Origin of the sequence: Kitasatospora sp. NPDC058048 (assembly GCF_042885555.1) — a bacterium.
Classification (GTDB): Bacteria; Actinomycetota; Actinomycetes; order Streptomycetales; family Streptomycetaceae; genus Kitasatospora; species Kitasatospora lactacystinica.
Window position 1 is genome coordinate 397,217 of record NZ_JBHVRT010000001.1, and the last position, 115,343, is coordinate 512,559.

Consider the following 115,343-nt stretch of genomic DNA (forward strand, 5'->3'; position numbering starts at 1 on the left):
CGGCCCAGTGGGCGGGGTCCGCACCGGGGACGTCGACCCAGTGGCCCGCCCCGGCCTCCTCCTGGGGCGCCACCTCGGCGGCACCGGCCAGCAGGCCCCCCTCCGGCCGCTCCACCGGGCCGTCCACCGGCCTCGCCCGGTACGACAGCCACCACGGCCTCAGCCGCAGTGGCCCGGCGGCGTCGGCCACGGCCCGCAGCAGTGCGGCCGGCGTGTCCAGACAGGCCCAGCGGGCCCGGGCCAGGCTGTCCCGGCCGACCGGGCCGCCGATCCCCAGCGGCAGCGCGTGCACCCAGTCGATGCCGTCCTCGCCCGCACCCGAACCCGCACCCGAAGCAGTGCTTGAACCCGCACCCGAACCCGTGCCCGAACCCGTTCCCGTACCCGCCAGTGCGTCGAGAAGCCGGCCGAGCGAGGCGGGGTCGGCCGGGTCGACCTCGTAGTCGCCGTCGCCCCGCCGGGCGAACGCCTCGGCGGTCCGGACCCGCACCACCCGGGCGTAGCCGGCCTCGAAGGCGCGGACCGCCTCCGGGGGTGCCGGTCCGTCCGTGAGCAGCACCAGCAGCCGGGAGGTGCGCGAGCCGATCGCCGAGCCCGCTCGGCGCAGCCGCGCCCAGTGCGGCTGGTGCAGCCAGGCGTCCTCCGGAAGGCGCCGCGGAACGTCGGCGGCGGCCGGGCCGGCCGGGTCCGGGGCCGCCGGGACCGGGGCCGCCGTGGCGCGGGGGAAATCGAACTCCGCCAGCTCGAAGGCCGGCGGCGGGAAGTCCCACGGTGCCTGCGCGGGGCCGGCGGGCCAGTCGATCCGCTCGCCGGACAGCCAGGCCGCGGCCGTCGCCTCGGCGGTGAGGCCTTCGCTCGGAACCGGTGCCCTAGTACCGGCCTCCCCCGCTCCCGCTCCCGCGTCCGTGATCCGGCCCGCGCCGCGCAGCCAGGCCACGGCGGCCGAGGCGTCGGGGCAGACCGCTGCCAGGCGTCGGCGGCGTGCGGGACGGCCCGCCTGGAGGTGGCGCAGCACCTGCGGATAGGCGGAGGGCCGGGCCTCCAGGTAGTCGGCGATCCGGGCGGCGTCGGCGCGCAGGCCCGCTTCGCTGCTGCTGGAGAGCAGCAGGCAGGGAGGCGCGGGGGTGCCCGGTGCCGCGTCGCCCACCGTCGGGCCCGCTGTGCCGGTCGTCCCGGGGGCCGGCCGGTCGGCCTCCAGGACCGCGTGGGCGTTGGTGCCGCCGATCCCGAAGCTGCTCACCGCCGCGATCCTGTCCCGGTCCGCGGGCCAGGGCCGGGCCTCGGTGGGGACGTAGAACGGCGTGGGGTCGGCGCCGAGCTGCGGATTGAGGGCGTGGAAGCCGACGTTGGGCGGGATCACGCCGTGGTGGACCGCGAGTGCGGCCCGTACCAGCCCGACCACGCCGGCCGCCGCGCCCAGGTGTCCTATCTGGCTCTTGACCGAGGTCAGCGCGCAGTGGCCGGACCGGTCCAGGTCGAAGGCCTGGCGCAGGGCGCCGACCTCGACCGGGTCGCCGAGCCGGGTGGCGGTGCCGTGGGCCTCGACATAGCCGAGGTCGGCGGCGCCGCGGCCGCTGCGGCGCAGGGCCGCGCGGATCACCTCGCGTTGCCCGGCGAGCGAGGGGGCGCTGTAGCTCAGCTTGTCGGAGCCGTCGTTGTTCAACGCCGTACCGGTGATCAGGGCGTAGACGGTGTCGCCGTCGCGTCGGGCCAGCCGGAGCGGCTTGAGCACCACCGTGCCGACGCCGCTCGCGCCGATGGTGCCGCTCGCGTCGTCGCTGAAGGGCCGGCAGCGACCGTCCACGGAGAAGATGTGCTGCGGCCGGTAGCGGTATCCGCCGGTCAGGGTCGGGTCGACCAGGACTCCGCCCGCCAGCATCACCTCGGCGTCGCCCTGGCGCAGCATCCCGGCGGCGACGTGGACGGCCACCAGCGAACTGGCGCAGGCCGCCTGGGTGGTGAAGGCGGGCCCCGTCAGCCCCAGGTGGTAGGCCGCCTTGGTGGCGAGGAAGTCCTTGTCGTGGTGCAGGGCCAACTGGAAGCCGTCGGGCAGGCGTTCGGGGTCGGCCTCGCGGAGCATGGACTGGAAGTAGGTGCTCTCACCGGCTCCGGCGACCAGGCCGACGCGCGCACCCGACGGGTCGGCGATCCCGGCATGTGCCAGGGCCTCGACACAGCTCATCAGCAGGTGCCGTTGCTGGGGGTCCATCAGCCGGGCCTCCTGCCGGCCGATGCCGAAGTGGTCCGGGTCGAAGTCCAGGGGGCCGTCCAACTGGCTGCGCGCGCCGACCAGGCCGTCGGCGGCGTCGAAGTGCTCGATGCCGGTGCCGCCCGTGGTGACCATCCGCCAGAACGCGGCGAGATCGGACGCGCCCGGAAGCCGTACCGCCATGCCGACGACCGCGATCGGCTCGTCCAGGGCGATCGGGCCGGCGGCGGCGATCCGCCCGGCGGCTTCGGCCGGTGCCCCGGCAGCGGTGGCGGCACGTGGGGATCCGCCGTCCGCGGCCGTTGCCGACCGGTCCAGGAAGTCGGCCAGCGCCCGTACGGTGACGTGCTCGAACAGATCGGCGACGGTGAAGCGCAGGCCCGCTTCGGTGGTGCAGCGCAGCTGGAAGCGCATCAGGCCCAGGCTGGAGGCCCCGGCGTCGAAGAAGGTCTGCCCCGGGTCGATCGCCAGGCCGGTGACGGCCTCGAACGCCTCGGTCAGCAGGGCCTCGCGCGCCGACAGACCGGCGGCGCGGCCCGTCGGACGGCGCAGGTCCCGCCCGGCGGAGCGCAGCGCGCCCCGACGGTCCAGCTTGCCGCTGGGGGTCCTGGGCAGCTCCCTCACCACCCGGAAGCGGGCGATCCGGACGTGACCGGGCAGCATCGGCGCCAGGTGCGCGGTGAGCTCCTCGACCGTGGGCGCCTCCCCGCGGCATTGCAGGCAGGCCACCAGTTCCTCGCCGTCGCGGACCACCACGGCGTTGACGACGGCCGGGTGCCGCAGCAGGGCCGCCTCGACCTGTCCCGGCTCCAGCCGGTGTCCGCTCAGCTTGATCTGGTCGTCGTCCCGGCCCAGGAAGTGCAGCCGGCCCTGCCGGTCGAAGCGGGCCCGGTCGCCGCTGCGGTAGCACAGGCCGAGGCCGGGCAGCTCGACGAAGCGCGCGTCGTTGAGCGCCGGGTCTCCCAGGTAGCAGCGCGCCGCCATGGTGCCGCCGATCAGCAGGGTGCCGGCGCGGCCGGGGGGAACGGGCTCGTCGGCCTCGTCGACCACCGTGAGCAGCGCGTTGGCCACCGGTCGGCCGATGGCGGGACGCTCCGGCCACAGGGCCGGATCGCCGTCCAGGCAGTGGCTGCTCACCACGTGCGTCTCGGTCGGGCCGTAGTGGTTGAACAGCCGGGCGCCCGGCAGGCCCGCGAACCAGCGGCGGATCGCCTCGGTGCACACCAGCTGCTCGCCGGCGGTGACCACCTCCCGCAGCCGCGAGGGGTAGCGGCCCAGGTGAACGCCGTGCTCGGCGAGGAGCTGGAGTGCCACGTAGGGCATGAAGACGCGCTCCGCACCGGCCGTCTCCAGCTGCTCCAGCAGCGCGGGGGCGTCCTGCCGCCAGCCGGGCCGGACCAGGTGCAGGCAGCCGCCGGCGCACAGCGTCCCGAAGACCTCCTGGAAGGACACGTCGAAGGAGAGCATGGAGAACTGCTGGGTGGCCGCCGGGGCCGCCAGTCCTCCCGACTCCGCCTGCCACTGCAGCAGGTTGCACAGGGTGCGGTCGGACACCTGCACGCCCTTGGGGACACCGGTGGAGCCCGAGGTGAACAGGGTGTAGAGCGGTCGGGCCCCGCGGTGCGCCGGGCCGGCGGGTACGGCGGGTACGGCGGGTGCGGCGGGTGCGGCGGGTGCGGTGTCGGGCGCGGCGGGTACGGCAGGCCCGGCGGGTGACAGCACCACCGGGTGGCGCGCGACGCGGCCCGGGTCGACCGCGTCGAACTCCGGGTCACCGCCCGGGGGCAGCAGCACGCACAGCGGCGCCACCTGGTCCAGCACCTGGCGGCGCAGGGCCGGTGGATAGGACGGGTCGAGCGGCACGATGGTCACGTTGAGCCTGGCCAGCGCCAGCAGCGCCACCACGTGCTCGACCGACGGCCCCAGGTGCAGTGCGACGCAGCACGGACGGTCGTCCCCGTCCGGCAGCGGGTGGTCGGCCCGCAGTTCGGCGGCGAGCGCCGCCGCGTGGGCGTCCAGTTCGGCGTAGCTCACCGGTCGGCCGTCGGACATCAGGGCCGGTGCGTCGGGTGTGCGGGCGACCTGCCGGGCGAAGCCCTCGGCCACCGTCGTCCAGGCCGGAACCGCCGGGGCGCCACGACCGGGTTGCGGCAGTCCGCGGCGGTAGGGTGCCGCCAGCTCGGCCGGGGTCGCCGTCCCGCCGTCGGCGAGCAGGTCCAGACCCCGCCGGAACAGGCCCGCCATCGCCGCCGCCTCGGCGGCGTCGAAGCGGTCGTCGGCGTACTCCCACAGGCAGTCGAGACCGCCCTCGTGCTCGACCACGGACAGCGTCATCGGGCACTTGGCCTCGGCCGGGGCCCACCACAGCGGGCGGGCGGCGCAGCCGGGCAGGGCCAGCGCACCGAAGTCGGTGTTCTCCAGGACGAACAGGTAGTCGAACGGGGAGTCGCCCCCGGCCGGCGCCCGGTCGGCCAGGACGTCGGCCAGCGCCACGTCCTGGCGGTCCAGCACCCGGCGGGCTTCGGCGCCCTGGCGCAGCAGTTGGCCGCGCAGCTCCTCGCGGGGTGCGACGGCCTGCGGCAGCAGCACGGTGTTGGCGAACATGCCGACGCTGCCCTCGAACTCCTGGACCGGCCGGTTGGCCACCGGTGCGGCGATCCGCGGCCTGGTCGCGCCGGTCACCCCGTACAGGCTCCAGGCGAAGACGCCGAGCAGCAACTCGAAGCGGGTCATGCCCAGTTCGGCGCAGATCCGGTCCACGGCGGCGCGCCGCACGACGTCCAGCGAGGTGTGCAGCAGGCCGGCCCGGGAGAAGGGCGGAGCTCCGGCCGGGTCACCGGGGTCGTGGTCCACCGCCTCCTCCGACCGGGCGTAGTGGGCCCGCAGTTCGGCGCGCTGGGCCAGGTAGGCGGGGCCGGCGAACCAGTCGGCCTGCCAGGCGGCGTAGTCCAGCGGGGTGGGCACCGGGGCGGTGTCCGTCCGCCGCGGGGCCTCGGCGGCGCCGCCGAGGGCGTGCCGGTAGCCGGACGACAGGTCGTTCAGCAGGACGTTGAGCGACCAGCCGTCGACCGCGATGTGGTGCAGGTGGAGCAGCAGCACCCCTCCCCCGTCCTGCGGCAGCCAGCAGGCGCGCAGCATCCGGGGGCGGGCCAGGTCGAACGGCACGGCGAAGAAACGTTCCGCCACGGCGCGCGCACCGTCCTCGCCGCCGATGCCGACCACCCCCGGGCCGGGTTCGGCCCGCAGTCCGGGTTCGGTCCACGAGTCGGGTTCGGTCCACGGGTCGTACGGGTCCCCGACCAGCTGGCGCAGGCCCTCGGGCGCGGCCTCGAAGGCGGTGCGCAGGGCCGCGTGGAGCCGCACCAGTTCCCGCAGCGAGCCGCGCAACGCGTCGGAGTCGACCGGGCCGTCCAGGCGGAAGGCCAGTTCCACCGCGTAGGCCCGGGAGCTCGGCGCCCGCTGCTGCAGCAGCCACAGGCGCTGCTGCTCGCTGGTGGCGGACGCCGAGCGTGCCCGGGTGGGCGCGGGCGGCACCGGGTACGGCGAGTCGGCGGCTCCGGCCTCCGCCACCGCCACCGCCACCGCCCGGGCGATCCCCGCCACGTCCCCGGTCAGCACGCAGGCCTGGGGCAGTTCGCAGCCCCAGCGCCGGCGCACCTCGAAGCGCAGCCGCAGCGCCTTGAGCGAGTCGCCGCCGGAGGCGATCCAGCGGTCGTCCAGCCGCAGGTCCGGCACCCCGAGCACCTCGGCCGCCAGGGCCAGCACCTCGCGCTGCCGCGCGGTGACGACCGCGCCGCCCGGCCGGTCGCCCTCCGGGCCGCGCCAGGGCCGGTCGTTCCGGCGCAGCAGGGCGGCCCGGTCGACCTTGCCGTTGGCGTTCAGCGGGAGCGCGTCCACCCGGTGGATGTGATGGGGCCTCATGTATCCCGGCAGCCCGGCCGCCAGATGGCGGTCGAACTCCTCGAACGGGACCTCCTCCCCGAGCACGACGTACGCCAGCAGCTCGTTCGGGCCGTCCTCCCCGAGCCTGCGGGTGCACACGTACGCCTGCCGCACCGCCGGATGCGTGACGATCTGCCGCTCCAGCTCGCCGGGCTCGATCCGGAAGCCGCGGACCTTCACCTGGCGGTCGGCGCGCCCGACGTACTCGATCAGGCCGTCGGCGTCGGCGCGCACGAGGTCGCCGGTGCGGTAGTACGTGGTGCGGCCGTCGTCGTACCAGGGCAGCCGGACGAACCGGCGCTCCGTCTCCTCGGGCAGCTCGCGGTAGCCGGCCGCGAGACCGGCGCCGGACAGATGGAGTTCGGCCACCTCCCCGGGCGCCGCGAGCCGGTCGCCGTCCGGGGCCACCAGCACGGCCCCCGTCCCCGGCAGCACCCGTCCGATCGGCACCAGGTCCCCGTCGAAGTCGCGCGGGATCGGGTGGCACAGCGCGAAGGTGGTGGTCTCGGTGGGGCCGTAGACGTTGTGCAGCCAGGTGGGGGCCGCCGCGTTGTGCCGGTACCAGCGGCGGATCAGCCGGGCGTTGAGCTGCTCGCCGCCGACCAGCAGCTGTCCGACCCCGGCGAAGCAGGACGGCTCCGTGTCCACCACCGCGTTGAACAGCGCCACCGTGACGAAGGCCGTGTCGATGCGCTCCCGCAACAGGGCGGCGGCCAGCCGGTGCGGCGTCTGGACGGCCTCGTCACCGAGGACGACGCAGCAGCCGCCGGTCAGCAGCGGCACCCAGACCTCGAAACTCAAGGCGTCGAACGCCGGATTGGACAGGCAGGAGTAGCGGGCTCCCCGCTCGATGCGGATGTACCCCGGGCTCGCCAGCCGCAGGATGCCGGCGTCCCGCACCTCGACGCCCTTGGGGCGGCCGGTCGTGCCCGAGGTGTAGAAGAGGAAGGAGACCGGCGCCCCGGTGAAGACCGCCTCCCGGTCGCCCGGTCCGGCCGCCAGCAGCGCCGCCGCCGCCAGCGGGCGCACCCGGCCCGGCAGGTCGTCGGGTGCCGTCCCGCCGTGGACCACGGCCACGCTGGACGAGTCCGTCAGGATGTGGCGTCGGCGTTCCGCCGGGCTCTGCGCGTCCAGCGGGACGACCAGGGCACCGAGCCGAAGGACGCCCAGCATGACGCAGACCAGCTGCCAGGAGCGCGGCAGGCAGACCGCCACCGCCTCACCGGGGCGGACGCCGGCACGGCGCAGCCCGTGGGCCACCGCCGCGGCGGCGGCCTCCAGGCCCGTGTAGTCCAGCCGGACGTCGCCGTCGACCAGCGCGACGGCCCGGGGGGTGCGCAGGGCCTGCTCGTGCACCGCCAGGGCGAGGCCGGTGGCCGTGGGCGTGACGGGGGCTGCGCCCGCGGCGCTCTCGGCGGGCATCAGGCCTCCCCGGCGGACGCGGCGGACACGGCGGACGGCTGTCCGGGTACGGGCGCAGCCGGGGCGGGCGGCGGCGGGAGCGCCGGGTGGCGGTCCAGTTCGGCCGCGATCAGCTCGGCGATCCGGGGCACCGCCGCACTCTCCAGCAGGTCCCAGTGCCCGCCGGCGACCGGCTCGACCAGCAGGCCGCCGCCGGCCCGCCGCTGCCAGAACGCGCGTACGGCACGCGCCAGTTGCTCCTCCTGCTCCCGGTCCGCGTTCCCGGCGGCCGACGCGTCCCCGGCGGCCTCGACCAGCACCAGCCGGGCCGGTGAGGGCGGCGTCCGGTAGTCGCGGGCGGTCATCCGGTTGTGGTTGTAGATGCGGAAGTACCGGTCGATCTGCTCGTCCTCGATCCCCGGGTACATCCCGTTGAACCTGATGAGCTTGTCGCGGAACTCGGCCATCGGCACGGGCTCGATCGAGGCGAGCTGCTCCGTGTCCTCGGTTCCATGGGTGTCGAGCAGCACCACGCTGAACCGGGTGTGCCCGGCCCGGGCCAGTCGGCGCCCCATCTCGTGGGCGACCAGGCCGCCGTAGGAGAGCCCGCACAGCACCAGCGCCTCGTCCGGACGGGGGTCCACCAGCGCCAGGTACTGCTCCGCCATGGCCTCGACCGTGGGCAGCGGCGTCTCCCCGGGGTTGATCCCGGGCGACTGCACCCCGAGGACGCCGACCCGGTCGGGCAGCGCCGCGGCCAGCGGCAAGTAGCAGAACGCGGTACCGCCGGCCGGGTGGACGCAGACCACCCGCTGTCGTCCGTCCCCCCGCCGGAACTCGACCAGGTTGCCGTCCGGTGCGCCCGACGCCCCCGCCCGGAGCCGTTCGGCCAGGGCCTCGATGGTCGGGTTCTGCACGAGGTCGCGGATCGGCAGGGTCTCGCCGAACTCCTCACGGACGGCCAGGGCGACCTTGATGGCGGATATGGAAGTGCCGCCCAGATCGAAGAAGTTGTCGGATATCCCGATGCCGGGGTGGAGCAGCACCCGCCGCCAGATGGTGTGCAGCGTCATCTCCACGTGGTCCCGCGGGCTCGCCGTGTTGACCCGGGCACGGGTCGCGGAGCGGGCCGCGTCCAGCAGCGCGGCGCGGTCCGGCTTGCCGCTGCGGTTGAGCGGCAGCCGCGGCAGTTCCACGAAGAGCGCGGGGATCATGTAGTCCGGCAGCCGCCGCGCCAGGGCGGCACGCCACTCGTGCGGTCGGCGCGGCTCGGCGTCGCCCCGGCCCAGGCCCGCCACCAGGCGCAGCTCGCCCGCGGCGTCGCGGTCGGCCAGCACCGCCGCCTCCCGCACACCGGGGAGGGCCAGCAGTGCGGCCTCGATCTCCCCCGGCTCGATCCGGAAGCCGCGCAGTTTGACCTGGTCGTCGCCGCGGCCGAGGTACTGGGCGTTGCCGTCCGGAAGCCAGCGGGCGAGGTCCCCGGTGCGGTACAGGCGTTCACCGGGCAGGAAGGGGTCGTCGACGAAGCGCTCGGCGGTCAGGTCCGGGCGGTGCAGGTAGCCCCGGGCCAGGCTCGCCCCGCCGAGGAAGACCTCGCCGGTCACCCCGGTCGGCACCGGCCGGAGCCGCCGGTCGAGCAGGTAGAGGCGGGTGTTGTCGAGGGGGCGGCCGATCGGGCACGGCCGGTCCAGCGGCCGCGGGTCGGTGTAGGCGGTGCTGTACAGGGTGGCCTCGGTGGGCCCGTAGCCGTAGCAGACGCGCAGGCCGGGCAGCGCCTGCTGAAGGCGGTGCAGCGCCTTCTCCGGGAGGGACTCCACCCCGGTCAGCAGTTGACGGAGCACCAGCCCGTCCAGGCGCGCCTCGGGGTCCTCGTCGATCCACGTGACGTAGGACGGCGGCAGGAAGGCCTGCACGACGCGGTGCTCGCGCATCCAACCCAGCAGTTCCTCCGGGTCGCCGCGCAGCTCGTCGGGGACCAGGTGCAGCACGGCGCCGGTGGTGAGCGGCATCAGCAACTCGTGCACCGAGGCGTCGAATCCGATGCTCGACCAGGCGGAGGCCGCCTCGCCGGGGGTGGCCCCGAAGCGCGCCAGCCAGGTGTCGAAGAGGTTGAGGACGCTGCCGTGGGTCACCGCCACGCCCTTGGGGCGGCCGGTGGAGCCGGAGGTGTAGATGACATAGGCGAGCTGCGACGGCCCGGCGGTGATCCCCGGCGCGTCGTCGCGCTCCGCCTCGGCCTCGACCGCCCGCACCGGCTGCCAGTCCCCGGGCGGCACGTCGGCGTCGCTGAGCACCAGGGCCGGCGCCGCGTCCTCGACCATCGCGGCCAGCCGCTCGACCGGCTGGCCCGGGTCCAGCGGCAGGTAGGCGGCGCCCGCCTTGAGGATGCCGAGGACGCCCACCACCAGCTCGGTCGAGCGCCCGGAGTGCAGGCCGACCACCTGGTCCGGGCCGATGCCGCGGGCGATCAGCGCGTGCGCCAGCCGGTTGGCGCGGCGGTCGAGCGCGGCGTAGTCGAGTCGCTCCCCCTCCCGGACCAGAGCCGGACCGGTGGGGCGGGTCCGGACCTGGGCCTGGAAGCGCTCGACCAACCCGGCCGGGGCGGCAGCGGCGGGCGTCGCCGGCCCGTGGTCACGGTCGTCCCGGTGGGTGCCGTCGCCTGGGTGGTCCCGGTGGGTGCCCTCGCCTCGGTCGTCCCGGTGGGCGGCGCGGTCGGCGCCGCTCCACTCCGACAGCACCCGGCGGCGCTCCTCCTCGTCCATCAGCTCCAGCTCGTCCACGCCCAGGTCGGGCCGGTCGACCAACTGGGCCAGCACGCGGAGCAGATAGCCCGCGTAGCGCTCGGCCGTCGGGTGGTCGAACAGCGCGACGGCGTAGTCCAGATGGCCGACCACCCGGCCGTCGTCCTCCTCCGCCAGCGACAGGGCCAGGTCGAACTTGGCCCCGGCGTACGGGATGCCGAGCGGCTCGACCTCGATCCCGGGCAGGTCCAGCAGGCCCTTCCGGGAGGGCTGCCAGGCGACCATGGTCTGGAACAGCGGGGTGTGGGCGGTGCTGCGCGGCGGGTTGATCAGCTCCACGACCCGCTCGAACGGCAGGTCCTGGTGCTTCAGGGCGGCCCGCAGCGACCCGCGCACCTGTTTCAGCACGGCCGACCCGGTCGGCGAGTCCGCCAGATCGACCCGCACGGCCAGGGAGTTGACGAAGAATCCGATCAGGTCGGAGAAGGTGCCGCGGCGGCGGTTCGCCGTCGGGACGCCGACGACGATGTCGCTCTGGCCGGTCAGCCGCGACAGCACCACGGACCAGCCGGCCAGCACGGCCGTGAACAGGGTTCCGCCCTGCCGGCGCGCGAGCGACGTGAGGGCGGTGCCGAGTTCCCCGTCGATGGAGAGCGGCACCCGGCCGCCGCGGTGGTCCTGCTCCGGCGGTCGGGGGCGGTCGGTGGGCAGTTCGAGCAGGGCCGGGGCGCCGGCGAGGGCTTCCCTCCAGTGGGCGGCCTGCACCGCCGGTTCGTCCCCGGACGCCCACTCCCGCTGCCAACGGGTGTAGTCGGCGTACTGCAGGGCCAGCGGCGGCAGCGGGGAGTGCGCGGCGCCGGCACGGAAGGCCGTGTACAGCGTGCCGAGTTCGCGCAGCATCACGGTCATCGACCAGCCGTCGAAGACCGCGTGGTGCAGGGTCAGCAGCAGCACGTGGTGCCGCTCGGCCAGGACGATCAGGCGCCCGCGCGCCAGCGGGCCGCGGCTCAGGTCGAAGGGCGTGTCGTACTCCGCGCGCTGCAGGGCGGTGACGCGCGCCCCGGCGTCCGGGAGCCCGGTCAGGTCGTCCACCGCGAGGGTGTAGCCGGAGTCGGGGGGACCGATCAGCTGGTGGAGACCGTCTCCGCCGGCGACCAGCCGGGTGCGCAGCACCTCGTGACGGGAGACCAGTTCGTCGAGCGCGCGGGCGAGCACCGCCCGGTCGAGGGTTCCGCGCAGGGTGAAGGCCAGGGTCTCGTTGTACGCGGCGTTGGCGCCGTCCAGCTGGGACAGCGCCCAGAGCCGCTGCTGTCCCGGCGCGGGCTCCGGGAGCCGGACCCCGGCCGCCGCCGGGGTGTCGGCCCCGCGCGCGGGACGCGTGTCCGCCTGGTCGGTGGTGGTGCCGTGGGGCTCGTACGTCTCCGACAAGGCCAGACCTTTCCTGGGGGAGGGTCGTTGCGGGGGTCGACGGCGCGGTGGCGGTGCGTGGGGGGAGCGGCCGGTGACCCCGGTGGTGCGGATCGGATCGCCTGGACCGGGGCCCCGATCGGATCGCTCGAATCGCTCGGATCGCTTCGAACGCGCGCGGAACCCCGGGGTGACGGACGGTCGGCATCCGTTGGAGCCCGGGCGGTCCAGGGCGGCACACAAGGGTGCCCGTGAAGCCGGCGATGACGACGTGCAGTGGATCAACGCCTCTGGACGCATAGTTAAGATGACTAATTCGGCCGGGGCAAGAGCCTGGATCTTCTTCCCCCGTCCGTCCACGCGCCCGCCGCCACCGGAGCACACCGGTCCGTCACCGGAGCACACCGCCCGTCCATCGCGTTGCCCGGCCGTCGCGTTGACCGACCGTCGCGTTGCCCGGCCGTCGCGTTGCCCGCACGAGCCGCGATCAAGGATGATGCTCCGCCGTGACGTACCTCATCCTCGGCGTGCTGGGCATGATCGCCCTCGCCATCGTCCTCAGGTTCCGCAGGAACAGGGCCCGGAGCTGGGCGCTGACCGAGTTCGACGCGCCCACGTACGGCATGGCCCCCCGCGACCGGCTCGACCCGGGCCGAGCCGGGCCGCCACCGCCCCCGCACCTCCGGCAGGAGTCCCTGGCGATCGCCGAGGCGGCCTGGGCCGGGGACTGGAGGCCCGCCGCCGCGTACGTCGAGGCCGCCGGGCAGGACTGGGACGAGCGCTGGTACCGGCTCGACCTGCTGGACTCCATCGCCGACCGGAACGACGGCTGGCTGAAGACCTGGCGCGCGGCCGAGCCGGGCAACTGCGACGCGGCCACCCTGGAGGCCGGCCGGATGGTGCAGGCGGCCTGGACGGTCCGCGGCTCCCGGGACACCCACAAGGTGCCCGAGGAGGCCATGCTGACCTTCCGGGCCATGCTGCCCGCCGCCGTCGAGGCCGCGAAGCGGGCCGCCCTCCTGGCCCCCGCCGACCCGGGCCCCTGGGTCGTCATGGTGACCGCCGCCCGCGGCGCGCAGTACCCGCCCAAGCAGTTCGAGGAGCTGTGGCGCGGCCTGGTCGAGCGGGCGCCGTTCCACTACGAGGGCCACTGGCAGGCCATGCAGTACTGGTGCGCCAAGTGGTCCGGCTCGGACAAGAGGATGCTGGCCTTCGCCAAGCGGGCGCTCAGGAAGGCCCCGGCCGGCAACCCGCTGCCCGGCCTCTACCTGCAGGCGCTGTACGAGCTGGAGCTGCGCGGCGCCCTCGGCACCACGCTGGCCGGCGAACTGGGCAGGGACCCGGTGCGCAAGGTCGCGGCCGCGCTGGCCCGGGTCCGCCCGGACCACCACCGGCTGCCGCACCTGCGGCACCTGCTCGCCCACTACGCGGGCATCGCCGGGCTCCACCGCATCGCCGTGGAGCAGTTCCGGGCGATCGGACCGTGGTGCGGCAGCCCGCCGTGGACCCGCACGGACGACCCGGCGCTCGCCTTCGACCTCGCCCGCGGCGCCGCCGTACGGCTGTCGGGCGCGAAGCCGACGCCGGCCCTGCTGCGACCGAAGGCCGGGCTGCCGGACAGCGCATAGGAATCCGGGAGGACCTGGCGGTCGAGCCACGACCGTCCAGCGAGCACCCACGGAAGAGGCCGCCCCGCCGAACGACGGGGCGGCCTCTTCCGTGGGTGCGATGACGGCCCGATGGTGCGACCGGGCGAACGAATGCGGCGGCTTCTTCGGTTCACCGTCCCGGGCGGGGAATTCGTGAAAGGAAAGTTCCCTGGTCACAAGGGGTGCGGGACGGCCCGATCCGTGGAGTGTGCACGTCATTTCAAGGGCTTGTCCCCTTATTGGGCCGAGGGCCGTACGAGGAATTCGCCCCTTGCTCACGTGACTCGCGCAAGTCCCTTCCGTTCCCGGATCGAATCTGACAGCATCGTCCGCTATCCGGTGACCGAATGCCGGTGATCACTGCGCCGGTCGGGCCCGTGGGGTGCCCGTCCGCAGCCGACGTCCCCGGACCGGATCGACCGGCGGGCCGGGATGCGACCGGGGCGCAACCGGGGAGGAACGTGATGCACGGCTTCGTTGTGCGCAGGCTGCGCCACGTGGAGGAGAAGTGACCGCCCGGGCCGGCACCCCCGTGCCCACCCGCGACTCCGCCCACCGTCCACCGCGCTGGGTCCGCACCAGGCTGCGGGCGAACCCGCTGTCGGCGCTGCTCATGGCGGCCCTCGCGTTCGTCACCGTCTTCCTCGCGGCGGCCCTCCCCCGCATCGCGGACCGGGGCGCGGACACGGCACTCCAGGACTTCGTCAGCGGGAAGGGCCCCAACCAGACCAGCCTGCAGACCACTTCCAGGACCCGGGACGACGACAGCGCAGTCGAACTCGACCGGGTGCAGCGGCAACTGGTCGAACAGGTCGGCCGGCGGCTGACGCCGTCCCGAGCGGGGCAGGCCTACGGTGCCCGCGCCCTGGGCGACCACTCCATGGCCAATCCGGGGTACGCCCACATCTCGGACAAGGAGCCCTACCCGGCCCTCAGCCTGCTCCACCTGCACGACCTGGCCGCCCGGGCCACCCTCACCGACGGCACCTGGCCGACCCCCGGCGCCGTCGGCGGTCCGCTGCCGATCGTGGTCAGCGAGAGGGCCGCCGCGACCATCGGCATCAAGCTCGGTGACGTCATCGACAACGGCGTCGAGAGCTCCGGCGCCAGGCGGACCACCGTGGTGGTCGGCCTCTACCGGGTCAACGACCCCCAGGACCCGTTCTGGGACGACCTCGGCTGCCCGGCCCGCGCCTGCCTGAACACCAAGCCCGACCACGAGCACTGGACGACCAGCGGGTTCGTCGACGGCGGCAGCCTGCCCGCGCTGGTCCGCTGGGGTTCGACCGCCGAGAACTTCTGGCGGCTGCCCGTCGACCCCGCCTCGCTGCACGCCGACCGGATCGACCGCACCCGCGACGTCATCCGCTCCTTCCTGACCGGGAGCGACGCCACCGCCCTCCTCGACGCGACCGGACGCGCCGACCTGCAGACCGTCTCCGGCCTGCCCGACGTCCTCACCCGGGCGGACGAGCGCTACCGGGCCTCGCTGCCGCTCAGCGCGATCGGCCCGGCCGGCGTCGCGGGCGTCGCCGCCGTGGTGCTGTTCCTGGCCGCCGCGCTCACTACGGACCGGCGCGCCGCCGAGATCCGGCTGCTCCGGGCCCGCGGCGGTTCCCTCGCCGGGGTGCTGCGACGGCTGATCGGCGAGGGAGCGGTCACCGTCCTGCCCGCCGCCGTGCTCGCCACGACCCTCGCCCTGGTGCTGCTGCCCACCCCCCGGTGGGACCGCGCGGTGGCGGCCGCCCTGGTCGCGACCCTGATCGCGCTGCTGGCCTTTCCGGTCCGCGCGGCCCTGCTGTGGTCCCGTCGACGGCCGGCCGGCGGCCGCCGCCGACTGGTCGGCGAACTCGCCGTCCTGGCGGTCACCGCCGCGGCCGTGGCGGAGGTCCGGCGCCGGGGTGTCGGCCACCCCGGGGCCGGGGTGGACCCGCTGCTGGTCGCCGCGCCGCTCCTGCTCGCCGTCACCGGCGGACTGGTCCTGGCCAGGATCGAGCCGGTGGTGGTCGGCCGGCTGGCCGCCCTCGCCGGCCGGGGCCGCGGCCCGATCGGCTTCCTCGGCCTCGCCCGGGCCGCCCGCGACGGCTCGGGCCGCCGCAAGCCCTCCGTACTGCCGCTGCTCGCCCTGCTGATCGCCGTCACCACGACCGGCTTCGGCGCCACCGTGCTCGACACCGTCGACCACGTGCGGACCCGCGCCGCGCGCATCACCACGGGCGGGGACATCGGCGTCTCCCTCCCGGACTACGCCACCCTGACCGAGCCGTTCACCGGGGCCGCCGCCGCCCTGCCGGGCGTCCGGGCCTCGACCGCGGCCTGGATCGAGCCCAGAGCCCGCTTCTTCGCCACCGACCGGGACTACACCGAGGCCAACCTGGTGGTGGTGACCGACCCGGCGGCGTACGCCGAGATCGCCCGGGCCCTCGGGGCCGGCGGGTTCGATCCGGCGAAGCTGACCGGGACGTCCGGCGGCGGCCGGGACACCCCGGTGCCCGCCCTGGTCAGCCGCGACCTGGCCGAACGCCTGGCCGCAGGGCCGTCCCGGGTGCGCACGCCCAACGGCAACGACCTGCACCTCACCGTCGCCGGTGTCGTCGGCGCCACCCCCGCACTGCCGGACCCGGGCAAACCGTTCGTCGTCGTTCCCGCCGGCCCCGCCTGGGAACGGCTGCCGGACACCAGGCGGGTCAACACGTGGTTCGCCGTCGGCGACATCGACCCCGACCGGGTCAGGACAGTCCTGCGGGACAACAGCGGGGCCCGGCCGGTCGGCCTGGCCAAGCTGATCGCGGACGACGCCGCCGCCGTCGGCAAGGACACCCACGGCCTGCCCTCGGGATACACCGTGCACAGCAGCCGGGAGACCGCCGCCGCGCTCGGTGACGACCCGCTGCAGCACGCCGCCGGGCGGCTGTTCCGGTACGCGGCCGCCGCCGGAGCCGGATTCGCCCTGCTCGCCGTCCTGCTGACGCTCTTCCGGGCCGCACCCGACCGCACCGCCGTGCTCGCCCGGCTGCGCACCATGGGCATGCGGCCCCGGCAGGGGCTGGCACTGATCATGACCGAGGCGCTGCCGCAGACCCTGGCCGCGGCCGTCGGCGGCGGCCTGGTCGCACTGGCGGCGGTCGCCCTGCTGGGCGGCGCCTTCGACATCTCGACGCTGGTCGGCGCCAAGGTCGGGGACGTCGTCGTCCCCGTGCTGATGCCGGTGCTGCTGCCCACCGCGGGCCTGGCCCTGCTGGTCGGGCTCGGGGTGGTGGTGGAGACGCTGGTCGCCGGCCGGCGCCGGATCGCCACCGAACTGCGGGCGGGTGAGCAGTCGTGACACCGGGAGCGGCCGGGACCCCCGGTCTGCGCCCCGGGCGGCCCGGCTCCGGGGGCCGGGCCGCCGGACGCGGGGGTGCCGGACGCGGGGGTGCCGGACGCGGGGGTGCCGGACGCGGGGGTGCCGCGGTCAGTACTCGTTCTTGACGACGAAGTACGAGCCGCGGATGACACCGGCGAGCTTCGACTTCTGCCGGGCGAACTTGAACCGGGAGGCGAGCTCCTCCGGGATCTCCATCCCCTCCGAGAGCTTGAACCCGACCGCCCGCTTCTTGGCGTCGTCGACGGTGTACATCACGTTGACCGACAGCCCGCTCTCGTAGAAGACATAGGCCATGCGGATGTCCTCGACCTGGAAGGCCGTGGCCTCCAGCGGACGGGACGCGATGACGATGTCCCGTTCCTCCTTCAGGATCCGGTGCACCCAGTCGACGGCCTCCTGGGCGTCGCCGGCCGGCTCCACCGTGAAGACGTGGTCGTACTTGTTCCTGAAATAGCGGGCCTCGTTCGCCCGCAGACCGGCCAGCGCCTCCGCGACGGGTGACGACTCCAGGCCGACGGTCGAGACGGTGCCGAAATCCACGGTGTAGGTCATGGCGGGTTCTTCCTCATCGGCGTCGGTGGACGGCGGACGCCCCGGCACCCGCGCCGGAACGAGTACCTGCCTCGTCCCGCGTCCCACGTCCCGCTCCGAGCGCTGGTCGCCGTGGACCGGGATGCCGTCGGCTCCCGCCAGTATGCGGGCCGGGTGGGGCCGGCTCCAGGTCATGAAGATGGTGTCGCGCTCGGTGAAACCGCTCTCCGACCTGCCGGGACGGTGCGGCCGAGGTGCCGGAGGCCGCGGCGGACGTCCGTCGCACCGTGCCCGGCGCCGTCCTCGTCCCGTCGGCGTCACGGGTCACCAGGTGACAGGCAGTGCGTGGAGACCGTAGACCTCGTTGTTGACGCGGTAGGGCACGTCCTCGGCGGGGCACGCGAGCGCGAGGCCGGGCAGTCGCCGCAGGAGCGCGGGCACGGCGATCCGCAGTTCGGCGCGGGCCAGTGGTGCGCCGAGGCAGTGGTGCGCGCCGTGCCCGAAGGCCAGGTGCGACACGGGTTTGCGCGCGATGTCGAAGAGGTCCATCCCGGCGCCGAGCGCCGGGTCGCGGTTGGCCACCGGCAGTTGACAGACGACCTGGTCACCGGCCTTGATCGGCACGCCGCCGACCTCGGTGTCGCACCGCGCGGTCCGGGCCAGCGCGGTGCTGGACACGGACAGGTACCGCAGCAGTTCCTCGACGGCGGTGTCGATCACCGGCTCGCCCTCGGCGGCGTCGCGCAACCGGTCGGCCTGCTCCGGGTGCGACAGCAGGGCGAGCACGCCCAGGCCGATCGTGTTGGACACCGTGACGTGGCCCGCGAGCAACAACAGCTCGCAGACGCCGACCAGTTCGGAGTCCGACACCGCGCCGCCGTGCTCCCGGACGAGCATGCCGATCATCCCGTCGTCCGGGCTGCGCCGCTTCTCCGCCACCAGGGAGGCCATGTACGCGCGCGACTCCCGGCCGGCCGCGAGCCGTTCCTCGATGGGGAGCCCGAGATCCAGCGTGGTCCGGGACCAGTGGTGGAACTGCCCCTGGTCGGGGTCGGGAACGCCGAGCATCGCGCAGATCACCCCGAGCGGCAGCGGCAGGGCGAAGTCGGCCATCAGGTCCGCCGCGGGACCCCGCGACTCCATGGCGTCGATCAGCTCGCCGGCCAGGGCGCGGATCATCGGCTCCAGTGAGCGGATCCGCGTCCCGGTGAACTCCGGCGTCAGGACGTGGCGCAGCCGCGTGTGCTCCGGCGGGTCCATGTTGAGGAGCTCGTTCGGCAGGACCGGAGCGCGTTGCGGGTCGTACATCGCGAACGTCTCCTGGTCGGCCAGCACGCGCCGGACGTCGGCGTGCCGGGTGACGAGCCAGTACTCACCGACCCGGTGCAGCCAGAAGTCCTGGACGCGCCGAACCCGGTCCCCGCGCTGGGCCTCACCCAGTACCGGGCCCGGGCCGAGCCCGTCGCGACGGTAGAAGATCGAGATCGGCGGCACTTCCCGCTGCTCACCCATGGAACCTCCCGTGATCACCCGGCACCCACGTGCCGACACCGCTTGCCGACACCCACGTGCCGATTCCGACTTCCCGATACCCGGGCGCTCGTGCCGCTGCGCGCTTCGGCCGCGGTCCTGTGCGGCGCGCGGGGGCGCGGAGACCTCGAACCCACCCCCTCTCCCGAGCCGGAGCCGCCCCCTGTCCCGTCCCCTGTCCCGCCCCCTGCGTCTGCCCCCTCCCCGGCCGTTCCGCGGGGTGCGTCATTTTCCGGGAACCCCTTGACAGGTATAGACCACTCCGCTTGAGTCTGGGTCAGCCCCGCACCGGCCGGCACCCCGGTCGGCCCGTCCCCCACAACGCGCCTCGCGGGGCCCGGCTCCCCTGCCCCTACGTCCCTACCTCCACGACCGTGCGGCCCCACACCGCACAAGGGGTGATCAAGTGTCCACGAAACGCCTGCTCGCACTGCTCTCCGCCGTCGCCACGGCGCTGGCGGTGGTCCTGCTGCTGCCCGCGGCCAACGCCAGCGCCGCCGTCTGCGCCACGCCCTGGAACTCCTCGGCCGTCTACACCGGCGGCGCCGCCGTCTCCTACAACGGCCACAACTGGCTCGCCAAGTGGTGGACCCAGAACGAGCCGCCCAGCACTGGAGGCTCCGGCGTCTGGTCCGACCAGGGCGGCTGCGGCACCGGCCCGACGACGACCCCGACCGCCACGCCGACGGCCACGCCCACGTCCACCGGCACGCCGAACCCGAGCGGATTCCCGGTCAGCCAGGCCCAGTTCGACCAGATGTTCCCGAACCGGAACCCCTTCTACACCTACCAGGGCCTGATCGACGCCCTCGCCGCCTACCCCGCCTTCGCGGCCACCGGCACCGACACCGTCCGCAAGCAGGAGGCCGCGGCCTTCCTCGCCAACGTCAACCACGAGACCGGCGCGCTGGTCTACGTGGTCGAGCAGAACACCGCCAACTACCCCCACTACTGCGACATCTCACAGCCGTACGGCTGCCCGGCCGGGCAGGCCGCCTACTACGGGCGCGGCCCCATCCAGCTGAGCTGGAACTTCAACTACAAGGCCGCCGGCGACGCCCTCGGCATCGACCTGCTGCGCAACCCCAACCTGGTGCAGACCGACCCGGCCGTCGCCTGGAAGACCGCGCTCTGGTACTGGAACACCCAGAACGGGCCGGGCACCATGACCCCCCACAACGCGATCGTCAACGGCTACGGCTTCGGCGAGACCATCCGCAGCATCAACGGCTCACTGGAATGCAACGGCGGCAACCCCGCACAGGTACAGAGCCGGATCAACGCCTACCAGCGCTTCACCCAACTGCTCGGCACCGTACCGGGCAACAACCTGAGCTGCTGAGCACCCGGCCCGACCGTCGTGGGCGCACTGGCGCCCGGAGCCAAGGAGGATGAAGGAGCAGGCGCGGCTCGGTGCCCCCGAGCCGCGGCCCCTCAAGCGCCCGCGCGAGGGGCCTCAACGGCCCACCCGACATACGACGCCGGTCCTACTCGTAGCGCGCGATGAGCGCGGCGGTGTCCTCGGCGTCCAACGCGACCCCGAACTCCTCGTCCAGCAGCCCGGGCAGTTCCCTCGCCGGTATCCGGCGTCTCTCCGCCGTGCGGTCCGGTACGAGCCGGACGAGTTCCGTGTTGTCCAGGGCGAGCCGCTGATCGGCCCCCGGCCTCTGCACCAGCAGCTTGTCGTGGAAGGGCGAGAGGGAGTGGGTGGAGGTGTAGTGGCTGGTCACGGTGAGGTCGACCGGGAAGCGCGGCTCGGTCCCGATCGCGTAGAGGTCGAACCAGCCGTCGCGCCGCAGTCGCCGCAGCACCAGCGGTCCGGCCGCGCCGGGGGTCGGGCCCGCCTCCCGGACCAGCCCGTACGTCCAGCCGGCCTGCCGGGCGATCTCGCCGTCGCGAAGCCGCAGCGGCTCCAGGATTCCCTCAGCTCCGAAGCCGACGTCGGTGAACCAATCCTCGCCGCCGAGTTCCACCCGCAGTGACATGTGGGTGGCCGGACGGACCCGCTCCTCGCCGAGGCGGACGCGTGAGGCCGTCGCGGTGAAGGTGAAGCCGAGCGCGTCCAGCGCGGCGGCGTACAGGAGCGTCTGCTCGCAGCAGGTGCCCCCGCGTCGCCGCCGGACCATCTTGGCCTGCAGGGACTCCAGATCGAGCCGGACAGGTCGGCCCAGGACGACCTCCAGGTTCTCGAAGGCGAGCGTGGCGATGTGGGCGGCATGCAGCCCACGCAGCACCTTCAGCGTCGGCTCGTGCTCCCCGTCGTACCCGATTCGTTTCAGATAGGCGTCGAGGTCCAACCGGTCGCCGCCCCACACGGAGCCGATCGACCTGCCCATGCGATCCTCCTCGAACGAGCCGCACCCTCCGACGCGGTGCCTCGATCCACGGAAGCCAGGACCGCACGACGGACCGCGCAGCCCAACGACCCCTCACGCTCACCGGCCTTTTCCGGGGGGCACTGCCGCAGCAAGGCAGGCCATGCGCCGCCAGCGGCCACGACTGGCCGGGACACTCGGCCGCCTGCCGGCCCGCCCCAGGGACGGTCCGTCCCGGGGAGACCTCCACCGGCACCGCCCACATGTCACCCATTCGATCGTAGCCACCCTTTCGGGTGCCCCGCAGCTCTGCACAGGCACTCCGGCCGACCCGGCTGTGCCAGAGTGCGGACATGGCCCGGCGAGCCGACGAGCCTGCATGCCGACAGACTCGCGGCCGTCGATCGGTCCCCGCTGGAAGCCGTCCTCGCCTCACCCAGGGAGCAGGAACCATGCCGGAGCTGTTCGACGCCATGCGGCCGCTGCCCGCCACCTCCGCCCGCTATCGCCGGCAGGGCTGGTGGCGCGACGAGACCTTCCTGGACGATCTGCGCGACGCCGCCGAGCAGGTACCCGACCAGCGCGTGATCATCAACTGGCGCTCGGAGGAGGGCCGGGCCGTCACCCTGAGCTACGCCGAGCTCGCCAGCCGGGTGGAGCGGTTCGCCGCCACGCTGTACGAGCTGGGCGTACGGCACGGCGAGGTGGTGGCCTTCCAGCTGCCGGACCAGTGGGAGACGGCCGTGCTCACGCTCGCCTGCTGGCGGGTCGGCGCGGTGACCATGCCGATCTCCTTGTGGTTCGGCCGGCGCGAGGTGGACCGGATGCTGGCCTCGACCGGAGCCGTCCTGCTGGTCACGACCGACCGCAAACCCGGCCCGGAGCACGTCCAGGCCCTCGCCCGACTCGCCGACGGTCTGCCGGCTCTGCGCCACCACGCGGTCATCGGCGACACCTCCGCCACCGGCGCGCTCGACTTCGGCGCGCTCCTGTGCGCCGCCGCCCGAAGCGCACCGCAGGGCACCGTCCTCGGACCCGACGAGGCCGCGACGGTGCTGTTCACCTCCGGTACCAGCGGCAGCGCCACGGCCGTCGTCCACAGCCTGAACACCCTGTACGCGGGGGTCCGCCGGCCGTTGCCGATCCCACCCCTGCTGCCGGGGCAGCCCTTCCCGGTGCTCACCCCACTCAGTCACGGCGTCGGCCTGCGCAACGGCGTGCTGCGGCCGCTCGTCCACCGCGGCAGCGCCCTGTACTGCGACGACTGGGACCCCGGCCGCTGGCTCGACCTGTGCAGCACCTACCGCGCCGGCGGCCTGTTCGCCCCGCCGGCCATGCTGGACTCCCTCGCCACCGAACAGGTCCGCCACCCGCGGGACCTTCCCGCCTGGGAGGCGGTGGCCACGATGGCCGCGAGCCCCTCGCGCGAGCTGGTCGACCTCATCCGCAACACCCTGAGCGGGCACGTCGTCAACTCCCTGGGCTCGACCGAGACCGCCGGGATCACCGCCACCAGCCCCACCGACCCGCCCGATCGGGCCGCCAACGGCATCGGCCGCCCGATGCCCGGCGTCGAACTGCGGATGGCACCCGCCACCGGACCGGACCAGGCATCGCCGCTCGACCTGCGCAGTCCGTCCACCTGCCTGGGCACCTTCGACCGCGACACCGGACGCCTGCTGTGGCGCGCCGCCGACACCGACGGCTGGTACGCCACCGGCGACCTGGTGCGCCCGGACCGCGAGGGCGGCCTGCGCTACGCGGGCCGGGCCTCCGACCGGATCTCCGGCACCACCCAGCTGATGATCCCCGTTCTGGACGTCGAGGCGGAGCTGCGCGCGCACCCGGCGATCGCCGACGTCGCCCTGGTCGGCTACCCCGCCGAGCACGGCGACCTGCCCTGCGCCGTCGTCATCGCCGCCGACGAACGCGCCCCCGAGCTGGCCGAACTGCACACCTGGCTGGCCGAACGCGGCATGACCGACTGGTACTGGCCCACCCGCGTCGAGACCGTGCCGCGCCTCCCCCGCAACGAGCTCGGCAAGGTCCGCAAGAACCTCCTCCGGGAGTGGCTGGCCGGCGCCCGGCCGCTGCCCGACACCGACGACGACCCGACCGCCCTCGCTCCCGACCGCCCACCCACCGAAACCTGACGCCGTCAGGTCACCGGACGGAGCCCCACCATCGCCATGAACGGCCGGCTCAGCGAGCGGCGCCCATGTGCCTTAAGCGCCGAGGCGGGGAGCGTTGGTTGCCGTGCGCGGGGACACCGCCGACCCGGCCGTAGTAGATCCCGCACGTCCACGCCGTCGGCCGGCCTGCCGCCGGGCGCCGGTCCGGACCTGCCCTCGGACCGGACCGCCCACCGCGTGCTACTCCTCGCTAGGCCGCCCGGCCCGCCGGGTGGAAGCTGATGCGTTCACGGACGACGGGGAAGCCGGCCTTGGCAAAGTTCGCGGCCATGGGGAAGTTGGCCTGGTCCGTCGCTCCGGTGACGAACTCCGCGCCCTGCTCGACGAGGAGGTGGGTGCACTCCGCGAGGAGGTCGTAGGCGTAGCCGCGACCCCGCTGTTCCGGGACGACTCCGATGAAGCCGATGGTCGGGCCGGAGGGGTTGTGGGCCGGGATGTGGATGCCTGCCAGGTCTCCCTCCGGCGTGTGTGCGAGCTGCCACCACTCCCGCGGGGAGGGGCACCAGTGGAAGAAGTCGAGTTCCTCCTGGGCGGCTTGGTCGAGGCCGCCCTCCGCTGTGGCCCTGAGCGCGTGGGCGTCCAGGGTGGCGGAGTGGATACGGCGCAACGCGTCGAGGAACACGGTGTCGTCGGGTTCGGCGCTGAAGCGCAGGCGTCCGGGCCGCTCGGGCAGACCTCGCTCCGGGGTCCAGCGGTACAGGAAGCGTTCCACCAGGAGTTCGTACCCTGCGGCTCGTGCGGCGGCGAAACGCGTCTCGGCGCCGGCGCGCAGGTCGGTCCTCTCCCGCCAGCCGCCGGGCAGGTTGATCTCGAGTTCGACCTGCCAGGGAGCGGAGCGCAGGAGTTCGGCCCCGGCCTCCTCCTTGCCCTCGGCCACGTCGAACCAGTTGATGTTGACGGGCTCCGGGTCGTCGGGGCCGCCCCACCACGCGCCGCGTGCGACAACCTCGCCGTCGCGCAGGGCGACGCGCTTCCAGTCGGAGCGGAACCGGGTGCGCCGATGGCCTTCACGGGCACCCAGGGGGTCGGGGAGTGCGTCGAAAAGATGAGCGTCGCTCGCGGAGAGCGCGCGGATGACCGGATCGGTCATGGATTCCTCCGGGATACAGGCTGCTTGGAGCGCTCCCGGTCAGAACTCACGAACCACGCCGGGACAGCGGAAGAGGGAGCGCTGGAGAGGTGTGAACCGCACGGCACTCGCCTCCTTCCGGTCGTCTCGGGGCGTGGAGCCACACAGTACGTGATCTTCCGTGAGGCCGTCCAAGGATTTCCGCGCCCCTGGAAGGAGGGGCGGCAACCAGCCATCGTGCCCGCCCGGTTCGGTCCCCTGCTCCTGTTCCTGCTCGTCCTCGCGCTGGGCCCGGTCGCCGACAACATGCCCACCGCGCACGGCTCCGGCCTCGCCCTGCAAGCCGCAGGCGTCCGCATCCGCCCGTGGGGCGGTTCACCTGGACATCCTCACCGCCACCGCGACCGTGCGCCGATGATCACGAACTGCGGTTGCCGAGAATGCAGTTGACCTTCAAGCCGTCGCCCCACGCACACACAGTGAGATATGTGCAATGTTACATTGCAACAACACTCCGTTCGTCTCGGCGAAACCCATGCGGGATGCCCATGCAGAAGGAGAGCCCCTCTTGTCCCACGTCGCCCTGGCGGATGTCCCGTGCGGTGAGTCCGACGAGCCCCTTGTCGCAGGCCAGAGCTGCAGCAAGGACGGGGGTAGCGGTGGCCTGGTCGCCGATCCGCTCCTGTCGCACGGTCAGCCGGCGGTGGCCGAGCAGCCAGGAGACGGTGCGTACGGCCTTCCCCCCGTGGCAGTCACCCCGCTCGCCGCTGTCGAGTCCGGGCCGGACCGCCAGATCACCATGACCAAAATCGTTGCCAATTTACTGTGACTGGTTGTCTATGATGGTAACTTCATGACCAAAAAGCCGGGAATTTTAGAAGACCGAGGGTTCAGGGGGCTCTTCGCCGCTACGGCAGTGAGTGCCGCCAGCGTCAGTGTGGCGAGGATCGCCATCCCGCTGGTCGCAGTCCTTGCGCTGGATGCCGGAGAGTTCGAAGTGGGGCTCGTCTCCACCTTCCTCACTCTCCCGTTCCTGCTGGTCGGCCTGCCGGCCGGCGTGTGGGTGGACCGGCTTCGGCGTCACAGAATCCTTGTCCTGTGCCAGCTTGCGCGTTCTCTCATTCTTCTTTCCATTCCTCTGTGCTGGTGGGTCGACCTCCTTTCGATCTGGCAGCTCTACGCCACCGTTCTCCTGTTCGGCGTGTGCAACGTATTCTTTGACGTCGCGTACCAGAGTTATCTCCCCAGCCTTGTGGGTCGGGACAGGGTACTGGAGGGAAATGCGAAGCTCACCGGCGTCCAGCAGGTCTTTGCCGTGGGTGGCCCTTCACTGGGCGGCCAGGCCGTGGCACTGCTCACGGCTCCGGTCTCCTTCGTGGTGACCAGCGTCGGCCTTCTGATCTCCTCGGCTTGCATCGCGCGGATTCGCGCCGACGAGGCGGAGCCGGTCCGTCGACCGGAATCCCGCATGCTCCAGGAGATCGGGGCGGGGCTCCGTCTGGTGCGCGGAAGCTCTCGGCTCCTCGCGATCGCCGGGTCCTCCGCCTGGCTGAACCTGACGTGGTATGCCGCTTACACGGTGATGATGCTCTTCCTGGCGAGGACGCTCGATCTGTCGCCCGCCTTGATCGGAATCTTCCTGAGCGTGTCCGGAGCGGGTGGGCTCCTCGGATCCTTCCTGGCGAGGCGGATTTCCGAGAAGGCCGGCCCCGGTCCTGCCATGTGGTTGATCCTGCTCCTCGGCTCCCCTTTTGCGCTCGTCCTTCCCTTTGTCGGATCCGGCTGGACGCTCTGGATCGCGGCCTGCGCCGACGGTGTCACGGCGTTTATGATCGTCGTCTACAATGTCACTCAGGTCAGCTGCACACAGACCCTGACCCCCAATGAATATCTCGGGCGAGTAAATGCCACGATGCGATTCCTGACCTGGAGCTTCATGCCCGTCGGCTCCATGCTGGGCGGCGCCGCGGCTGGGTGGCTCGGGGTACGCCAGGGGATTTTCGTGTGTGCCGCCGCGGGCTGTTTCGCCTTTATTCCGATTCTCCTTTCGCCGCTGCGTACCATGCGGAAGTTCCCGTCGTCGCCCAACGGTGACGATGAGGCTCCTGAAGGAGTTGCGGCGGCGGCCGCCAAGCGCTGAGCTTGGCGGCCCGGGAAGGACGACGGGTCAGACCGGGATCTGGTGGACGTACAGCAGGTGCCGGCAGATGTCGGAGAGGGTCCGGTCGTCGAGTGCCGCGTCGCAGACGACGGCGGTGGCCAGCAGGCCCTTGAAGATCTCCAGGCCCTGGTCGCGCCTGCCGAGTTCCGGTGCGTCCCAGGCGAGCGGGCGCAGGGAGTCGAACCTGCGCAGCTCGTAGGGGTGGCCGTTGACGAAGCTCTGGAGCAGTCGCCTGGGGCCGCCGGTGGAGCGGACGGCGTAGACGGCCCACTCCGTGTCGGATTCGGCGCTGAGCACCTGGAGGCGTTCGCCCAGGATCCATCCGGAGCCGTAGGTGTGGAGTGAGTCGATCAGGGCGGGTCCGGTGTCGAACACGGGAAGTCGCCTGCCGACCAGGAAGACTGTCGCGGCGCCCGTGGTGCCCCGCATGGTGGGGAAGGTGTACCAGCCGCCGGTGAAGCGCAGCGCGGGAAGGCTGTTGATCGCCGATGCCTCGTAGACGGCGGGGTTGCCCACGGCCGTGCCGTCGTTGTGCGCGGGGCTCAGGTCGAGCAGCTGCACCACGGGCGTTCCGTCCCCGAGGGCGCGGTTCGGGTCGGCCTTCACGGATGAGACGTCGGCGCGGTAGTAGCCGATCAGGCCGTCGAGCCGCAGGACGGGATCGTCGGCGCCGGCCGCGAGCAGGGGCGGCGCGGACCGGGCGGGCGGCACGGTGTCCGTACCGATCCTGGCCGAGGCGCCCGGGGTGGCCGTGTTGACGACCAGCGGCGGGTAGGGCTTCGGCACTCCTTCGAAGAGCCCGCGCCACACCGGCCCGTCGACCGCCACCACCGCCTGCATGCCGGGGGCCAGATAGGTGTTGAACGAGCGCTCGATCTTGCACCAGCCGGCGCCACGGGAGGAGTCGCCGAGCCCCGCACCGCGGTCGCTGCTGTCCAGCCGGACCGCGGCCGTGCGGGGGCCGCCCTTGACGCCCACGCAGTCCCTGATGACCAGTTGCGTCCCCCCGACGTTGTCCTGGAGGCTGGCCCACACATAGCTGTCGCTGGGGCCCGCGTGCTCGAAGTCAAAGCTCCAGTTGTCGAGTTGGGCGGCCCCGCACTCGAAGAGCCGCACGGCCGATACGGAGTCGTCCACACCGGTGACGAACACGTTGCGGTAGGAGGGGTTCGATCGCAACGCCTTGAACGCGGACCGCCCGAAATAGGCGAGCTTGAGCCGGTCGCCCCGGCCCATCTGGAACCAGGAGTAGATCGCGCAGTCGGTCTGGTGGCCGAATTCGCTGTCCGTGACGTCCACCGGGTAGCTGGCGTCGAGATGGTACGCACTCAGGCCCTGCGCACCGAAGTAGACCTTCATGTCGGCGAGCGAGAACATGACCACCGATCCGAGCCCGATGGCCTGGCCGTAGTCGGAGCCCGCCTGGCCGCCGACCGCCAGGGCGGTGACCGCCATCTTCTCCGCCCTGTTGCGCTCGAACGTCTGCCTGGGCCCGATCGGCATGAACAGCCCGTACCCGGTCAGCCCGTTCGCCACGTATCGCGCGTGGAGATCGGGGACACCGTCGGCGCTCCTGTGGACTGCCTCGTCCATGGGCAGCACGCAGAAAACGCCCGCCTCGTCGGTCAGGAACGTCAGGTCGGTCACGGGGCCGTGCTCGTCCTGCTGCGCCGTGCCGGCGCCGAGGTCCTGGTAGCGCGTCACGTCGGAGAGCCGGAGCGCGCCGAACGTGAGCGGAACCGGGGTGTCCTTGTCGCCCGGGATGCGGTAGGTGCCGCCGCCCCATCCGCTGGACAGCAGGCCCAACTGGCCCATGTTGAACGGTGCGTACCAGTTGGGTGCGAAGGCGACCTCCCGCTCCCCCCAACCGTCGTTGATCATGGCCAGATCGGGCTCGACCTGGGCCAGGTCCGTCCAGGCCGTCACGGTGGACGCGTCGAGATCGATCTGCAGCGAGCAGCGCAGGACGGGCTTCTCGTCGTCGAAGGGCACCCGGATCTCCCGGATCAGTCCGTCCGCCGTCCGGAAGACGAACAGCACCCGCGGCGGCACGATCCCCGGGGACACCTCCGTCTGGGCGTAGAACGGCGACGGGCGGTTGTACGCGTCGGCCAGGCCGAAGAGCGGCCGCCCCACCCAGGGCATCGCGTCGTTGCGCACCACGAAGTCGAGGGTCAGCTTTCTGACGTCGGACCAGAACGCGCCAAGCCTCGGCCCGAACTGGAACGGCGAGCACGCGAAGGTGACCGTCGCGTCGCTGAACGGCTGCCCCTCGACGCCGGTGGGGACCCTCGTACGGAAGCCCCACCGCTGCCCCGCGCTCGGAGCGGCATGGGTGTCGAGCAGCCCGAAGAGATCCGCCCAGTGCCCGTCGCTGACCGGCTGCCCCAGCACCTTGCGGTCCACGCCGAAGACCAGCGGGGGTGTGTACGCCACCCCCTGGAGCACGGTGGCCTCGGGCCCCTCGCCGACGAACCGCACATTGTGCCGGTCGACCATCACCGAACGGGAGAACAGGTAGGGAAGCTTGCTGCCCGGCACCAGCACGGTGCCGCCTGTCAGGAAATCCAGTGAGTCGACAGCCTTCTGGAAGGCTTCCGTGCAGTCCTCGCCCGGCACGGCGCCGAAGTCGAGGACGACGTTCACGATGGCGCTCATGACACGAGCGTAACGACCCTGCTTTGCCGGAAGTTGGCAATCAATGGGACTCCCCAATAGTCATACCAGCGGACGTTTTTGGAGCCCGCCCCCTCCGATGACCGTTTCACGAAAGACCGGCACGGCGAACGGCTGCCGGGCTGCCGCCCGATGCCGTCGGCATCGCCGAGGGGCGGTGACCAGCGCGCGGGTGGTCGTGCGGTGCGCCCCGTGGAGCGTTTCGACGCGCTGAAGGCCGCTCTCCGTCACGCGAAATTCACCGACCGGGGGTCTACTCGCATAGACAACGGTGGGGCATCCTGGAGCGATGCCGGCGCTCGAAGCCCGTCGTCCCCGTTGCCCGGGAGCCGCGGGCGGTGGCGCCGGACGGATCGGCCGGCCCTCGCGCCGGAGCACCGCCGCGCCACAGCACTGCGTACGACCCCTTCGTCCGGGCCTGTTACTCAAGCCCGGCGCCGGACCTCCCGCCCTCCTGCCGAGGCGCGGCAGGAGGGCGAGGGGTCGAGTCCGAGGCACACCATCCTCATTGGGAGATGCAGATGAAGCCACGCACCGCAGCCACCGTCGTCGCCCTGGCCCTGGCCGGCCTCGCGCTCTCGGCGCCCACGGCCGGCGCCAGCGGCACCAAGCTGTCGCAGTCGACGGCCGCCAGTCAGCTCAGCAACGCCGGCGTCACGTGGAGCTCCAGCGGGGGCTGCACCACCAGGTCCAACTCCACCTGTACCTCGTTCGACCAGATCAACTCGGGCACGGTGAGCGCCGTCATCACCCTCAAGCAGGCCAGCGGCTGCGCCATCAACATCACCGGCGGGACCGAGGTCGGCCACGCCTCCGGCACCTACAGCCACTACAACGGCTACAAGGTCGACATCGCCCGCAGCTCCTGCATCGACAACTACATCCAGAACAGCTTCACCTACATCGGCCTCCGGGGCGACGGCTACCCGCAGTGGAAGGCCGCATCGGGCAACCTCTACTGCAACGAGGGCAGCCACTGGGACGTCCTCATCTACTGACGCCAGCCCCGGGTGCCGGCGCCCCTCGGGGCGCCGGCACGCCGGAACGGTGTCGGTCGGTGTGCCGACACCGCGCTCCGCCAGGTGGCTGCGCTCCGGGGCCGGCGGCCGATCCGGCCACGGCCGGGACGGCTCGAAAAGGCGCCACCGGGACGCCACGCAGTTTCGGCAATCGGACGACATCACCCACGCGCTGCGCCGCCTGGTCCACGGCGACCTGAGCAGGATGCTCGACGTACCGAGCAGCGTCCGGTGCTGGAACTGCTCGCCGATCAGGAACGCGCGTGGGGCGGGGACGACTTCGGCCGTCCCCGCCCCACGCGTTGCTGTTCTCCGGTCAGGCGAGCCCGGAGGCCGCCGCGCCGAGGGTGCCGCGCGCCACTGCTCGACCCATCCGGGCGGCGAAGATTTCGCGGATCTCGGTGCGGTTCCTGTGGATCGCGGGGACGAGGATGTCGGAGGGCCGGTCGTCGCCCAACTGCACGATCAGCTCGGCGAGATCGGTCTCGGCACGCAGCGGGACGCCGTGCCGCTCGCAGACGGTCTTCAAAGCCACCGGGCCGTCCGCACTCGGTCGTCGCCGCCGGATGAGGCGAGGCGGCAGAGCCCGGGGACGATCAGCCGTCAGCGGGCGGTCTCGTCCTTGTCCGCTCGCGCACCGGCGCCCGCTCGGGCACCGGCGGGGAGGCGGAGGGTGAAGCGGGCACCGCCGGTGGGGCTGGTGCCCACCGTGAGGGATCCACCGTGGGAGTGGGCGACCCAGGAGGCGATGGACAGCCCGAGCCCGGAGGAGCCGGAGCCGCTGCGGAATCGTTCGAAGAGCGAGCCGGCCAGCTCGGCGGGCACGCCCGGTCCGCTGTCGTCGACGGTCACGGTGCCGTCACCGGTGACGGTGAGCCGGACGTCCGCGGGCAGGCCCGGCGGTCGGCCGTGGGTGAGGGCGTTGCCGAGGAGGTTGGCGACGGCCCGGCGCAGCAGGTCCGGGTCGCCGGTCACGACGGCCGGTTCGGTCCGGACGGTGACGCGGTGCTCGCCGGTGCCGGTGCCGGTGTCGGTGTCGATGTCGGTGTCGATGTCGTCGACGACCGTTTCGACGAGTTGGTCGAGGCGCAGCGGCTCCCGGACGGCAGTGCCGACACCTGCCACGAGTCTGGCCCTGGTGAGCAGGCCGTCGACCAGGTCGCCCATGCGGGTGGCCAGGTTGAGGGTGCGCTCCAGCGCCGCGACGCGTGCGGCGTCGTCGCGCAGCGCGGTCTCGGCGAGCAGGCGCAGGGACGCGGCGGGCGTGCGCAGGTCGTGGGCCGCGTCGGCGAGGAAGGCCTCCTGCTGCTGGAGCGCGGTCAGGGCGGGTCTGATGGCGCGGCCGGACAGCAGGTGCCCGGCCACGGCCGACAGGGTCAGCAGGACGGCGCAGCCGGCCGCGAGCAGGGCGGTCAGTTCGCCGTGCGCGGCCCGGTCCGCCGACAGGTCCGCGGAGACGACTATCGCGCCGCCGGTGTCCTGGCCGCCGGGTCCGCCGAAGGGGTCCGCCACGAGGCGCAGCGGACGGCCGTCGGTACCGCGCGCGTCGGTCAGGACGAGGCTCCCCTCCCGGATCGCTGCGCCGGCGACCGCCCGGAGGTCGCCGGGAGTGGCGTGTGCGCAGGCCTTGCGCGGGGTGTAGACGGGTGTCGGCCCGCCGTCGGCGGCGGACAGGACGTGGAGCGTGGGGCAGGTCGTCTCGACGTAGTCGTCCAGACCGGTGACGTCGAGCCGATCGTCGTCGTCGTAGCCGAGGACCGAGGCGGCCTGGGTGGCCTGCAGTCTCAGCTCGGCATCGAGCTGGCGGCGCCGGGAGGCGTTGTCGTTGTGCACGGCGAAGGCCGCCAGGCCGACCAGGCCGACGGCGCTGGTCAGCGCGAACAGCGCGGTGAGTCGCCGGCGCAGTCCGCGGGCTCGGGCCGCCGCGGTCCTCGGCCTCGCGCCGCGGCGCCCGGTCCCCGCCCGGAGCTTTCGCGGGAGGGTCCTGTTCATCCGTCGGAACCGGTGACGAGCCGGTAGCCGACGCCGCGGACGGTGTCGATCAGGGGCGGGTCGCCGAGCTTGCGGCGCAGCTGCGCGATGAGGACGTCGACGACGTTGGAGCCGGGTTCGGCCATCTCGTCCCAGCACTTCTCGATCAGTTCGGCGCGGGAGACGGCCTGGTCCGCGCGGGCGGCCAGGATCTCCAGCACGGCGAACTCCTTGGCGGTGAGGAGCAGCAGGACGCCGTCGCGGCGCACCTGCCGGCGGGCGGTGTCGATCTCGACGTCGGCGATCCGGTGCACGGGCGGGGTGAGGGTCCCGGCACGACGGCACAGGTTGCGGACCCGGGCGATCAGCTCGGGTACGGCGAAGGGCTTGATCAGGTAGTCGTCGCCGCCCGCGGCGAACCCGTCGACGCGGTCCGCGACCCGGTCGCGGGAGGTGAGGAACAGCACCGGCACGGTACGGCCGGCCCGGCGCAGGTCGGCGACGTAGTGGAGGGCGTCTCCGGACGGAAGCATCCGGTCGAACACGGCACAGTCGTAGGCGGTGACGAACAGCGCCTCGTCGGCAGCCGGCAGGTCCGCCACCTCGTCGACGGCCAGGCCGTCACCACGCAGAGCCGCGGCCACGGCGAACCGCAGGTCGTCGTTGTCCTCGATCACCAGTACTCGCACGGCGGCCAAGGATAACCGTCCCCCTCGTCGAATCCTCACGGAGCCCGCGCGGCGCCCCGGTGGCGCACGGGTCCGGCCGCCGGGCCCGGTCCCGGGCGGACCTCATCAAAACCTCATGATCGTGAGGGAAGACTCTCCTTCCGGCGTGCGGCTCCTCACCCCCACGGGGGTCGCACGCCGATTCCGCCCTGGCCACCGAACCCCGAGGAGCGTCCGGCGAGAGGACTCCTCACCCTCGGGGGCTCCCCGGCGCGCCCCGCCGAAAGAACACCGCCGAAAGAACACCGCCGAAAGAGCCCCGGATGTCCGTACCCGCAGCCGAGACCGGCCTGCCCGCCCCCTTCCAGCCGCTGACCGGCGACGACCCCGCCGCGGTCGGCGGCTACCGCCTGTTCGCGCGGCTGGGCGCCGGCGGGATGGGGCGGGTCTACCTCTCGTACACCCGGGGCGGCCGCCCGGTGGCCCTCAAGGTGGTCCGGCCCGAGCTCGCGGACGACCCCGAGTTCCGGCAGCGCTTCGCCCAGGAGGTCACCAGCGCGCGCCTGATCCACGGGCTCTACACCGCCCAGGTCGTCGACGCCGGGGTGGACGACACCGTGCCCTGGCTCGCCACCGCCTACGTCCCCGGGCCCTCGCTCGACCAGGTGGTCAAGGGCGGCGGTCCGCTCCCCGAGCAGACCGTCCTGCTCCTCGTGGCCGGGGTCGCCGAAGCACTCCAGGCGATCCACGCCGCCGGCGTCGTCCACCGCGACCTCAAGCCCGCCAACGTCCTCCTCGCCGCCGACGGCCCCCGCGTGATCGACTTCGGCATCGCCCGGGCCGCCGACGCCGTCGCCCTCACCAGCGCCGGACTGCGCATCGGCTCGCCCGGCTTCATGGCCCCGGAACAGGCCCGGGGTCTGCCGGCCACGCCCGCCACGGACGTCTTCGCCCTCGGCGCCCTGGCCGCCCACACCGCCGGCGGTACGCCTCCCTTCGGAGCCGGCACGGCCTCCAGCGCCCTGTACCGGGTGATCCACGAGGCTGCCGACCTCACCCAGGTGCCCGCCTCCCTGCGCGGCCTCATCAACAGCTGCCTCGCGAAGCGGCCCGAGGACCGTCCGACCACCGCCCAGGTGATCGAAGCCGTCCACGCCCACCCCGGCCTCGTCAGTGGCCTGCGCTTCGCCGACGGCTGGCTGCCGTCGCAGGTCGGCGCCGAGATCGCCCGGCGCAGCGACCTCCCCCGGGCCCCCTCCGAGGCGCAGACCGTCCGCGTTCCCGCGTCCCCGCTGCACGACGCGGCCACGGCGGTGGCCCCCTTCGCCACCGTGCTGGACCCCGGGGTCGCGGACCGCGAAGACGTGCGGGCTCCGCTGCCCGAAGCGCGAGAGGGCCGCGGCCCGGCCCGCCGTGGTTCCCGCCGCCGGACGGCCCTGATCGCCGCGGCCGCGCTCGTCCTCGGCGCGGGCGGCACCTTCCTGCTCCTCCACCCGTCGGACCAGGGCCAGTCCGTCGCCGACGACGACCCGGTGGCCACCGCCACCGACCCGGAAACCCCCTCCGCCTCCCCCACCCCACCGACCGCCGCCCCCGAGTACACCCCCGTGTACACCGGCACCGCACTCGTCTCGCCCGACCACGGCTACGAGTTCGACCTCAGGAAGGGCGCGGTCGCACCCGAGGGGTCGGCGTCCTGGTACATCACCCGGACCTCCGACGAGTTCGTCCTCGCCGACAACAACGACGCCTACCTCGGCAGGGACGACCGTCTGGGACTTGCCGACTGCCTCAAAGGCCTGGGCAACCCGTCCGCCACACCGCTCGACTTCTCCACCGTCACCGGCCGGGCCTTCTGTGTCCGCGGGGACGACGGCCGGGACCTGGCCATTGTCCGACCGCTCTCGGCCGCGCGGGGCGACGGGCCGGTCAAGGTCTCGGTCGACTACTACCGCCGGAACAACTGACGGCGGCGGCGACTGCCCGCCCGCGGCCCCGTCGGCGTTCTCGACCGCCGACGGGATGTGAGCAGCAGCGCCCGGGCCGGCAGCCCTGGCCGCCGGAACCGTCGCGGCCGACGGTTCCACCCGGTGTCTCCCGAAGCCGTGACCACGGCCTCGCCCGGAGCGGGCACGCCGCCCGCCGCAGCCGGAGCGGCCACTGCTCCGAGTGGAGCCCACGAGTGGTGGCCGTCTCCCGGCGGCCCGAGGCTGGGCTGCGCAGTCCCCGGACGAACCGTGCGGCGGCGGCCGGCAGCACGCGGCGCCGTCCGTTCCGGGGCCGTGAGAGAGACGGGACCACATGATGAGACAGGGCGACAGCCCGGGCCACCCGCCGTCCGTCCACGGGAGCGCCCGGTCCGGGCGAATACCGGCGCGACACCGGTGGGGACGGCGAGGCGCCCGGGGCGCACGCACCGGGACAGCGCTCGCCACGGCCGGTCTGGCCCTCCTGGGGGCGGCCGGCCCGACGCCGGCCGGTGCGGTGTCACCGGCCGTCCGCGCTCCCCTGTCGGGAACCGCGGCACGGTTCGTGCCCGGCGCCTGCCCGCAGACCCCCGAACCGGTCCCCGGGCGCTGCGGCATGCTGGAGGTCCCGGAGAACCGCGCCGACCGCACCGGACGCACCATCCGGCTGGCCGTCGCGATCATCCCGGCCGTCTCGGCGACGCCGGCCGGGGACCCGGTGGTGTTCATGGAAGGCGGGCCCGGGGGCGACGCGTTCGGGAGCATCCCCTTCCTCCTCGATTCCGGCGTGAACCGCGACCGCGAGCTGATCGTCATGGCCCAGCGCGGCACGCTCCACTCCCAGCCGGCCCTGCTCTGCCCGGAGATCGACCGGTTCACCGCGGAGTCCGTCGGGCTGCGCTACGACGCGCCGTCGACCGGGCGGCGGCTGGTACGTGCGGCGAGACAGTGCCACGACCGGCTGACGGCCGACGGGATCGATCTGGACGCCTACAACACGACCGAGAACGCCGACGACTTCGCCGATCTGCGCGAGGCGCTGGGCATCGGCCGGTGGAACGTCTACGGGTACTCGTACGGCACCGAGCTGGCCCTCACCCACCTGCGGCGGCACCCCGAGGGGATCCGCTCGGTCGCGATCGACTCCGTCGTGCCCCCGGACATCGTGAGCCTGCCGTGGACCTGGGACAGCGCCCGGGAGGGCATCGGGGCGATCCTCGCGGCGTGTGCGGCGCAGCCCGTCTGCGGGAGCCGCTACCCGGACCTCCCGGACACGCTGACGGAGCAGGTCCGGCGCCTGGAGGCGGGTCCGCTGCGGCTGGCGGCGCGGCCGCCGTCGGGAGGCGAGCCGGTGGAGGTCGTCCTCGACGGGGGCGCCCTGGTGAACCTGCTGGTCGCCAACTCCGTCAAGGCCGTCGACGTCCCCGCGGCGCTCGACGAGCTCGCCGGCGGGAATCCGGAGCGCTTCGCACGGGCCCAGGCCGCCGGCGCGAAGACCCCGGTCGGCGAGATCGGCCACGGCCTGACCCAGTCGGTGGCGTGCAGCGAGTGGGTGCCGGGGTACTCGCGCTCCGACGTGCTGGAGGCGGGCCGTGAGGCCTTCCCCGGCTGGCCGGGCCGGGTACTGGCGCAGGCGCCGCAGCTGCCCTTCGAGTACGGCGTGTGCCGGGCCTGGGACGTCCCGGACCGCTCCGACGTCCAGCGGGTGGCCACCGTCAGCGACGTGCCCGCGCTCGTCCTCTCCGGCACCTTCGACGCCAAGTCCGGGGCGGCCTGGGGCGCGTACGCGGCCCGGACGCTGTCCCGCTCGACCACCGTGCTGATCCCCGGGATCGGCCACTGGGTGGTACCCCAGTCCCCTTGCGCGCAGAGCGTCCTGGCCTCCTTCCTGGCGAATCCGACCGCGCCGGACACCGCTTGCGTGGCCGGGCTCGCCCCCGAACCGTTCACCATCACCCCCGGCCCGGAGTCCGCATGATGTCCATCCGCCCAGCCCGGCACCGGCGCACCGCGCGACGGCCGCTGACCACCCTGGCCGGGGCCACCGCCGCCGTCCTCGTCCAAAGCCTCGTCACCGGTCTGCTCACCGGCCTCGCCACCGGCCTGGCCGCGGCGCCCGCCCGGGCGGCGTCCGGCGCCGGGGAGCCCCTCGGCACCGTCGCCCGGACGGCGGGCCACGCCCGCTACGCGCCGGGCCCCTGCCCAAGGACCGCCGACCCGTCCCCCGCGCTGACGGGGGCCCGCTGCGGAACGCTCACCGTGCCCGAGGACCGGGACGACCCCGAGGGACGGAAGATCACCCTCGGCGTCGCGATCGTGCCGGCCACCCACCGGAAGGCCGACGACCCCATCGTGTGGCTCGCCGGCGGGCCCGGCGACGACGCGGTCTCCGAGATCCCCCTGGCGCTCAACGGCGACCTGAACCGCGACCGGGACGTGATCTTCATGTCCCAGCGCGGGACCTACTCGGCCGGCCCGGCGCTCACCTGCCCGAACATCGACGAGTTCAACGCGAGCGCCCTCGACCTCGTCTACGGCGCGCGCTCCACCGGCCGCCTGCACGTCCGGGCGACGCGGGCCTGCCACGACGAACTGGAGGGCCGCGGCGCCGACCTCGGCGCCTACAACAGCACCGAGAGCGCCGCCGACTACGCGGACCTGCGCGTGGCGCTGGGTGTCGAGCGGTGGAACGTCTTCGGCATCTCGTACGGCACCGACCTGGCCCTCACCTACCTGCGCCTGCACCCGCAGGGCATCCGCTCGGTCGGCATCGACGGCGTGCTGCCGCCGTCCCTGGCGGGCGGGGCCGTGACGTGGAAGGCGGCGCGCGAGGGCTTCGACGGCCTGTTCGGGGCCTGCGCGCGGCAGCCCGCCTGCGCCGACCGCTACCCGGACCTGAAGGGCACCTTCGAGCGCCTCGTCGGTGAGCTCGAAGCCGACCCGGTCACCACCACCGTCACTGTCCCGGGCCGCCCGGAGCCGGTCGAGGTCGTACTGGACGGCGGGGTCCTGGTGAACTGGCTGGTCTCCGCCACCCATCTGGCGGCCGGAGTGCCCCGCTCCATCGACGAGTTGGCCCACGGCGACCCGCGGCGGATCGCCGAGCAGTGGGCGGGCGGCAAGCTCAGCCCGCAGGCCGTCGGCAGGGTCTCCCACGGGCTCGCCTACGGCGTCTTCTGCAGCGAGTGGACGCCGTTCGAGAGCCGGGCCGACGTGATGCGGGCGGGGCACCGCGCCTTCCCGTCCTTCCCCCGGTCGGTGGTGGCCAATGCCCCGCTGCTCGCCTTCCTCCAGGCGGACTGCCGTGCCTGGGACGTTCCCGCCGCGCCGGACTCGATCCGGGACGTGACGGAGAGCGACATCCCGACCCTCGTGCTCTCCGGCGGGTTCGACGCCCAGACCGCACCGAGCAGCGGGCCGTACGCCGCCCGCACGCTCAGCCGCTCCACGGAGGTGACGGTCCCCTACGTCGCCCACGTGGTCTTCGCCGACTCGCCGTGCGCCCAGTCGATCACACGGTCGTTCTTCGACACCCCGACCGCACCGGACACCGGCTGCCTCGCGGGTCTCGAGCCGCCCGCGTTCGAGATCGCGCCGTAGGGCCTTCCGGTCCCCGTCGTGAGCGGGATGGCAGCGACCCTGTTCGCGCTGGTCGGCATCCGCAACGCCGCGCCGGGCGGGCCGCCGATCGGCTCGCTGATCGACTGCATCGCGTTCTTCTGGGCCGAGGCGATCATCGCGACCGACGGGCGCCGCACCCACCCCGTACGGTGCCACACCGCATCGTACGATCCCGGTCGGCGCGCGCACGACGCTAAACGCATCCTGATCGATTCCCTGAAATCCTCTCGACTTGGGTTCCGTCAGCAGTGATTTGAGCATCGTATACGAACCTACATGCCGGACGGGAGAGCCGGTCCGGGCACCCGGATCCCCCTGTCGAACCCTCAGATCTCCCTTCGGTGTCTCCAATTCCGTGCCTTTCCGACTTGAACAACAGCAGGTCAGAGCCGTGAGACGGTCGTGAGACAGGTGCCCGGACAGGTCGCCCCGGCCTGTCGACCGCCCGCGCCCCCTACAGTTCTGCCCTGGCGCCGAGGAAACGGCCTTCACGGGGCGCACACGACGGCGCGCTCGGGACATCGAGTGCGGACCCAATGCCCGACCAGGTGGGATGTCTCCGATTCCGGCCGCGTCCCCATCGGTTTCACCCGTTCCGTGGACCTCCCCGCAGGCCCGATTCGGTGCCGTCATTTCACGATGTCGGTCGATCTCGAATTGGTTAACAGTGCAAAGAAAAAGGTGGAGGCGATTCGCCCAGGGCTGGTTCGCCGCCGCGCTGACCGTGGGGGCGTTGCTCGGGGCGGGGGTCGTTCCGGCGATCGCCGCGGGCGGCGCGGGTGCCGTGGGCGCCGGGCCCGGTCAGGGGGCGACAGCGGCCGGTGCGGTTTCCGCCGAGGGGCCGGAGGGCCTCGCGGTCGCCGAGGCACGGCGGACGGGCAAGCCGGTGGACGTCGCGCAGAAGCGGACCGAGTCCAGTGACACGGTCGCGCAGCCGGACGGACAGCTGGTGACGACGACGTACGTCCAGCCGCACTGGGTGCGCCGGGGCGGTACCTGGGTGGACATCGACCCGACCCTCACCGAGCGGCCGGGCGGCGTGGTGGCGGCCAAGGCGGCGACGGCCGAGGTGGAGTTCTCGGGCGGCGGCAGCGGCCGTCCGCTGGTGCGGATGGCCTCGGCGGGCCGGGAGCTGAAGCTCAGCTGGCCCAAGCCGCTGCCCAAGCCCGACCTGAAGGGCAGTACGGCCGAGTACCACTCGGTCCTGCCGGACGTGGACCTGCGGCTGACCGCGACCCGGACCGGGTTCACCCAGGTCCTCGTGGTGCACACCCCGCAGGCCGCGAAGAACCCCGAGCTCGGACGGCTCCGGCTCGGCCTCCGGGGCGACGGCCTGACGGTCGCGCAGGCCGCGGACGGCTCGATGACGGCCGTCGAAGGGCGCCGGCGGCACGGTCGGGCCCGCGGGCTCAGGTGGCGTGTTCGTGCGACCGCCCGAGGGAGTTCCACCACGTGTCACGGCTTTGCCGGTGACGGGCCCCGATCCGGATCGGGGCCCGTCACGGCCGGTCCGGTCACCGCCCCCCGCCGGGCAGGGCGCGGTCGGCCGCGGCCTGCAGGGTGTCGAGGTCCTCGGCGATCTCCGCACCGGCGACGGCGTCCGGCAGCTCGTCCTCCATGTACCGCAGGGGGCGGTGGCGCAGGCCCAGGACGGCCCAGGCGATCAGCAGCAGTCCGCAGGTGACGAGGAGCAGGCCGGTGCCGCGGCCGGGCCCGGTGCCGAGGGCGCGTCCCACGGTGTCCGCCAGCGTCCCTCCCGGGTTCAGCAGGCCGGAGAAGTACTCGGCGAGGGGCGGGGCGGTGAGGAAGGCCAGCGGGGTCATGGCGACGGCGAGCATCTGGTTGGTGGCGAGCACCCGGCCCTGGAGCTCCGGGCCGACCTTGATCTGGATGATGGCCAGCCAGTGCGCGTTGAGGATGCTCATGGACGCCCACCAGACGAGTGCTCCCACGGCCGCCACGGTCACCGACGGACGCAGGCCGAACAGGACGACGCCCAGGCCGACGCCGCCCACGAACCCCACCATGCCGGTCGCCCGCCGGGCGGTCCCGCCCCACAGCGCCACGATCAGGCTGCCCGCCACGGCGCCCGCGCCGCCGACCGCGGTGACCACGCCCACCGCCGTGGTGCCGCTGAAGGAGAGCACGCTCGGGACCGTCAGCGTCACCGCGAGGGTGCCCAGGTAGTTCTCCACCATGAAGAACACGATCATGATCATCAGCGGACGCCGCCGGATCAGGAACCGCCAGCCGCCGACGACGGTCCGGGCGAAGGATTCCCTCTGCCGCCGGAAGAGCCGGTCGGGGAAGCGCACCCACAGCAGCGCGGCCAGGCCGACGAGGAAGGTCACGACGTCCACGGCCACCACCCAGGGCAGGCCGACCAGCCCGATCAGCGCGCCGCCGGCCAGCGGGGCAATCAGTGTCCCCAGGCCGGCGCCCAGGTTGGCCAGCCCGTTGGCCTGCACCAGGTACGGCTTGGGGACGAGCTGGGCGACGGCGGCCAGGTAGGCCGGTCGCCGGAACGCGGTCACCAGTGACATGACGCCCACGATCAGGCCGACCTGCCAGAGCGCCAGACTTCCGCTCCACAGCGCGGCCACCAGGGACACCGTGGCGGTCGCGGAGACGGCGTCGCAGGTGAGCATGACCCGGCGGCGGTCGATCCGGTCCGCCACCGCGCCGCCCAGCGGCGCCGCGACGATCGCCGGGAGCATGGCGAGCATGCTGATCAGCGCGTAGTCGAGGACCCGCCCGCTTTGCTGGTAGGCCCAGACGCCGAGGGCGAAGGAGGTCAGCGCGCTGCCGATCAGCGAGACGGTCTGGCCCGCGGCGACGACGTAGAACTTCCTGAGGTCGTGTCGCGCCTTCCGGCCGACGACCGTGACGTCGGCGAGCGGCTCCGGCAGCCGGCCACCGGCCCAGGCACCGAGCCGCTCGCCGATCAGTGCGGCGAGCTGGGCGGCCTGGTGCTTGAGGAAGTAGTGGCCCGCTCTGGAGAGGGTGGCCAGCTCGACCCGGTCGGCGAAGGCTCCCCACTCCGTGAACCGTTCCTCGTAGAGCTCGGTGGACCGGTCGCTCTCGCCGATCACGCAGAGCACCGGGGCCCGTAGCCTGCGGGCGTCCGGCCTGGTCAGTTCACCGGTGAACCAGCCCTGCGCCTGGTCGACGTCGTGCCGCAGAGCGCGCAGCATGGTCCGCTGTGCCGCTTCGGCCGCCTCGCCGTCCCCGTCGCCGTCCTCGTCCATGCCGCCGAGGGTGCGCAGGAAGTCCCGGTAGGCCCGGTCCGACGTCCAGCGGGTGGCCGGGAACCTGCTGCGCAGCCAGGTCGACAGACGCCCCGGCAGCCGCGCGCCGGGAAAGCTCCCGCCGACCAGCAGGCCCGTCACCGGGACACCTTCGGCTTCCAGACGCAGCGCCAGTTCGGTGGCCGCGGCCGAGCCGACGCAGTGGCCGTACACCGCAACCGGGCCGACCCGGCCGCCCTGCCCCGGGGCCGGGCGGGCCGCCTCGGCGAGCTCGGCGACGACCCGGTCGATCAGCGCGGTGAGCGGGAGCAGCGGCTCGTCCGGCCGCGCCGGGTCGTGCCCCGGCAGTTCCACCGCCAGCACGGCCGCGCCGGGGATCGCCTTGGCCAGTTCCGTGGCGAGCGGGCCGTAGGCGGCCGCCGAACCGCCGCCGTAGGGGAGGCACACCACGGTGACGGTCGGGAGCCGGCCGGGCGGGGGGCCCGCCAGCCGGTGCAGCAGGCGACGCTCGCCGTCGGGCTCGTGCGCCTGTGCCGCGTCGAGGAACGCGGCCAGCTCGCGAACGGTCGGCCGGGTGAACAGGTCGATCACCCGGAGCGTCGGGTCGATCGCCCGGACGGCGCGCACGGCCCGGAAGGAGTCCCCGCCCAGGGCGAAGAAGTCGTCGTCGACGCCGATGCCGTCGGGGGCGTCCAGGTCGAGGACCTGTGCCCAGGCCTGTGCGACGCGCAGCTCGGTCGGCGTGCTCGGGGCGATGTGCTCGGTACTCGCCGCCGGCTCGGGGGCGGGCAGCGCCGACCTGTCCACCTTTCCGTTGGGGTTGAGCGGCAGCGCGGGGAGCACGACGATCGCCGAGGGCACCATGTAGTCGGGCAGTCGCTCGCGCAACGCCGTTCGCACGCGCGCGACGTCCACGCCGGACGCCGACGCCGCGGGGGTCACCCAGGCGGCGAGCCGCCTGGCATGGGCCTCGCCGACCGGCAGCACCACCGCTTCGGCGATCTCGGGCAGGTCGCGCAGCGCGGTGGCCACCTCGCCCGGCTCCACCCGGAAGCCGCGGATCTTGACCTGGTCGTCGATCCGGCCGAGGAACTCGAACAGTCCGGTCGTGGTCAGCCGGACGCGGTCCCCGGAGCGGTAGCACCGCGAGGTGCCGGTCACCGGGTCGGGGACGAAGCGCTCGTCGGTGAGGTCGGGGCGGCCGAAGTACCCGCGCGCCACGCTCGGCCCGCCGATCCACAGCTCGCCGGGCACCCCGGCGGGCAGCGGCCGGCCGCCGGGGTCGACCACGTAGCAGTCCACGCCGGCCAGTGGCCGACCGATCGGAACCGTCCCCGAACGCCGGGCCGGCGGGGTCTCCTCCACGGCGCAGCCGAGCACGGACACCGTGGTCTCGGTGGGGCCGTAGTGCACCTGCACGGACAGCTCGGGCCGCGCGGTCCGGATCCTGGCCACCAGGTCCCAGGAGCAGGCCTCTCCGGCGAGGATGAGCAGCTTGCGGGGCAGTACGCGGCCGAGGTCCCCGTGGGCGGCGAGCAGTTCGAGGTGGCTCGGCACCATCTTGACCGCGTCGACCGGGTGCGCCTCCAGGTACTCCCCGTACGCCTGCGGGTCGGTGGCCACCTCGCGGTCCACCAGGTGCACCGTGCCGCCGGTGGCCAGCGCGCCGAAAAGGTTGGTCATGCCGAGGTCCGCCGCGTGGGTCGAGACCAGGGCGAACGCGCCCCCCTCGACACCGCAGCCGGTCAGTCGCTCCGTCACCGCGTGCAGGTAGTGCACGATCTGCCGGTGCTCGACGGTGACGCCCTTGGGTCGGCCGGTCGAGCCCGAGGTGAAGACCAGGTAGGCCGGTGCGGTCGGATCGACGGCCACTCCGGGTGCTCCGCCGGGCTGTTCCGGTGCTCCGCCGGGCTGTTGGTGTGGCGTACCCGGGGCGGGCGGACCGTCGAGGACCAGCAGCTCCGCGGGGGTGCCCGCGGTGTCCGCTCCGCGCCCCGGGAGGCGCTGGGCGAACTCCCGTTCCGCGAGGACGACTCGCGCACCCGCCGTCGACAGGATGTCGGCCAGCCGGTCGTCCGGGTACGCGGGGTCGAGCGGCAGGTAGATCGCGCCGGCTTTCAGCGTGGCGAGCAGGGCGACCACGAGCGGTGTCCGGCGGTCGGCCAGGACGGCGACCGGTTCCTGCGGTCCGACTCCGGCCGCGAGCAGCCGGTGCGCGAGCCGGTTCGCCCGCCGGTCCAGCTGTCCGTAGGTGAGTTCGCCGTCGGGGCCCACGACCGCCGTCGCGTCGGGCCGTTCGGCCGCCCAGCGCTCGACCAGTCCGTGCAGCGGCCGGTCCAGGTCGAACTGCCGGCGCGGCCCGGAGAGCAGCGGTCCGTCCACCGGTTCCACGGCCACCTCGCGCACGGGGCGGTCGAGGTCGGACAGCACGCCGTCCAGCAGGGCCGTGTACCACTCGGTGATCCGCTGCGCGGTGTGCCGCTCGAAGAGGTCGGTGCGGTAGATCAGCGACCCCTCGTAGGTGTCGCCGGTGCCGCTCGACGAGGTGGCCGCGAACGCCAGGTTCAGTTCGTACTTGGCCGTTGTCGCCGGCGGTGCGAAGACCCTCGCCGTCAGGCCCGGGAAGCGCGGCGCCGCCGTCGGGGTGTCGATCACGTTGAGGAGGACCTGGAAGATCGGCGTGGTGGAGAGGTCGCGGGCCGGGCGCAGCCGGTCCACGATCCGCTCGAACGGGACCTCGGTGCGGGCGAAGGCCTCCAGTGCCGTGTCGCGCACCCGGGTCAGCAGCTCCCGGCCGCTCGGCCCGCCGGACAGGTCGGTCCGCATGGTCAGGGTGTTGATGAAGAAGCCGATGGTGTGCTCGGTGTCGGGGTGCCGTCGTCCCGCCTCGGGCACGCCGACCGGCACGTCGTCGACGCCCGACAGCCGGGCCAGCAGCTCCTGCCAGACCGCGAGGAGCACCATGAACGGCGTGCAGCCGGTCTCGGCGGCCCGCCCGCGCACCTTGGCGGTCAGGGCGGCCGGAAGGACCACCGGCACTTCCGCGCCCGCCCGTTCCGCGATCGGTGGGCGGGGAAGGTCGGTGGGCAGGTCCAGGACCGGCTCCAGGCCGGACAGCGCACGGACCCACCAGGCCAGGTCGGTCTCCGCCCGGTCCCCGTCCTCCGGCCGCCCGGAGAGCCAGTGCGCGTAGTCCGCGTACTGGACCGGTGGCGGTGCGGGAGACTCGGCCAGCCCGAGCCGCGCCGAGTAGAGTGCCGCCAGTTCCGCCACCGCCACCGTCCTCGACCAGGCGTCGAAGGCGATGTGGTGGACCGTCAGTGCCAGGACGTGCTCGTCGGTGCCGAGCCGGAACAGCACCGCCCGCAGGGGCGGTTCCACGGCCAGGTCGAACGGCCTGCGCAGGTCCTCGGTCAGGCGGCGGTCCAGCGACTCCCGCTCGCCCGGCCCGGTCAGATCGGCCTCGGCCAGCGGTACCGCGTCCGCCGGGCCCGCCACTGCCGCCGGCTCGCCGTCGGTCTCGACGATCAGGCTTCGAAGGACCTGGTGCCGCTCGGCGAGATCGCGCACCGCCCCCAGCAGCGCCGCACGGTCCAGGGGTCCGTGCAGGTGCAGGGCGACCGGGATGTGGTAGGCGGTGCTCTCCGGATCCAGCTGGGTGAGGAACCACAGCCGGGTCTGTGCGGCCGACAGTGGGGCCGGAGCGTCCGCGTCCGGGCGGGCGGGTATCGCCGGGGTGCTGCGGACCGCGGTGCGGCGGGCCGAGGCGAGCCGGGCGCGCAGCGCGTTGGTGAGTCTGGGGTCCCGCCGCTCGGCGGACACCTCGGTCATGCGGCACCGCCGCCGGTGCCGGAGGCCGGGCGGGCGGGTTCGGCCGGGTCGGCCGGGTCGTCGCGGTCAGCCGGGTCGGCCGATTCGGCGAGGTCGGCCAGCAGCAGGGCCTCCAGGGCGGCGGCGAAGTCGGCCAGGACCGGGTGCTCGAACAGCAGGCGCACCGGCAGCGCGAAGTCCAGCGCCGCCATCAGCCGGCCCGCGACCCGGGTGGCCGCCAGCGAATGCCCGCCGATCGCGAAGAAGTCGTCGTGCGCACCGACTTCGGTGGCCCCGAGCACGGTCTCCCACACCTCGGCCACCAGCAGCTCGGCATCGGTGCGCGGGGCGACCTGTTCGCGGCCGGTTTCGCGACCGGGCGCCGGGAGGGCGCCCCGGTTCACCTTGCCCGAGGCCGTCAGGGGCAGGGCGTCGAGCACGACCCACCGCCGGGGCACCATGTGGTCCGGGAGACGGGTGCGCAGGCGCTCCTCCACCGCGGGCGTGCCGAAGGCCTCCGCGGTCGTCGCCGAGGGGTCCACCGCGAGGTAGCCGACCAGGTGGGCGTCGGCTCCGTCGCCGAGGAGCACGACGGCCGCGTCCACGACCGCCGGCTCCGCGCGCAGGGCGGTCTCGATCTCGCCGAGTTCGATCCGGTGGCCGCGCAGCTTCACCTGCTGGTCGCGGCGGCCCAGGAAGTCGAGGGTGCCTCCCCCGGCGCCCCCGGCCATGAGGGTCCCCCCGGCCGAAGGCTGGGGGAGGCTGGGAGGCGCCCCCACCGGCCGGGGGGATCCCCATGGTCGCCAGCGGGCCAGATCACCGGTCCGGTAGCGCCGTCCGCCCGGTGTGAACGGATCCGCGGTGAACGCCGCCGCGGTCGCCTCGGGCCGGTTCCGGTAGCCCCGGGCGACGCCCGCACCGCCGATCCACAGCTCTCCGGTGACTCCCGGCGGCACCAGCCGGCCCATGGCGTCCAGCACGTAGGCCGTCTCCCCCGCCAGCGGGCGGCCGATCGGCACCGCCTCGCCGACGGGAGCCTCCACCCGCGCCATGGTCGAGTAGACCGTGCTCTCGGTGGGCCCGTAGGCGTTCCACAATTCGCCTGTCCGCGCCAGGAGTTCGCGCGCCAGCCCGGGGTCCATCGGCTCGCCGATGCTGACGACGCGCACCCCCGGGGCCGACCACTCGGCGGCGACCAGCATCCGGAGCGTGGTCGGCGTGGCGGTCATCAACGTCACCCCGGCCCGGTCGATGAACCGCGCGACGGCATACCCGTCGACCGCGGCCTTGCGGTCCAGCACCGCCAGCCGGAGTCCGCAGGCCAGGCTGACCCAGAGTTCGAACCCGAACACGTCGAAGGCCGGTGACGTGAGACCCAGCATCACGTCGTCGGGCCGGACGCCCGGACTGATCCGCATCGCGGCCACGAAGGCCGCCAGGCTCGCGTGGGTGACCTCCACGCCCTTGGGCCGACCGGTCGAACCGGAGGTGTACAGCACGTACGCCAGACCCTCTGGCGCCACCTCGGGCAGCGTCGTGGGTCCGGGGTCGGTCAGGCCGCCCAGGTCGAGGACGCCGACGCCGACCGATTCGCCGAGCTCGCCGGCCAGCCCGAGAGTCTCCTCGGCGGCGACGAGGACGGTCGCCCCGGAGTCGGCGAGCTGGCCGCGCAGCCGTTCGGTGGGCTGGTCCGGTTCCAGGGGAACGTAGGCCGCACCGGCTCGCAGGACGCCGAGCAGGGCGGCGGGCAGGTACCGGTCGCGGGGAAGGCAGACCCCCACGGTGAACGCCTCCGCCGGTCCTGCCGCGGGCTCGGCCGCCCTCCTCGCGAGCAGGGCCGCGGCCACTCGCCGGGACCGTTCGGCCAGTTCCGCGTAGTCGAGTTCACCGGCCGGGTCGGAGGCGGCCACCGAGGTCGGCCGCCGGGCGGCCTGTTCGAGAACGGCCGCCACCACGGTCCGCGGACCGCCGGCCGGCAGCGGGACTCCGGTGCCGGCGGCGAGCAGGGCGGCCTTCTCCGCTCCGCTCACCAGCTCCAGGGCCGACAGCGGAAGGTCCGGATCGGCCGCCGCCGCGCGCAGGACTCGGAGCAGCCGGTCGGCGAACACCTCGGCGTCGGCCGGGCCGAACCGGTCCACGTCGTACTCGATCTGGAGCTCCGGCCCCCGCGCCGTCTCGTTGACGAACACGGTCAGCGCCGCCTGCGTCCCGCCGCTGCTCACCTCGCCGAGCAGCTCCAGACGGACGCCGTCGTGCTCCACCGCCACCGGGAGGCCGGCAGGCTGGAGCGAGAGCACGACCGGGGTGCCGATCGTTCCCCGAGGGTGTTCGACGCCGGCCGCCTCGAAGGCGTCCTGCACGGTGAACCCCGGATGGTCCATGACGCGGGCGGTCGTGGCGGAGGCACGGCCGACGGCGCTCCGGAAGGACAGTCCCTCCTCCAGCCTCAGCCTGATCGGCATGATGCCGACCAGTGGCCCGACGACCGCCTCCAGCTCGGGGTGCGCCCGGTGCGCCACGGCTGCGCCCAGGACGACGTCGGACCGGCCGGTGAGGCCGGCGACCAGCACACCGAGCGCGGTCAGGAACGTCGAGAACGGAGTGGCTCCGCAGTCGGCCGCGAGTTCGCGCAGCATCGCCGCCGTGTCGGCGTCGAGCGGACGGGCCAGCCGTTCGCCGACCAGTCGACCGGGGCCGGCGGGCTCGGCGGACTCGGCGCAGAGGAGGTCGTGCGGCGGGACGGCGTCCGCCAACTCCCGTGCCCAGAAGGCCCGCAGAGCCTCGACCCGGCCGGGCCCGGCGGCCAGCCCGCGCTCGTGCAGCGCGATGTCGCCGACCTGTACGGGCGGCGGCGCGATGTCCGGGCCGCCGCCCGACGCGTGGTCCGTCCCACCACCGAGGCTGCCGGCCAGCTCCGACATCAGGACGCCGATCGACCAGCCGTCGAACGCCACGTGGTCGGTCACGACGACCAGTTCGGCGGTGTCGTCGTCGAGCCGGAGCAGAGTGGCCCTGAGGAGCGGTGTCTCGGTGGCGAGGTCGAACGCGTGGCTCGCGGCCGCGCGGGTCAGCTCGGCCGCCCGGCTCGCCCGCTCCGCCTCGGGTGCTCCCCTGAGATCGTGCTCCTCGAACGGCACCGGGGCCGGTGGACGGACCAGCGCGACCGGTCCGTCGTCCACGCCCCGACCCGAGGCGTCCACGCCCCGGCCCGGGGCGTCCACCACGACGCCAGCCGGCACGACGCTGCGCAGCACCTCGTGCCGCTCGACCACCGCGTCCAACGCGGCCCGCAGCCGCGCCGCGCTCGGCAGTCCGCGCAGGCCCAGCCGGAAGGCGATGGTCGTGGCGCGCTCGGCCGAACTGACCTGCCGCAGCAGCCACATCCCCTGCTGCGCGGACGTCAGCGGGTAGGTGTCCCGCCCCGTGTGACGGACCAACGCGGGCTCCGGCCCGGTGCCCGAGCCGTCGGCCGACCGGGCTCGCAGCAGCGAGGCGAGTCCGGCGACGGTGGGCGCCTCGAGGAACGCCGCCAGGGAGACGGCCGTCCCGAAGTCGCGGCCCAGGACGGCACAGACGCGAGCGGCCGCCAGGGAATGGCCGCCGAGCGCGCCGAAGTCGTCGTGGATGCCGACGTCCGCCAGACCGAGGACACCGGCGACGACCTCCGCGATCCGCCGCTCGGTGTCGGTGCTCGGGGCGGCGTACTCGGTGTCGACCCCGCGGCCGAACTCCACCGCGGCCAGTGCGGCGCGATCGGCCTTGCCGGTCGGACCGACGGGCAACCGGTCGAGGACGGCGATCCGGGACGGCACCAGGTGGTCCGGCAGCCTGTCCCGGAGCCAGGCACGCAGCCGCGCCCCGGTGAGCGTCCGGTCGGCCGACTCCGCGTAGGCCACCAGCTGCCGGGTGCCGTCCTCGTCGGCCGGCGCCAGCACCACGGCCTGCTGGACGGCCGGGTGTCCCGCGAGCGTCGCCCGGACCTCGCCCGGCTCGATCCGGAAGCCGCGGACCTTCACCTGATCGTCGACCCGCCCGACGAAGTGGTGGAGCCCGTCCGCCCGCCGGACCAGGTCGCCGGTCCGGTAGTGCCGGACTCCGGCCGCATCCGTGACGAACCGTTCGGCCGTCAGCTCCGGCCTGGCCGCATAGCCCCTGGTGACCAGCGGACCGGACACCCAGAGTTCCCCGACCTCGCCGTCGCCGAGCGGGTTCCCGGCGCTGTCACGGATCGAGAGGCCGCTCCACGCGTAGGGCGACCCGATCGGCGGCTCCCCCCGCCCGGCTCTGGGCACCTCGTACGTCACGCAGCTGACGGTGCATTCGGTGGGGCCGTAGCTCTGGACGACCCGTCGCACGCCGGCGTTGGCGTAGATCCGGTCCGCCAGGGCCCGGGTGAGCGGTTCCCCGCCCGCGCGGACGGTGCGCACGCCCGACGGCAGCGGCTCGCGCACGAGCGCGGCCAGTACGGACGGCGTCCCGTAGACCATCGTGACCTGGTCCCGCGCGGGCAGGGCGGGCAGCGCGAGCAGGTTCTCGGCCAGGATCACCGTCCCGCCGCCGAGCAGCGGGAGGAACAACTGGGTCACCGACGGGTCGAAACAGACGGACGTCGCGGCCAGCATCCCGCGGAGTTCGCCGGCCGAGTACACGGACGACTCCCACCGCAGCAGGGCCGTCACGTTGCGGTGCTCGACCACCACGCCCTTGGGCCGGCCGGTCGAGCCCGAGGTGTACATCACGTACGCGGCGTCCGTCGGCTCGCCGGACATGTCGAGGGCGGCGCGGTCGTCGGCGCCCGGGACCACCGTGTCGACGAGCAGCAGGTCGACGCCGGCGGCCCGGCGGACCTCCCCGCGGCGCTCGAGGACGGCCGACGAGGAGACCAGGTGGGAGATCCCGGCGTCCGAGGCGATGAACTCCAGGCGGCTCGCCGGGTGGACCGGATCCAGCGGCACGTAGGCCGCGCCGGCCTTCCAGACCCCCAGCAGCGCCGGGATCAGCCACTCGTCGCGGTCCAGGCAGACGCCCACCAGCGAACCCCGCCCGACGCCCAGGCGGCGCAGCTCGCGGGCCACAGCGGCGGCCCTGCGGTCGAGCTCCGAATACGTGGTCCGGACCGACTGCGCCACCACGGCGATGTCGTCCGGGGTCCGTCTCGCCTGTTCCTCGAAAGCCCGATGAACCGGGCCGGTTTCGGACATGCTCGCCGACGTCATTGTCGATCCCCTTCATGAACGTGCCACTGCACCGGAGCCACGCCTGTCGGGTTGGCGGTGCAAACGCCTTTTGAGCGCTGGTCGGTTGTCATTGCCGATGCTGCGTGCGGGCTGATGCCGTGTGCGGTCGGGCAGCCCGGGAAAGGTCAGCTCGAAGGCGTTTCGGGGCGGGCCTCCGGCGACGCGCCCACCGTACTTTGCCGTCTCCGGTGGGGTCCATAGCTGTGATCGACTTGTCAGCGCCGGCACCCCCTCGACCGGGAGGCCGCTGCGCGAACGCGTGGTGTCGACCCCGCACGCTTCGCAATGAGCGTGCGGGATCGACGAGTTGGCGCTGAATCAGCCGGCGAAACGCCAGATGTGGTCGTCGTAACCGTCGTAGACGCCGCCGTGCCACGAGCTGTCGTAGCAGGGGTAGACGGTCAGGGGCAGGTCGTTGGCGCGGTCGCTTCCGTCGCCGGCCCAGCCGGCGACGTCCAGGCAGAGGCCGTTCCGGTAGTTGACGATCTCGTAGCCCCCGTTGCCGACCACGTCGACGAGGTACCACTCCTGGTTGTCGTTCGCGGGGTCGGAGTTGCAGGTGTAGACGGACACCTGGGCCCCGGCCGGGGCGGCGCCGTAGTCGGGCAGGTCGAGGCAGTAGCCGCTCTTGGCGTTGGCGAACCGGTACAGGGGCCGCCCGTCGACGGTGCGGGTCTGCTCCAGGTTCCACATCTGGTTGTCGTACACGCCGTAGCTGCAGTTGTACTGGCTGACCCGGGTGTCGAGCGGGTTCCAGCCGTAGCCCGGCAGGTCGGCGCACTTCCCCGTGGTGACGTTCTCGAGCGCAACGGTTTGCAGGTACGTGGCCGCGTGCGCGTTGGACGCGAAGGAGAGCGGGAGCAGCGCCGCGACACCGGCGGCGGCAAGAAAGCGGGCGGCTTTGGGCATCGGCATGAGGATTCCCCCATCGTGGGCGGTTTGGGCGGGAATTCCGTGCGTGTATCGCCTGGCTCCGACGGAGCTGCGATCGGGCACGAGGATAGGGGGGTCGAATGCGGCGCGAACCGTCGAGGATTCGATTACGGCCGAAAATGATTGCGCGACCGAAAGGCGCCGGTGATCCGGGTCGACAGAGGCGAGCGACCCAGGCAGATCCTGACGGGGAATCAGGAGACGTCGTAGCCGGCGGCATCCGCCCCTGACGTCGGTCCGGCGCCGGTCCGCGGACACGGGATACTTCCGATGATCATCGAACTGGTGGTCACCGGTGGGGCGAGGAGGGGGAGGCATGGCAGGGTTCGTCGAAGTGGATGTGGTCGAGGCACTGGCGCGCGGTGGGGCCGAGGCGCAGGACCGGATCCTGGAGGAGCGGTCGGCGGAGGTGGCCGACGAGATGGCCAACGGGTTCGCCCGCCGGCATCCGGAGTTCGCGGCGAGGTCCGGATTCGCCCGCTGGCAGCTGGTGGCGCTCGCGGCCGGGACGGTCTGCGTCCTGGTGGCGGTGGTGGTCGCGCCCATGGTCGCGCTCCTGCTGCTGACGACACTGGCGACGGCCTACAGCCTGCTGCACGCGGTGGTCGCGGTGGCCGGGCTGCTGAGCGGCGGACGCCGCGGGACCCCGGAGGAACCGCCGCTCGCGGACGCGGACCTCCCGTTCTACACCGTGGTGGTGCCTGCCTACCGGGAGGCCGGGGTGATCGGCGCCCTGGTCCGGCACCTGGCCGCGCTGGACTACCCGCCGGACCGGCTGGAAGTGCTCGTCCTGGTGGAACGGCACGACCCCGACACGATCCGGGCGGTGCTCGCCGCCGATCCGCCCGCCTTCGTCCGGATCGTGCGCCTGCCGCCCGGTCCTCCGCAGACGAAGCCCCGGGCCGTGAACCTGGGGCTGATGCTGGCCCGCGGCGAGCTTCTGGTGATCTTCGATGCCGAGGACCGGCCGGACCCCCTCCAACTGCGCCGCGTCGCCGCCCGGTTCGCCTCGGCCGACGACCGGCTGGCCTGCGTCCAGGCACAACTGCTCTTCCACAACGCCGAGGTGAACTGGCTGACCCGGCAGTTCGCCATGGAGTACGCCCTGCGCTTCCGGTTCTCGATGCCCGGGCTGGTGCGGCTCGGCATGCCGATCCCCCTCGGCGGCACCAGCAACCACTTCCGCACCGACACCCTCCGCACGCTCGGCGGCTGGGACGCCTGGAACGTCACCGAGGACGCCGACCTCGGCATGCGCTGCGCGGCGCTCGGCTACCGCACCGAGATGATCGAGACGGTGACCTGGGAGGAGGCCCTCGACGTGCCGGGGCCGTTCGTCCGCCAGCGCACCCGGTGGTTCAAGGGCTTCCTGATGACGGCGGTCGTGCACACCCGCCGCCCACTCCGGACCCTGCGCCGGTTCCGCGCCTCGGGGCTGCTCGTGCTGCTCGGCGTGGTCGCGAGCGCCCCGGTGACCGCCCTGGTCCTGCCGGTGACGGCCGCCCTCACCGTGCTCGCCGTGTCGGGCCTGTTCCGGTCGTCGTTCGGTGCCGGGCTGCTGGCACCGGTGCTGGCCGCCCAGGGGGTGTCGATCGTCGCGCGGGTCGGCATCACCTTCGCGGCCGCCCGGCGGGCCGGCCTGAGCGGGTGGCCCGCGGTGTTCGCCCCGCTCTACTCGGTGCTGTGGTCGATCGCGGCCTGGCGGGCGGTCCACCAGCTGGCGTTCTCCCCGTTCAGCTGGGAGAAGACCCCGCACGTCGGCCAGGGGCACGCCGACGGCGGGCCGACCGGTGTCGCCGGCGAACCGGCCGACGGCGTCTCGTCGACGGCCTGACGGGTTCCGGGAACGCCCCGCTCGCCCGGTCGGCGCATTCGCCCCGCCGACCGGGCCCGCCGACCGGGCCGGCCGGGGCCGCCGTCGACGCGCCCACCCCGCACGGGTGCCCGCGTCCGGCCGTGCCGGTCCGCCTCCGGAGGGCACCGGCACCGTAGGGTCCGCTCCGAGGAGACGGGGCCGACCGGTCGCCCGGACCGGGGCGCCACGACGGCGCCGGGCCACGGCAGAGACGGGACGAAGGGAACCTCACGTGCGACAGCGCAGTCTGCGGGACCTCCGGGTGTCGGCCATCGGCCTCGGCTGCATGGGGATGTCCGCCTTCTACGGCACGGCCGACCAGGACGAGGCCACCGCGACCATCCGGCACGCCCTCGACCTCGGCATCACCTTCCTCGACACGGCACAGGTCTACGGACCGCTCACCAACGAGTCCCTGGTCGGCGAGGCCGTCCGGGGACACCGCGACGAGTACGTGATCGCCACGAAGTTCAACTACCGGATGGACGGCGCCGTACCGGGTGACATGTCGACCGTGGGCCGCCAGGACGGCTCCGCCGAGCACGTCCGCGCATCCGTCAACGGTTCACTCGCGCGGCTCGGCACCGACCGCATCGACCTGTACTACCAGCACCGGGTCGACCCGAACGTGCCCATCGAGGAGACCGTCGGCGCCCTCGGCGAACTGGTCGCCGAGGGCAAGGTCCGCCACATCGGGCTGAGCGAGGCGAGCGCGGAGACCATCCGGCGCGCCCACGCCGTCCACCCGGTCACCGCCGTGCAGAGCGAGTACTCGCTCTGGACGCGGGACGTGGAGGCCGAGGTGCTCCCCGCCTGCCGGGAACTCGGCATCGGTTTCGTGCCGTACTCCCCGCTCGGCCGCGGCTTCCTCGCGGGCCGTTTCAGCTCCCCGGACGAGCTGGATCAGGACGACTTCCGCCGCACCAACCCGCGCTTCACCAGGGCCAATCTGGCGGCCAACCTCAAACTCGCGGAGAAGGTGAAGGAGATCGCCGCGGAGAAGGACGTCACCCCGGCCCAGCTGGCGATCGCCTGGGTCCTGGCCCGCGGCGAGGACCTCGTGCCGATCCCCGGCACCAAGCGCCGCGCCTACCTGGACCAGAACGCGGGCGCCGTCGACGTCGAGCTCACCGCGGACGACCTGGCCCGCATCGACGCCGAGCTGCCCGAAGTGGCGGGCGAACGCTACGACGAGGACGGCATGCGGGCGGTGAACCGCTGACCGACCGGTCCGACGACACGGCGTTGAGGAAGCGGCGCCCGACCGGTCCCGTCGGGACGCGCGGCCGTGACGGAACGGTTACCGTACGGGTGCGAATCATGACGGCGGCGACTAGGCTTGACATCAAGCCCAGTGGGTTCCCGGGATCATCTGCCCCCATCGTCTCCACTGCATTTTGCGTGCGCGCGACACGTCTTCACTGATTCCTAAAGCTCCCCAAGCAAGTAAAGCTCCCCAAGCAAGAGATTGTGACAGACGGGAGAGCCTCATGCTTATCGTTGTCATGACGTGCATGGCGGTTGCCCTGATAGGCCTCATGGTCCGCCTTTCGCGACCTGCCTATGCCGATCTGAAGTGCGGTGACGCACCCATGTACTTCGACGGCGGACTCGTCGTCACGTGGTCGGGGCCCGCCCCCAAAGAGGCACGGGTGAGGGTGGCGAACGGCGACATCTTCGAGCGGGTCGAGCAGGCCACCGGGCCGGGGATTCCGTCGGAATACCCCGAGAAGTACTTGAAGAACCTTCGCACGTCCGAGGTGTTCAACGCCTGCACCGCGTGGACTCCCGACGAGCTGGTGCGCTGGCAGGGACGCCATGGAATCGAGATGGAGCCCGAAGCCCTGAGCGTCTACGACAGCTACCTCAAGAACGGCAATACCATCTTCATGGCGCTGGTGGACCATCCGAGCGTCAGCGATCCGGGATCGTTCGTGGCCTGCAGCCTGGTGCTCCAGCGCGCCGTGATCGTCTACAACGGCGGGCGTCAGGACCTGTTCCTCCGCTCATATTTCCACAGCGCGCGGGAAGATTCGTCAGAGTTTGTCAACTTCGCACCTGGCGGCAGTGTTCACTACTCATTCAAAACCGATACCGCCTGGTTCCCCCTGGAGCTGACCCGTTTCATCTCCGAGCCGGCCTCGTACGTCGAGCTGGATATCGTCACCTCCGAGGGATTCGACGAGGGCCTTCTCCCGGCCCCGTTCTCGGCGCGAGAAAACGGCTATGTACTTCTGGGGGACATCAAGTACCAGGCGAGGCGGGCCTCCGCTGTCCTCAGCATCGGAGATCAACATCACGCCATCCCCGACTTCAAGCTGAAACTTGGCCGTTGAAATTCCACGCCTGCCCCGCCGAGGAATCGCGGGGCAGGCCTTCCGACGGCCGGCTGGGGGAACGACCAGTGCACCCTGCCGAGATCATATATCTGACCGGATTGGCGCTGGCAGTCATTGCCGTGACTTCGCTGACCTATTTCGTTCGGATAGCAACGGAGTCCATGGCACCGACATTACTTGTCGACGACCGTCTCCTGGTCGTCCGGAGGCCGGTACTGACACGGCACTGTCCGGCTCGCGGCCAGGTTGTCGTCTTCACCTCCGGTACCGACGGGCGCAGGATGGTCAAGCGAGTCGCCGCCACAGGTGGGGACAGCGTTCTTGTCGGCGGCAGCGCCCGGGCAGACGGCTCGATCGACAACGGGACGCGGATCGACGTACCCCTGGGCGGAATTTTCGTACTGGGAGACAACCGAAGGGTTTCACGGGACTCACGAGAATACGGGTGCATCAGTTCGCGGCAGGTAACAGGCCGGGCCGTTCTCGTCGTATGGCCGCCACGTCGATTGCGGGTAGTCCGATGACAGCCGAAGTTCGCCGTACGAGACCGTACGAGACCGTACGAAAAGGTACGCGGGAACGGACTCCACCGGGCGGGGTGCGGGTGCACACGGCCCGGTGGAGTCCGGCCGCTACCGCGTCAGCAGCTTCTCCAGGATGTCCGCCCCCTTGGACGCGCCGCCCGCCCCGCGCACGATCCGGCTCAGGGCCGCCGCCCGGGGGCGGCAGGACCGGACGTCCTGGACGGCGTCGCGCAGGCCCTGCACGGTCGGCTCGGCGAGCGTCCTGCCGACCCGCAGCTCCTCCGCCCGCCGGGCGATCGCCCGCTGTTCCGGGATCTGCGGCACCGCCACGAAGGGCACCCCGTGGTGGAGGGACTCCATCGCCGAGTTCATCCCGGCGTGGCTCAGGAACACCTCGGTGTGTCGCAGCACCGCCACCTGCGGCACGTGCGCGTGCACTTCGACGTTCGCCGGGATCGGGCCCAGCGACTCCTGGTCCAGCCCGCCCACCGCCATGACGACCTGCCAGTCGGTGTCCCCGAACGCCTCGACGCAGGTCCGGTAGAACTCGGGCCGGTCGTTGAAGACGGTTCCCAGCGATATCAGCAGCACCGGGGCCTGCGACCGGGGGCTCCACTCCTGAGCGGTCTGCCGGCTGCTCAGCGACGGCCCGACGAAGTGGAAGCGCTCGTCGAAGGTGTCCCCCGACATCTGGAACTCGCGGGGGATGAACACCAGGCTCGTCGGGGGCACGTGGCCGAACATCAGGTTCGGGTCCTCGAGGAAGGTGTGGCCCTGCGCGAACTTCCCCATGTCCTGGATCGCAGCCACCAGCCGGGGGTCGGTGTGGTCGAAGTCGGCCGGCAGGTACACCTGCGCCGCCGAGAAGGACTCGTTCTCCGCGAAGGTCGGCACCAGGGAGATCTCCCGCACCCCGAGCAGGTTCGCCAGCATCCTCCCGGTGAAGGTCACCGAGTCGTAGCAGACCGCGTCCGGCGGGTCGGCCGAGAAGTGCCCGGCCAGGACGGGGAAGGAGGCACGCGCGTCGTCGAGGTAGTACTCCAGCGTCACGGCGAGCTGTTCCGCCGTGAACTCGCCCCGCGCCGCCAGGTCGGGCGGCAGCTGCGAGGGCAGGGTCACCGGCGACGCCCCGGCGGCGACGGCGGCGTCCATGGTGGCCGGTCCCGTGGCGTAGCTGACCCGGTGACCGCGCCGGACCAGCTCTTCGACCAGCGGCAGGGTCGGGTTCACATGCCCGGACGCGGGCGCGCTCACGAAGGCGAAGTGGGCCATCAGCTCTCCTCCAGGATGACCGGCAGAGTCTTGTGCCCGTTGGTGAAGAAGGAACCCAGCGGCTCGAGTTCGGACGACGGGACGGCCAGCCGCAGCCGGGGGAAGCGGGAGAACAGCGCGGACAGCGCCGTCGTCGCCTCCAGCTTCGCCAGGGGGCTGCCGAGGCAGTAGTGCACGCCGTGCCCGAAGGTGAGGTGGTCGGCCCGCGACGGCCGGGTGACGGAGAAGTCCTCCGCGTCGGCCCCGTGCTGCGCCGGGTCGCGGCCGGCCGCGCCGTAGGACAGCAGGATCGCCTCGCCCTTGCGGATCCGCACACCGTCCACGGTGATGTCCTCCACGGCGTACCGCAGCGGCAGGTTCGGCACCGGCGCCTGCCAGCGCAGGGTTTCGTCCACCACGTCCTCCCACGTGCTGGTCCCGGATCGGACCAGGGCGAGCTGGGACGGGCGCGTGGCCAGCGCGTGGACGGCGTGGTCGAGCAGGTTGACCGTCGTCTCGAAGCCGGCGGAGATGGTCAGCAGCAGGGTGTCCAGCAGTTCCCGCTCGGACAGCCGTGTGCCGTCCGCCTCCTGCGCGGCGATCAGGTCGGTGGTCATGTCGTCGCCGGGGTCGCGCCGTTTGGCGGCCACGAGTTCCTTGAGCAGCATGTACAGCTCGCCGGAGGCGGCCTGCACGCCCGCCGGGTCCGCGTCGAGGCTGAACACCGCGTCCACCAGCCGCCGCAGGTCCGCGCCCGTCTGCGTGCTCACCCCGAACAGTTCGGTGATGACCTGGATCGGCAGCGGGAACGCGAACCGTGCGCGCAGGTCGACCGGCTGCCCCGGCGGCACCGCGGCCAGGTCGGCGATCAGGCCGGCCGTGATCTCCTCGACGCGCGGGCGCATCGCTTCGATGCGGCGCGGGGTGAACGCCTTGGCCACCAGGCTGCGCAGCCTGGTGTGGTCGGCCCCGTAGGCGGTGAACATGTTCTGCATCGCGACCCACATGATCAGCGGCCAGTCCGGCGGGATGTCGCCGTCGCGCCACATGGGCCAGTGCCTGTTCGCGTCCTTGGAGACCCTCGGGTCGAGCAGCAGCTTCTTCGCCAGGTCGTGCCCGGTGACGGCCCAGGCCGACACGCCACCGGGCAGTTCGACGGGCGTGGCCGGGCCGCGCTCGCGCAGGGCGGCGGCCTCGCCGAAGATGTCGCCGCCGGAGGGGTCGATGACGTACGCGTCGGCGGGCGGGGCCTGCGCGCGCACCGGCTCGGTGAAGGTGGTGGTCGTACGGGGCGTGGGCGGCTCGGTGACCTCCAGCAGGGTCGCGGTGAACCGCGAGCCCATGCCGAGGCCGATCGACATGATGGTGTCGCCGGGCTCGAGGGTCTCGTCGTGCAGCAGGTGGTCGATGCCGAGCAGTTGGTCGCACGGCCCGACGTGGCCGAGCTCGCGCAGCATCGGCCAGGTGGTGCGGCCCAGGTCGATGCCGAGCGGTTCCAGCACGACGACCTCCAGTTGGGCCAGGCCCAGACCGGTGACGACGAACCTGGTGATGTCGGAGACGCGGACGCCGGCCTCCTTGGCGGCCTGCTCGACCGCGGTGACCAGTGCCCCGCTCATCAGCGTCAGATACGGGGCCAGGCCGGTGACCTCGATCGGCGTACGGTTGCGGTGGCCCTCGGGGTCCGGGATCGTCGGCGTGGCGAGGACCTCCATCTGGGTCGCGGAACTGTTGGCGGTCGCGACCAGCCGCGCCCGGCCACCCTCGCGGTTGAGCACGGCCGCGACCGCACCGTCGGCCAGGAAAATCCCGATGGTGGGCTGCCAGCGTTCCCACCGCGGCGGCAGGAACCGGGCGGTGGCCGTGACCAGGGTCGCGGTCGCGGCCGGGTCGGCCACCAGGTGCGCGGCGGCGGACTGCAGCGCGGCCGAGCCGCCGTTGCTGGTCGCCTCGACCTCGTAGACGAGGGCGTGGCCGAGGCCGAGGACACGCTGCAGGTGGCAGGAGGACGCCATGTGGTCCTGGTGGTCCATCTGGGCGTAGGCGGCCATGGAGATGTCGGCGCCGCTGAGGCCGGACTCGCGCAGGGCTCCGATCGCCGCGTGCACGGCCATCGCGTGCTCGGTGACGTCGTCGGAGCGGGTGAACGACACGAAGTCCGACAGCGCGAGCAGCCGCCGCATGGTCTCGGTGTCCGGCACGGCCTGCGTCGCGGGCGTGCGGGGCGGCAGATATCGCCCCGTTCCGCCGATGTAGACGTTGTCCCAGATCATGCGTGGTCCTTTCCCCTGAGTACGGACAACCCGGCTCCGTATCCGCTGAAGTCGAGGAGCCAGGTGCTGATGGCCAGCGCCGTGGCCGCGGAGTGCTCCTCCAGTACGGTGAAGTGGTCGCCCGGGACGGTGAGTACTTCCTGAACGGTGGTGGACAGCCGGGGCCACGAGCGCTTCCCGGTGCCCACCAGCAGCACCGGCGCGGTGACGGGCTCCGGGGCGCCGGCCAGATCGAGGTAGCGGCCCATGGCCACCAGCCGGTCGTCGTCGACCGGCTGGACCTGGTGGCCGGCGTCGAGCATGCCGGTGAGCACACCCGGCAGGTCGTCGGGGTAGCCGTCGATGAGCACCACGGCGCTGGGCCGGGCCCCCCGCCGTTCCAGTTCCCCGGCGGTCGCCAGCGCCAGCCACGCGCCCACCGAACGGCCGACCAGCACCGGCGCGGCGACGGCCGACGCGGCCTCGGCGAGTGCCTGGACCAGGATGTCGGCGTCCGCGGGCAGCGGGTCGCCGGCGAAGCCCGGCAGGGTGACCGCCGTGACGTCGCGGGCGGCCTCCAGCGCCGCGGCGAACCGCCCGTACTCCTCGATGCCGCCGGACGCCAGCGCGGACGGCAGGCAGACCAGCGACGGCTGGAGGAAGCCGGTCGCGAGGCCGACCGCCTCGGCCTTGGGCGCGTCGGTGGCCGGGCTCAGCCGGGACGCCGTGGCCAGCAGGTCGAGGCCGTCCTGCGCGCGGCCGACGTCGACGGCCTTGCGCAGCAGGCGCTCCATCGGCCCGGCGACCCGGTTCTCCGGCGAGCACAGCTGCCCGTAGAGGTGGTTGACGAGCTGTTCGGGCGTCGGGAAGTCGAAGACGAGGGTCGCCGGGAGCCGGAGCCCGGTGGCCGCGTTGAGCCGGTTGCGCAGTTCGATGGCGGTCAGCGAGTCGACGCCGTGGTCGCGGAACAGCTGGCGCGGGTCGTCGATCCCGCCGGGGGCCATCCCGAGGATGCTCGCGCTGTGCGTGACGACCAGGTCGAGCAGCAGGGCGCGCTGCTCCGGCTCGGGCAGGGCTTCGAGCCCGGCCCGCAGGTCGCCGGGGCCGGCCGCCGGGGCCGGCGCGCGCCGCGGCCGGGCGAGTCCGCGCAGCAGCGCGGGCGGGGTGTCGATCGCCGCGAGGTCGAGGCGGACCGGCACCAGCACCGGGCGTTCGCCGGCCAGGGCGGTGTCTAACAGGTCGAGGGCCTGCTCGGTGGCCAGCGGCAGCATCCCCGTCCTCGCCAGCCGGCGGTGGCCGGCCCCGGTCAGGGTCCCGGTGATGCCACTGGACTCGGCCCATTGGCCCCAGGCCAGGGAGGTGGCCGGCAGACCGCGCGCGTGCCGGTGCTCGGCGAGCGCGTCGAGGAACGCGTTCGCGGCGGCGTAGTTGGCCTGCCCGGGGGCGCCGAACACGCCGGACGCCGAGGAGAACAGCACGAACGCCCGCAGGTCCAGGTGTTCGGTGGCCTCGTGCAGGTGCCACCCGGCATCGGCCTTCGAGCGCAGCACCGTGTCGATCTGCTCCGGTGTCATCGATCCCACCACGGCGTCGTCGACGACCCCGGCGGCGTGCACGACGGCCCGCAGGTCGGGGATCGAGGCGACGAGATCCCTCAGTGCCCCGCGGTCACCGGCGTCGCAGGCGACCACGGTGAGGGCGGCGCCCAGCTCCTGCCGGAGCCCGGGCGGCTCGACGCCGCGGCGGCCGGCGAGCACCACGTGCGCGGCGCCGTGCCGCGCGACCAGGTGCCGGGCGACCAGGACGCCGAGGGTGCCGGTGCCGCCGGTGATCAGCACGGTGCCGCCCAGGGGCGCGCCGTCCAGGGGCCCGGCCGGCCCGGTCGGGGCGGCCGGGGCGGCCCTCACCAGCCTCGGCACGAGGGCGGTTCCGTCGCGCAACCGGATCTCGGGCTCGCCGTCGCTCACGGCGGCGCGCACCGCGGCGGGGAGCGCCCGTCGTGAGGCGGCCGTGCCGTCGTGCCGGACGGTCAGGATCCGCCCGGGGTTCTCGCTGTGCGCGCTGCGCAGGAAGCCGCGGGCAGCGGCCGAGGCCAGGTCGTCGCCGGTGAGGACCACGAGCCGGGCCGGCGTGTCGGTGGCCAGGAACTCCCGGACCCTGCCGAGCAGTTCCCGGGTCACCGCGTGGGCGGCCGCGACCGGTTCGCCCTCGCCGACGACCTCGTGGAGGACCGTCCCGGTGTCCGGACCGTCCGGTGCCGCCATCGGGGTCCAGTCGACGGCGAACAGCGTGTTCGGCCGGCGCCCGGCCCCGTGACCCGCCGCTTCGACGGGCCGCAGGACGATCTCGTCGATGCTCACGACCGGCGTCCCGGCGGTGTCGGTGATCCGCACCGCGCAGGTGTCCGGCCCGGTCGGGTGCAGCACCACGCGGACCGTCGCGGCCGACCCGGTGACCGACACACCGGAGAACGAGAAGGGCAGCCGCGCCGGGCTGCCGCCGGCGCCGCCGTCCTCGGCCGCGAGGCCGGCGAGCAGGGTCAGCGGCTGGATGGCGGCGTCCAGGAGCGCGGGGTGGACGCGGTAACCGGTGAGCTGCGCGGGGTCCGCCGGGAAGCTCACCTCGGCGTGCAGGTCCTCGCCGTGCCGCCGGATGCCGGTGAGCCCCTGGAAGGTCGGCCCGTAGTCGTAACCGGCGTCGGCGAGCCGGTCGTAGAACGAGCCGATGTCGATCGGCACGGCCTCGCCCTCGTCCGCCCCGGGCACGGCCGTCCGGTCGGCCCGTGCCGCCCGGTCCGCCGGCGGACCGAGCACGCCGGTCGCGTGGCGGGTCCACTCGTCGGGCTCGGCGGAGGTGCGGGAGTGGACGGTGACGGGCCGGCGTCCGGCGTCGTCGGGCGCGCCGACGGTGACCTGCACGTGCACCCCGTCGCGCTCGGAGAGCACGAGCGGCGCCTCCAGGACCAGCTCGGACAGTACGGGGCTGGCCGTGTGCTCGCCGGCGTGGACGGCCATGTCCACGAACGCCATCGCGGGCAGCAGCGTCGAACCGAGCACGGTGTGCTCGGCCAGCCACGGGTGGACGGACGCGGAGAGCTTCCCGGTCAGCACCACGCCCTGCCCGTCGGGGAGCTTCACCAGGGACCGCAGCAGCGGGTGGTCGGGCGTGTCGAGGCCCTCCGACGGGGTGGTGGGGTGGAGCCAGTAGTGCTGGTGCTGGAAAGCGTACGAAGGCACCCGCACGTCCGAGGTCCCCGCCGTCGTGGTCGCTGTCGTGGTCGTGGTCGCCGGAGGCGTCCAGCGCACCGCGCCGTCCGCCCACAACCGCCCCAGCCCCGCGAACAACCGCTCCGCAGAATCACCACCACGCCGCATCAACCCGGTCCCCACCAGCAACGGATGCGGACCCACCTCCACGAACCCCGTGACCCCCTGGCCCGACAGCCACTCCATCGCCTCGGCGAACCGCACCGGCTCCCGCACCTGCCGCACCCAGTACCCCGGCTCCCCCATGCCCACCGGACGCCCCGCCACCGTCGAGACCACCGGAATCACCGGCTCACCGAACGACAGACCCGCGACCACCTCACCGAGTTCCTCCAGCACCGGATCCATCCGCGCCGAATGGAACGCATGACTCACCTCCAGCCGCCGCACCCGACGCCCACGACCCCGCCACACCCCAGCGACCGCCTCGACCGCCGCCTCGTCCCCGGACACCACGACCGCGTCCGGCGCGTTGACCGCCGCCACCTCGGCACCCGGCACCAGCGACCCCGCCACCTCCTCCGCCGACGCCTGGAGCGACACCATCGCCCCACCCCCGGGCAACCCCTGCATCAACCGGCCCCGCGCACCCACCAGCACACACGCGTCCTCCAGCCCCAGGATCCCCGCCACATGGGCCGCCGCGACCTCACCGACGGAATGCCCGACCACGAAGTCCGGCCGCACACCCAGCCACTCCACCAACCGGAACAGCGCCACCTCCAGCGCGAACACCCCGGCCTGCGTGAACTCCGTCTCCCCCAGCACCCCTTCCCCGTCCTCGAACAGCACCTCCACCGACAGCCCCAGCAGGTCGCAGACCTCGTCCAAGGCCCCCGCGAACACCGGGAACTCCCGGTACAACTCCCGCCCCATCCCCGCCCACTGACCACCCTGACCGGAGAACACGAACGCCGACCGGCCGGAGTCGCGGGCCTCACCGGTCACCAGACCGGGATGCGCCTCCCCGCGCACCAGGGCCGCCAGTGCCTCCCGTCCGGTCACCACGGCCCGGTGGGCGAACCGGGTCCGCGCGGCGAGCGCGGCGGCGATCCCGTCCGCGTCGGGGGCCTTGGCCGCGTACGCCTGCAGCCTGCGGGCCTGGGCCCGGAGCGACTGCTCGGACTTGGCCGACAGCAGCCACGGCACCGGCCCGACGGCCGCAGGGGCGGGCGCGGAAGCGGGATCGTGGTCAGCCGACTCCGGGGCCGGGGCCTCCAGGATCACGTGCGCGTTCGTCCCGCTGATCCCGAACGCCGAGATGCCCGCACGACGAGGACGGCCCGCCTCCGGCCACGGCCGGGCCTCGGTCAGCAGGGAGACCTGACCCGCCGACCAGTCGACATGGGAACTCGGCTCGTCGACGTGCAGCGTCGGCGGCAGCTCACCGTGCCGCATCGCCATGATCATCTTGATCAGGCCCGCCACACCGGCGGCGGCCTGGGTGTGGCCGATGTTGGACTTCACCGACCCCAGCCACAACGGCTCGTCCCGGTCCCGGCCGTAGGTTGCCAGCAGCGCCTGGGCCTCGATGGGGTCGCCGAGGGTGGTGCCGGTGCCGTGGGCCTCCACCGCGTCCACCTCGGACGGCTCCAGCCCGGCATTGGCGAGGGCCTGACGAATCACCCGCTCCTGCGACGGACCGTTCGGCGCGGTCAACCCGTTCGACGCACCGTCCTGGTTCACTGCGCTCCCCGCGACGACCGCCAACACCTGGTGACCGTTGCGCCGGGCGTCCGACAGCCGCTCCAGCAGCACGACACCCGCGCCCTCACCCCAGGCCGTACCATCGGCCGCCTCGGCGAACGCCTTCACCCGGCCGTCGGCCGCGAGCCCCCGCTGCCGCGAGAAGTCGATGAAGGCGGCGGGGGTCGCCATGATCGTGACACCGCCGGCCAGGGCCAGCGAGCACTCGCCCGAGCGCAGCGCCTGCGCCGCCAGATGGATCGCCACCAGCGAGGACGAGCAGGCCGTGTCCACCGACACCGCGGGACCCTCCAGCCCCAGCAGGTACGACACCCGTCCGGAGGTCACACTCGTCGCCGTGCCGGTGGCCACGTAGCCGTCCGCGTCGCGCGAGATCTGGTCCACTCCGCCCGCGTAGCCGGACGCCCAGATGCCGGTGAACACGCCTGTCTGGCTGCCCCGCAACGACGTCGGATCGATCCCCGCGTCCTCGAACGTCTCCCACACCGTCTCCAGCAGCACCCGCTGCTGCGGATCCATCGCCAGCGCCTCGCGCGGCGAGATCCCGAAGAACGCGGCATCGAAGCCACCCGCGTCCCCGAGGAAGCCACCCGACCTGGTGTACGACGTCCCCGGAGCACCGGCCGGATCGTAGAGACGACCCACGTCCCAGCCACGGTCCGACGGGAACTCACCCACCGCGTCCACGCCACCCGACACCAGGCCCCACAAGTCCTGGGCCGACCCGACCCCACCCGGGTACCGGGCCCCCAGCCCGACCACGACCACCGGATCACCCGATACGGGGATGCCTACCGGCACGGGCGCGACCGTCCCGCGCTCCTGGCCGAGGACCACCTCCCGCAGGTATTCGGCCAGCCGGGCCGGGGTCGGGTGGTCGAAGACCATCGTCGCCGACAACCGGGTCCCGACCGCCGCGGACAGCCGGTTGCGCAGTTCCACCGCGGTGAGCGAATCGAAGCCCAGGTCCTTGAAGGCCCGCTCGACACCGATCTCGTCGCTGCGGCCCAGCACGGCCGAGGCGTGGGTCCTGACCAGGTCGAGCAGGATCTCGCGTTGCCGGGACTCGGCGAGCGATCCCAGCTCGCCCGCCAGTCCGGTGGTCCGCACCGGTCTGCGGGCGTGTGCCAGCGCGCGCAGCACCGGCCGGTCGCCCAGTGCGGACACCTTGAGCCGGGCCGCGACCACCACCGGTTCCGCGGTGTCCAGGCCCCCGTCGAACAGCCCGAGTCCGTAGTCGGTCGCCATCGGCAGCAGGCCCGCGCGGGCGAGGCGTTCACCGTCGGCCTCGGACATCCGCCCGGTCAGCCCGCTGGCCTCGGCCCAGTAGCCCCAGGCCAGCGACACCCCCGGCAGGCCCTGGGCGCGCCGGTACGCGGCCAGGCCGTCGAGGTAGGCGTTCGCAGCGGCGTAGTTGGCCTGCCCGGGGCTGCCGAGCGTCCCGGCCGCCGAGGAGAAGAGGACGAACGCCGTCAGGTCCCGTCCCCGGGTGAGTTCGTGCAGGTTCCAGGCCGCCCGTGCCTTGGGCTCCCAGACCGCGGCGAGGCGCTCGGGGGTCAGGGACTCGACCACGGCGTCGTCCAGCACACCGGCGGCGTGCACGACCGCGGTCAGCGGGTGCGCGGCCGGGATCGCGTCCAGCACGGCCGCCAGCGCGTCCCGGTCGGCGACGTCGCAGGCCGCCACGGTCACCTCCGCGCCCAGCCCGGCCAGCTCCTCGCGCAACGCCGCCCCGCCACCACTACGGCTGACCAGCACCACGTGCCGCACACCACGCTCGGCCACCAGATGCCGGGCCACACGGCCCCCCAGCGTCCCCGTACCACCGGTGATCAGCACCGTACCCGCCGCATCGAAATCCGCGGGAACAGTGAGGACGATCTTCCCGATGTGAGCGGCCCGGCTCATGAACCGGAAGGCGTCCCGCGCGCGGCGGACGTCCCAGGTGGTGAGTGGTGGCAGACGCAGCTCGCCCGCGCCGAGCAGCCGGACGGCCTCGGCCAGGATCTCCCCCAGCCGTTCCGGTCCCGCGTCGGCCAGGTCGAAGGCCAGCACGCCGGGCCGGATGTCGGCCTTGCCCATCTCCACGAACCGCCCGCCGGGCGCGAGCAGCCCCAGGGAGGCGTCCAGGAACTCACCGGACAGCGAGTTCAGCACCACGTCGAAGGGTCCGAACCGGTCGGCGAACTCCAGGGTCCGGGACGACGCGATGTGGTCGTCGTCCAGCCCCAGGGCGCGCAGCGCGTCCCACTTGCCCGGGCCGGCGGTCGCGTGGACGTCCGCGCCCCAGAGCCGCGCGAGCTGGACCGCCGCCATCCCGACGCCGCCGGCCCCGGCGTGGATCAGCACCCGGTCACCGGCCTTCAGCCCGCCCAGGTCGCGCAGGCCGTACCACGCGGTCATGAACGCGATCGGCACAGTGGCGGCCTGGGTGAACGTCCACTCGTCGGGGATGCGCACCAGCACCCTGTGGTCGGCGACGGCGACCCGGCCGAACGCGCCGGGCAGCAGCCCGGCGACCCGGTCACCCGGCCGCAGCCCGGTGACCTCGGCGCCGACCTCGGTGACGACACCCGCGCCCTCGCTGCCGAGCAGCGCCTCGCCCGGGTAGACGCCGAGGGCGATCAGCACGTCCCGGAGGTTCAGGCCGGCCGCCCGCACGGCGACGCGGACCTCCCGGGGCCCGGGCGGGGCCTGCTCGTACGGCAGGAAGGCGAGGTCGTCCAGGCTGCCCGTGCCCGTCTGCGTCAGTCGTCCGTCGAACTCCGACGGCGCGGAGCGCACGAGCCGGGGCACGTAGACGGCCCCGCCGCGCACCGCCACCTGGTCCTCGTCGCCGACCGACAGGCCGTCGGGCAGTTCGTCGGCGTCCACGAGCAGGAACCGGCCGGGGTGCTCGGACTGCGCGGCCCGGACCAGGCCCCAGACGGCCGAGGCTTCCGGGTCGCTCACCCCGTCACCGGGAACGACGGCGACCGCGCCCCGCGTGCGCACCACGAGCCGTTCGCCGGGCCCGGCCAGGAAGTCCTGGATGGCCGTCAGCGCCTCGGCGACCGAGCCGGGCGAGACGACGGCGTCGCCGAGCGCGCCCTCGCCGGGGGTCAGCGGAATCCAGTCGAGGGCGTACAGCGGGCCGCGTTCGGCCATCGGACGGGTGGTCAGCGCCTCGATGGTCGCCACGGGCTCGCCGGACCGGTCCGCCAGGTGGACGGCGTACGTGCCGGGGCGCACCATCGTCAGCCGCACGCGCGCGGAGGTCACGCCGGTGCGGTGGACCGCGATCCCGCCCAGCGAGAACGGCAGCCGCACCTCGCCTTCCGTGCCGGACAGCAGCGCCAGCGGTTGCAGGGCGGCGTCCAGCAGGGCCGGATGGACGGAGAACCGGGCCGCCTCCGGCACGGTGACCTCGGCGAACACCTCCTCGCCGCGGCGCCACACCGCCTGCACGGCCTGGAAGGCCGGCCCGTACTCGTAGCCCGCCGCGGCGAGCGTGTCGTAGAGCCCGGTGACCGGTTCCGCGCCGGCCGGCGGCCACTGCGTCAGCTCCTGCCCGGCCACGGGCTGCCCGACCACAAGCTGCCCGCTCACCGTGCCGGTGGCGTGCCGCACCCAACCGTCCGTACGGGACCGGACGTCCACCGTGCGGCGGCCGGTCCCGTCCGGCTCGCCCACGACGACCTGCACGTCCACCGCGCCGTCCGCGGGCAACGTCAGCGGCGCCTCCAGGACCAGTTCCTCCACTGCCGTCCCGGCCGCGTGCACCACCAGTTCCACGAACGCCGTCGCGGGCAGCAGCACCGTCCCCAGTACTGAGTGATCCGCGAGCCAGGGGTGGGTGGCCAGGGAGAGCCGACCCGTCAGGACCCGCTGCTCGCCGACCTCGACAGCGGCGCCGAGCAGCGGGTGGTCCACCGGGTCGAGCCCGGCCGCGGACACGTCTCCCGCGCCTCCGGCGAGCCAGAACCGCGTCCGCTGGAAGGGGTAGGTGGGCAGCGCCACCGGCTCCCCTCCGGGGAACGGCCACCGCACCGGCACACCCGCGACGAACAGCCGCGCCGCGGCGGCCAGGAACTCGGCCGGGGTGCCGTGGTCGCGGCGCAGTGTCCCGGTCACCACACCCGCCTCGTGCTCCTCCAGCGCGGGCGTGAGCACCGGGTGCGGGCTGATCTCGACGAAGACGGGGTCGCTGCCCGAGGCGAGCAGCAGCCGGGTGGTCCGGTCGAACAGCACGGGTGCGCGGAGGTTGCGGTACCAGTAATCGGCGTCGAGGGCGGAGGTGTCGATCTCCTCGCCGGTGACCGTGGAGTAGAACGGGATCGCCGCCGGGCGTGGTGTGATGCCGGCCAGTTCGGTGAGCAGTTGCTCGCGGATCGCCTCGACCTGGGCCGAGTGCGCGGCGTAGTTGACGGGCAGGCGCCGGGCGCGGATGCCGTCGGCCTCGCAGGCCGTCAGCAGTTCGTCCAGCGCGTCCAGGTCGCCCGAGACGACGACCGAACCGGGGGCGTTGACCACCGCGACGGTGATCCGGTCGTCCCAGCGGGCCACGAACTCGACGGCCCGCTCGTACCCGAGGCCGACCGACACCATCCCGCCGTGTCCGGCCAGGGCGACCAGGGCCTTGCTGCGCAGGGCGACCACCTTGGCGGCGTCCTCCAACGACAACGCCCCCGCCACGTACGCGGCGGCGATCTCGCCCTGCGAGTGCCCGACGACGGCATCGGGCTCGACCCCGTGTGCACGCCACAGCGCGGCCAGGGCCACCATCACCGCGAACAGCGCGGGCTGCACGACGTCGACCCGCTCCAGCGAACCACCGCCGGTCAGCACCTCCACCAACGACCAGTCCGTGTACGGCGTCAACGCCGCCCCACACGCATCGATCGCCTCCCGGAACACCGGCTCCGAGCGGTACAACTCCCCACCCATGCCGACCCACTGCGCCCCCTGACCCGGGAACACGAACACCGAACGACCCAGCGGACGGGCGACCCCGGTCACCAGACCCGGCGCCATACCCCCCTCGGCCAGGGCCTCCCGTGCTTCCGCACCGCTCAGCACCGCGCGGTGCTCGAACCCGGCGCGGGCGGCCAGAGCGCCCCCGACCGCCGCCGCACTCACCTCGGGATGCGCAGCGATGAACGCGCCCAGCCGGCGCGCCTGCTCCCGCAGCGCCGCTTCCGACTTCCCCGACAGCACCCAGGGCACGACCCCGCCCGTGGACTCCGCCGGAACCCCGGCCGGCTCCTCGGCAGCCGCCTCGATGACGACGTGCGCGTTGGTGCCGCTGATGCCGAACGCCGAGATGCCCGCGCGAGGCAGGTGGCCACGGTCGGGCCAGGGCCGGGCCTCGGTGAGCAGCCGGATGTTGCCGGACTCCCAGTCGACGTGCGAGGTCGGCTCGTCGACGTGCAGCGTCGGCGGCAGTTGCCCGTGCCGCATCGCCATGACCATCTTGATCACGCCCGCCACACCGGCGGCGGCCTGGGTGTGGCCGATGTTGGACTTCACCGAGCCCAGCCACAGCGGCTCCACCCGGTCCTGACCGTAGGTCGCCAGCAGCGCCTGCGCCTCGATGGGGTCACCGAGCGTGGTGCCGGTGCCGTGCGCCTCCACCGCGTCCACGTCCGCCGTCGACAGCCCCGCGTTCGCCAGGGCCTGCCTGATCACCCGCTCCTGCGACGGACCGTTCGGTGCCCCGAGGCCGTTGGAGGTGCCGTCCTGGTTGACCGCCGAACCCCGAACCACCGCCAGCACCCGGTGCCCATTGCGGCGGGCGTCGGACAGGCGTTCCAACAGCAGCAGGCCCGCGCCCTCGGCCCAGGCCGTCCCGTCGGCCGCCTCGGCGAACGCCTTCACCCGGCCGTCGGGAGCCAGGCCGCGCTGGCGGGAGAACTCCGTGAACCCCAGCGGGGTCGCCATCACGGTCACTCCGCCGGCCAGGGCCAGTGAGCACTCCCCCGAGCGCAGTGCCTGCGCGGCCAGGTGCAGGGCCACCAACGAGGACGAGCAGGCGGTGTCCAGCGAGACCGCCGCGCCCTCCAGCCCCAGCAGGTAGGCGATTCGGCCGGAGGTCACGCTGGTCGCGGCGCCCGTGCCGAGGTAGCCCTCGGCGTCGGCGGGCGCCTGGTCGCCGTAGCCGGAGGACCAGATGCCGGTGAACACGCCCGTCCGGCTGCCCCGCAACGACGTCGGATCGATCCCCGCATGCTCGAACGTCTCCCACGCGGTCTCCAGCAGCACCCGCTGCTGCGGATCCATCGCCAACGCCTCACGCGGCGAGATCCCGAAGAAATCCGCGTCGAACCCCGCCGCATCCGCCAGGAACCCACCCGACCGCGTGTACGACGTCCCGGGATGATCCGCGTCCGGATGGAACAACCCCTCGACATCCCACCCACGATCCGACGGGAACGCCCCGATCGCATCCACCCCGCCCGACACCAGACTCCAGAGCTCCTCCGGCGACTCCACCCCACCCGGATACCGGGCCCCCATGCCCACGATCACCACCGGATCGTCCGACACCGACACCGCGGGCACCACCGGTGCCGCCGACGCCACACCCCCGTCGAGGATCTGGCTCAGCAGGTGCTCCGCGAGCTGCCGCGGGGTGGGATGGTCGAAGATGACGGTGGCGGTCAGGCGCAGGCCGGTGGCGGTGTTGAGCCGGTTGCGCAGTTCGACGGCGGTCAGGGAGTCGAAGCCGAGGTCCTTGAAGGGCTGCCGGTCCCATGCGGCCCCCGGTTCGCTGTGCCCGAGCACGGCGGCGGTGTCGGCGGTGACCAGGTCGAGTGCGGCCCGCAGCCGTTCGGCCTCCGGCAGCGCCCGCAGGCGGTCGGCGATCGCGCCGTGCCGCACCGGGCGTCGGGCCGCCTTGCGGGAGACGAGGCCCTTGAGGGCCGCCGGGGCCGCCGGGGCGCCCGCCAGCACGGACAGGTCGAGGCGTGCCGGCACCAGCGCGGCCCGGTCCGTGGCCAGGGCCGCGTCGAACAGCGACAGGGCGTGGTCGGTGGCCAGCGGTACGACCCCGGCTCGCGTCAGCCGGTCCTGGTCGGCCTCGGTCAGGTTCCCGGTCATGCCGCTGGCTTCGGCCCAGAAGCCCCAGGCCAGCGAGGTCGCCGGAAGTCCGAGGGCGCGCCGGTGCACGGCGAGGGCATCGAGGAAGGTGTTGGCCGCGGCGTAGTTGGCCTGGCCGGGGCTGCCGAGCGTGCCGGCGGCCGAGGAGAAGAGGACGAAGGCGGTGAGGTCCAGTCCCCGGGTGAGTTCGTGCAGGTTCCACGCCGCCCGGGCCTTGGGCTCCCAGACGGCGGCGAGACGCTCGGGCGTGAGGGATTCGACGACGCCGTCGTCGAGCACACCGGCCGCGTGGACGACGGCCGTCAGCGGACGCTCGGCCGGGATCGAGTCCAGCAGGGCCGCCAGCGCGTCCCGGTCCGCCACGTCACAGGCCGCCACGGTCACCTCCGCGCCCAGCCCCTCCAACTCCTCACGCAGTGCCGCTCCGCCACCGCTGCGGCTGACCAGCACCAGATGCCGCACACCCCGCTCGACCACCAGATGCCGGGCCACATGACCGCCCAGCGTCCCCGTACCACCCGTGATCAACACCGTGCCCCCGGGATCGACCGGCTGGGGAACCGAGAGAACGATCTTCCCCACATGAGCGGCCCGACTCATGAACCGGAACACGTCGACCGCGTCCCGGACCCCGCGCACGTCCAACAGCAGGGGTGCGAACCCGCCGTCAGCGAAGGCCCGTACGACGGCGTCCAGGATCTCGCCGAGCCGTTCCGGCCCCGCGTCCGCGATGTCGAACGCCCGGTAGACGATGCCGGGGTGGTCGGCCGCGTCGCGGATGTCGGTCTTGCCCATCTCCACGAACCGGCCACCGGGCCCGAGCAGCCGCAGGGAGGCATCGACGAACTCGCCGGACAGCGAGTCCAGGACCACGTCCATGGGCGGGAACTTCCGCTCGAACTCCAGGGTGCGCGACGAGGCGATGTGGTCCTCGTCCAGTCCCAGGGCGCGCAGGGTGTGCCATTTGGCCGGGCCGGCGGTGGCGAACACCTCCGCCCCGAGCCGCCGGGCCAGTTGGATCGCCGCCATGCCGACGCCGCCGGTGCCGGCGTGGATCAGCACCCGGTCGCCGGCCTTCAACCCGCCCAGGTCGCGCAGGCCGTACCACGCGGTCAGGAACACCACCGGCACCGACGCGGCCCTGGCGAACGACCAGTCGTCGGGCATCCGGACCAGCAGCCGCTGGTCGGCGACGGTGACCGGGCCGAAGGCGCCGGGGACCAGGCCCATGACACGGTCGCCGGGCCGGAACCGGGTGTCCGGGCCGGTTTCGAGGACGACGCCCGCGCCTTCGCCGCCCATCAGGGCCTCGCCGGGGTAGACGCCGAGGGCGATCAGCACGTCCCGGAAGTTGAGTCCGGCCGCCCGCACGGCGATCCGGACCTGCCCGGGCCCCAGCGGCTCCATGAGCTCCGGGCGGGGCACCAGCGCCAGGTCGTCGATGCTGCCGGTGCCCGTGTCCTCCAGCCGCCAGGTCCCGTCCGGCGGGGTGAGGCTCGCGCCGACGCGGACCAGGCGGGGGACGCGCAGCGCCCCTTGGCGTACCGCCAGTTCCGGCTCGTCCGTGCCGGCGATCAGCGCCGGGTCCCAGGTCGGGTCGGCGTCGACCAGGACGAACCGGTCGGGGTGCTCGGCCCGCGCGCCGCGGACCAGGCCCCAGACCATCGAGTGGTGGAGGCCGACCACGTCACCGGGCGCGGCGGCGACGGCGTTGCGGGTGACGACGGCCAGCCGCGCCCGCTCGCCCGCCAAGTGGTCCCGGATCACGGCGAGTACGCTCCGCGCGCTCTCGTACGCCGCCTCGACGGTGTCCGCCTCGGGCTCCGGCCCGGGCACCTCGTGGACGACCAGGTCCGTGGGGTCGCCGCCCGTCGATGCCGGTTCGAAGGGGACCCAGTCGAGTGCGTACAGGCTGTCCGGGACGGCGGTGGCGTCCCGGACGGTCAGCGACCTGATGACCGCGACCGGGGTGCCGTCCGGATCGGCCACGGCCACGGTGTACGTGTCCGGCCCGGTGGCGGACAGGCGTACGCGCAGCGTCCGGCTGCCCGCGGGCCGTATCGCCACTCCGGTGAACGCGAACGGCAGGCCGGTGCGGTCGGTGAGGAACGCCATGGGATGCAGTGCGGCGTCGAGCAGCGCGGGGTGCAGGGCGAACGGTTCCTCGGCGGGAAGCTCCACCTCGGCGTGGACGGTGTCGCCGACCCGCCAGGCCGCCGTGACGCCCTGGAACGCCGGCCCGTACTCGTAGCCGAGCACGGACAGCGAGTCGTAGAGCCCGTCGACGTCGAGGGGCTCACCGGCCGGCGGCCAGTCCCAGGCGCTCAGCACCGGCTCCTCGCCCAGCGTCCCGGTGGCGTGCCGCACCCACTCGTCGCCGTCACGCGAGTACACCGTGAGCGGGTTGCGGCCGTCCTCCTCGGGGCCCACGACGACCTGGAGGTGCACCGGGGTGTCGTCGAGGACGAGCGGCGTTTCGAGCACCAGTTCCTCGACCGCGTGGCCGAGCCGGCCGGCCGCGTAGGCCGCCATTTCCGCGAACGCGGTGCCGGGCAGGAGGACGGAGCCCCGCACGGCGTGGTCGGCCAGCCACGGGTGGGTGGCGAGCGAGATCCGTCCGCTGAGCACCGCGCCGTCGGGCAGTTCCACGAACGTGCTGAGCAGGGGGTGGTCGCCCGACGCCGTCGGGACGGGCCGCAGCCAGTACGGCCGGCGCTGGAAGGCGTACGTCGGCAGGCTGACGGGCTCGGTGTCGTCCGGGAACCGCCAGTCGACCGGGACACCATGGACGTGCAGGCGGCCGAGCGAGGTGAGGAGGTCGTCCTGGTCGCGCCGGAGCGTGCCGGTGACGAGGAGGTCGGAGCCGTGGTGGTGACCGGTCTCCTCGACGGCGGAGACCAGGACCGGGTGCGGGCTGACCTCGACGAAGACGGTGTGGCCGTGGTCGAGCAGCGCACGGGTGGTCCGGTCGAACAGCACGGGTGCGCGGAGGTTGCGGTACCAGTAATCGGCGTCGAGGGCGGAGGTGTCGATCTCCTCGCCGGTGACCGTGGAGTAGAACGGGATCGTCGCCGGGCGCGGTCTGATGCCGGCGAGGTCGGTGAGCAGTTGCTCGCGGATCGCCTCGACCTGCGCCGAGTGGGCGGCGTAGTCGACGGGCAGGCGCCGGGCGCGGAGGCCGTCGGCCTCGCAGGCCGCCAGCAGCTCCTCCAGCGCGTCCAGATCACCCGAAACCACCACGCTGTCGGCCGAGTTGACCACCGCGACGGTCAGCCGGCCGTCCCAGCGGGCCACGAACCCGGCGGCCCGCTCATGCCCGAGGCCGACCGACACCATCCCGCCCTGATCCGCCAGAGCCACCAAGGCCCTGCTGCGCAGGGCGACCGCCTTGGCGGCGTCCTCCAACGACAACGCCCCCGCCACGTACGCCGCCGCGATCTCCCCCTGCGAATGCCCGACGACGGCATCGGGTTCCACACCATGGGCACGCCACAGTGCCGCCAGGGACACCATCACCGCGAACAAAGCGGGCTGCACGACGTCCACCCGGTCGAGCGGAGCGCCGTCCAGGACATCGGCCAGGGACCAGTCGGTGTACGGGGCCAGGGCCTGGGCGCACTCGTCCATGGCCGCCCGGAAGACGGGGTACGCGGCGTACAACTCCCCGCCCATACCCACCCACTGGGCACCCTGCCCCGGAAACACGAACACCGACCGACCCACCGGATGGACGGTCCCAGTGACCAGACCCGGCACCGACCGGCCCTCCGCCAGTGCCTCCAACGCCTCCGCACCGCTCAGCACCGCACGGTGATCGAAACGCGACCGCCCCGCCAACGCCCGACCCACCGCAACCGCGCCAACTCCCGGATGCCCGGCCAGGAACGCCCCCAGCCGGCGCGCCTGCTCCCGCAAAGCCACATCCGACTTCCCCGACAACACCCACGGCACCACCCCGCCCGCGGACCCCGTCGGAACCCCGACCGGCACCTCGGCAGCCGCCTCGATCACCACATGCGCGTTGGTGCCGCTGATGCCGAACGCCGACACGGCGGCACGGCGCGGACGCCCTGTCTCCGGCCACGGCCGGGCCTCGGTCAGCAGTGAGACCTGGCCCGCCGACCAGTCGACGTGCGAGGTCGGCGCGTCCACGTGGAGGGTCCGCGGCAGTTGCCCGTGCCGCATCGCCATCACCATCTTGATCACACCCGCCACACCGGCCGCCGCCTGGGTGTGCCCGATGTTCGACTTCACCGACCCCAGCCACAACGGCTCGTCCCGCCCCTGACCGTAGGTCGCCAGGAGTGCCTGCGCCTCGATGGGATCGCCCAGGGTGGTCCCGGTGCCGTGGGCCTCCGCCGCGTCCACGTCCGCCGTCGACAGCCCGGCATTCGCCAACGCCTGCCGGATGACGCGTTCCTGCGACGGACCGTTCGGCGCCGCGAGCCCGTTCGACGCGCCGTCCTGGTTCACCGCCGAGCCCCGGACGACCGCCAGCACCCGGTGGCCGTTACGGCGGGCGTCGGACAGGCGCTCCAGCAGCACCAGGCCCGCGCCCTCGCCCCAGGCCGTACCATCGGCCGCCTCGGCGAACGCCTTCACCCGACCGTCGACCGCAAGCCCCCGCTGCCGCGAGAACTCGACGAACCCCGCCGGCGTCGCCATCACCGTCACACCACCGGCCAACGCCAGTGAGCATTCCCCCGCCCGCAGCGCCTGCGCCGCCAGATGGATCGCCACCAGCGACGACGAGCACGCCGTGTCCACCGACACCGCCGGACCCTCCAGCCCCAGCAGGTACGACACCCGCCCGGACGTGGCGCTGGTGGCTGTTCCGGTGGCGAGAAAACCTTCGAGGTCCGGCGGCGGCTGGTTGCCGTAGCCGGAGGACCACAGGCCGGTGAACACCGCTGTCCGGCTGCCGCCGAGTGCGGTCGGGTCGATGCCGGCGTACTCGAAGGTCTCCCAGGCGGTCTCCAGCAGCACCCGCTGCTGCGGGTCCATCGCCAGTGCCTCGCGCGGCGAGATCCCGAAGAACCCGGCGTCGAAGCCGGCGCCGTCGGCGAGGAAGCCGCCCGATCGGCTGTAGGTCGTGCCCGGCCGGTCCGGGTCGGGGTCGTAGACGACGTCCCATCCACGGTCCGGCGGGAATTCGGTGATCGCGTCGGCACCGTCCGAGACGAGCCGCCACAGGTCGTCCGGGGACTCCACTCCGCCCGGGTAGCGGCAGCCCATGCCGATGATCGCGATCGGCTCGCGCGCGGCCTCCTCCATGTCGGCGAGGCGCCTACTGAGCACTCCCAGGTCGGCCGTGGCGCGCTTGAGGTACGTGCGGAGCTTCTCTTCGTCGGACATCGCTACTCCTCACCGTTGCGGGACTCGCCCGAGCGGATGACCTCGGTCCTGCGGTGCGCATCGTCCAAGAGGCTGAACAGTTCGTCGTCGCTGGCCTCGTCGACACCGGCCGCGGAGCCGGTACGTCTGGCGGTCCAGGCCGCGAGAAGTGCTTCGAGGCGGGCCGCGACGGTCTCGTAGTCGGCGTCGGCGGCTGCCGCGTCCAGGGTGGACTTGAGCCGGTCGAGTCCGGCGAGCAGGGGGTCGGGTTCGGTGCCGCGCAGCCGCGTGTGCACGAAGGCGGCGAGGCGGGCCGGTGTCGGGTGGTCGAAGACGAGCGTGGCGGGCAGGCGCAGGCCGGTGTCCGCGTCGAGCTGGTTGCGCAGTTCCACGGCGGTGAGCGAGTCGAACCCGATGTCGGTGAACGCCTGGTCGGGGTTGACCGCCTCCGGTGACGAGTGCCCCAGGACGAGGGCGACCTGGCCCACGACGAGTCGCAGCACGTCGGCCTGCGTCCACACGCGGTCGGCGGCCTGCCTGCGCCGGGGCCGTACCAGCTCCCGCAGCAGGGCGGGCGGGTCGCCGGCGCGGCGCAGCGCCGGCAGGTCGAACCTGACGGGGGCGAGGGCGGGGGTGCCCGCGGTCAGCGCGGTGTCGAACAGGGCCAGCGCGTCCGGCGTCGGCAGCGGCCGTACGCCGGCCCTGGCCAGGCGGTGCCGGTCGGTGGCGGTCAGACCTCCGGTCATGCCGCTGGCCTCCGCCCAGTAGCCCCAGGCGAGCGACACGGCCGGCTTGCCCTGGGCGTGCCGGTGTGCGGCGAGGCCGTCGAGGTACGCGTTCGCCGCCGCGTAGTTCGCCTGGCCCGCGCCGCCCAGCACACCGGCCGCCGAGGAGAACAGCACGAACGCCTCCAGGTCCGAGGTCAGTTCGTGGAGGTGCCGCGCCGCGAGGGCCTTCGGCTCCCACACGCGTGCGAACTGCCGCGGGGTGAGGGATTCCACGACGGTGTCGGCCAGCGTGCCCGCGGCGTGGATCACCGAGGTGACCGGGTGTTCGGCGAGCAGCCGCGCCACCGCCTCGCGGTCGGACACGTCGCACGCCACGATGTCGGCGGTCGCGCCCAGCGCGGCCAGGTCGGCGGTCAGCGCGGCCGCGCCGGGGGCGTCCGGGCCGCGCCGGCCGACCAGCAGCAGGTGCCGCACGCCGTGCCGTACGGCGAGGTGGCGGGCGATCGTGCCGCCCAGGGTGCCGGTGCCGCCGGTGACGAGCACCGTGCCCTCGGGGCTGAGCGGCGAGGGCAGCGGTTCGGTCCGCGCCCGTTCGAGGCGGGGGACGTGAACGGCGCCGGCGCGGATCGCGAGCTGGGGTTCGTCCCCGGCCAGCCGGACCTCGTCGCCGCCGTCAACGTCGACCAGCACGAACCGGCCGGGGTGCTCGGTGGCGGCCGAGCGGACCAGGCCCCAGACGGCGGTGGCCTGCGGGTCGACGTCCTCGCCCGGCCGGACCGGCACGGCGTTGCGTGTGGCGACCACCATGCGCGGGGTGTCCGTGGTGAGGAAGTCCTGGATCACCCGCAGCGTCTCGACGGGCGAGGTGGCGTGGTGGACCGGGATGTCCGGTTCGGTGGTCGCCGCTTCCAGGACCGGCCACGCCACCTGGTACGGCACCTCCTGCGTGGTGGCCCCGGCCGGCCGGCGCAGGGTCAACGAGGCGATCTCGGCGACCGGCGCGCCCGACTGGTCGGCGAGGCCGATCGCGCAGGTGTCCTGGCCGGTCATGGTCAGCCGGACCCTGGCGTGCTCGGCGCCGCGCCACCAGGAGATCCCGGCGAAGGAGAACGGCATCTTCGCCCGGTCGTCGGCGACGGTCACGATCTGGATCGCGGCGTCGAGCAGGGCGGGGTGCAGGGCGAACCGGGTGTCGCCGGAGGGTACGGCCACCTCCGCATAGAGGGTGTCGCCGTCGCGCCAGGCCGCTCGCAGGCCTTGGAAGGCCGTGCCGTAGGCGAATCCGGCGTCGGCCAGGTTGTCGTAGAAGGCGTCGAGGTCGACGGCTTCGGCGTGCGGCGGCCACTGCCGTGCCCAGGGCTCCGGTGGTGCGGCGGGTACGGCGGGTACGGCGCCCAGGGTGCCGGTGGCGTGCCGTACCCACTCGCCGTCCGCGCGCGAGTGGATCGAGACGCTCCGCCGGCCCGCCCGGTCGGGGCCGACGGTCACGGACACCTGCACGCCGTCCGCGACCACCAGCGGTGTCTCCAGCGTCAGGTCCTCGACCGCCGGGCGGCCGACGTGTTCGCCGGCCCGGAGCGCCAGGTCCACGAACGCGGCGGCGGGCAGCAGGGGCGAGCCGGAGATGACGTGCTCGGTGAGCCACGGCTGCGCGGCGGTGGCGAGGTGTCCCGTCAGCACCACGCCGTTGTCGTCGGGGAGTTCCATGGCGTCCCGCAGCAGCGGGTGGTCGATCCGGCCGTCACCGGTCGGTGTCGGGGTGGTGGGGTGGAGCCAGTAGTGCTGGTGCTGGAAGGCGTACGAAGGCACCCGCACGTCCGAGGTCCCCGCCGTCGTGGTCGCTGTCGTGGTCGCGGGTGGCGTCCAGCGCACCGCGCCGTCCGCCCACAACCGCCCCAGCCCCGCGAACAACCGCTCCGGAGAATCACCACCACGCCGCATCAACCCGGTCCCCACCAGCAACGGATGCGGACCCACCTCCACGAACCCCGTGACCCCCTGACCCGCCAGCCACTCCACGGCATCGGCGAACCGGACCGGCTCCCGCACCTGCCGCACCCAGTACCCCGGCTCCCCCATGCCCACCGGACGCCCGGTCACCGTCGAGACCACCGGGATCGCCGGCTCACCGAACGACAGGCCCGCGACCACCTCACCGAGTTCCTCCAGCACCGGCTCCATCCGCGCCGAATGGAACGCATGACTGACCTCCAGCCGCCGCACCCGACGCCCACGACCCCGCCACGCCTCGGCAACCGCCTCGACCGCCGCCTCGTCGCCCGACACCACCACCGCGTCCGGCGCGTTGACCGCCGCCACCTCGGCACCCGGCACCAGCGACCCCGCCACCTCCTCCGGCGACGCCTGGAGCGACACCATCGCCCCACCCCCGGGCAACCCCTGCATCAACCGGCCCCGCGCACCCACCAGCACACACGCGTCCTCCAGGCCCAGGATCCCCGCCACATGGGCCGCCGCGACCTCACCGACGGAATGCCCCACCACAAAGTCCGGCCGCACCCCCAGCCACTCCACCAGCCGGAACAACGCCACCTCCAACGCGAACACCCCGGCCTGCGTGAACTCCGTCTCCCCGAGTACGCCTTCCCCGTCCTCGAACAGCACCTCCACCGGCAGGCCCAGCAACCCGCACACCTCGTCCAGCACCCGAGCGAACACCGGGAACTCCCGATACAGACCCCGCCCCATCCCCGCCCACTGACCACCCTGACCGGAGAACACGAACGCCGACCGGCCCGGGAAGGCAGTGCCCGTGACGATTCCGGGCTGTCCGTCGATCAGCGCGTCCAGGCCGGACGGGTCCGTCAGCACGGCACGGTGCGGGAACCGGGCCCGCGTGGCCAGGTCCGCGGCCACCTCGGCCGGTGTGACCTCGGGGTGCTCGGTGAGGAACCCACGCAGCCTGCGGGCCTGGTCGCGCAGGGCCTCGTCGGACTTGGCCGACAGCAGCCACGGCACCGGCACGACGGCTGCGGGCGCGGAAGCGGCGGGGGACTCGGGCGACGTCTCCTCGGCCGGCTCCGGGGCCGGTGCCTCCAGGATCACGTGCGCGTTCGTACCGCTGATGCCGAACGCCGAGATGCCCGCGCGACGCAGGTGGCCGCTGTCGGGCCAGGGCCGGGCCTCGGTGAGCAGCCGGATGTTGCCGGACTCCCAGTCGACGTGCGAGGTCGGCGCGTCGACGTGCAGCGTCGGGGGCAGCTCACCGTGCCGCATCGCCATGATCATCTTGATCACACCCGCCACACCGGCGGCGGCCTGGGTGTGGCCGATGTTCGACTTGACCGACCCGAGCCACAACGGCTCCACCCGCCCCTGACCGTACGTCGCCAGCAGCGCCTGCGCCTCGATGGGGTCACCGAGCGTCGTCCCCGTACCGTGCGCCTCCACCGCGTCCACCTCGGACGCTTCCAACCCGGCATTGGCGAGGGCCTGACGGATCACCCGCTCCTGCGACGGACCGTTCGGCGCGGTCAACCCGTTCGACGCCCCGTCCTGGTTCACCGCCGAGCCCCGCACCACCGCCAGCACCCGGTGACCGTTGCGGCGGGCGTCCGACAACCGCTCCAGAAGCACGACACCCGCACCCTCACCCCACGCCGTCCCGTCGGCCGCCTCGGCGAACGCCTTCACCCGACCGTCGACCGCAAGCCCCCGCTGCCGCGAGAACTCGACGAACCCCGCCGGCGTCGCCATCACCGTCACACCACCGGCCAACGCCAACGAGCACTCACCCGAGCGCAGCGCCTGCGCCGCCAGATGGATCGCCACCAGCGACGACGAGCACGCCGTGTCCACCGACACCGCCGGACCCTCCAGCCCCAACAGGTACGACACCCGCCCGGAGGTCACACTCGTCGCCGTGCCCGTCGAGAGGTAGCCCTCCAGGTCGGGCGGCTGTGCCCCGGCGCCGTAGCCGGATGCCCAAATGCCGGTGAAGACGCCCGTCCGGCTGCCCCGCAGCGACGTCGGATCGATCCCCGCGTCCTCGAACGTCTCCCACACCGTCTCCAGCAGCACCCGCTGCTGCGGATCCATCGCCAACGCCTCGCGCGGCGAGATCCCGAAGAACGCCGCGTCGAACTCGGCGGCGGCGTCGAGGAAGCCGCCCCACCGCGTGTACGACCTCCCCGGACCACCGGCCGGGTCGTAGAGACGACCCACGTCCCACCCACGGTCCGACGGGAAGTCCCCCACCGCGTCCACGCCACCCGACACCAGACGCCACAGCTCCCGCGCCGAGCCCACCCCACCCGGGTACCGGGCCCCCAACCCCACGACCACGACGGGGTCGTCCGACACCGGAATCCCGACCGGCATGGGTGGGGCAGGGGCCTGGCGCCGAGCGCCGACCAGGAGGTCCCGCAGGTGGCCGGCCAGCGCGCCGGGGGTCGGGTGGTCGAAGACCATCGTCGCGGGCAGCCGTACCCCGGCGACCGCGGACAGCCGGTTGCGCAGTTCGACCGCGGTGAGCGAATCGAAGCCCAGGTCCTTGAAGGCCCGCTCGGCGCCGACGGCCGCGGTGTCGGTGTGGCCGAGGACCGCGGCCGTCTGGCCGGTGACCAGTGCCAGGACGCGGCTGTGCTGCTCGGTCTCGGGCAGGGCCGCCAGTTCCCTGCCCAGGCCCGGCCGGTCCGTGCGCCGGGCGGGCCGGGTACGGGTGAGGCGGCTGAGCAGGGGGCGGGTGGACGCCGCCGACAGGTCGAGGTGTGCGGGGACCAGCGCGGGATCGGCGGCGCCCAGGGCCAGGTCGAACAGTGCCAGCGCCTGGTCCGTGGGCATCGGCAGCACGCCGGCGCGGGCGAGGCGCCTGCGGTCGGTGTCGGTGAGGTGTTCGGTCAGGCCGCTGGCCTCGGCCCACTGTCCCCAGGCCAGCGACACGCCCGGCAGACCCAGGGCACGCCGGTGCACGGCGAGGGCGTCCAGGAAGGCGTTCGCGGCGGCGTAGTTCGCCTGGCCCGGGCCGCCCAGCACACCGGCGGCGGACGAGAAGAGCACGAACGCGCTCAGGCCGAGGTCCTTCGTCAGCTCGTGCAGGTGCCAGGCGGCGTCGGCCTTGGGCCGCAGCACCCGGTCGATCCGGCCGGGCGTGAGGGATTCGACGACGCCGTCGTCGAGCACCCCGGCCGCGTGCACGACCGCGGTCAGCGGGTGTGCGGCCGGGATCGAGTCCAGCACGGCCGCCAGCGTGTCCCGGTCGGCCACGTCGCAGGCCACCACCTCGGCGTCGAAGTCCACCTCCGCCCCGCTCCTGCTGAGCAGGAGCAGGTGCCGGATGCCGTGCCGGTCGCGCAGGTGCCGGGCGACGAGGCGGCCCAGTGTTCCGGTGCCTCCGGTGATCAGCACGGTGCCGTTCGGGTCGAGCGGGCCGGGTGCCGGGGCCGCCTCGGCCCGCACCAGGCGGGCGGCGCGGGCGGCGCCGTCGCGGACGACGAGCTGCGGTTCGTCCCCCGCGACGAGGACGCGGTCGTCGGTGTCGACGAGCACGAACCGGTCGGGGTGTTCCGCCTGGGCCGCGCGGACCAGGCCCCAGACGACGCTGGACGGCAGGTCGACGGGGTCCGGCCCGACCGCCCCGCGGGTCACGACGGCCAGCCGGCCGTCCCCGTCGCGCAGGAAGTCCTGGAGCACGCCCAGCGTCTCGGCGGCGACGGTGTGCGCGGCCGCCACGGGGTCTCCCGCCGGGGGCGTGACGTGGTGGACGGCCGGGGGTTCGCCGCTGCTCTCGACGGGCACCCAGTCTAGGCGGAAGAGCTGGTTGGTCCCGGCGGCCGGCATGCCCGGCGGCCGGTGGCGCACGGTCAGCGCGTCGATCGCCGCCAGCGGCCCGGAGTCGTCGGCGAGCGCGACCCGGAAGGTGTCGGGGCCGGTGGGTGTGAGGCGGACCCGGGCCGTGGAGCCGGCCTTCCGCATCGACACCCCGGCGAAGGAGAACGGCAGGCGGCCGGCCGCCAGCAGGGTCAGCGGCTGGAGTGCGGCGTCGAGCAGCGCGGGGTGGAGACCGAAGCGGTCGCGGGTGTCGGCGGGCAGCGCCACCTCGGCATAGAGCTCGTCGCCCTGTTGCCTGATCTCGCGTACGCCCGCGAACACCGGCCCGTACTCGTAGCCCTGGGCGGCGAGGGTGTCGTAGAAGTCGGTCAGGTCGACGGGCTCACCGGCCGGCTGCCAGGACTCGCCGTTGTCGTACGGGCGGGGGTGGTCGCCGGTCGCCAGCATGCCGGTGGCGTGCCGCAGCCAGGTGCCGCCCGTCCGGGAGTGCACGGTGACGGGGCGTCGGCCCGTCCCGTCCGGTGCGCCGACGACGACCTGGACCGGCACGGAACCGTCGTCCGGCAGGATCATGGGGGCTTCCAGCACCAGTTCGTCCAGGACGTCGCAGCCCGCCTGCCGGCCTGCGTGCATGGCGAGTTCGACGAACACGGTGCCGGGCAGCAGCACGGAGCCCAGGACGACGTGGTCGGCCAGCCAGGGCCGGGTGGCCGTCGAGAGCCGCCCCGTGAGCAGCACGCTCTGGTCCCCGGCCAGTTCGACGACGGCCCCGAGCAGCGGGTGACCGGCCGATTCCAGTCCCGCCGCCGACACGTCGCCCTTCGCGGCCACGGGGTTCAACCAGTACGGCCGGTGCTGGAAGGCGTACGTCGGCAGCGGGACGTGGTGGGCCTCGCCGGGGAAGACCGGCGTCCAGTCGACGGCCACGCCTTGCGTGTGCAGGCGCGCCAGGGCGAGGTGGAATTCCTGCCGGCCGCTGCCGCGGCGCAGCGTGCCGGTCACCACGCCGTCCATCACCGGCACCAGGACGGGGTGCGGGCTGACCTCCACGAACACGCCGTGCCGGTCCTGCGTGAGGGCCTCGACGGCGAGGTCGAAGCGTACGGGTTCGCGGAGGTTGCGGTACCAGTAATCGGCGTCGAGGGCGGAGGTGTCGACCGGCTCGCCGGTGACGGTGGAGTAGAAGGGGATCGCCGCCGGGCGCGGTGTGATGCCGGCGAGGTCGGTGAGCAGTTGCTCGCGGATCGCCTCGACCTGGACGGAGTGGGCGGCGTAGTCGACGGGCAGGCGGCGGGCGCGGATGCCGTCGGCCTCACAGGCCGCCAGCAGTTCGTCCAGCGCGTCCAGATCGCCCGACACCACCACGCTGTCCGCGGAGTTGACCACCGCCACCGTCAGCCGGCCGTCCCAGCGGTCCACGAACCCGGCGGCCCGCTCATGCCCGAGGCCTAGGGAAACCATGCCGCCCCGGTCGGCCAGCACCGCCAGCGCCTTGCTGCGCAGGGCGACCACCTTCGCGGCGTCGTCCAGGGACAACGCCCCCGCCACGTACGCCGCCGCAATCTCCCCCTGCGAATGCCCGACGACGGCATCGGGTTCCACACCATGGGCACGCCACAGTGCCGCCAGGGACACCATCACCGCGAACAGGGCGGGCTGCACGACGTCCACCCGGTCGAGCGGCGCGCCGTCCAGAACATCGGCCAGGGACCAGTCGGTGTACGGGGCCAGGGCCTGGGCGCACTCGTCCATGGCCGCCCGGAAGACGGGGTACGCGGCGTACAACTCCCCGCCCATACCCACCCACTGGGCACCCTGCCCCGGAAACACGAACACCGACCGACCCGGCGAACCGGCCATCCCCGTGATGACGCGGGGGCCTCCGTCGGCGAGGGCGGCCAGTTCCGCCATGAGGTCGGTCCGGGTGCTGCCCACCAGGGCCGCCCGGTGGGCGAGCATGGTGCGGGTGGTGGCGAGGGCCCGGCCGATCGCGGCCGACCGGAGTCCGGGGTGGGCGGTGAGGTGGTCCGCGAGCCGTCGGGCCTGGGCGCGGAGGGCGTCGTCCGTCTTGCCGGACAGCAGCCATACGGTGGGCTCCGCGGAGTCGTCCGCGGCGGGTTGTCCGGGGGTTTCTTCCGGGAACTGTTCGATGACGACGTGGGCGTTGGTGCCGCTGGCCCCGAAGGCCGAGATGCCCGCGCGACGGGGACGCCCCGTCTCCGGCCACGGCCGGGCCTCGGTCAGCAGCCGGATGTCACCGGTGTCCCACTCGACGTGCGGCGTGGGCTCCTGGACGTGCAGCGTCGGCGGCAGTTCGGCGTGCCGCATCGCCATGACCATCTTGATCAGGCCGGCCGCGCCGGCGGCGGCCTGGGTGTGGCCGATGTTGGACTTCACCGACCCCAGCCACAACGGCTCGTCCCGGTCCCGGCCGTACGTCGCCAGCAGCGCCTGCGCCTCGATGGGATCACCGAGCGTCGTCCCCGTACCGTGCGCCTCCACCGCGTCCACCTCGGACGGTTCCAGCCCGGCATTGGCCAGGGCCTGACGAATCACCCGCTCCTGGGAGAGGCCGTTGGGCGCGGTCAACCCGTTGGACGCCCCGTCCTGGTTCACCGCCGAGCCCCGCACCACCGCCAGCACCCGGTGGCCGTTGCGACGGGCGTCCGACAACCGCTCCAGCAGCACCAGCCCCGCACCCTCACCCCACGCCGTGCCGTCGGCCGTCGACGAGAAGGGCTTGCACCGGCCGTCGGGGGCCAGGGCGCGCTGGCGGGAGAACTCCGTGAACTGGAGGGGGGTCACGCTCACGGTCACCCCGCCGGCCAGGGCGAGTGTGCACTCCCCCGAGCGCAGTGCCTGCGCGGCGAGGTGGATCGCCATCAGTGACGAGGAGCAGGCGGAGTCGACGGACACGGCCTGGCCCTGGAGGCCCAGCAGGTAGGAGACCCGGCCGGAGGTGATGCTCGGCGAGATGCCGGTGGCGAGGTAGCCCTCGGTGTCGGGCGGTGCCTGGTCGGGGCTGCCGACGTAGCCGGAGGACCAGATGCCGGTGAACACGCCCGTCCGGCTGCCCCGCAACGACGTCGGATCGATCCCCGCATGCTCGAACGTCTCCCACGCGGTCTCCAGCAGCACCCGCTGCTGCGGATCCATCGCCAACGCCTCACGCGGCGAGATCCCGAAGAAATCCGCGTCGAACCCCGCCGCATCCGCCAGGAACCCACCCGACCGCGTGTACGACGTCCCAGGATGATCCGCGTCCGGATGGAACAACCCCTCGACATCCCACCCACGATCCGACGGGAACGCCCCGATCGCATCCACCCCACCCGACACCAGACTCCAGAGCTCCTCCGGCGACCCCACCCCACCCGGCAACCGGCACCCCATGCCCACGATCACCACCGGATCGTCCGACACCGACACCGCGGGCACCACCGGCACCACACCCTTTGCCGCACCGGAGAGTTCGGCCGTGAGGTGGTCGGCGAGGTCGGCGGGGGTGGGGTGGTCGAAGACGAGGGTCGCGGGCAGCCGCAGGCCGGTGGCGCCGGCGAGGCGGTTGCGCAGTTCGACGGAGGTCAGGGAGTCGAAGCCGAGGTCGCGGAAGGCGAGTCCGGGGGTGATCGCGGCGGCGTCGGAGTGGCCGAGGACGGTGGCGGTATGGGCGGCGACCAGGGACAGCAGGTCCGACGCGGGGGCCTTCGGCGTCGGCAGGGTCTGCGGCATCGAGAGGTCGGCCGTGGTCAGCGCGGGACGTCCGGCAGCCAGCGCGGTGTCGAACATGGCCAGGGCCCGTTCGGTGCTGATGGGGCGGATGCCCTGGCGGGCGAGGCGTTGGCGGTCGGCCGCGGTGAGGTGGGCGGTCATGCCGCTCTCCTGCTCCCAGTAGCCCCAGGCCATCGACACGGCGGGCAGTCCGAGGGTCTGCCGGTGTGCGGCGAACGCGTCGAGGTAGGAGTTCGCGGCCGCGTAGCCGGCCTGGCCGGCGTTGCCGAGTACACCCGCGGCCGCGGAGAACAGCACGAAGGCGGCGAGGTGGTGTTCGCGGGTCAGCTCGTGCAGGTTCCAGGCGCCGTCGACCTTGGGACGCAGCACCCGGTCGAGTTGCTCCGCGGTCAGCCGTTCCACCACGGTGTCGTCGAGCACCCCGGCCGCGTGGACGACGGCGGTGAGCGGATGCTCGGCCGGGATCGAGTCCAGTACGGCCGCCAGCGCGTCCCGGTCCGCGACGTCACAGGCCACGACCCGCACGTCGACGTCCCCTTGCGCCTCCAGGTGCGGCACCGCGCCGCCGCCGCGGCTGACGAGCAGCAGGTGCCGTACCCCGTAGCGGGACACCAGGTGCCGGGCGACGGCCCGGCCGAGGGTGCCGGTGCCGCCGGTGATCAGCACGGTGCCGTCGGGGTCGATCGGCCGGGGGACGGTGAGGACGATCTTGCCGGTGTGGCGGGCCTGGCTCATCAGCCGGAAGGAGGCGACCGCCTGGCGGAGGTCCGCGGCGGTGACCGGCAGCGGCTCCAGTGTCCCGTCGGCGACCATCGCCACGACCTTGGAGAGGATGTCGCCCTGCCGCGCGGGGTCGACGTCGTTGAGGTCGAAGGCCCGGTAGATCAGGCCCTCGGGTGAGCGGACGTCCGTCCTGCCCAGCTCGACGAACCGTCCGCCGTCGGCGAGCAGCCGCAGGGAGGCGTCGGTGAGTTCTCCCGCGAGCGAGTTGAGGACGACGTCCATGGCCGGGAACCGCTCGGCGAACCGGGTGTCGCGGGAGGAACCGATGTGGTCGTCCGCCAGTCCGAGGCGCCGCAGGGTGTCCCACTTGGCGGGGCTCGCGGTGGCGAAGACCTCCGCGCCGCTGTTCAGGGCCAACCGGATGGCGGCCATGCCCACACCGCCCGCGCCGGAGTGGACCAGGACCCGGTCTCCGGGGCGCAGTTCGCCGAGGTCGAACAGCCCGTACCAGGCGGTGGTGAAGGCGACAGGCACCGACGCCGCCTCGGTGAAGCTCCAGCCCTCGGGGATCGCCGTCAGGAGCCGGTGGTCGGCGACCGCGCGCGGCCCGAAGGCGCCGGGCACCATTCCCATGACGCGGTCGCCGGGCCGCCAGGCCGTGACGCCGGGACCGACCTCGATGACGGTGCCGGCCCCTTCGCCGCCCAGCGGGGGCCGGTCCGGGTACATGCCGAGGGTGATGAGCACGTCGCGGAAGTTCAGGCCGGCCGCGCGTACGGCGACCCGTACCTGTCCGGGTTCCAGCGCGGCCTCCTGCCAGGACGGCAGGGCCAGGTCGTCCAGTTGCCCGGTGCCGGACTCGCTCAGCCGGTACACGCCGTCGGGGGCGGTCGGTTCCGGCGCGTACCTGGCCTGCCGCGGCACCAGGACGCCTTCCCGGCGCAGGGCCAGTTCGGGTTCGTCGCCGGCCGTCATGGCGGCCCGGACCGCGTCCTCCTCGGACGCGTCGCCCATGTCGACCAGGACGAACCGGCCGGGGTGCTCGGCGGCGGCGCTGCGGACCAGGCCGCGTACGGCCGCGCCGGCCACGCCGCGGGTCAGGACGGCCAGGCGCGCGTCCGTCCGCTCCGGCTGCCCGGCCAGGAAGTCCTGGACGAGCGCGCGGGCCCGCTGGACGAGGGCGTGCACGGAGTCCGCGTCGGCTTCCGCGGCGAGTACCGGGCTCGGCACCACCTCGGTCGGTGGGCCCGCGATGAGGGGTACCCACTGGGTGTGCAGCACCGCGGCCCGGGCCTCGGCGGCCGGACGGACGGTCAGCGCGGTGATGTCCGCGACCGGGTTGCCGGACAGGTCGGTCAGGGTCGCGCGGTAGGTGCCGGTGCCCGTGCGGGCCAGGTGGACCCGGGCGGACGACACACCGGTGGTGTGCACGGCGACGCCGGAGAAGGAGAACGGCAGCCGGACCCGGGTGTCGGGGCTGAGCAGGATCAGCGGCTGGAGTGCGGCGTCCAGGAGCGCGGGGTGGATGCCGAAGCGGGCGCCGTCGGGGACGGACACCTCGGCGTACAGTTCGTCCTCGCCCCGCCACAACTCCCGCACGCCCCGGAACGCGGGGCCGTACTGGTATCCGAGTCCGGCGAGGTGGGCGTAGAACCCTTCGGGGTCCACGGGTTCGGCGTTCCTCGCGGGCCGGGCGGGGCGACCGGGCGGCACCTGGCCGCCGAGGGTTCCGGACGCGTGGCGGACCCAGCCGTCGCCGCCCTTGGCGTGCACGGTGACCGGTCGGCGGCCGGCGTCGTCCGGGGCGCCGACCGAGACCTGGATGTCCGTGGGTGCGTCGGAGAGCGCGAGGGGCAGGTGCAGGACGAGGTCGTCGAGGGTCCCGCCGGCCAGGGTGGCGAGTTCGAGGAAGGCGGTGCCCGGCAGCAGGACCGTGCCGTCGACGGCGTGGTCGGCCAGCCAGGGGTGGGTGCGGGTGGAGACGCGCCCACTGTGCACGGTGGTCCCGTCGGGCAGTTCGACCGTGGTGCCCGCCAGCGGGTGCCCGGTGGCGTGGTCGCCGGCCGCGGAGGTGAGCCAGTAGGTGCTGCGCTGGAAGGGGTAGCGCGGCAGCCTGACGCCGTGCGGGCGGTCGTGCGGCCAGGTCACGGCGACGCCCTGGACGTGGAGGCGGGCCAGGGCGGTGTGGAATTCCCCGATGGCGCCGTGGTCGCGGCGCAGGGTGCCGGTCGCCACGCCGTCCAGGTCCTGCACCAGCACCGGGTGCGGGCTGACTTCCACGAACACCTCGTGGCCGTCGGCGGTGAGCCGGGCGGTGGCCAGGTCGAACCGTACGGGTTCGCGGAGGTTGCGGTACCAGTAGCCGGCGTCGAGGGCGGAGGTGTCGACCGGCTCGCCGGTGACCGTGGAGTAGAACGGGATCGCCGCCGAGTGGGGCGTGATGTCGGCCAGTTCGGTGAGCAGTTGCTCGCGGATCGCCTCGACCTGCGCCGAGTGGGCGGCGTAGTCGACGGGGATGGCGCGGGCGCGGATGCCGTCCCTGGCGCAGGCTGCCAGCAGTTCGTCCAGGGCCCCGGGTTCGCCGGACACGACGACGGTCGAGGCGGAGTTGACCACCGCGACGGTGATCCGGTCGCCCCAGGGGCTCAGGTAGCCGGCGGCGTCGTCCGCGGACAGCGCGACCGAGACCATGCCGCCGTGTCCGGCCAGGACGACCAGGGCCTTGCTGCGCAGGGCCACCACCTTCGCGGCGTCGTCCAGGGACAACGCCCCCGCCACGTACGCGGCAGCGATCTCGCCCTGCGAATGCCCGACCACCGCGTCGGGCTCGACACCGAAGGAGCGCCACAGCTCGGCCAGCGCCACCATCACCGCGAACAGGGCCGGCTGCACCACATCCACCCGCTCCAGCGACCCACCACCGGTCAGCACCTCCACCAACGACCAGTCGGTGTACGGCGCCAGCGCCGCGTCACACGCATCGATCGCCTCCCGGAACACCCGCTCCGAGCGGTACAACTCCCCACCCATACCGACCCACTGCGCCCCCTGACCCGGGAACACGAACACCGAACGACCCACCGGGCGGGCGGTCCCGGTGACCAGACCCGGCGCCGTGCCGCCCGCGGCCAGGGCGTCCAGGGCCGCGGCGCTGCCCACCACCACGGCCCGGTGCTCGAACACGGTGCGGGCGGCCAGAGCGCCCCCGACCGCCGCCGGGCTCACCTCGGGACGCGCAGCGATGAACGCGCCCAGCCGACGCGCCTGCGCCCGCAACGCCGCCTCGGACCGGGCCGACAGCGGCCAGAGGACCTGGTCGTCCGCGCGGCCCCGGGGAGAGCGTGCGGCGGAGTCGGCCTCTGCGGGCTGTTCGAGGATGCTCTGCTCGATGACGACGTGGGCGTTGGTGCCGCTGATGCCGAAGGCGGAGACGGCGGCCCGCCGTGGCCGCCCGCTCGCGGGCCAGGCGACCGGTTCGGTGAGCAGGCGAACCGCGCCGGAGGCCCAGTCGACGTGCGGGGTGGGCGCGTCCACGTGGAGGGTCCGCGGCAGCTCGCCGTGCCGCATCGCCATGACCATTTTGATCAGGCCGGCCGCGCCGGCGGCGGCCTGGGTGTGGCCGATGTTGGACTTCACCGAGCCCAGCCACAGCGGCTCGTCCCGATCCCGGCCGTACGTCGCCAGCAGGGCCTGGGCCTCGATGGGATCACCGAGGGTGGTGCCGGTGCCGTGCGCCTCCACCGCGTCCACCTCGGACGGCTCCAGCCCGGCATTGGCGAGGGCCTGACGGATCACCCGCTCCTGGGAGGGGCCGTTCGGCGCGGTCAGGCCATTGGACGCGCCGTCCTGGTTGGTGGCAGAGCCCCGGACGACCGCCAGCACCTCGTGGCCGTTGCGGCGGGCGTCGGACAGGCGTTCCAGCAGCAGCAGGCCCGCGCCCTCGGCCCAGCCCGCCCCGTCGGCCGCGGCGGCGAAGGACTTGCTGCGGCCGTCGGGCGCGCTCGCCCCCTGCCGGGACATCTCGGTGAACAGCGTGGGTGCCGCGTTGACGGTGACGCCGCCGGCCAGGGCCAAGGAGCATTCTCCCGAGCGCAGCGCCTGGGCGGCCAGGTGCAGGGCCACCAGGGACGACGAGCAGCCGGTGTCCAGGGACAGTGCCGGGCCGAGCAGACCCAGCTGGTACGCCAGCCGGCCGGACCCCACGCTCGACGCGGTGCCGGTGACCTGGTAGCCCTCCAGGTCGTCGGGGACCGGCCCGGCGGCGTAGCCGGTGGACCACATGCCGGTGAACACGCCGGTGGGTGTGCCCTCCAGCGCGGTCGGGTCGATACCGGCGTACTCGATGGTCTCCCACGCGGTCTCCAGCAGGATGCGCTGCTGCGGGTCCATGGCGAGCGCCTCGCGGGGCGATATCCCGAAGAACGCCGCGTCGAAGTCGCCGGCGGCGTCGAGGAAGCCGCCCCGGGACGTGCTCGACGTGCGGGGGCGGCTTCCCGTCGGGTCGTACAGGCGGTCGATGTCCCATCCCCGGTCGGCCGGGAAGTCGCCGACCGCGTCCACGCCGTCCGCGACCAGCCGCCACAGGTCCTCGGGGGTGCCGACGCCTCCGGGGTAGCGGCAGCCCATGCCGATGACCGCGATCGGCTCGTCCGTCGCGGCCGGGGCCCGCGGTGCGTCCTGCTCGCCGGACTCGCCGGACAGGTGGGCGGCCAGCCGTGCCGGGGTGGGGTGGTCGAAGACGAGGGTGGCGGGCAGTTGCGTCCCGAGCGCGGCGGTCAGGCGGTTGCGCAGTTCCACCGCGGTCAGTGAGTCGAAGCCCAGGTCCTTGAACGCCCGCCGGGGGTCGAGCCGCTCGGGGGCGGTGTGTCCCAGCACCCCGGCGACGTGGGTGGTGATCAGCTCCAGCAGGTCGGTGCCGCCGGCGGGGGGCGCGGGTCGGGGGGCCTGCGGCGGGCGGTGGGCCTCGGGCAGGTCCCGCAGCAGCCGGCTCGGCCGCGCGTGGGTGTAGGCGCGGGCGAACTGTGCCCAGTCGGCCTCGGTGACGACCGCGAGGGCCTCGTCGTGGTCGAGGACGTCCTGCAGCGCGTCGAGTGCCCGGCCCGGGTCCAGTTCGCCGAGGCCGAGCAGGGTGCGCTGGCGCCGCACGGACTCCAGGGCCGCCATGCCGCCGTCGGCCCAGATGCCCCACGCGACGGAGGTCGTGGCGCGGCCCCGGGCGCGGTGCTGTGCGGCCAGGGCGTCGAGGAAGGCGTTGCCGGCGGCGTAGGCCGCGCCGTGGCCGTCGCCCCACACGCCCGCGGTGGAGGAGAACAGGACGAAGGCGTCGAGGTCCGGCAGGAGTTCCGCCAGGTTCGCCGCCCCGGCGACCTTGGCCGTGACGACCTCGGCGAACTCCGCCGGTGCCGTGTCGGCCAGCCTGGTCGCCCTGATCACGCCGGCGGTGTGGAAGACCGCGCGGATGTCGCCGACGCGCGCGACGAGGTCCCGCAGGGCGTCCCGGTCGGCCACGTCGCACGCCGCCACGGTCACCCGCGCCCCGGCTGCCTCCAGTTCGTCGCGCAGGCCGGCCGCGCCGGGTGCGTCGGGGCCGCGGCGGGAGGCCAGCACGATGTGCTCCGCGCCCTGCCGCGCGAGGCGGCGGGCCACATGTCCCCCGAGCGCGCCGGTGCCGCCGGTGACCAGCACCGTGCCCCGCGGCCGCCAGGGCCGCGCGGCCGGGCCCGACGAGGCCTTGCGGCGCAGCCGCTTGGCGAAGCGCCGGGTGCCGCGGATCGCCACCTGGTCCTCGCCCGTGCCGGCGAGCACGACGAGCAGCGCGTTCACGCTCTCCTCGTCGGGCACGGCGGGAAGGTCGACCAGGCCGCCCCAGCCGTGCGGGAACTCCAGCGCCGCGGACGCGCCGGTGCCCCACGCCAGGGCCTGGGCCGGGCTGGTGACCGGGTCGGTGCCCGAGGTGCTCACGGCGCCGCTGGTCGCGCACCACAGCGGGACGGCCGCCGTCCTCACCGGGTCCGGGCTGCGCACCGGGTCCAGGGTGCGGACCAGATCCAGGGTGCGGACCAGGCCCGCCGGGAGCACCGGGTGGTCGGGGTGCGGCTCCTCGTCCAGCGCCAGCAGCGACAGCACACCGTCCGGCCCGGGCCGGGCGTCCCCGGTGCCGGCCACGTCGTCCCAGGTGTCGGCCACGTCCCAGGTGTCGGCCACCGCGAAGCCCCGTTCGCGCAGGGCCTCGGCCCACGGGTGCCCGGTCGTGGCCAGGACGAGCCAGCGATCCGGGTCCACCGGGGCCGCGGTACCGCTCGTCGGCGTCCATGCCACCTCGTACCGCCAGTCGTCACGGGGCACCGGCGGGGTCGCGGTCACCCAGTAGGGCTCGCGCTGGAAGGCGTACGTGGGCAGGTCCGCCCCGGGTGCGGTGCGGGGTAGGACCGGCATCCAGTCGACGTCGGCTCCGGCGGCGTAGAGGCGTCCCGCCGCGGCGAGGAACTCGGTGAGGCCGCCGTGGTCGCGGCGCAGTGTTCCGGTGGCGGCGACATCCAGCGCGGGCACCAGCACCGGGTGCGGGCTGACCTCCAGGAACAGGTCGTGGCCGTCGGCGGTGAGCCGGGCGGTGGCCAGGTCGAACCGTACGGGTTCGCGGAGGTTGCGGTACCAGTAGCCGGCGTCGAGGGCGGAGGTGTCGACCGGCTCGCCGGTGACCGTGGAGTAGAACGGGATCGCCGCCGAGTGGGGTGTGATGTCGGCCAGTTCGGTGAGCAGTTGCTCGCGGATCGCCTCGACCTGGACGGAGTGGGCGGCGTAGTCGACGGGCAGGCGGCGGGCGCGGATGCCGTCGGCCTCGCAGGCGGCCAGCAGTTCGTCCAGCACGTCGAGGCCGCCGGACACCACGACCGCCGCGGGTCCGTTCACCACGGCGGTGGTCAGCCGCTCGCCCCAACGGGCCAGGTAGCCGGCGGCCTGTTCGACGGACAGCGCGAGGGACACCATGCCGCCCCGGTCGGCGATGGCGGCCAGTGCCCTGGACCGCAACGCCACGACCTTGGCGGCGTCGCCCAGCGACAGCGCGCCGGCGACGTACGCGGCGGCGATCTCCGCCTGGGAGTGGCCGACCACGGCGTCCGGCTGCACGCCGTAGGACCGCCACAGGTCGGCCAGCGCCACCATGACGGCGAACAGGGCCGGCTGCACCACGTCGACGCGGTCCAGCGAGCCGTGACGCAGTTCGTCGACCAGCGACCAGTCGGTGTACGGGGCCAGGGCGGCGGCGCAGGCGTCGATGCCGGCGCGGAAGACCTCGGACTGCTCGTACAGGTCACGGCCCATGCCCGCCCACTGCGCCCCCTGTCCGGGGAAGACGAACACGGTCCCGCCGGTACGGGCCGGCAGGCCAGACACGCCCGGCATTCCCGGCAGGGCCGGCAGTCCCGACGGGAGTGCGGCCAGGCCGGACAGCAGGTCGTCCCGGTCGGCGCCGACCACCGCGGCCCGGTGCTCGAACCGGGTGCGGGCGGCCAGTGCGCGGCTGATCGCGGCGGCCGGGACGTCGGGGTGGGCGGTCGCGTACGCGTGCAGCCGCTCGGCCTGGGCGCGCAGCGCGGCACCGGTCTTCGCGGACAGCAGCCAGGCGGTGGGGGCGGCCCGGCCGGCGGGTTCGGGAAGGGGGCCGGGGTCCGGGTCGGAGGACTGCTCGATGCTGCTCTGCTCGACAATGAGGTGGGCGTTGGTGCCGCTGATGCCGAAGGCCGAGATGCCGGCGCGGCGCGGGTGCTCGTGCTCCGGCCACGGCCGGGCCTCGGTCAGCAGCCGGACCGCGCCGGAGGCCCAGTCGACGTGCGGGGAGGGGGCGTCTATGTGCAGGGTGCGCGGCAGTTCGCCGTGCCGCATCGCCATGACCATCTTGATCAGGCCCGCGACGCCGGCGGCGGCCTGGGTGTGGCCGATGTTGGACTTCACCGACCCCAGCCACAACGGCTCCACCCGGTCCCGGCCATAAGTCGCCAGCAGCGCCTGCGCCTCGATGGGGTCGCCGAGCGTCGTCCCCGTACCGTGCGCCTCCACCGCGTCCACCTCGGACGGCTCCAACCCGGCATTGGCGAGGGCCTGACGAATCACCCGCTCCTGCGACGGACCGTTCGGCGCGGTCAACCCGTTGGACGCCCCGTCCTGGTTCACCGCCGAGCCCCGGACGACCGCCAGCACCCGGTGGCCGTTACGACGGGCGTCCGACAGACGTTCCAGCAGCACCAAGCCGGCGCCCTCGGCCCAGCTGGTGCCGTCGGCCGCGGCGGCGAAGGGCTTGCTGCGGCCGTCCGCCGCGAGGCCGTGCTGGCGGGAGAACTCGGTGAAGCCCAGCGGTGTCGCCATGATCGTGACGCCGCCGGCGAGCGCCAGCGAGCACTCGCCCGCGCGCAGGGCCTGGGCGGCCAGGTGGACGGCGACCAGGGAGGACGAGCAGGCGGTGTCCACGGACAGCGCCGGACCGCGCAGCCCGAGGTGGTAGGCGACCCGGCCGGACGTGACGCTGGTCGCGACGCCGGTGAACAGGTAGCCCTCCAGGTCCTCCGGCAGGCCCGGCCCGGTCGCGTAGCCGGACGACCAGACGCCGGTGAACACGCCGGTGTGGCCGCCGCGCAGCGAGGCCGGGTCGATCCCGGCGTGCTCGAAGGTCTCCCAGGCCGTCTCCAGCACGAGCCGCTGCTGCGGGTCCATGGCGAGCGCCTCGCGGGGCGAGATGCCGAAGAACGGGGCGTCGAAGCCGGCCACCGCGTCCAGGAACCCGCCCCGGGTGGTGTACGTGGTGCCCGCGCCGCGCAGGTCCGGGTCGTACAGGCCGCCCAGGTCCCAGCCGCGGTCGTCCGGGAAGTCGCCGATCGCGTCCACGCCCTCCGCGACGAGCCGCCACAGGTCGTCCGGCGAGGCCACCCCGCCGGGGAGGCGGCAGCCCATCCCCACGATGACGACCGGGTCGTCGTGGGCGGTCTGGGCGGCGGGGGCGGCCGGGGCCGGCCGGTCGCCGGGGCCGGTGCGCAGCCAGTCGATCAGCTCCGCGGGCGTCGGGTGGTCGAAGACGAGACCGGAGGGCAGTTGCCGGTCCAGGGCGCCGGCCAGGCGGTTGCGCAGTTCGAGCCCGGTGACCGAGTCGAAGCCGAGGTCCTTGAAGGTGAGCGCGGAATCGATGTCCGCGGGGTCCTCGTGGCCCAGCACGAGCGCGATCTGCTCGGTGACCACGGCGGCCGCGTCGACCGTGTCGTCCGGCTCGGGGTCGACGGTGCTGCCCGACTCGGGGTCGCCCGTGTCCGTGCCGCCCGTGTCCCTGCCGCCCGCCCCGGTGTCGCGGGTCTCCGGGCCGCCGTCCGGCCGGCCGGGCGCGGCGGTCTCCGTCGCGTGCGTCCCCGGGGCGGCCGGGGTCCGTCCGCGCTGCCCGGCTGTCGCTTCGGGCAGCCAGTACGAACGGCGTTGGAAGGCGTACGTGGGCAGGTCGACCGGCGCGGCCCCGGCGACGGCCGGGGACCAGTCGACCGGCACGCCGGCCACGAACAGCCGGGACAGCGCGGTCAGGAAGACGTCCGGCCCGCCCCGGTCACGGCCCAGCGTGCCGGTGGCGACGCCGGGCACGCCGGTCCGCTCGCGGGCCTGTTCCAGGGTCTGTTCGAGGGCGGGCAGCAGCACCGGGTGCGGGCTGACCTCGACCACGACGTCGTGCCCGTCCGCCAGCAGTGCGGCGGTGACCAGGTCGAAGCGGACCGGCTCGCGCACGTTGCGGTACCAGTAGCCGGCGTCGAGCTCCGTGGTGTCGTCGAGGAGGCCACCGGTGACCGCGGAGTAGTACGGGATGGTGCCCTGCCGCGGCCGCACACCGTCCAGTTCGGTGAGCAGCCGCTCGCGGATCGCCTCGACGTGCGCGCAATGGGAGGCGTAGTCCACCGGGACGACGCGTGCGCGGACACCGTCCGCCGCGCAGGACTCGACCAGTTCGGACAGGGCCTGCGTGTCGCCGGACACCACGACCGAGCCGGTGGCGTTGACCACGGCGACCGTCAGCGCGCCGCCCCAGCGCGACACGTGCTCCTCGGCCCGCTCGGCGGACAGGGCCACGGACACCATGCCGCCCCGGCCGGTCAGCGCCACCAGCGCGCGGCTGCGCAGTGCCACGATCCGGGCCGCGTCGGACAGCGACAGCGCGCCCGCGACGTAGGCCGCGGCGATCTCGCCCTGCGAGTGCCCGACCACCGCGTCGGGCTCGACGCCGAAGGAGCGCCACAGTGCCGCCAGGGACACCATCACCGCGAACAGGGCGGGCTGCACGACGTCCACCCGGTCGAGCGGGGCGCCGTCCAGGACATCGGCCAGGGACCAGTCGGTGTACGGGGCCAGGGCCTGGGCGCACTCGTCCATGGCGGCCCGGAAGGCTGGGTACGCGGCGTACAGCTCCCGGCCCATGCCGACCCACTGCGCGCCCTGGCCGGGGAACACGAAGACGGTACGGCCCGGGGTGCCGGCCCGGCCGGCGGCGACCTGCGCGGAGTCGAGCAGGACCGCGCGGTGCGCGAAGTGGGTTCTGGTGGTGGCCAGCGCGTGCGCGACCTCGGCGCCGGTCAGGTCCGGGTGGCTGCGCACGTGGTCGCGCAGGCGCTCGATCTGCGCTCGCAGCGCCTGCTTGGTCCGCGCCGTGACGATCCACGGCGCCGGCCGGGCCTCGGGGGCGGGCCGCCGGGCCGGCGGGCCGGCCGCATCGGGCGCCTGCCCGACGATCACGTGCGCGTTGGTGCCGCCCATGCCGAACGACGACACTCCGGCGAGCAGGGGCGCGTCCGGCCTCGGCCACGGGGTCAGAGCGGTCTGGACCCGCAGCGCCAATGCGTCGAGAGGGATGCCGGGGTTGGGGGTTTCGTAGTTCAGGCTCGGCGGCAGTGCGCGGTGGTGCACGCTGAGGACGGCCTTGAGCAGACCGACGATGCCCGCGGCGCCTTCCAGGTGGCCGACGTTCGTCTTGGCGGATCCGACCCGCAGGGCGCCGTCGGCGTCGCCGGACCCGGCCGGGTCGCGGTAGGCCGCCGCGAGGGCGGCGGCCTCGACGGGGTCGCCGACAGCGGTGCCGGTGCCGTGCAGCTCCACGTACTGCACATCCGCGGGACGCACGCCGGCACGGGCCAGTGCCTCGCGGATGACCTGTTCCTGGGCCTGCGCGCTGGGCACGGTCAGGCTCCGTGTGGCGCCGTCGTTGTTGACCGCGCTGCCCCGGACGACACCGTAGACGCGGTCCCCGTCGGCCAGGGCCCGGTCCAGCGGTTTCAGGACGAGGAAGGCGCCGCCCTCGCCGCGGACGAAGCCGTTGGCCCGGGCGTCGAAGGTGAAGCAGCGGTCGTCCGGGGACAGGCCGCCGAACTCCGCCGCTCCCTCCTCCCGGGCGGCGGTCAGGTTGAGGTTCACCCCGCCGGCCAGGGCGAGCGCCGACTCGCCGCGGCGCAGGCTCTCGACCGCCAGATGAACCGCGACCAGCGCCGACGACTGGGCCGTGTCGACCGTCATGCTCGGTCCGCGCACACCGAGGAAGTGCGAGACGCGGTTGGCGATGACGCCCCGGCTGGTGCCGGTCAGCGTGTGCGGCGTGATGTGACCGGGGTAGGCCAGCGACGTGTAGTCCTCCCACATCGAGCCGACGAACACCCCCGTCGGACTGCCCGTCAGTGTGCTGGGCACGATCCGGGCGTCCTCCAGGGCCTCCCAGGCGAGTTCGAGCATGAGCCGCTGCTGCGGGTCCATGCCGGCGGCCTCGCGGGGGGACACACCGAAGAACGCGGCGTCGAAGCCGTCCACCCGGTCCAGGTAGCCGCCGTGCCGTACGCCCTGCCGGCCCGCGGGCGGCGCGGTGATCGCGTCGGACCCGTCGCACAGCAGTCGCCAGAACGCCTCCGGATCCGGGGCTTTCGGCAGCCTGCCCGCCATTCCGATGACAGCGACACGATCAGCGTCCGAATCCAAGGGGAAGCGCATCACATCGACACCTCGTGAGCCGGGGAATGAAGGAAGGCAGGGGGGGTGTTTCCGTAGCAGTCCCGATGGTGCGGCTCCGGTCGCGCAAGCAGCCGGAGCATCGAGCGCGCGGGCAGCCCGGCGGCCCGGTGGTATCCGAACCCGGGACTCGACGGCGCTTCGGGCGCCTGGATCAGTGGAGCGGTCCCTCGAAAGCGACAGCGCTGGCGACGCTCTCCGAGGAAGATGCACTGGTGAGCTGAGCGTGGGGGCCGGGGCGATGATCGCCCCGCCGCGCAGACGAGCATGGCAGCAACATCACGCCGTCGCCATAGGCGATGCGGAGGCTGTCTCAAACGAGGCACATCACAACGTCATATGCCTGCACGACCAAGGCGCCGTGGCGAAATCCGTCCCGTGCCCCATGAAACGCGCCGATTCTCAACGACGGCCCGTCGCAGTGTCCACCGGCGGACCCGCCGGCGAATCTGCCGGTGAACCTGCCGGTTCGGTCACAGTAGTTCGTCCACACCCCGAACCGTCACGACCGGGCCGGGTCCACGGGCACCGTCGACGCCGCCGGTGACAACGCCCTAGAATCCCCTTCGCACTCGCGCAGAAGAACGCCCTCGACCGCCATCCGCCCACCCGGGACGACCTCCGCACGGCGATCACCCCCCGGATCGAGCGAACCGAGCACCGGCGCCACCGACGGCTCCGACCGAACCGTTCGCCCCCCTCGACGTCGAGACGATCGCGAAGCGCCACCGCCCCCCCCCGGCGGCACACCACCCAGCTGTCACCGATCCGCGCACCGGCCCCGGCCGTTCGCGCCCGGCACCCGGCGCCCGGACCTGGTGACATCCAGTCAGGAGGCAGCGATGCGAGCCACGTTCCCCCTCACCACACCGCACCACCTCGACAACGAGCCCGAAGCCGAGGCCCTGCTCGCGAAGGCCCCGGTCGTCCTCGCGTCGATGGGTACGGCGGACGTCTGGCTCGCCCTTTCCTACAAGGCGGTGCGCCAGGTCCTGAGCGACAGCCGGTTCAGCCGGGAGGCGGCCACACTTCCGGGCAGCCCGCTGAAACTGTCCGTCGCCGCCGACCCGCTACTGGTCACCAGCCTGGACGGCGAACGCCACGCCCGCCTGCGCAAACTGATGTCGCAGGCGTTCAGCCCGCGCATGGTCGATCAGCTCGAACCACGCGTGCAGTCCATCGCCGACTCCCTGCTCGACTCCCTCGATCCAACCGCGGATCTTGTGGCGGGCCTCTGCGCTCCACTGCCGTTGATGGTCATCTGCGAGCTGCTCGGCGTGCCCTACTCCGAGGCGGAGGCCATCCGCAGGTGGACCAGGCGGCTGTTCGTCACGAACATCACTCCGGACGAACTGCGGGCCACACAGGGCGAGATGCAGGACTGGCTCGCCGACCTGGTCCGTCAGAAGCGGGCGCAGCCGGACAACGGGCTGATCTCGGCGATGGTCGCCGCCAACGACGAGGGCGACCACCTCACCGAACCCGAGCTGCTGGCCAACCTCGAAGGCCTGCTGATCGCCGGCCACGAGACGACCGTCAACCAGCTGGGCAACTCGTTCCTGACCCTGCTGCGCCACCCGGACCAACTCGCGCTGCTGCGGTCGTCACCGGACCTGATCGGACCGGCGGTCGACGAACTACTGCGCTACAGCAGGCTCTTCACCTCGGCCGAGGTCCGGGTCACGACCGAGCCCGTCGATCTGGAGGGCGTCGAACTGGGGGCGGGCGAACCGGTGTTGCCGGTCATCGTCGCGGCCAACCGCGACCCCGGCGTGTACCCGGATCCCGGCCGCTTCGACATCACGCGCGAAGGACCGGCAGCACACCTCGCCTTCGGGCACGGGCCGCACTTCTGCCTCGGCGCGATACTGGCCCGCCGGGAGATGCGGGTGGCGATCGGCTCCGTGGTGAAACGGTATCCGGGACTGCGCCTCGCCGTTGACGAGTCCGAGCTCGCCTACGTACCGGAACTGGTCTTCCGCGGCCTGCAGGCGCTGCCGGTCACCTGGTGATCCGCGGCCCCTCGCCGCCACCACCGTCCCCCTCCTCCGCTACGGCCTCGCGCTCACCCGCAAGGAGGCCGCCGCTCCCGCCACGGCCGTGCCGGCGAGCGCCTGACCCGGCGCCCCCGGGGGACCGAGAGCCATCGGACTCCGGTGGCCTGCAACCGTCGCACCAGGCGAAATGGCGACGGGGTGCTCCCCGGAGTGCGGACCGATCGGCAGCTCACAAGTTGATGACGATTGAACAATCGGGGCCCTCCAGGCGACTTAGGAGATCCTTATTTAGGTTAGCCTAACCTCATGCATCACGCCCTGTTGGCCGCGGACACGGCCGGATACACCATGCCCCAGCTCTGGCGGGTCCTCACCAAGGCCGGCTACTTCATCGGCCTCAGCGGAGCCCTCGGCGCCACCATCACGTACGCGACCACCGTGCGCCCGGCACTGCGTGCGCCGGAAACCAGCCGCCAGGATGCCGAGGTCCTGCGAAGTAGATCCGCGACCTACCTCGCCTGGGCAGGGGTGGTGCTGCTGGTCGCCGGCTACTTCCAGCTCGCCGCCCGTCTCGCCCGCGCCGGCAAGGGCATACCGTTCGGCGATGCCCTCGCGCTGGACCGGATCTGGGACTACCTCCACGCCCCGGCCGCGAAGGGCGCCTGGATCGCCCAGGGCACCGTCTACCTGGTCCAGAACGCGGTCCTGGCCGTGACGGCCGCAACGCTGATCGCCCTCTTCGTGCCCGCTGCCCGCCGCCACACGGACGCCATCGCCCTCACCGCGCTGCCGCTCTCCCTCGCCGTCACCCTGATCGCGGCCGTCCCCGCCACCAAGCCCGCCGACCTCGACCGCTGGCTCGACCTCGCCTTCGACCAGACCCACATCATCTCCGGCGCCGTCTGGCTCGGTGGCCTCGCCCTCCTGGCCGCGCTCGCCGGCACCCGTGGCCGCCTCGGCGACGGCGCCGGTCTTCTCTGGGCCGACAAGTGGCGCCGGTTCAGCCTCGTCGCCATGATCTGCGTCGGCGCCGTCACCATCTCCGGCCTCTGGCTCAGCTGGAAGCACGTCGGTGCGATCTCCCAGCTGTGGACCACCGGCTACGGCATCGCCCTGCTCGTCAAGATCCTCCTGGTCGCCGGCCTCGTCGCCGCGGGCGCCTTCAACCAGTTCTGGCTGATGCCCCGCATCGTCCAGGCCCGCCGCGCCGACGACACTTCCTCCCTGCTCCACCTGACCCTGCGGCACTTCCCGAAGGTCGTCTGGGGCGAGGTCGTTCTCGGCATCGCCGTCCTCCTGGTGATGCCCTTCATCGCCGGCTCCGCCCGCACCGAGGCCGGCAGCGCCAAGGCCGTCTCCTCCGGCAGCATCTTCGCCGGCGGCACCGCCCTCGTCATCGCGCTGGCCGTCTCGCTCTACGCCACGGCCAGGGCTTCCGACGCCCTCTCCCACCGCCCGGCGGCAACGACCGCCTGAACAGAACGCCCACACCGAGCCGCACAGGCGGCCGGGGAGATGGGGCCGTACGGGGCCCGCTCCGCATGTCGAAGCCCCCGCCGGATCGGCGGGGGCTTCGACAAACTCCAGCAGGCCCTGACTCCAAGAGACCTGACAACCGCTGTGCAGCAGCTGACCACCCCGACGTCTGCGGCTGTCACTCCCTGGTTCCGGTCGCAGCCACACCGAAGGTGAGCGCGCCCGCCAGTAGCGCGCAGACGAGTGCGAAGGCCGCCCACTGTCCGATGGAGTCGACCCGGTCGCCGAGCCCGAGCAGTTGCCAGGCGGTGTCCCGCAGCGCCAACGAGACCGGCAGTGTCAACGCGCCAGCGGTGGTCGCGATCCGGGCGGCCCGTCGCGTCCCCGATGCGGGAGGGGACGCGGCGAACCGCAGGACGCTGTTGCAGATCATCACGAAGGCGAAGGTTCCGCCCGCGAAGACCGCGGCCTCCACGGTGAAGAGCAGCACCCCGGGCCAGCCCTCGCCGGAGGCCAGTCCCGTGGCGACCAGCAGGCCGGCAGTGAGGGCGGCCGCGGCGGCGAGCGGGGCGAAGCGCAGACGCACGAAGCCGAGCACCGTACCGCGCCCGATCAGAGCGGCGAGTGCGCGCCCCGCGCGGGAGCGGGGGCCGGCGAGCAGGTTCGCGAGGGGCGCGAGGTCGTCCAGCCAGTCCCCGCCCGTGCCCTCGGCCCCGCGCACCGGCTCCGGTAGCCGTCGGATCGCCCGGAGGTGCAGCAGCAGGCTCCCGGCCGTCACCCCGGTGAGCGGCAGCAGGGACGCGATCAGCCAGGAGGTGCCACCGTCCCAGGACGCGCGGTCCGCCCGCGCGGCCACCGCCGCCCAGTCGGTGGCGAGCGTGGCGGCGACGAGCAGCGTGCAGACCAGCGCGGCCCGAAGTACCTGCTCGACCCGGTAGCGCGGCAGCGGCCGGTCGCGGCGGCACAGCAGCGCCCGGACCGCACCGAGCGCACTGAGCAGGGGGACGAAGAACATGGTGAAGGTCACCACCGCGTCGTACGGATCGCCCTGCCAGGGGCTGCCCGCCCGCACCGAGCGAACCTGCGTCGTCAGGTAGGCGAACAGGGTGAAGGCGGCGGCGCCGGCGGCGGACGTCGACAGCGCCGCGGCCACGGCGGGCCGAGCGGGGTGTCCGACGTCCAGCTGATCGATCGTCACGTCATCGCGCATGACGGCGATAGTACACATCGCGTAGTACGTGGCACGTAGTTCGCGGCACGTAGTATGGTGCCCCGTCAGATCGGAAGGAACGACACATGCAAGCCAACGACGCCCAGACGCTGGTGCTCTGCGCGCTGGCCGACGGGCCGATGCACGGATACGCCATCAACACGGCGATCGAGGAGCTGACCGGGGAGCGGCTGGGCCCCGGCAGCCTGTACGGGGCGCTGGCCAGGCTGGAGACGAAGCGACTGATCGAGCCGCTCGACGGGCAGGGCCGCCAGCGCCCGGTCCAGCTGACGCCCCTCGGCCGCGAGATCCTGGAACGAGAACTGCGCGCCATGGCCCGCGTCGCGAACGCGGGACTGCGGCGCCTGGGGGTGAACCCGGCGTGAGCGTCGTCACCCGGAGCCTGGTCAGGCTCTACCCGGACGCCTTCCGCGAGCGCTGGGGCTCGATGGTGGAGGACGAGGCCCGCGGCGCGGGCTGGAAGTCGTGGCCCAACCTGGTCGCGGGCATCGTGGACATGTGGCTGCACCCCGCCCACTGGCCCGCCGACTCCCCGGCACAGCGCCACCGGCGGGTGGCCACCATGGGCATCACGGTCGCCCTCGCCGCCTGGTTCCTGAGCCATTTGGCCGCCGAACAAGCCGGCCCCCTGCCCGCCGACGGCGTGCGGAACGGAGTCATGCGCGGCTGCACCACCCTGCTGCTGCTCGGCATCGCCCTCGTCGCACCCCGGCCCCGGCCCACGCCGAGCGCCGCGATCACGTTGCTGGGGTGGGCGCTCCGCCGTCTCGCCGTACCCACGCTCCTCGGCACCACCGTGGTCGTTCTGGTGCACGGCGGCGTGGACGCGGACGCCTCGCCGCCCACCCTGCGCATCGCCGTGCTCGCCGCCTGGTGGATCTCCCTCGGCCTCGGCGCGATCCAGATCCCCCGCATCTTCACCGGCATCGGCGCGGACGCCGTCGTGCCACCCGGCACCGGCCGCCTCCGGGCCGGCGTACGGACCCTCGCCGGTGCCAGCGCCACCGGCGGCGCGACCATCCTCGGACTTTCCATCGCCGCCGACGGATTCCACCCGCTCGGCGCCGGCATCGGCGTGGGCCTGCTCCTGCTGACGGCGGTGTGCGCGGGCACCCTGAGCGACCTGCACGACCTGCGCCACTGAGCGACCTGCCGGCGGCGTCGTGTGAGCCGCTCGGCGCCCGCCCGAGCGGCTCGCCCCGACCGGCAAGCCGCTCCCGACCCACCCGGACGGTGCTCATGCCCGACCTGCTCCGCTCCCTCTACACCCGCCGCCTGCGCCGCGAGGTCATGGCGGGCCCACTGCCCCGGCACATCGGGCTGATCATGGACGGCAACCGCCGCTGGGCCCGACAGATGGGCATGGCCAACCCGAGCCTCGGCCACAAGGCGGGCGCCGAACACGTCGAGGAGGTGCTCTCCTGGTGCGAGGCCCTGGGGATCAAGCACATCACCGTCTTCGTCTGCTCGACCGAGAACCTCCAGCGCCGCGGCGACACCGAAGTCGCCTACCTGATGCGGCTGATCGAGCAGGTGGTCACCGACCGCCTCACCCGCCCGGACGCCCGCTGGCAGGTCCACCTCGCCGGAATGACCGACGCCCTGCCCGACTGCACCGCCCGCGCCCTCAAGGAGGCCGTCGAGGCCACCCGCACCTGCACCACCGGTGCCCACGTCACCCTGGCCGTCGGCTACGGCGGCCGCCAGGAGGTCGTCGACGCCGTGCGCGACCTGATGTACGCGCGGGCCGAGTCCGGCGCATCACTGACCGCAGTAGCCGACACCCTGACGGTCTGCGACATCGCCCCGCACCTCTACACCGCCGGCCAGCCCGACCCCGACCTCGTCATCCGCACCAGCGGCGAACAACGGCTCTCCAACTTCCTGCTCTGGCAGAGCGCCTACTCGGAGCTGTACTTCTGCGAGGCCCACTGGCCCGCCTTCCGCGAGGTCGACTTCCTGCGCGCCGTCCGCAGCTTCGCGGCCAGGCAACGGCGATACGGCAGCTGAGCCCGGTTCTCGCAGGGCGTCACCCGCTCGGACGTACCCGCAGCACAGCCGGCCCCACCCAGGCCGGCTCAGCCCGCAGCACCCCACCCGTACAAGTCGGAAGGCTCCGGGAGGACCGCATCGGCCTGGGGCGGGACGGTGCAGCCCAGGTACTGGAGGCTGTAGAGGACGCCGGCGGCCCCGTGGTCAGCTCCTGCCCTCCGTCCGGGGAAACGACGGCACCGGCTCCACCACACCCCGGCCCCGGGACGAAGCCGCCCGTGGGTCGAGCCCGCCCCGGGCCCGAAGGACCGCTCACCGCTGGGCGGTTTCGTTGGGATCAAGGTGGGGGTGAGGGATGGACGGTGCTTCCCCGGTGGCACCATGGAGCGATGCGATCCGGAACCGACATCACCGAGAACGGCCTGCGGCAGCTGCTCAACGCGTGGGATCCGATCGGCGTCGCCGACGAGGTGCAGGACGAGTACGACTGCATGCTCGCTCCTCTCCTCCAACGGCTCCGGGGCGGTGCCGACCGGACGGAGATCGGCGAGTTCCTGCGGCACGAGCTGGAGGATCACTTCGGTCTCACCCCTCTGCCGTCAGAGCCGGAAGCGACGGCTGCCCGGCTGATGTCCTGGTGGACAGCTGCCCGCACGGCCGACGGCACCGGCTGCGCGTAGTCGCCCCCGCCGGATCGTCTGCTCGTCCGTCCGGGTGTGCCGTTGACGGACGCGCAGTGGACGCGGATCGAGCCGTTGCTTCCGGACCGGACACCGGGGCGGGGTGGCCGGTGGCGGGACCACCGAGAGGTGATCGGGGGTCGAGGAACATCGGAACGAAAACCGGCGCTAAGCCCGGATCGCCGCTGGTCGGCGGCTGACGGTCCGTCGGCACCGGCCGGTCCGTGAAGTCGTTCCACAGATAACGCCCTATTATCTGCGGTATCGCCGATCACGATCTGCGGCGACGTCGCCGGGCCGCTGCGCGAAGCGGCCCTGTTATCTGCGGCAAGGGGAATCCGGTGCCCGTCCTGCTGCTGCCGACCGGGAAGGCGCTGACCGTCCGGACGGCGGCCGACGCCTTCCTCGACTCGCTCACCAACCCGAACACCGTCCGGAACTACGGCATCGCCCTCGGGAAGACCGCCGAGCACCTCGGCGAGGGCCGCCCGCTGGCCGCCGTCGCGGACGACGAGATCGGCGGGGCGCTGGAACTCCTCTGGGGCAGCTCGGCGGTGAACACCTGGAACGCCCGCCGCGGCGCGGTCCTCTCCTGGACCGGCTGGTGCGCCGAGCGCGGCTACGACGGGCCGGCAGTCCCGGCCTGGGCGAAGCGGCTTCCGCCGCCGGACTCCGACACCCCGGTGCGCTCGAAGAAGGCGATCGACCGGCTGATCGCCCGCCGCGACGTCCACCTCCGGGAGAAGACCCTGTGGCGGATGCTCTACGAGACCTGCGCCCGCTCCGAGGAAATCCTGGACGTCAACATCGAGGACCTCGACCTGGCCGGCCGACGGGCCCCGGTGAAGTCCAAGGGTGCCAAGCCCAAGGTGCGCCGGCGCGGCACGGTTCGCGCCGACTACGTGCTGGAGACGGTGTTCTGGGACGCCGGTACCGCCCGGCTGCTGCCGCGCCTGCTCAAGGGCCGCACCCGCGGGCCGGTGTTCGTCACCCACCGCCGCCCCGGACCCGGCAAGATGCTCTCAGCCCGGGACGTCTGCCCAGACACCGGCCTAGCCCGCCTCTCCTACGGCCAGGCCCGCGCGCTGCTCGACCAGCACACCGCGCACGCCGGGCCGGGCACCGGCTGGGACCTGCACGAGTACCGCCACTCCGGCTTGACCCACCTCGGCGAGCAGGGCGCCTCCGAGCTGATGCTGATGGCCAAGTCCCGGCACAAGAAGGTCGAGAACGTCCGCCGGTACTTCAAACCCTCGGCGGCCGCCATCGCGGACGTCACCGCTCTGCTCGCGCCCGGGGACGCCCGCCGCTGACCCGCGCGCGGAGCGGTGCGCGCTGGTGTGCGCTCCAGCGCGCTCCCCGGCAGGGCTGTTCGTCCTGGTGGCGGGGCTGGTGAACTGGTTCACGGCCAGGCCCCGCGGTGCACCGCCCTTCACGCCGACACCGGCTACCCGGTGACGGGCCACGGGCTGGCCGGAGGAGCGTGAACGTCGTGCGGTTGCCCCCTGACCCCCTGGACCTGCGGGACGTGCGTCGCCGTGTCGATGCGGTGCTACAGGAGTTCCTCGACCACCAGGCCCTCCCCGGTCGTCCAGGCCCGCGCGTCCAGCCACACCACCAGCTCGTCCCGGACCTCGGCGAAGTCCCGCCAGCTGCCGTCCTGCTGGATCCCCCCGGCGTGCGAGCGGGCCGTGCCGTCCCGCTCTCCGTACTCCGCCAGCACCGAGGCGTCCTCGATTCCCAGCTGCTCGGCCAAGTACTCCGCCACCTCATGCGGCACCTGCCGCGGGTCCGGCATGAACCGCCCCAGGAAGCGCACCGTCGTCAGCTGCACCGCGAAGCCCAGCCGGTTGTGCGCCCGCCGCTTCGCCTGCACCCTCTCCCGGTCCGCGTCGTCCAGGAAGAAGAACCGCTCCAGCTCCGCGCAGGCGGGGAGCAGGCTGCCGTAGTGGCCGTGCTGCTGCCAGACAAGGGGCCATCCCCGCGCTGGCGGACCGCGGCGAGCCATTGAGTGGTGTGCATCGTGAAGTGGCAGGTCACGATGCACACCACTCATAGGGACACCCCCCGAGGGCTCGTCGGTGTCGGGCGATCAGGGGCAGAAGGACGCCTTCACCGCGGCGACGATGACGGCTCCCTGCTCGGGGGTGAGGGTGACGCTGCCGCCGCTGAAGCGCTGCGCGGCGTTGTTGGCGAGGGTGGTGTCGTCCTTTCCGGCCTTGATCTCCTGGCAGACGTTGAGGGCCTTGCCGATGGCCTTGGCCTGGTCGGCGGCGAGGGCGGGGTCGACGGCCTTCAGGGCGGCGATCAGCCCTGCGGTCTGGGCGACGTTGGGCGACGGGACGCTGCCGACGGCCGGTGCGCTGGCGGCGGCCGGTGCGCTGGATGCCGGGGAGGCGGCGCTGCTGGCCGGGGCCGCGCTGGTGGTGGCGGGTGCGGGCGCGACGGAGGCGCTGCCGCTGCCGTCGTCGTCGCAGGCGGTCAGGGTGAGGAGTGCGGCGGCGGTCAGGCCGACCGTGAGAAGTCGGAGTCTCATGATTGACACGGTGTCAGCAGCGAGGGTGCGGCGGTGCCGTTGTCGCTGGACCGTGACGAGGCCATGGCGCGTGCGGGACGGGGAGTCGGCGGTCGGCGCGCGCACGGGCGGAGCGTCTGTGCGCGCATGCTCCGCCGACGCCACGGCCCTGCGCCCCACCGGCAGGAGCCCTCCCCCCCACTCCCCTCCCCGCACGCGCCCCTCGGAAAAGTCCAGCAGCGGCCCGGAGGGGCGGGCGTCCAGCCGGTGCGCCGCGGTCGACGGACTGCCCGGCACCGGCCCCTGGGTCACTCGGCCGGTGCGCGGGCCGAAGGGCCCGGTCGCTCAGGTTCCGCCGGGTTTGCCCGTCGAGACCAGCAGGAGGACGGACGAGCCCGGTGCCACCGGTTCTGCGCCGCCCCGGGGCTGACTGCTGATCACCTGCCCGGCGGGAGCGTTCCAGTCCGTGTGCCGCATGATCGTGCAGCTCAGTCCGAGTCCGCGCAGCAGGCTTCCGGCCTGTTCGACCGGCATGCCGGCCAGGTCCGGCAGCGCGATGCCCGCTCCCGCGGTCTGCTCCTGCTCCTGTGTCGGAGTCGCATCAGCGCTTCCGCTCTTGGGGGTGCCGGTGGCGAGCGGGGTGCACGCCCCGTTCGCCGGTGGGGACAGGGACGGGGAGGCGCCGGGCGCGGGCGGCACGGGCTTCAGCGCGAAGAACCCCACCGTGGCGCACGCCAGCACGCAGCACGCCGCAGCGGTGCCGAGGAGCGCCCGGCGGGTGCGGCTGCGGCTGACGGCTCGCTCGATCGCGGCCGCGTCGACGACCGGCACCGTCGGCCCGTCGGCGAAGGAGGCCACCGCGGCACGCAGCTCGGCTTCGAGGCCCGGCTCGAACGGGGCCGGTCCGGACGACGTGTTCCTCACTTCGTACCTCCGAAAGCGGCCGACGGCGTGTGCGGCGCCTGGGCGCCCGATACGGAATCGCGCAGCTTGGCCAGGCCGCGGGCGAGCTGGGACCTCACCGCACTCGAAGAGATGTCCAGGACGTCGGCGACCTGCCGGGCGTCCAGATCGTGCAGGTAGTACAGGACCACCACGCTGCGCATGCCCATCGGCAGCCCGAGCAGTGCCTCGATCAGTTCCGCGCGCAGATCCACCTGCCCGAACCGGTCCCGGGGGTCGGCCGTCTCGGGCACCCCCGACAGCCCGAGGCGCTCGCCCCGGCGCGACAGCCGCCGCCAGCGGTCGTTGGCCAGGTTGACCAGCACTTTGCGCACGTACGCCTCCGGCGAGTCCGCCACCGCGACCTTCCGCCACTGTCGGCACGCCCGCTCCAGCGCCTCCTGCACCAGATCCTCGGCCACGTGCACGTCACCGGTCAGCGCATACGCGGTGCGGAACAACGCTCCCGACCGCTGTGCGACGAACTCCGTGAATCCGTTGCCCGGACCGCTCCTGCGAAACCTCACCCGCCGACCTCCTCTCCTCGTCCCGTCCCGATCACTGCCCCCATGACGGCGGAACGGGGCCGGGTGCTGCACCGAGCCGCCGGCAGTGACGTGAATCACAGCCGGGACGGAAGGGTGTCCCAGGACCTCGCGCCGCTGCCGCCCGGGGTGCGGGCGGGGCCCGGCGAAGCGGAGGGCCGCCGGGCGGGCGGCCCTCAGTCGGCCGAGAAGAACGGGGGCGCCTCTTGCCAGATACTACGGTGACCGTACTACGGTGTGCCGGGTGAAGAACAAACGCTCCATGCAGGAGCCGACCTTCCTCCTCCTCACCGCACTCGCCGACCGGCCGCGCCACGGCTACGCGCTCGGGGACGAGGTCGCCGCGATCTCCGACGGTCGGGTGCGACTGGGCGCAGGCAGCCTCTACGGCACCCTTGACCGCCTGCTGGCTGAGGGGCTGATCCGCGTCGAGCGCGAGGAGACGGTGGACGGACGCCCCCGACGCGTGTTCACCCTCACCCCGGACGGAGAACAGTCGCTCAGGACCGAGGCCGACCGCCTGCGCTCCGCCCTGCGCGAGGCGGACCGCCGCCTGGCGGCACCCCGGACCCGTTCCGCAGGAGGCTCGGCATGACCTCGAAGCACCCCCTGAACGCCTGGCTTCTCCGGCGGGCCCTCGCGCTCTACCCGTCCTCGTACGGCACCGGCGCGCTCGCGGAGGTGACCGACTTCGCCGCCCGCCGGATCGCTCTCCGGTCCGGCCGGAGGGCTGCGCGAGGTGGCCGACGTCGCCGGGCACGGAGTCCGGGTCCGGCTCGGCCTGGTCTCCCACCGCCCGACGGGCCGGGCGTTCGCCACCGCGGCGCCGATCGCCGCCCTGCTCGCCGGAACCTACGCGGCAGCCTCGGTCGTGCGCGACGTGCGAACCGCCGTCAGCCCCGAGACCCACGGCTCCTCCACCAGCGGCTTCCCCGACGGAGGCCCGCTCCTGGCGGCGGTCTCGTTCCTCGTCCCGGCCGCGCTCACGGCCTGCGCGGTGGTGGCCGACCGCTGGTCCGCCGCACGGGTCCTGGCCCTGCTGGCCGCCGCTTCGGCGGCACTGTTCTGCCTGCTGTCCTACACCGGGCTGCTCGGCCCGGACCGAGCCGCAGCAGCCGAACTCGGCCTCGGCCCGCGCGGGTTGGGGCTGATCACGCTCAACACCCTGATCCTCCTGCTCGCCCCGCCCGACCGGGAGCGCCGCCCCGGCACCGGGCTGTGGCTCGCCGTCGTCGTCACGGCCTCGGCCCTCGGTGCCGCCGGCGGCGGGGAGGAATGGATCGAGGTCCTCACGACCTCCGGGCTCGGCCTCTGGGCCCCGCTCGCCACCGGAGCCGCGCTGGCCCGCAGCACCCACGGGCCCAGGGACGCGGTGATGGCCGCCACCGTCCTCGCGGCCCCACCGCTGCTCACCCCCTGCTCTTCGGCGGCCAGGCGTCCGCCGCCACCGCCCTGCTGCCCCAGCTCCTCGTCCTGTCCGCCTTCGGCTACCTGGCGGCCCGAGGCGCGATCCTCCTGTACCGCCGCCTTCCGAGGAGGGGGCTTTCCCGCAGCTGACCCACGCACCCTCCCTGCTCCCTGAAGGTGAGCAGTCGGCTGCCGGTCGGACCGCACGGAAGCGGACCGGCGAGCAGGCACTCCCCCGCGCGGCGGCCGGACGCTTCGGGGCCGTGCCGCCACCACGGGCTCCGGGACTACCGGAGCTCCCAGACCCGTAGGTCAGGGCGGGCGCTCCGGTCGTCCCGGTACACCTCGTGCCGGTAGCCCGCGTCGGCCGGCCGCCCAGGCACCGGGCCTTCGCCGCCGCCCCAGGGGTGGGCCGTGGTGACGACCCGGCAGGCGTCGAAGACGAACAACGGGCGGCGGAAGACCGCCACCAGGCTGCGCAGCGGGTGCCGGACCACGTCCGGCACCCGCTGCCGGGAACGGGGGGCCATCCCCGCGGGCGCGGGAAGCAGTCGTTCCTCCGCCCAGGCCCGCAGCTTCCCCGGGTCCGGGCAGGCGACGGCGATCGGCTCCGTCCACACCGCGCGGCCGTCGGCCGTGCAGGGGTAGGCAGGCCGGCCGTTGCCGTAGGCGGGGTCGGGAACCCCGAACGCCAGTTCCTTGCCGGTGTAGCCGGTCAGGACGTCGGCGAAGAGCCGCCAGTACGCGCGGTTCATGCCGGTCCGGGCCCAGAACGCCTTGTAGGCCCGTTCCTTCGCCGCCTGCTTCTTCGCCCGCTCCCGTTCCTGCTCGACGCGCCGTTCCGCCTCCAGCCGCTCCTGCTCGGCACGCCGTTCCGCGGCTTCCCGCTCGCGCTGTTCCTTCTCCTCCACGTGCTGGGCGTGCTGGTGGGCGAGGGCCGCGTAGGCGGGGGCGGTCCACCACGCCTGCCAGGAGTGGTTCGAGGTGCCTGTCCAGCCTGCCGCCCACTCGCCACGTAGCGTTCTACTGACCCGTTTGCCGTGGTGTGTCGCGCTGTGCGGGACGACCTGGCCCCGCAGCACCCACGCCACGGCGTCCGCCAGTGTCGCGTCGACCGGCCACCACTGCGCGAAGACGTCCGGGTGCGCGGGGTTCCATTCGAAGCGGGCCAGGCCCGCGGTCACCTTCCACACCGCCTCCCGCCCCTCGGGCAGGTTGACCAGGAGCGTCGGCACGCTCCCCGCCCACGGCCGGGGCTGCAGGCCGAACCAGCACACCCGCACCCCGTCGCGCGCGTACCGGCTCGTGCGGTACTTGATGTCCTCGACCGTGATCGGGGACAGCTGGACCTCCAGCGCCATCAGCCACCCGCCGCTCTGGTCGAAGACCATCACGTCCGCCCGCCACAGCCCGGCCGGGTCGCCGACTTCGAGTTCGGCGCGGAAGCCGACGGCGCGGGCAAGGGTCACCAGCTCCAGCTTCAGCAGGTGGTGCTCCGACGACTCGTTCGCCAGCGAGCACGACGGCGGCTTGACCCGGTGGTAGAGGTGCCGGTTGCCGAGCTTGGAGACCCGCGCGAAGACCTGCCCACCGCACTCGGGGCACGTCAGCTCGATCCCGGGCACCCGGTGGATCGCCTCCCACGATCTGCCGACCCCGAGGTCGGGCAGGGTGATGTCCACCCTGCCCCACTCGCCGTGCACGGCGGTGAACTGCACCGGCGCCCCACCCGTCAGCCGACGTCGACCGGTACGCTTGGCTCCAGGCCCACGCACCGCTTGCCAACTCGGCGGAACTGTAGGTGAGTTGCCCATCGCAGGAGTGCGGGTTCACGGTGCTGCCACTCATGTAGGTGAACGCCGTTGCCGGGTCACTCGCCGCCGGCGTCCGGGTCGCGCAGGGGCCGCAGCCCGCCGGGCAACTCGGGCAGCAGGAAGCTGTACCGGCCGAGCATGTTGACGTGGTGACGGACGAACGGCGAGAGCCGGGCGACGTCCTCGTCGCGGACGTCGAAGCCCTCCGCGCGGAGCTGGGTGATGGCGGCGTCCATGTAGCGGGTGTTGAAGAGCACCAGGGCGTTGAGGACCAGGCCGAGCGCGCCGAGCTGGTCCTCCATGCCCTCCTGGTAGTGCTGGTAGAGCTGCCCGGCGCGGCCGTGGAAGATCTTCCGGGCGAGGGCGTGGCGGCCCTCCTGGAGGTTGGCCTGGGCCTTGATCTGGCGGCGGTAGGACGGCTCGTCGGCCAGGCGCAGGATGTGCAGGGTCTTGGCGATCCGGCCGTAGTGCGCGATGGCGTCGCCGAGCA

General features: G+C 73.6%; 47 protein-coding genes and 2 pseudogenes (2 of these 49 running past the window's edge). 24 read left to right on the forward strand and 25 right to left on the reverse strand.

The window, feature by feature from the left end:
• Both ACFVVA_RS01525 and ACFVVA_RS01530 read right to left on the reverse strand, forming a co-directional pair.
• On the reverse strand, positions 1–7,573 hold the 5' portion of the coding sequence (locus tag ACFVVA_RS01525; protein WP_387684579.1) for an amino acid adenylation domain-containing protein. Its footprint begins 1,997 nt before the window's first position; only the first 7,573 of its 9,570 coding nucleotides appear in the window; the start codon lies at positions 7,571–7,573; the stop codon falls past the left edge of the window.
• A complete protein-coding gene (locus tag ACFVVA_RS01530; RefSeq protein ID WP_387684795.1) occupies positions 7,573–11,727 on the reverse strand; it encodes an amino acid adenylation domain-containing protein in 4,155 nt (1,384 codons plus the stop codon). The genes ACFVVA_RS01525 and ACFVVA_RS01530 overlap by 1 nt, the downstream gene beginning before the upstream one ends.
• 479 nt (positions 11,728–12,206) lie before the next feature.
• Here ACFVVA_RS01530 and ACFVVA_RS01535 point away from each other — a divergent pair, with 479 nt between their 5' ends.
• Complete coding sequence (locus ACFVVA_RS01535; protein WP_387684581.1) at positions 12,207–13,328, forward strand: hypothetical protein; 1,122 nt, start codon at positions 12,207–12,209, stop codon at positions 13,326–13,328.
• A gap of 529 nt (positions 13,329–13,857) precedes the next feature.
• Positions 13,858–16,674 carry a hypothetical protein gene (locus ACFVVA_RS01540; RefSeq protein ID WP_387684583.1) on the forward strand — a complete coding sequence of 939 codons (2,817 nt, stop codon included), beginning with the start codon at positions 13,858–13,860 and terminating at the stop codon, positions 16,672–16,674.
• 129 nt (positions 16,675–16,803) lie between these two features.
• Here ACFVVA_RS01540 and ACFVVA_RS01545 read toward each other — a convergent pair whose 3' ends face one another.
• Positions 16,804–17,268 (reverse strand): phage tail protein, encoded by a 465-nt coding sequence (locus ACFVVA_RS01545; protein ID WP_387684585.1) that lies wholly within the window; start codon positions 17,266–17,268, stop codon positions 16,804–16,806.
• A gap of 303 nt (positions 17,269–17,571) precedes the next feature.
• Complete coding sequence (locus ACFVVA_RS01550) at positions 17,572–18,759, reverse strand: cytochrome P450 (protein ID WP_387684587.1); 1,188 nt, start codon at positions 18,757–18,759, stop codon at positions 17,572–17,574.
• A gap of 424 nt (positions 18,760–19,183) precedes the next feature.
• On the opposite strand from ACFVVA_RS01550, the gene ACFVVA_RS01555 reads away from it, so the two are divergent.
• The gene (locus ACFVVA_RS01555) at positions 19,184–20,119 is read left to right on the forward strand and encodes a glycoside hydrolase family 19 protein (RefSeq protein ID WP_387684589.1); all 936 of its coding nucleotides are present in this window, start codon (positions 19,184–19,186) and stop codon (positions 20,117–20,119) included.
• Positions 20,120–20,264: 145 nt separating this feature from the next.
• Here the strand turns inward: ACFVVA_RS01555 and ACFVVA_RS01560 are convergent, their stop codons facing one another.
• Positions 20,265–21,113, reverse strand: a complete 849-nt coding sequence (locus ACFVVA_RS01560) for an arylamine N-acetyltransferase (RefSeq protein WP_387684591.1) — start codon at positions 21,111–21,113, stop codon at positions 20,265–20,267.
• Positions 21,114–21,544: 431 nt separating this feature from the next.
• Here ACFVVA_RS01560 and ACFVVA_RS01565 point away from each other — a divergent pair, with 431 nt between their 5' ends.
• Positions 21,545–23,245, forward strand: coding sequence for an AMP-binding protein (locus tag ACFVVA_RS01565; protein ID WP_387684593.1), 1,701 nt, complete (start codon positions 21,545–21,547; stop codon positions 23,243–23,245).
• 229 nt (positions 23,246–23,474) lie between these two features.
• On the opposite strand, the gene ACFVVA_RS01570 is transcribed toward ACFVVA_RS01565, so the two are convergent.
• Positions 23,475–24,374, reverse strand: a complete 900-nt coding sequence (locus ACFVVA_RS01570) for a GNAT family N-acetyltransferase (RefSeq protein WP_387684595.1) — start codon at positions 24,372–24,374, stop codon at positions 23,475–23,477.
• 547 nt (positions 24,375–24,921) lie between these two features.
• Between ACFVVA_RS01570 and ACFVVA_RS01575 the strand changes: the two genes are divergently transcribed.
• Positions 24,922–25,182 (forward strand): hypothetical protein, encoded by a 261-nt coding sequence (locus tag ACFVVA_RS01575; protein WP_387684597.1) that lies wholly within the window; start codon positions 24,922–24,924, stop codon positions 25,180–25,182.
• A 24-nt stretch (positions 25,183–25,206) separates the two neighbouring features.
• A complete protein-coding gene (locus tag ACFVVA_RS01580) occupies positions 25,207–26,493 on the forward strand; it encodes an MFS transporter (RefSeq protein WP_387684599.1) in 1,287 nt (428 codons plus the stop codon).
• A gap of 27 nt (positions 26,494–26,520) precedes the next feature.
• Here the strand turns inward: ACFVVA_RS01580 and ACFVVA_RS01585 are convergent, their stop codons facing one another.
• Positions 26,521–29,172, reverse strand: coding sequence for a hypothetical protein (locus ACFVVA_RS01585; RefSeq protein WP_387684600.1), 2,652 nt, complete (start codon positions 29,170–29,172; stop codon positions 26,521–26,523).
• A 533-nt stretch (positions 29,173–29,705) separates the two neighbouring features.
• On the opposite strand from ACFVVA_RS01585, the gene ACFVVA_RS01590 reads away from it, so the two are divergent.
• Positions 29,706–30,188, forward strand: a complete 483-nt coding sequence (locus ACFVVA_RS01590) for a hypothetical protein (RefSeq protein ID WP_380352678.1) — start codon at positions 29,706–29,708, stop codon at positions 30,186–30,188.
• A gap of 337 nt (positions 30,189–30,525) precedes the next feature.
• Here the strand turns inward: ACFVVA_RS01590 and ACFVVA_RS01595 are convergent, their stop codons facing one another.
• The 3 genes from ACFVVA_RS01595 to ACFVVA_RS01605 all read right to left on the reverse strand — a co-directional run bounded on the left by ACFVVA_RS01595 (position 30,526) and on the right by ACFVVA_RS01605 (position 32,869).
• Entirely contained in the window at positions 30,526–30,744 is a 219-nt protein-coding gene (locus ACFVVA_RS01595; protein ID WP_387684800.1) for a hypothetical protein, read from the reverse strand.
• Positions 30,745–30,812: 68 nt separating this feature from the next.
• Positions 30,813–32,201 (reverse strand): sensor histidine kinase, encoded by a 1,389-nt coding sequence (locus ACFVVA_RS01600; protein ID WP_387684602.1) that lies wholly within the window; start codon positions 32,199–32,201, stop codon positions 30,813–30,815.
• A complete protein-coding gene (locus ACFVVA_RS01605) occupies positions 32,198–32,869 on the reverse strand; it encodes a response regulator transcription factor (protein WP_387684604.1) in 672 nt (223 codons plus the stop codon). Before ACFVVA_RS01605 ends, ACFVVA_RS01600 begins: the two co-directional genes overlap by 4 nt.
• 302 nt (positions 32,870–33,171) lie before the next feature.
• Here ACFVVA_RS01605 and ACFVVA_RS01610 point away from each other — a divergent pair, with 302 nt between their 5' ends.
• The 4 genes from ACFVVA_RS01610 (at position 33,172) to ACFVVA_RS01625 (ending at position 38,688) form a co-directional block, all read left to right on the forward strand.
• On the forward strand, positions 33,172–34,815 hold the full coding sequence (locus tag ACFVVA_RS01610) for a serine/threonine-protein kinase (protein WP_387684606.1): 1,644 nt from the start codon (positions 33,172–33,174) through the stop codon (positions 34,813–34,815).
• A 616-nt stretch (positions 34,816–35,431) separates the two neighbouring features.
• Positions 35,432–36,793 (forward strand): alpha/beta fold hydrolase, encoded by a 1,362-nt coding sequence (locus tag ACFVVA_RS01615; RefSeq protein ID WP_387684608.1) that lies wholly within the window; start codon positions 35,432–35,434, stop codon positions 36,791–36,793.
• The gene (locus tag ACFVVA_RS01620) at positions 36,793–38,415 is read left to right on the forward strand and encodes an alpha/beta fold hydrolase (RefSeq protein ID WP_387684610.1); all 1,623 of its coding nucleotides are present in this window, start codon (positions 36,793–36,795) and stop codon (positions 38,413–38,415) included. The genes ACFVVA_RS01615 and ACFVVA_RS01620 overlap by 1 nt, the downstream gene beginning before the upstream one ends.
• A gap of 18 nt (positions 38,416–38,433) precedes the next feature.
• Complete coding sequence (locus ACFVVA_RS01625) at positions 38,434–38,688, forward strand: DUF4436 family protein (RefSeq protein WP_387684612.1); 255 nt, start codon at positions 38,434–38,436, stop codon at positions 38,686–38,688.
• A gap of 549 nt (positions 38,689–39,237) precedes the next feature.
• On the opposite strand, the gene ACFVVA_RS01630 is transcribed toward ACFVVA_RS01625, so the two are convergent.
• The 4 genes from ACFVVA_RS01630 to ACFVVA_RS01645 form a co-directional block, all read right to left on the reverse strand.
• Positions 39,238–39,600 (reverse strand): hypothetical protein, encoded by a 363-nt coding sequence (locus ACFVVA_RS01630; RefSeq protein ID WP_387684614.1) that lies wholly within the window; start codon positions 39,598–39,600, stop codon positions 39,238–39,240.
• A 350-nt stretch (positions 39,601–39,950) separates the two neighbouring features.
• Positions 39,951–45,515: an amino acid adenylation domain-containing protein gene (locus ACFVVA_RS01635; protein ID WP_387684616.1), complete on the reverse strand. Its 5,565-nt coding sequence runs from the start codon at positions 45,513–45,515 to the stop codon at positions 39,951–39,953.
• Positions 45,512–50,695 carry an amino acid adenylation domain-containing protein gene (locus tag ACFVVA_RS01640; protein ID WP_387684618.1) on the reverse strand — a complete coding sequence of 1,728 codons (5,184 nt, stop codon included), beginning with the start codon at positions 50,693–50,695 and terminating at the stop codon, positions 45,512–45,514. The genes ACFVVA_RS01635 and ACFVVA_RS01640 overlap by 4 nt, the downstream gene beginning before the upstream one ends.
• Positions 50,696–51,049: 354 nt before the next feature.
• The gene (locus tag ACFVVA_RS01645; RefSeq protein WP_387684620.1) at positions 51,050–51,640 is read right to left on the reverse strand and encodes an RICIN domain-containing protein; all 591 of its coding nucleotides are present in this window, start codon (positions 51,638–51,640) and stop codon (positions 51,050–51,052) included.
• A 340-nt stretch (positions 51,641–51,980) separates the two neighbouring features.
• On the opposite strand from ACFVVA_RS01645, the gene ACFVVA_RS01650 reads away from it, so the two are divergent.
• From ACFVVA_RS01650 to lepB, 4 genes are all read left to right on the forward strand, one after another.
• Positions 51,981–53,498, forward strand: a complete 1,518-nt coding sequence (locus tag ACFVVA_RS01650; RefSeq protein WP_387684622.1) for a glycosyltransferase family 2 protein — start codon at positions 51,981–51,983, stop codon at positions 53,496–53,498.
• A gap of 253 nt (positions 53,499–53,751) precedes the next feature.
• Positions 53,752–54,741 carry an aldo/keto reductase gene (locus tag ACFVVA_RS01655; protein WP_387684624.1) on the forward strand — a complete coding sequence of 330 codons (990 nt, stop codon included), beginning with the start codon at positions 53,752–53,754 and terminating at the stop codon, positions 54,739–54,741.
• 292 nt (positions 54,742–55,033) lie between these two features.
• Positions 55,034–55,855 carry a hypothetical protein gene (locus ACFVVA_RS01660; RefSeq protein ID WP_387684626.1) on the forward strand — a complete coding sequence of 274 codons (822 nt, stop codon included), beginning with the start codon at positions 55,034–55,036 and terminating at the stop codon, positions 55,853–55,855.
• Between the two features lie 68 nt (positions 55,856–55,923).
• Positions 55,924–56,382, forward strand: coding sequence for a signal peptidase I (lepB, locus tag ACFVVA_RS01665; protein ID WP_387684628.1), 459 nt, complete (start codon positions 55,924–55,926; stop codon positions 56,380–56,382).
• 108 nt (positions 56,383–56,490) lie between these two features.
• On the opposite strand, the gene ACFVVA_RS01670 is transcribed toward lepB, so the two are convergent.
• The 4 genes from ACFVVA_RS01670 to ACFVVA_RS01685 are packed head-to-tail and all read right to left on the reverse strand — an operon-like array spanning position 56,491 to position 100,236.
• Positions 56,491–57,654 carry a macrolide family glycosyltransferase gene (locus ACFVVA_RS01670; protein ID WP_387684630.1) on the reverse strand — a complete coding sequence of 388 codons (1,164 nt, stop codon included), beginning with the start codon at positions 57,652–57,654 and terminating at the stop codon, positions 56,491–56,493.
• Positions 57,654–59,906: a cytochrome P450 gene (locus tag ACFVVA_RS01675; protein WP_387684632.1), complete on the reverse strand. Its 2,253-nt coding sequence runs from the start codon at positions 59,904–59,906 to the stop codon at positions 57,654–57,656. The genes ACFVVA_RS01670 and ACFVVA_RS01675 overlap by 1 nt, the downstream gene beginning before the upstream one ends.
• Positions 59,903–77,290, reverse strand: a complete 17,388-nt coding sequence (locus ACFVVA_RS01680; protein ID WP_387684634.1) for an SDR family NAD(P)-dependent oxidoreductase — start codon at positions 77,288–77,290, stop codon at positions 59,903–59,905. Before ACFVVA_RS01680 ends, ACFVVA_RS01675 begins: the two co-directional genes overlap by 4 nt.
• 2 nt (positions 77,291–77,292) lie before the next feature.
• Complete coding sequence (locus ACFVVA_RS01685; protein ID WP_387684636.1) at positions 77,293–100,236, reverse strand: SDR family NAD(P)-dependent oxidoreductase; 22,944 nt, start codon at positions 100,234–100,236, stop codon at positions 77,293–77,295.
• 860 nt (positions 100,237–101,096) lie between these two features.
• On the opposite strand from ACFVVA_RS01685, the gene ACFVVA_RS01690 reads away from it, so the two are divergent.
• Positions 101,097–102,266, forward strand: coding sequence for a cytochrome P450 (locus ACFVVA_RS01690; RefSeq protein ID WP_387684638.1), 1,170 nt, complete (start codon positions 101,097–101,099; stop codon positions 102,264–102,266).
• Between the two features lie 291 nt (positions 102,267–102,557).
• Positions 102,558–103,727 carry a copper resistance D family protein gene (locus tag ACFVVA_RS01695; protein ID WP_387684640.1) on the forward strand — a complete coding sequence of 390 codons (1,170 nt, stop codon included), beginning with the start codon at positions 102,558–102,560 and terminating at the stop codon, positions 103,725–103,727.
• 178 nt (positions 103,728–103,905) lie between these two features.
• On the opposite strand, the gene ACFVVA_RS01700 is transcribed toward ACFVVA_RS01695, so the two are convergent.
• Positions 103,906–104,937: a hypothetical protein gene (locus ACFVVA_RS01700; protein WP_387684642.1), complete on the reverse strand. Its 1,032-nt coding sequence runs from the start codon at positions 104,935–104,937 to the stop codon at positions 103,906–103,908.
• An 86-nt stretch (positions 104,938–105,023) separates the two neighbouring features.
• On the opposite strand from ACFVVA_RS01700, the gene ACFVVA_RS01705 reads away from it, so the two are divergent.
• The 5 genes from ACFVVA_RS01705 (at position 105,024) to ACFVVA_RS01725 (ending at position 108,943) form a co-directional block, all read left to right on the forward strand.
• On the forward strand, positions 105,024–105,323 hold the full coding sequence (locus ACFVVA_RS01705; RefSeq protein ID WP_359902429.1) for a helix-turn-helix transcriptional regulator: 300 nt from the start codon (positions 105,024–105,026) through the stop codon (positions 105,321–105,323).
• A complete protein-coding gene (locus ACFVVA_RS01710) occupies positions 105,320–106,102 on the forward strand; it encodes a hypothetical protein (RefSeq protein ID WP_387684644.1) in 783 nt (260 codons plus the stop codon). The genes ACFVVA_RS01705 and ACFVVA_RS01710 overlap by 4 nt, the downstream gene beginning before the upstream one ends.
• A gap of 89 nt (positions 106,103–106,191) precedes the next feature.
• On the forward strand, positions 106,192–106,968 hold the full coding sequence (gene uppS / locus ACFVVA_RS01715; RefSeq protein ID WP_387684646.1) for a polyprenyl diphosphate synthase: 777 nt from the start codon (positions 106,192–106,194) through the stop codon (positions 106,966–106,968).
• A gap of 371 nt (positions 106,969–107,339) precedes the next feature.
• Positions 107,340–107,630: a hypothetical protein gene (locus tag ACFVVA_RS01720; RefSeq protein ID WP_387684648.1), complete on the forward strand. Its 291-nt coding sequence runs from the start codon at positions 107,340–107,342 to the stop codon at positions 107,628–107,630.
• A 341-nt stretch (positions 107,631–107,971) separates the two neighbouring features.
• A complete protein-coding gene (locus tag ACFVVA_RS01725) occupies positions 107,972–108,943 on the forward strand; it encodes a tyrosine-type recombinase/integrase (protein ID WP_387684650.1) in 972 nt (323 codons plus the stop codon).
• Between the two features lie 263 nt (positions 108,944–109,206).
• On the opposite strand, the pseudogene ACFVVA_RS01730 reads toward ACFVVA_RS01725, so the two are convergent.
• From ACFVVA_RS01730 to ACFVVA_RS01745, 4 genes and pseudogenes are all read right to left on the reverse strand, one after another.
• Positions 109,207–109,638: pseudogene (locus tag ACFVVA_RS01730) on the reverse strand (DUF4158 domain-containing protein); the annotation flags it as partial.
• Positions 109,639–109,722: 84 nt separating this feature from the next.
• Positions 109,723–110,166: a DUF732 domain-containing protein gene (locus ACFVVA_RS01735; protein WP_387684652.1), complete on the reverse strand. Its 444-nt coding sequence runs from the start codon at positions 110,164–110,166 to the stop codon at positions 109,723–109,725.
• Positions 110,167–110,490: 324 nt separating this feature from the next.
• On the reverse strand, positions 110,491–111,069 hold the full coding sequence (locus ACFVVA_RS01740) for a PASTA domain-containing protein (protein ID WP_387684653.1): 579 nt from the start codon (positions 111,067–111,069) through the stop codon (positions 110,491–110,493).
• Positions 111,066–111,614, reverse strand: a complete 549-nt coding sequence (locus ACFVVA_RS01745; RefSeq protein WP_387684655.1) for a SigE family RNA polymerase sigma factor — start codon at positions 111,612–111,614, stop codon at positions 111,066–111,068. Before ACFVVA_RS01745 ends, ACFVVA_RS01740 begins: the two co-directional genes overlap by 4 nt.
• Before the next feature lie 280 nt (positions 111,615–111,894).
• Between ACFVVA_RS01745 and ACFVVA_RS01750 the strand changes: the two genes are divergently transcribed.
• Positions 111,895–112,227, forward strand: coding sequence for a PadR family transcriptional regulator (locus ACFVVA_RS01750; protein WP_073810844.1), 333 nt, complete (start codon positions 111,895–111,897; stop codon positions 112,225–112,227).
• Between the two features lie 144 nt (positions 112,228–112,371).
• Positions 112,372–113,214 (forward strand): hypothetical protein, encoded by an 843-nt coding sequence (locus tag ACFVVA_RS01755; RefSeq protein ID WP_387684657.1) that lies wholly within the window; start codon positions 112,372–112,374, stop codon positions 113,212–113,214.
• Positions 113,215–113,326: 112 nt separating this feature from the next.
• On the opposite strand, the gene ACFVVA_RS01760 is transcribed toward ACFVVA_RS01755, so the two are convergent.
• Positions 113,327–114,757 (reverse strand): competence protein CoiA, encoded by a 1,431-nt coding sequence (locus tag ACFVVA_RS01760; protein ID WP_387684659.1) that lies wholly within the window; start codon positions 114,755–114,757, stop codon positions 113,327–113,329.
• Positions 114,758–114,909: 152 nt separating this feature from the next.
• Positions 114,910–115,343 (reverse strand): annotated as a pseudogene (locus ACFVVA_RS01765) (Tn3 family transposase); it runs 2,629 nt beyond the window's last position.

Coding starts and splice junctions, on each gene's coding strand:
- ACFVVA_RS01545 (WP_387684585.1), bottom strand. CDS start 17,268: ATGACCTACACCGTGGATTTCGGCACCGTCTCGACCGTCGGCCTGGAG.
- ACFVVA_RS01550 (WP_387684587.1), bottom strand. CDS start 18,759: ATGGGTGAGCAGCGGGAAGTGCCGCCGATCTCGATCTTCTACCGTCGC.
- ACFVVA_RS01560 (WP_387684591.1), bottom strand. CDS start 21,113: ATGGGCAGGTCGATCGGCTCCGTGTGGGGCGGCGACCGGTTGGACCTC.
- ACFVVA_RS01565 (WP_387684593.1), top strand. CDS start 21,545: ATGCCGGAGCTGTTCGACGCCATGCGGCCGCTGCCCGCCACCTCCGCC.
- ACFVVA_RS01570 (WP_387684595.1), bottom strand. CDS start 24,374: ATGACCGATCCGGTCATCCGCGCGCTCTCCGCGAGCGACGCTCATCTT.
- ACFVVA_RS01580 (WP_387684599.1), top strand. CDS start 25,207: ATGACCAAAAAGCCGGGAATTTTAGAAGACCGAGGGTTCAGGGGGCTC.
- ACFVVA_RS01585 (WP_387684600.1), bottom strand. CDS start 29,172: ATGAGCGCCATCGTGAACGTCGTCCTCGACTTCGGCGCCGTGCCGGGC.
- ACFVVA_RS01590 (WP_380352678.1), top strand. CDS start 29,706: ATGCAGATGAAGCCACGCACCGCAGCCACCGTCGTCGCCCTGGCCCTG.
- ACFVVA_RS01600 (WP_387684602.1), bottom strand. CDS start 32,201: ATGAACAGGACCCTCCCGCGAAAGCTCCGGGCGGGGACCGGGCGCCGC.
- ACFVVA_RS01610 (WP_387684606.1), top strand. CDS start 33,172: ATGTCCGTACCCGCAGCCGAGACCGGCCTGCCCGCCCCCTTCCAGCCG.
- ACFVVA_RS01615 (WP_387684608.1), top strand. CDS start 35,432: ATGCTGGAGGTCCCGGAGAACCGCGCCGACCGCACCGGACGCACCATC.
- ACFVVA_RS01620 (WP_387684610.1), top strand. CDS start 36,793: ATGTCCATCCGCCCAGCCCGGCACCGGCGCACCGCGCGACGGCCGCTG.
- ACFVVA_RS01635 (WP_387684616.1), bottom strand. CDS start 45,515: ATGACCGAGGTGTCCGCCGAGCGGCGGGACCCCAGACTCACCAACGCG.
- ACFVVA_RS01640 (WP_387684618.1), bottom strand. CDS start 50,695: ATGTCCGAAACCGGCCCGGTTCATCGGGCTTTCGAGGAACAGGCGAGA.
- ACFVVA_RS01645 (WP_387684620.1), bottom strand. CDS start 51,640: ATGCCCAAAGCCGCCCGCTTTCTTGCCGCCGCCGGTGTCGCGGCGCTG.
- ACFVVA_RS01650 (WP_387684622.1), top strand. CDS start 51,981: ATGGCAGGGTTCGTCGAAGTGGATGTGGTCGAGGCACTGGCGCGCGGT.
- ACFVVA_RS01660 (WP_387684626.1), top strand. CDS start 55,034: ATGGCGGTTGCCCTGATAGGCCTCATGGTCCGCCTTTCGCGACCTGCC.
- ACFVVA_RS01670 (WP_387684630.1), bottom strand. CDS start 57,654: ATGGCCCACTTCGCCTTCGTGAGCGCGCCCGCGTCCGGGCATGTGAAC.
- ACFVVA_RS01675 (WP_387684632.1), bottom strand. CDS start 59,906: ATGATCTGGGACAACGTCTACATCGGCGGAACGGGGCGATATCTGCCG.
- ACFVVA_RS01680 (WP_387684634.1), bottom strand. CDS start 77,290: ATGTCCGACGAAGAGAAGCTCCGCACGTACCTCAAGCGCGCCACGGCC.
- ACFVVA_RS01685 (WP_387684636.1), bottom strand. CDS start 100,236: ATGCGCTTCCCCTTGGATTCGGACGCTGATCGTGTCGCTGTCATCGGA.
- ACFVVA_RS01690 (WP_387684638.1), top strand. CDS start 101,097: ATGCGAGCCACGTTCCCCCTCACCACACCGCACCACCTCGACAACGAG.
- ACFVVA_RS01695 (WP_387684640.1), top strand. CDS start 102,558: ATGCATCACGCCCTGTTGGCCGCGGACACGGCCGGATACACCATGCCC.
- ACFVVA_RS01700 (WP_387684642.1), bottom strand. CDS start 104,937: ATGCGCGATGACGTGACGATCGATCAGCTGGACGTCGGACACCCCGCT.
- ACFVVA_RS01705 (WP_359902429.1), top strand. CDS start 105,024: ATGCAAGCCAACGACGCCCAGACGCTGGTGCTCTGCGCGCTGGCCGAC.
- ACFVVA_RS01720 (WP_387684648.1), top strand. CDS start 107,340: ATGCGATCCGGAACCGACATCACCGAGAACGGCCTGCGGCAGCTGCTC.
- ACFVVA_RS01735 (WP_387684652.1), bottom strand. CDS start 110,166: ATGAGACTCCGACTTCTCACGGTCGGCCTGACCGCCGCCGCACTCCTC.
- ACFVVA_RS01750 (WP_073810844.1), top strand. CDS start 111,895: ATGCAGGAGCCGACCTTCCTCCTCCTCACCGCACTCGCCGACCGGCCG.